The 110,280-nt window shown below is 58.0% G+C and carries 109 protein-coding genes, 1 pseudogene and 1 riboswitch (2 of these 111 only partly in view); of the genes and pseudogenes, 64 read left to right on the top strand and 46 right to left on the bottom strand.

Features of this window, described 5'->3' with window-relative positions; genetic code table 11:
- Window positions 1-80, top strand: partial view of an acyloxyacyl hydrolase gene (locus tag AC1MEE_RS20910; RefSeq protein ID WP_480411468.1) — the final stretch only. 439 nt of this gene lie to the left of the window's left edge; only the last 80 of its 519 coding nucleotides appear in the window; its start codon lies beyond the left edge, outside the window; its stop codon occupies window positions 78-80.
- A 29-nt stretch (window positions 81-109) separates the two neighbouring features.
- Here AC1MEE_RS20910 and AC1MEE_RS20905 read toward each other — a convergent pair whose 3' ends face one another.
- The 4 genes from AC1MEE_RS20905 to AC1MEE_RS20890 all read right to left on the bottom strand — a co-directional run bounded on the left by AC1MEE_RS20905 (window position 110) and on the right by AC1MEE_RS20890 (window position 3,242).
- The gene (locus tag AC1MEE_RS20905; RefSeq protein WP_480411467.1) at window positions 110-424 is read right to left on the bottom strand and encodes a YkgJ family cysteine cluster protein; all 315 of its coding nucleotides are present in this window, start codon (window positions 422-424) and stop codon (window positions 110-112) included.
- Window positions 425-483: 59 nt separating this feature from the next.
- Window positions 484-1,059 (bottom strand): FAD-binding domain-containing protein, encoded by a 576-nt coding sequence (locus tag AC1MEE_RS20900; protein ID WP_480411466.1) that lies wholly within the window; start codon window positions 1,057-1,059, stop codon window positions 484-486.
- Between the two features lie 21 nt (window positions 1,060-1,080).
- Window positions 1,081-2,046, bottom strand: a complete 966-nt coding sequence (locus tag AC1MEE_RS20895; protein ID WP_480411465.1) for a YbgA family protein — start codon at window positions 2,044-2,046, stop codon at window positions 1,081-1,083.
- 209 nt (window positions 2,047-2,255) lie between these two features.
- Complete coding sequence (locus AC1MEE_RS20890) at window positions 2,256-3,242, bottom strand: NAD(P)/FAD-dependent oxidoreductase (RefSeq protein ID WP_480411464.1); 987 nt, start codon at window positions 3,240-3,242, stop codon at window positions 2,256-2,258.
- A 303-nt stretch (window positions 3,243-3,545) separates the two neighbouring features.
- Between AC1MEE_RS20890 and AC1MEE_RS20885 the strand changes: the two genes are divergently transcribed.
- Both AC1MEE_RS20885 and hemH read left to right on the top strand, forming a co-directional pair.
- Window positions 3,546-4,448: a TIGR01777 family oxidoreductase gene (locus AC1MEE_RS20885; protein WP_480411463.1), complete on the top strand. Its 903-nt coding sequence runs from the start codon at window positions 3,546-3,548 to the stop codon at window positions 4,446-4,448.
- 13 nt (window positions 4,449-4,461) lie between these two features.
- A complete protein-coding gene (gene hemH, locus AC1MEE_RS20880; protein WP_480411462.1) occupies window positions 4,462-5,487 on the top strand; it encodes a ferrochelatase in 1,026 nt (341 codons plus the stop codon).
- Between the two features lie 137 nt (window positions 5,488-5,624).
- Here the strand turns inward: hemH and AC1MEE_RS20875 are convergent, their stop codons facing one another.
- Window positions 5,625-6,902: a uracil-xanthine permease family protein gene (locus tag AC1MEE_RS20875; RefSeq protein WP_480411461.1), complete on the bottom strand. Its 1,278-nt coding sequence runs from the start codon at window positions 6,900-6,902 to the stop codon at window positions 5,625-5,627.
- Window positions 6,902-7,540: a uracil phosphoribosyltransferase gene (upp, locus tag AC1MEE_RS20870; RefSeq protein ID WP_480411460.1), complete on the bottom strand. Its 639-nt coding sequence runs from the start codon at window positions 7,538-7,540 to the stop codon at window positions 6,902-6,904. The genes AC1MEE_RS20875 and upp overlap by 1 nt, the downstream gene beginning before the upstream one ends.
- Before the next feature lie 163 nt (window positions 7,541-7,703).
- Between upp and AC1MEE_RS20865 the strand changes: the two genes are divergently transcribed.
- From AC1MEE_RS20865 to AC1MEE_RS20850, 4 genes are all read left to right on the top strand, one after another.
- Window positions 7,704-8,261: a hypoxanthine-guanine phosphoribosyltransferase gene (locus AC1MEE_RS20865; RefSeq protein ID WP_480411459.1), complete on the top strand. Its 558-nt coding sequence runs from the start codon at window positions 7,704-7,706 to the stop codon at window positions 8,259-8,261.
- Between the two features lie 2 nt (window positions 8,262-8,263).
- Window positions 8,264-8,737: a WbuC family cupin fold metalloprotein gene (locus AC1MEE_RS20860; RefSeq protein WP_480411458.1), complete on the top strand. Its 474-nt coding sequence runs from the start codon at window positions 8,264-8,266 to the stop codon at window positions 8,735-8,737.
- A 69-nt stretch (window positions 8,738-8,806) separates the two neighbouring features.
- On the top strand, window positions 8,807-9,295 hold the full coding sequence (locus AC1MEE_RS20855) for a hypothetical protein (protein WP_480411457.1): 489 nt from the start codon (window positions 8,807-8,809) through the stop codon (window positions 9,293-9,295).
- A gap of 69 nt (window positions 9,296-9,364) precedes the next feature.
- The gene (locus AC1MEE_RS20850) at window positions 9,365-9,652 is read left to right on the top strand and encodes a PA4642 family protein (protein ID WP_480411456.1); all 288 of its coding nucleotides are present in this window, start codon (window positions 9,365-9,367) and stop codon (window positions 9,650-9,652) included.
- A gap of 74 nt (window positions 9,653-9,726) precedes the next feature.
- Here the strand turns inward: AC1MEE_RS20850 and mqo are convergent, their stop codons facing one another.
- Both mqo and AC1MEE_RS20840 read right to left on the bottom strand, forming a co-directional pair.
- A complete protein-coding gene (gene mqo, locus AC1MEE_RS20845; protein WP_480411455.1) occupies window positions 9,727-11,235 on the bottom strand; it encodes a malate dehydrogenase (quinone) in 1,509 nt (502 codons plus the stop codon).
- Between the two features lie 726 nt (window positions 11,236-11,961).
- Window positions 11,962-12,195 (bottom strand): hypothetical protein, encoded by a 234-nt coding sequence (locus tag AC1MEE_RS20840; protein WP_480411454.1) that lies wholly within the window; start codon window positions 12,193-12,195, stop codon window positions 11,962-11,964.
- Window positions 12,196-12,386: 191 nt separating this feature from the next.
- Here AC1MEE_RS20840 and AC1MEE_RS20835 point away from each other — a divergent pair, with 191 nt between their 5' ends.
- Window positions 12,387-12,971 (top strand): YajG family lipoprotein, encoded by a 585-nt coding sequence (locus AC1MEE_RS20835; protein WP_480411453.1) that lies wholly within the window; start codon window positions 12,387-12,389, stop codon window positions 12,969-12,971.
- 219 nt (window positions 12,972-13,190) lie between these two features.
- Here AC1MEE_RS20835 and AC1MEE_RS20830 read toward each other — a convergent pair whose 3' ends face one another.
- Both AC1MEE_RS20830 and AC1MEE_RS20825 read right to left on the bottom strand, forming a co-directional pair.
- Window positions 13,191-13,397 (bottom strand): hypothetical protein, encoded by a 207-nt coding sequence (locus AC1MEE_RS20830; RefSeq protein ID WP_480411452.1) that lies wholly within the window; start codon window positions 13,395-13,397, stop codon window positions 13,191-13,193.
- Between the two features lie 134 nt (window positions 13,398-13,531).
- Window positions 13,532-14,695, bottom strand: coding sequence for a 1-acyl-sn-glycerol-3-phosphate acyltransferase (locus AC1MEE_RS20825; protein ID WP_480411451.1), 1,164 nt, complete (start codon window positions 14,693-14,695; stop codon window positions 13,532-13,534).
- Between the two features lie 131 nt (window positions 14,696-14,826).
- Between AC1MEE_RS20825 and AC1MEE_RS20820 the strand changes: the two genes are divergently transcribed.
- The 3 genes from AC1MEE_RS20820 to AC1MEE_RS20810 are packed head-to-tail and all read left to right on the top strand — an operon-like array spanning window position 14,827 to window position 15,947.
- On the top strand, window positions 14,827-15,009 hold the full coding sequence (locus tag AC1MEE_RS20820) for a CPXCG motif-containing cysteine-rich protein (protein ID WP_480411450.1): 183 nt from the start codon (window positions 14,827-14,829) through the stop codon (window positions 15,007-15,009).
- The gene (locus AC1MEE_RS20815) at window positions 15,009-15,269 is read left to right on the top strand and encodes a putative signal transducing protein (protein WP_480411449.1); all 261 of its coding nucleotides are present in this window, start codon (window positions 15,009-15,011) and stop codon (window positions 15,267-15,269) included. The genes AC1MEE_RS20820 and AC1MEE_RS20815 overlap by 1 nt, the downstream gene beginning before the upstream one ends.
- A gap of 57 nt (window positions 15,270-15,326) precedes the next feature.
- Window positions 15,327-15,947 (top strand): SOS response-associated peptidase, encoded by a 621-nt coding sequence (locus AC1MEE_RS20810; protein WP_480411448.1) that lies wholly within the window; start codon window positions 15,327-15,329, stop codon window positions 15,945-15,947.
- A gap of 488 nt (window positions 15,948-16,435) precedes the next feature.
- On the opposite strand, the gene AC1MEE_RS20805 is transcribed toward AC1MEE_RS20810, so the two are convergent.
- The 4 genes from AC1MEE_RS20805 to AC1MEE_RS20790 all read right to left on the bottom strand — a co-directional run bounded on the left by AC1MEE_RS20805 (window position 16,436) and on the right by AC1MEE_RS20790 (window position 20,286).
- A complete protein-coding gene (locus AC1MEE_RS20805; protein ID WP_480411447.1) occupies window positions 16,436-17,020 on the bottom strand; it encodes a TMEM165/GDT1 family protein in 585 nt (194 codons plus the stop codon).
- Window positions 17,021-17,091: 71 nt separating this feature from the next.
- Window positions 17,092-17,229: riboswitch (yybP-ykoY riboswitch) on the bottom strand.
- A gap of 37 nt (window positions 17,230-17,266) precedes the next feature.
- Window positions 17,267-18,265 carry a methyltransferase gene (locus tag AC1MEE_RS20800; RefSeq protein WP_480411446.1) on the bottom strand — a complete coding sequence of 333 codons (999 nt, stop codon included), beginning with the start codon at window positions 18,263-18,265 and terminating at the stop codon, window positions 17,267-17,269.
- A gap of 42 nt (window positions 18,266-18,307) precedes the next feature.
- A complete protein-coding gene (locus AC1MEE_RS20795; RefSeq protein ID WP_480411445.1) occupies window positions 18,308-19,273 on the bottom strand; it encodes a 2-hydroxyacid dehydrogenase in 966 nt (321 codons plus the stop codon).
- A gap of 62 nt (window positions 19,274-19,335) precedes the next feature.
- Window positions 19,336-20,286 (bottom strand): LysR substrate-binding domain-containing protein, encoded by a 951-nt coding sequence (locus AC1MEE_RS20790; protein ID WP_480416289.1) that lies wholly within the window; start codon window positions 20,284-20,286, stop codon window positions 19,336-19,338.
- A gap of 439 nt (window positions 20,287-20,725) precedes the next feature.
- Here AC1MEE_RS20790 and AC1MEE_RS20785 point away from each other — a divergent pair, with 439 nt between their 5' ends.
- The 5 genes from AC1MEE_RS20785 to AC1MEE_RS20765 all read left to right on the top strand — a co-directional run bounded on the left by AC1MEE_RS20785 (window position 20,726) and on the right by AC1MEE_RS20765 (window position 24,730).
- A complete protein-coding gene (locus AC1MEE_RS20785; protein WP_480411444.1) occupies window positions 20,726-21,583 on the top strand; it encodes a transporter substrate-binding domain-containing protein in 858 nt (285 codons plus the stop codon).
- 64 nt (window positions 21,584-21,647) lie between these two features.
- On the top strand, window positions 21,648-22,370 hold the full coding sequence (locus tag AC1MEE_RS20780; RefSeq protein ID WP_480411443.1) for an ABC transporter permease: 723 nt from the start codon (window positions 21,648-21,650) through the stop codon (window positions 22,368-22,370).
- A 16-nt stretch (window positions 22,371-22,386) separates the two neighbouring features.
- The gene (locus tag AC1MEE_RS20775; protein ID WP_480411442.1) at window positions 22,387-23,130 is read left to right on the top strand and encodes an ABC transporter permease; all 744 of its coding nucleotides are present in this window, start codon (window positions 22,387-22,389) and stop codon (window positions 23,128-23,130) included.
- 18 nt (window positions 23,131-23,148) lie between these two features.
- The gene (locus tag AC1MEE_RS20770) at window positions 23,149-23,940 is read left to right on the top strand and encodes an ABC transporter ATP-binding protein (RefSeq protein ID WP_480411441.1); all 792 of its coding nucleotides are present in this window, start codon (window positions 23,149-23,151) and stop codon (window positions 23,938-23,940) included.
- 160 nt (window positions 23,941-24,100) lie between these two features.
- Complete coding sequence (locus AC1MEE_RS20765) at window positions 24,101-24,730, top strand: LysE family translocator (RefSeq protein ID WP_480411440.1); 630 nt, start codon at window positions 24,101-24,103, stop codon at window positions 24,728-24,730.
- Between the two features lie 326 nt (window positions 24,731-25,056).
- Here AC1MEE_RS20765 and AC1MEE_RS20760 read toward each other — a convergent pair whose 3' ends face one another.
- Entirely contained in the window at window positions 25,057-25,842 is a 786-nt protein-coding gene (locus AC1MEE_RS20760; protein WP_480411439.1) for an AraC family transcriptional regulator, read from the bottom strand.
- Between the two features lie 84 nt (window positions 25,843-25,926).
- Between AC1MEE_RS20760 and AC1MEE_RS20755 the strand changes: the two genes are divergently transcribed.
- The 7 genes from AC1MEE_RS20755 (at window position 25,927) to AC1MEE_RS20725 (ending at window position 37,341) form a co-directional block, all read left to right on the top strand.
- Window positions 25,927-27,111, top strand: a complete 1,185-nt coding sequence (locus tag AC1MEE_RS20755; RefSeq protein WP_480411438.1) for an MFS transporter — start codon at window positions 25,927-25,929, stop codon at window positions 27,109-27,111.
- A gap of 165 nt (window positions 27,112-27,276) precedes the next feature.
- The gene (locus AC1MEE_RS20750; RefSeq protein ID WP_480411437.1) at window positions 27,277-28,959 is read left to right on the top strand and encodes a fatty acid--CoA ligase; all 1,683 of its coding nucleotides are present in this window, start codon (window positions 27,277-27,279) and stop codon (window positions 28,957-28,959) included.
- Between the two features lie 337 nt (window positions 28,960-29,296).
- Window positions 29,297-31,234, top strand: a complete 1,938-nt coding sequence (locus AC1MEE_RS20745; protein ID WP_480411436.1) for a DUF1302 domain-containing protein — start codon at window positions 29,297-29,299, stop codon at window positions 31,232-31,234.
- A 29-nt stretch (window positions 31,235-31,263) separates the two neighbouring features.
- Entirely contained in the window at window positions 31,264-32,670 is a 1,407-nt protein-coding gene (locus AC1MEE_RS20740; RefSeq protein WP_480411435.1) for a DUF1329 domain-containing protein, read from the top strand.
- A gap of 199 nt (window positions 32,671-32,869) precedes the next feature.
- The gene (locus AC1MEE_RS20735) at window positions 32,870-35,611 is read left to right on the top strand and encodes a winged helix-turn-helix domain-containing protein (protein ID WP_480411434.1); all 2,742 of its coding nucleotides are present in this window, start codon (window positions 32,870-32,872) and stop codon (window positions 35,609-35,611) included.
- Window positions 35,612-35,734: 123 nt separating this feature from the next.
- Window positions 35,735-37,060 carry a type II toxin-antitoxin system HipA family toxin gene (locus AC1MEE_RS20730; RefSeq protein ID WP_480411433.1) on the top strand — a complete coding sequence of 442 codons (1,326 nt, stop codon included), beginning with the start codon at window positions 35,735-35,737 and terminating at the stop codon, window positions 37,058-37,060.
- Window positions 37,057-37,341, top strand: a complete 285-nt coding sequence (locus AC1MEE_RS20725) for a helix-turn-helix domain-containing protein (protein ID WP_480411432.1) — start codon at window positions 37,057-37,059, stop codon at window positions 37,339-37,341. The genes AC1MEE_RS20730 and AC1MEE_RS20725 overlap by 4 nt, the downstream gene beginning before the upstream one ends.
- 36 nt (window positions 37,342-37,377) lie before the next feature.
- Here AC1MEE_RS20725 and AC1MEE_RS20720 read toward each other — a convergent pair whose 3' ends face one another.
- A complete protein-coding gene (locus AC1MEE_RS20720) occupies window positions 37,378-37,794 on the bottom strand; it encodes a DUF6306 domain-containing protein (protein WP_480411431.1) in 417 nt (138 codons plus the stop codon).
- A 176-nt stretch (window positions 37,795-37,970) separates the two neighbouring features.
- Between AC1MEE_RS20720 and AC1MEE_RS20715 the strand changes: the two genes are divergently transcribed.
- Together AC1MEE_RS20715 and AC1MEE_RS20710 are read left to right on the top strand one after the other, a co-directional pair.
- The gene (locus AC1MEE_RS20715) at window positions 37,971-38,612 is read left to right on the top strand and encodes an MBL fold metallo-hydrolase (RefSeq protein ID WP_480411430.1); all 642 of its coding nucleotides are present in this window, start codon (window positions 37,971-37,973) and stop codon (window positions 38,610-38,612) included.
- A 113-nt stretch (window positions 38,613-38,725) separates the two neighbouring features.
- Window positions 38,726-39,424, top strand: a complete 699-nt coding sequence (locus AC1MEE_RS20710; RefSeq protein ID WP_480411429.1) for a YiaD family glycine zipper/OmpA-like lipoprotein — start codon at window positions 38,726-38,728, stop codon at window positions 39,422-39,424.
- Window positions 39,425-39,568: 144 nt separating this feature from the next.
- Here the strand turns inward: AC1MEE_RS20710 and AC1MEE_RS20705 are convergent, their stop codons facing one another.
- The 3 genes from AC1MEE_RS20705 to AC1MEE_RS20695 all read right to left on the bottom strand — a co-directional run bounded on the left by AC1MEE_RS20705 (window position 39,569) and on the right by AC1MEE_RS20695 (window position 43,064).
- Entirely contained in the window at window positions 39,569-40,477 is a 909-nt protein-coding gene (locus tag AC1MEE_RS20705) for an acyltransferase (protein ID WP_480411428.1), read from the bottom strand.
- Between the two features lie 83 nt (window positions 40,478-40,560).
- Complete coding sequence (gene pta / locus AC1MEE_RS20700) at window positions 40,561-42,651, bottom strand: phosphate acetyltransferase (protein ID WP_480411427.1); 2,091 nt, start codon at window positions 42,649-42,651, stop codon at window positions 40,561-40,563.
- A 116-nt stretch (window positions 42,652-42,767) separates the two neighbouring features.
- Window positions 42,768-43,064: a DUF3565 domain-containing protein gene (locus AC1MEE_RS20695; protein ID WP_480416288.1), complete on the bottom strand. Its 297-nt coding sequence runs from the start codon at window positions 43,062-43,064 to the stop codon at window positions 42,768-42,770.
- A gap of 13 nt (window positions 43,065-43,077) precedes the next feature.
- On the opposite strand from AC1MEE_RS20695, the gene AC1MEE_RS20690 reads away from it, so the two are divergent.
- From AC1MEE_RS20690 to AC1MEE_RS20675, 4 genes are all read left to right on the top strand, one after another.
- Window positions 43,078-43,563: an FKBP-type peptidyl-prolyl cis-trans isomerase gene (locus AC1MEE_RS20690; protein WP_480411426.1), complete on the top strand. Its 486-nt coding sequence runs from the start codon at window positions 43,078-43,080 to the stop codon at window positions 43,561-43,563.
- A gap of 121 nt (window positions 43,564-43,684) precedes the next feature.
- Complete coding sequence (locus tag AC1MEE_RS20685; protein WP_480411425.1) at window positions 43,685-44,167, top strand: glutathione peroxidase; 483 nt, start codon at window positions 43,685-43,687, stop codon at window positions 44,165-44,167.
- 176 nt (window positions 44,168-44,343) lie between these two features.
- Window positions 44,344-44,955: a TetR/AcrR family transcriptional regulator gene (locus AC1MEE_RS20680; protein ID WP_480411424.1), complete on the top strand. Its 612-nt coding sequence runs from the start codon at window positions 44,344-44,346 to the stop codon at window positions 44,953-44,955.
- Between the two features lie 16 nt (window positions 44,956-44,971).
- Entirely contained in the window at window positions 44,972-46,075 is a 1,104-nt protein-coding gene (locus tag AC1MEE_RS20675) for an NADH:flavin oxidoreductase (RefSeq protein WP_480411423.1), read from the top strand.
- A 92-nt stretch (window positions 46,076-46,167) separates the two neighbouring features.
- On the opposite strand, the gene AC1MEE_RS20670 is transcribed toward AC1MEE_RS20675, so the two are convergent.
- From AC1MEE_RS20670 to cysZ, 4 genes are all read right to left on the bottom strand, one after another.
- The gene (locus AC1MEE_RS20670; protein ID WP_480416287.1) at window positions 46,168-47,343 is read right to left on the bottom strand and encodes a glycosyltransferase family 4 protein; all 1,176 of its coding nucleotides are present in this window, start codon (window positions 47,341-47,343) and stop codon (window positions 46,168-46,170) included.
- An 852-nt stretch (window positions 47,344-48,195) separates the two neighbouring features.
- Window positions 48,196-48,714, bottom strand: coding sequence for a hypothetical protein (locus AC1MEE_RS20665; protein WP_480411422.1), 519 nt, complete (start codon window positions 48,712-48,714; stop codon window positions 48,196-48,198).
- A gap of 290 nt (window positions 48,715-49,004) precedes the next feature.
- Window positions 49,005-49,316, bottom strand: a complete 312-nt coding sequence (locus AC1MEE_RS20660; RefSeq protein ID WP_480411421.1) for a hypothetical protein — start codon at window positions 49,314-49,316, stop codon at window positions 49,005-49,007.
- Window positions 49,317-49,454: 138 nt separating this feature from the next.
- Window positions 49,455-50,210 carry a sulfate transporter CysZ gene (gene cysZ / locus AC1MEE_RS20655; RefSeq protein WP_480411420.1) on the bottom strand — a complete coding sequence of 252 codons (756 nt, stop codon included), beginning with the start codon at window positions 50,208-50,210 and terminating at the stop codon, window positions 49,455-49,457.
- 249 nt (window positions 50,211-50,459) lie between these two features.
- Between cysZ and AC1MEE_RS20650 the strand changes: the two genes are divergently transcribed.
- Together AC1MEE_RS20650 and trxB are read left to right on the top strand one after the other, a co-directional pair.
- Entirely contained in the window at window positions 50,460-51,059 is a 600-nt protein-coding gene (locus AC1MEE_RS20650; RefSeq protein ID WP_480411419.1) for a peroxiredoxin, read from the top strand.
- A 164-nt stretch (window positions 51,060-51,223) separates the two neighbouring features.
- Window positions 51,224-52,186: a thioredoxin-disulfide reductase gene (gene trxB / locus AC1MEE_RS20645; protein ID WP_480411418.1), complete on the top strand. Its 963-nt coding sequence runs from the start codon at window positions 51,224-51,226 to the stop codon at window positions 52,184-52,186.
- Between the two features lie 61 nt (window positions 52,187-52,247).
- Here trxB and AC1MEE_RS20640 read toward each other — a convergent pair whose 3' ends face one another.
- The 6 genes from AC1MEE_RS20640 to AC1MEE_RS20615 all read right to left on the bottom strand — a co-directional run bounded on the left by AC1MEE_RS20640 (window position 52,248) and on the right by AC1MEE_RS20615 (window position 55,419).
- The gene (locus AC1MEE_RS20640) at window positions 52,248-52,589 is read right to left on the bottom strand and encodes a HopJ type III effector protein (protein WP_480411417.1); all 342 of its coding nucleotides are present in this window, start codon (window positions 52,587-52,589) and stop codon (window positions 52,248-52,250) included.
- Complete coding sequence (locus AC1MEE_RS20635) at window positions 52,582-52,878, bottom strand: DUF1244 domain-containing protein (RefSeq protein ID WP_480411416.1); 297 nt, start codon at window positions 52,876-52,878, stop codon at window positions 52,582-52,584. The genes AC1MEE_RS20640 and AC1MEE_RS20635 overlap by 8 nt, the downstream gene beginning before the upstream one ends.
- Before the next feature lie 128 nt (window positions 52,879-53,006).
- Complete coding sequence (gene folX / locus AC1MEE_RS20630; protein WP_480411415.1) at window positions 53,007-53,378, bottom strand: dihydroneopterin triphosphate 2'-epimerase; 372 nt, start codon at window positions 53,376-53,378, stop codon at window positions 53,007-53,009.
- Between the two features lie 2 nt (window positions 53,379-53,380).
- Entirely contained in the window at window positions 53,381-53,941 is a 561-nt protein-coding gene (gene folE, locus AC1MEE_RS20625) for a GTP cyclohydrolase I FolE (protein WP_480411414.1), read from the bottom strand.
- 21 nt (window positions 53,942-53,962) lie between these two features.
- The gene (folM, locus tag AC1MEE_RS20620; protein WP_480416286.1) at window positions 53,963-54,673 is read right to left on the bottom strand and encodes a dihydromonapterin reductase; all 711 of its coding nucleotides are present in this window, start codon (window positions 54,671-54,673) and stop codon (window positions 53,963-53,965) included.
- Window positions 54,674-54,849: 176 nt separating this feature from the next.
- Window positions 54,850-55,419 carry an antibiotic biosynthesis monooxygenase gene (locus AC1MEE_RS20615; RefSeq protein ID WP_480411413.1) on the bottom strand — a complete coding sequence of 190 codons (570 nt, stop codon included), beginning with the start codon at window positions 55,417-55,419 and terminating at the stop codon, window positions 54,850-54,852.
- 202 nt (window positions 55,420-55,621) lie between these two features.
- Between AC1MEE_RS20615 and AC1MEE_RS20610 the strand changes: the two genes are divergently transcribed.
- Window positions 55,622-56,572 (top strand): MerR family transcriptional regulator, encoded by a 951-nt coding sequence (locus tag AC1MEE_RS20610; RefSeq protein WP_480411412.1) that lies wholly within the window; start codon window positions 55,622-55,624, stop codon window positions 56,570-56,572.
- A gap of 57 nt (window positions 56,573-56,629) precedes the next feature.
- On the opposite strand, the gene AC1MEE_RS20605 is transcribed toward AC1MEE_RS20610, so the two are convergent.
- A complete protein-coding gene (locus tag AC1MEE_RS20605; RefSeq protein ID WP_480411411.1) occupies window positions 56,630-57,238 on the bottom strand; it encodes a hypothetical protein in 609 nt (202 codons plus the stop codon).
- Between the two features lie 207 nt (window positions 57,239-57,445).
- Here AC1MEE_RS20605 and AC1MEE_RS20600 point away from each other — a divergent pair, with 207 nt between their 5' ends.
- Window positions 57,446-57,901, top strand: coding sequence for a flavodoxin (locus tag AC1MEE_RS20600; protein ID WP_480411410.1), 456 nt, complete (start codon window positions 57,446-57,448; stop codon window positions 57,899-57,901).
- On the opposite strand, the gene AC1MEE_RS20595 is transcribed toward AC1MEE_RS20600, so the two are convergent.
- The gene (locus AC1MEE_RS20595) at window positions 57,883-58,803 is read right to left on the bottom strand and encodes a LysR family transcriptional regulator (protein ID WP_480411409.1); all 921 of its coding nucleotides are present in this window, start codon (window positions 58,801-58,803) and stop codon (window positions 57,883-57,885) included. The genes AC1MEE_RS20600 and AC1MEE_RS20595 overlap by 19 nt on opposite strands.
- Before the next feature lie 111 nt (window positions 58,804-58,914).
- Here AC1MEE_RS20595 and AC1MEE_RS20590 point away from each other — a divergent pair, with 111 nt between their 5' ends.
- The 7 genes from AC1MEE_RS20590 to AC1MEE_RS20560 all read left to right on the top strand — a co-directional run bounded on the left by AC1MEE_RS20590 (window position 58,915) and on the right by AC1MEE_RS20560 (window position 64,286).
- Window positions 58,915-59,307: a CidA/LrgA family protein gene (locus AC1MEE_RS20590; protein ID WP_480411408.1), complete on the top strand. Its 393-nt coding sequence runs from the start codon at window positions 58,915-58,917 to the stop codon at window positions 59,305-59,307.
- Window positions 59,304-59,990 (top strand): LrgB family protein, encoded by a 687-nt coding sequence (locus AC1MEE_RS20585; protein WP_480411407.1) that lies wholly within the window; start codon window positions 59,304-59,306, stop codon window positions 59,988-59,990. Before AC1MEE_RS20590 ends, AC1MEE_RS20585 begins: the two co-directional genes overlap by 4 nt.
- Before the next feature lie 107 nt (window positions 59,991-60,097).
- Entirely contained in the window at window positions 60,098-60,880 is a 783-nt protein-coding gene (locus tag AC1MEE_RS20580; protein ID WP_480411406.1) for a class II aldolase/adducin family protein, read from the top strand.
- A complete protein-coding gene (locus AC1MEE_RS20575; protein ID WP_480411405.1) occupies window positions 60,880-61,782 on the top strand; it encodes an alpha/beta fold hydrolase in 903 nt (300 codons plus the stop codon). The genes AC1MEE_RS20580 and AC1MEE_RS20575 overlap by 1 nt, the downstream gene beginning before the upstream one ends.
- A 176-nt stretch (window positions 61,783-61,958) precedes the next feature.
- Complete coding sequence (locus tag AC1MEE_RS20570) at window positions 61,959-62,870, top strand: SDR family oxidoreductase (protein WP_480411404.1); 912 nt, start codon at window positions 61,959-61,961, stop codon at window positions 62,868-62,870.
- 191 nt (window positions 62,871-63,061) lie between these two features.
- Window positions 63,062-63,586 (top strand): hypothetical protein, encoded by a 525-nt coding sequence (locus tag AC1MEE_RS20565; RefSeq protein WP_480411403.1) that lies wholly within the window; start codon window positions 63,062-63,064, stop codon window positions 63,584-63,586.
- Window positions 63,587-63,713: 127 nt separating this feature from the next.
- Window positions 63,714-64,286, top strand: a complete 573-nt coding sequence (locus AC1MEE_RS20560; RefSeq protein WP_480411402.1) for a hypothetical protein — start codon at window positions 63,714-63,716, stop codon at window positions 64,284-64,286.
- 73 nt (window positions 64,287-64,359) lie between these two features.
- Here the strand turns inward: AC1MEE_RS20560 and AC1MEE_RS20555 are convergent, their stop codons facing one another.
- The gene (locus AC1MEE_RS20555; RefSeq protein ID WP_480411401.1) at window positions 64,360-64,770 is read right to left on the bottom strand and encodes a hypothetical protein; all 411 of its coding nucleotides are present in this window, start codon (window positions 64,768-64,770) and stop codon (window positions 64,360-64,362) included.
- 774 nt (window positions 64,771-65,544) lie between these two features.
- On the opposite strand from AC1MEE_RS20555, the gene AC1MEE_RS20550 reads away from it, so the two are divergent.
- The 4 genes from AC1MEE_RS20550 to AC1MEE_RS20535 all read left to right on the top strand — a co-directional run bounded on the left by AC1MEE_RS20550 (window position 65,545) and on the right by AC1MEE_RS20535 (window position 75,211).
- Entirely contained in the window at window positions 65,545-67,338 is a 1,794-nt protein-coding gene (locus AC1MEE_RS20550) for a DUF1302 domain-containing protein (protein WP_480411400.1), read from the top strand.
- 22 nt (window positions 67,339-67,360) lie between these two features.
- Window positions 67,361-68,731 carry a DUF1329 domain-containing protein gene (locus AC1MEE_RS20545; protein WP_480411399.1) on the top strand — a complete coding sequence of 457 codons (1,371 nt, stop codon included), beginning with the start codon at window positions 67,361-67,363 and terminating at the stop codon, window positions 68,729-68,731.
- Between the two features lie 164 nt (window positions 68,732-68,895).
- On the top strand, window positions 68,896-71,454 hold the full coding sequence (locus AC1MEE_RS20540; protein WP_480411398.1) for a LuxR C-terminal-related transcriptional regulator: 2,559 nt from the start codon (window positions 68,896-68,898) through the stop codon (window positions 71,452-71,454).
- A 223-nt stretch (window positions 71,455-71,677) separates the two neighbouring features.
- Window positions 71,678-75,211: a dermonecrotic toxin domain-containing protein gene (locus AC1MEE_RS20535; RefSeq protein WP_480411397.1), complete on the top strand. Its 3,534-nt coding sequence runs from the start codon at window positions 71,678-71,680 to the stop codon at window positions 75,209-75,211.
- Window positions 75,212-75,227: 16 nt separating this feature from the next.
- Here AC1MEE_RS20535 and AC1MEE_RS20530 read toward each other — a convergent pair whose 3' ends face one another.
- Window positions 75,228-76,031 (bottom strand): SirB1 family protein, encoded by an 804-nt coding sequence (locus AC1MEE_RS20530; protein ID WP_480411396.1) that lies wholly within the window; start codon window positions 76,029-76,031, stop codon window positions 75,228-75,230.
- 378 nt (window positions 76,032-76,409) lie between these two features.
- Here AC1MEE_RS20530 and AC1MEE_RS20525 point away from each other — a divergent pair, with 378 nt between their 5' ends.
- The 4 genes from AC1MEE_RS20525 (at window position 76,410) to AC1MEE_RS20510 (ending at window position 80,726) form a co-directional block, all read left to right on the top strand.
- Window positions 76,410-77,429, top strand: a complete 1,020-nt coding sequence (locus tag AC1MEE_RS20525; protein ID WP_480411395.1) for a Leu/Phe/Val dehydrogenase — start codon at window positions 76,410-76,412, stop codon at window positions 77,427-77,429.
- A gap of 102 nt (window positions 77,430-77,531) precedes the next feature.
- Entirely contained in the window at window positions 77,532-78,632 is a 1,101-nt protein-coding gene (gene pdhA, locus AC1MEE_RS20520) for a pyruvate dehydrogenase (acetyl-transferring) E1 component subunit alpha (RefSeq protein ID WP_480411394.1), read from the top strand.
- Window positions 78,622-79,608 (top strand): alpha-ketoacid dehydrogenase subunit beta, encoded by a 987-nt coding sequence (locus AC1MEE_RS20515; protein ID WP_480411393.1) that lies wholly within the window; start codon window positions 78,622-78,624, stop codon window positions 79,606-79,608. The genes pdhA and AC1MEE_RS20515 overlap by 11 nt, the downstream gene beginning before the upstream one ends.
- An 11-nt stretch (window positions 79,609-79,619) precedes the next feature.
- A complete protein-coding gene (locus tag AC1MEE_RS20510; protein ID WP_480411392.1) occupies window positions 79,620-80,726 on the top strand; it encodes a dihydrolipoamide acetyltransferase family protein in 1,107 nt (368 codons plus the stop codon).
- 103 nt (window positions 80,727-80,829) lie between these two features.
- Here AC1MEE_RS20510 and AC1MEE_RS20505 read toward each other — a convergent pair whose 3' ends face one another.
- On the bottom strand, window positions 80,830-81,093 hold the full coding sequence (locus AC1MEE_RS20505) for a YebG family protein (RefSeq protein ID WP_322167804.1): 264 nt from the start codon (window positions 81,091-81,093) through the stop codon (window positions 80,830-80,832).
- Between the two features lie 302 nt (window positions 81,094-81,395).
- On the opposite strand from AC1MEE_RS20505, the gene AC1MEE_RS20500 reads away from it, so the two are divergent.
- A complete protein-coding gene (locus AC1MEE_RS20500) occupies window positions 81,396-81,884 on the top strand; it encodes a phosphate-starvation-inducible protein PsiE (protein ID WP_480411391.1) in 489 nt (162 codons plus the stop codon).
- 156 nt (window positions 81,885-82,040) lie between these two features.
- Here AC1MEE_RS20500 and AC1MEE_RS20495 read toward each other — a convergent pair whose 3' ends face one another.
- Both AC1MEE_RS20495 and AC1MEE_RS20490 read right to left on the bottom strand, forming a co-directional pair.
- On the bottom strand, window positions 82,041-82,469 hold the full coding sequence (locus AC1MEE_RS20495) for an HPF/RaiA family ribosome-associated protein (protein WP_480411390.1): 429 nt from the start codon (window positions 82,467-82,469) through the stop codon (window positions 82,041-82,043).
- 214 nt (window positions 82,470-82,683) lie between these two features.
- A complete protein-coding gene (locus tag AC1MEE_RS20490) occupies window positions 82,684-83,562 on the bottom strand; it encodes a helix-turn-helix domain-containing protein (RefSeq protein WP_480411389.1) in 879 nt (292 codons plus the stop codon).
- Window positions 83,563-83,696: 134 nt separating this feature from the next.
- Between AC1MEE_RS20490 and AC1MEE_RS20485 the strand changes: the two genes are divergently transcribed.
- Window positions 83,697-84,596 carry a DMT family transporter gene (locus AC1MEE_RS20485; protein ID WP_480411388.1) on the top strand — a complete coding sequence of 300 codons (900 nt, stop codon included), beginning with the start codon at window positions 83,697-83,699 and terminating at the stop codon, window positions 84,594-84,596.
- A gap of 146 nt (window positions 84,597-84,742) precedes the next feature.
- On the opposite strand, the gene AC1MEE_RS20480 is transcribed toward AC1MEE_RS20485, so the two are convergent.
- Together AC1MEE_RS20480 and AC1MEE_RS20475 are read right to left on the bottom strand one after the other, a co-directional pair.
- Entirely contained in the window at window positions 84,743-85,717 is a 975-nt protein-coding gene (locus tag AC1MEE_RS20480) for a 2-hydroxyacid dehydrogenase (RefSeq protein ID WP_480411387.1), read from the bottom strand.
- Between the two features lie 115 nt (window positions 85,718-85,832).
- Window positions 85,833-86,780 carry a LysR family transcriptional regulator gene (locus tag AC1MEE_RS20475; protein WP_480411386.1) on the bottom strand — a complete coding sequence of 316 codons (948 nt, stop codon included), beginning with the start codon at window positions 86,778-86,780 and terminating at the stop codon, window positions 85,833-85,835.
- Window positions 86,781-86,963: 183 nt separating this feature from the next.
- On the opposite strand from AC1MEE_RS20475, the gene AC1MEE_RS20470 reads away from it, so the two are divergent.
- The 4 genes from AC1MEE_RS20470 to AC1MEE_RS20455 all read left to right on the top strand — a co-directional run bounded on the left by AC1MEE_RS20470 (window position 86,964) and on the right by AC1MEE_RS20455 (window position 91,940).
- Entirely contained in the window at window positions 86,964-88,475 is a 1,512-nt protein-coding gene (locus AC1MEE_RS20470; RefSeq protein WP_480411385.1) for an efflux transporter outer membrane subunit, read from the top strand.
- A gap of 217 nt (window positions 88,476-88,692) precedes the next feature.
- Window positions 88,693-90,879, top strand: a complete 2,187-nt coding sequence (locus AC1MEE_RS20465) for an FUSC family protein (protein WP_480411384.1) — start codon at window positions 88,693-88,695, stop codon at window positions 90,877-90,879.
- Window positions 90,869-91,069 (top strand): DUF1656 domain-containing protein, encoded by a 201-nt coding sequence (locus AC1MEE_RS20460; protein ID WP_480411383.1) that lies wholly within the window; start codon window positions 90,869-90,871, stop codon window positions 91,067-91,069. The genes AC1MEE_RS20465 and AC1MEE_RS20460 overlap by 11 nt, the downstream gene beginning before the upstream one ends.
- A gap of 10 nt (window positions 91,070-91,079) precedes the next feature.
- Window positions 91,080-91,940 carry an efflux RND transporter periplasmic adaptor subunit gene (locus AC1MEE_RS20455; protein WP_480411382.1) on the top strand — a complete coding sequence of 287 codons (861 nt, stop codon included), beginning with the start codon at window positions 91,080-91,082 and terminating at the stop codon, window positions 91,938-91,940.
- Window positions 91,941-92,063: 123 nt separating this feature from the next.
- On the opposite strand, the gene AC1MEE_RS20450 is transcribed toward AC1MEE_RS20455, so the two are convergent.
- The 3 genes from AC1MEE_RS20450 to yaaA form a co-directional block, all read right to left on the bottom strand.
- On the bottom strand, window positions 92,064-92,885 hold the full coding sequence (locus AC1MEE_RS20450; RefSeq protein ID WP_480411381.1) for an SDR family oxidoreductase: 822 nt from the start codon (window positions 92,883-92,885) through the stop codon (window positions 92,064-92,066).
- Between the two features lie 26 nt (window positions 92,886-92,911).
- Complete coding sequence (locus AC1MEE_RS20445) at window positions 92,912-93,376, bottom strand: multidrug transporter (protein ID WP_480411380.1); 465 nt, start codon at window positions 93,374-93,376, stop codon at window positions 92,912-92,914.
- Between the two features lie 130 nt (window positions 93,377-93,506).
- Complete coding sequence (yaaA, locus tag AC1MEE_RS20440; protein WP_480411379.1) at window positions 93,507-94,286, bottom strand: peroxide stress protein YaaA; 780 nt, start codon at window positions 94,284-94,286, stop codon at window positions 93,507-93,509.
- Between the two features lie 209 nt (window positions 94,287-94,495).
- Here yaaA and AC1MEE_RS20435 point away from each other — a divergent pair.
- The 7 genes and pseudogenes from AC1MEE_RS20435 (at window position 94,496) to AC1MEE_RS20405 (ending at window position 101,561) form a co-directional block, all read left to right on the top strand.
- Window positions 94,496-95,654: pseudogene (locus AC1MEE_RS20435) on the top strand (polysaccharide deacetylase family protein).
- A 314-nt stretch (window positions 95,655-95,968) separates the two neighbouring features.
- On the top strand, window positions 95,969-97,363 hold the full coding sequence (locus AC1MEE_RS20430) for a PhoH family protein (RefSeq protein ID WP_480411378.1): 1,395 nt from the start codon (window positions 95,969-95,971) through the stop codon (window positions 97,361-97,363).
- 178 nt (window positions 97,364-97,541) lie between these two features.
- Window positions 97,542-98,027, top strand: a complete 486-nt coding sequence (gene moaC / locus AC1MEE_RS20425) for a cyclic pyranopterin monophosphate synthase MoaC (RefSeq protein WP_480411377.1) — start codon at window positions 97,542-97,544, stop codon at window positions 98,025-98,027.
- Window positions 98,024-98,269, top strand: coding sequence for a molybdopterin converting factor subunit 1 (gene moaD / locus AC1MEE_RS20420; protein ID WP_480411376.1), 246 nt, complete (start codon window positions 98,024-98,026; stop codon window positions 98,267-98,269). Before moaC ends, moaD begins: the two co-directional genes overlap by 4 nt.
- 2 nt (window positions 98,270-98,271) lie before the next feature.
- On the top strand, window positions 98,272-98,730 hold the full coding sequence (gene moaE, locus AC1MEE_RS20415; protein ID WP_480411375.1) for a molybdopterin synthase catalytic subunit MoaE: 459 nt from the start codon (window positions 98,272-98,274) through the stop codon (window positions 98,728-98,730).
- Between the two features lie 572 nt (window positions 98,731-99,302).
- A complete protein-coding gene (locus AC1MEE_RS20410; protein ID WP_480411374.1) occupies window positions 99,303-100,196 on the top strand; it encodes a sterol desaturase family protein in 894 nt (297 codons plus the stop codon).
- A gap of 585 nt (window positions 100,197-100,781) precedes the next feature.
- Entirely contained in the window at window positions 100,782-101,561 is a 780-nt protein-coding gene (locus AC1MEE_RS20405; RefSeq protein WP_480411373.1) for an ABC transporter substrate-binding protein, read from the top strand.
- A 40-nt stretch (window positions 101,562-101,601) separates the two neighbouring features.
- Here AC1MEE_RS20405 and AC1MEE_RS20400 read toward each other — a convergent pair whose 3' ends face one another.
- The 5 genes from AC1MEE_RS20400 to AC1MEE_RS20380 all read right to left on the bottom strand — a co-directional run bounded on the left by AC1MEE_RS20400 (window position 101,602) and on the right by AC1MEE_RS20380 (window position 106,968).
- Window positions 101,602-102,201: a helix-turn-helix transcriptional regulator gene (locus AC1MEE_RS20400; RefSeq protein ID WP_480411372.1), complete on the bottom strand. Its 600-nt coding sequence runs from the start codon at window positions 102,199-102,201 to the stop codon at window positions 101,602-101,604.
- Between the two features lie 165 nt (window positions 102,202-102,366).
- A complete protein-coding gene (locus AC1MEE_RS20395) occupies window positions 102,367-103,494 on the bottom strand; it encodes an NAD(P)/FAD-dependent oxidoreductase (protein WP_480411371.1) in 1,128 nt (375 codons plus the stop codon).
- 23 nt (window positions 103,495-103,517) lie between these two features.
- Window positions 103,518-104,468, bottom strand: coding sequence for an ornithine cyclodeaminase family protein (locus tag AC1MEE_RS20390; RefSeq protein ID WP_480411370.1), 951 nt, complete (start codon window positions 104,466-104,468; stop codon window positions 103,518-103,520).
- A 201-nt stretch (window positions 104,469-104,669) separates the two neighbouring features.
- Window positions 104,670-106,163 (bottom strand): ATP-dependent RNA helicase RhlB, encoded by a 1,494-nt coding sequence (gene rhlB, locus AC1MEE_RS20385; protein WP_480411369.1) that lies wholly within the window; start codon window positions 106,161-106,163, stop codon window positions 104,670-104,672.
- Between the two features lie 148 nt (window positions 106,164-106,311).
- The gene (locus AC1MEE_RS20380; protein ID WP_480411368.1) at window positions 106,312-106,968 is read right to left on the bottom strand and encodes an alpha/beta hydrolase; all 657 of its coding nucleotides are present in this window, start codon (window positions 106,966-106,968) and stop codon (window positions 106,312-106,314) included.
- 478 nt (window positions 106,969-107,446) lie between these two features.
- Here AC1MEE_RS20380 and AC1MEE_RS20375 point away from each other — a divergent pair, with 478 nt between their 5' ends.
- From AC1MEE_RS20375 to AC1MEE_RS20365, 3 genes are all read left to right on the top strand, one after another.
- On the top strand, window positions 107,447-108,478 hold the full coding sequence (locus AC1MEE_RS20375; RefSeq protein ID WP_480411367.1) for an amino acid ABC transporter substrate-binding protein: 1,032 nt from the start codon (window positions 107,447-107,449) through the stop codon (window positions 108,476-108,478).
- A gap of 70 nt (window positions 108,479-108,548) precedes the next feature.
- Window positions 108,549-109,730, top strand: a complete 1,182-nt coding sequence (locus AC1MEE_RS20370; protein ID WP_480411366.1) for an amino acid ABC transporter permease — start codon at window positions 108,549-108,551, stop codon at window positions 109,728-109,730.
- A gap of 10 nt (window positions 109,731-109,740) precedes the next feature.
- Window positions 109,741-110,280: the 5' portion of an amino acid ABC transporter permease gene (locus AC1MEE_RS20365; protein WP_480411365.1), read on the top strand. Its footprint extends 558 nt past the window's final position; only the first 540 of its 1,098 coding nucleotides appear in the window; it begins with the start codon at window positions 109,741-109,743; the stop codon falls past the right edge of the window.

The following is a 110,280-nucleotide window of genomic DNA, read 5'->3' as shown; positions in this document are numbered from 1 at the left end:
CTCACTATTCCAACGCCGGGCTTAAAGAGCCGAATGGCGGTGTAGAAAGTTACGCACTGCACTACACCATGCCTTTCTAAAGAGCAGGGTACTGCTTAAGGCATCGTCATCAGCGATACGCCGTGGCAATTCCACGGCGTTCGTTCAGGCAATCCGCCTCCCCCATCTCGAACTCGCGGCAGATCAGCGGGCGCTTTTCGTAGATGGTGCACATCATAGTGTTGCGATCCAGTGCCGCACACCAGCCGTCATCCAGCCGCAGCATGACCTCGCCACCCCAATCGTCGGTATCGATGTAACGTTCAGGCACACCGGTGTCGGTGATCAGCATCACTTCCAGCTGGCAGCAACAGGCTGCACAGGTCGAGCAGGTGACGGTCGGCTCTGTGGGGATTTGCGTCAATGGGATGTTGGTGTTTGTCATAGGCGCGCAGTGTATGCCGTTGCGTGGCGCCCGTGTGAATGCCCTGACAGAACACCGTCCTAACTGCCCCTTGCGGGCTGGCGATGGGCCAGGCTTTTGAAGGCGGCCAGCGCACGTTCGCGACTCTTGACCAAATCGACCATCGGTTTCGGGTAATCGGCCACGCCGAACAGGGCGCCCATGGCCGCCGGGTTGTGGATATCTTTTTGGTTCAGGTCGACCAGTTCCGGCAGCCAGTGCTTGAGGAAGCGACCTTCAGCGTCGAATTTTTCCGATTGGCTGAGTGGATTGAAGATCCGGAAGTAAGGCGCCGAATCGGTGCCGGTGGACGAACTCCACTGCCAGCCGCCGTTGTTGGCCGCCAGATCTCCGTCGATCAAATGCTGCATGAAAAACCGCTCTCCGAGGCGCCAGTCGATCAGCAGGTTTTTGCTCAGGAACATGGCGACGACCATCCGCAGCCGGTTGTGCATCCAACCGGTGTCCAGCAGTTGGCGCATGGCGGCATCGTTATGGGCATGCCATTGGCCGGCGCTGATCAGGTACACCGCCACAGTCGGGCCACGCTCCATGGCGCTGGTCAAGGCCTTGTTGTCCTGCAGGCGCAGGTCGCTGCGCAGCCATATCAGTTGCATGTTCGTTGCGTCGTTCAAGGGTCAGATCGCATTTCGCAGGCTGAGATTTTCCGGGTGCGGTTGCAGGTAAACCTGCCGGGACAGGTACGAGTCGGGGTGCTGGCGCAAGTGATGTTTGAGCAGGGTTAACGGCACCACCAACGGCACTACACCCCGGCGGTATTGGCCGATCAGGCCCTGCATTTCCTGGCGGTCTTCGGGGTTCATGGTTTTTTTGAAATAACCACTGAGGTGTTGCAGGACATTGGTGTGGGTACCACGGGTGGCGCATTTTTTCAGTGCGCTCATCAGCTCGCTGAAATAGCGCGGGCCGATGTCATCGGGATTGGTTTTGGCCATGGAGCCGAGCATTTTTCCCAGCACCTTGTAGTGGGCGGGATGGTTGGCCATCAGTTGGTATTTGTAGCGCGAGTGGAACTCGGTCAGCCCGCGACGGCTCAGCCCGTTTTTCAGCAGGGCTTGCCAGTCGGCGTAGGCGAATACACGAGTGATGAAGTTCTCCCGCAGCACCGGGTCGTTGAGGCGGCCGTCCTCTTCCACTGGTAGGTTCGGATGCAGAGTGCAAAAGGTCTGCGCATAAATCCCGCGGCCGCCGCCAGCTGCAGGTACGCCATTGTCCTGGTAGACCTTGACCCGTTCGAGGCCGCATGACGGCGATTTCTGCATAAAGATGTAGCCGCAGATATCGTCCATTTGCGCCGCCATGTGCGTGCCGTAATCGGCCAGCGCCTGGGTCACGTTCAATTCGCTATGGACGCTGCCGATGGCCTGCGGATCAGCGGGATCGCCGACCAGGCGAATGGCTTCACGGGGAATGCCCATGCCGATGGCGACTTCCGGGCAGGCCGGAACGAAGTCGAAATGCTCATTCAGGGTTTGGGTGCACAGGTGTGATTCCTTGTGCCCGCCGTTGTAACGCACCTCGACGCCCATCAAGCAAGCGCTGATACCGAGCTTCGGTTTGTGGATGGCTGGGGGGCTGGGCATGACAAACCTCTACGTTATACTTGTACAAATACAAAAGTATGTACAACTTTCCTTTATTATAGGTTTAATGGTGTACAAGTCAAACTATTTGTATAAGGGCTGTCACGGTTTTTGTGGATTGTGCGGGGAGGCGACGTAAGGGGCAGGGCGATGTCGAGGATGGGCTGCTGTCTACATCGACAGCAGCAATTGACGCAGAACGAAGCGGTTTATTCCAGATGTTCAAGCAGGCGGCGGGCGGCTTCCTGGCCGCTGAGCCATGCGCCTTCGACACGGCCCGACAGGCACCAGTCGCCGCACACATACACGCCCAGACCTGAGTCAGACAATGCGCCCCATTCATGAGCACTGGCCGGACGCGCATACAGCCAGCGATGGGCCAGAGTGAAAGCCGGAGCGGGCATGGCGCAGCCAACCAGTTCGGCGAAGGCGCCGTGCAACTGCTCGATCACTGTTTCTTTCGGCAGGTCCAGATGATGCTTGCTCCAGGTGCTGGTGGCATGCAGCACCCAGGTGTCGAGGGTGCTGACGCGCCCCGGTTTACTGCGGTTTCGGGCCAGCCAGTCGAGCGGACTGTCCTGCACGAAGCAGCCTTCCATCGGCGTTTGCAGCGGGGTGTCGAATGCCAGCGCAACGGCCCAGGTCGGCTCCATCTGCACACCGGCGGCGACGCTGGCGAGTTTCGGCGCGGCGGCCAGCAAGGTGGTTGCTTGCGGCGCGGGCGTAGCAATCACTACATGACTGAAGGGGCCGTGGGTGAGGCCTTCAACGTCCTGCAAAGTCCAGTGTTGTTCGCCCCGAAAGACTTCGGTGATCCGGCAAGAGAAGGTGACGGGCAGATCGCCGCGCATGGCACGGGTGATCGCACTCATGCGCGGGCTGCCGACCCAGCGTACCTGTTCGTCGGGCGACTGGCTGAGTTGGCCTGCGTGGTAGTTGTAGAGCAGGGGTGTCCATTCAGCCACATAGCCTTTGGTTTGCCATTGCTGAACGACTTCGACGAAGCGGCGGTCGCGCGCAGTGAAGTACTGTGCGCCCATGTCCAGAGCGCCTGCATCGCTGCGCGTGCTCGACATTCTGCCGCCACTGCCGTGACTTTTTTCGAAAAGATGAACGGGATGCCCGGCGGCGTGCAGCGCCTGGGCAGCAGAGAGTCCGGCGATGCCGGTACCGATGATTGCGATAGGTACAGTCATAGGGGCCTCGTTACCTTGTCTGTACAGACTACGCCGTAGTTAAAACCTGTACAATAATGTTCTTCGGTATAACTTGCTGTCTGTTGCTGATCGTACGGCCCGATAGCTTGAGTGTGGTGCCTGAATGGGTTTATTCAACTACTCGAACGGGTCGGGTAACGTCACCTTCTTCAGGCGTGGCCTATTGTTTAGTGAACACGGGTTAAGCAACACCCGGGGTCAACTCACAGCAGCGGCTGAAAAGCCGCAGGCTGTAATCAATAGACTAACGATTTGCGACGAACGCCACGCGAGGAGGATGTCATGCACATATTGCTGACCGGCGGTACTGGTCTGATAGGACGTGAGCTCTGCAAGCACTGGCGGGCGCAAGGTCATCAGCTCACGGTCTGGAGTCGCAGACCCCAAGAGGTCAGCAAACTGTGCGGCGATTCGGTTCGGGGTATCGCTCGACTTGAGGATGTGGGTCCCGAGCCGATCGATGCGGTGATCAATCTGGCGGGTGCGCCAATTGCCGATCGGCCCTGGACCCGCAGACGCAAAACACTGCTCTGGGACAGCCGCATCGGCCTCACTGAACAATTGCTCGCTTGGCTGGAGCGCCGCGAACAGAAACCCTCGGTGCTGATTTCCGGCTCGGCCGTGGGCTGGTATGGCGATGGCGGCGAGCGCGAGTTGAGTGAAGGCGCGCAACCGGTCAACGAAGACTTTGCCAGCCATCTATGCGAAGCCTGGGAGGAGACCGCGCAACGCGCCGAGGCTTTGGGCATTCGCGTAGTGATTGTGCGGACGGGCCTGGTATTGGCCAATCAGGGCGGATTTTTGCAGCGCCTGTTACTGCCATTCAAACTCGGCCTCGGCGGGCCGATTGGCAATGGTCGGCAATGGATGCCGTGGATTCATTTGCAGGATCAAATCGCGTTGATTGATTTTCTGTTGAACCAGCGTGACGCCCAAGGTCTTTATAATGCCTGCGCGCCACACCCGGTACGCAATCGCGAATTCGCCAAAACCCTGGCCGGCGTTCTGCACCGTCCAGCGTTCATGCCGTTGCCGGCCTCGGCTTTGCGGGCGCTGATGGGCGAGTTGTCGGTGCTGATGCTGGGTGGCCAGCGCGCGCGACCGGCTCGATTACAGGCGGCAGGTTTTACCTTCCGCTTCACCGAACTGCACGCGGCCCTGGATGATTTGCTGGGTCGCCACTGACATAGGATGTTGCATGACCGATCACGCGCTGTTGCTGGTCAACCTGGGTTCGCCGGCTTCAACCAAGGTGGCGGATGTCCGCAGCTACCTCAATCAATTTTTGATGGACCCTTACGTCATCGACCTGCCGTGGCCTATTCGGCGTTTGCTGGTGTCGCTGATCCTGGTCAGGCGCCCCGAGCAATCGGCGCATGCCTACGCCTCGATCTGGTGGGACGAAGGTTCGCCGCTGGTGGTGTTGAGCCAGCGCTTGCAACAGGCCATGCTCAAGGAGTGGGCGCAGGGCCCGGTCGAGCTGGCGATGCGTTATGGCGAGCCGTCTATCGAGACAATGCTGACGCGCCTGGCTGCGCAAGGCATCCACAAGGTGACACTGGCGCCTCTGTATCCGCAGTTCGCCGACAGCACCGTGACCACGGTGATTGAAGAAGCCAGGCGGGTGGTGCGCACGAAACAGCTGAACATGCAGTTTTCGCTGCTGCAACCCTTCTACGATCAGCCCGAATACCTCGATGCACTGGTGGAAAATGCCCGGCCGCATTTGCAGCAGGAACATGACCATCTGTTGTTGAGCTTTCATGGCCTGCCGGAACGGCATCTGCACAAACTCGACCTCACCGGCAATCACTGCTTCAAGGGCGCTGACTGTTGCCAGACGGCATCCCCGGAAGTGCTCGCCACCTGCTATCGCGCTCAGTGCCTGCGTACGGCGGCGCTGTTCGCTCAACGCCTGGGCTTGCCCGAGAGCAAGTGGTCGGTGTCATTCCAGTCGCGTCTGGGTCGGGCCAAGTGGATCGAACCCTACACCGAGGCGCGCCTTGAAGCCTTGGCGCAGCAGGGCGTGAAAAAGATCCTGGTGATGTGTCCGGCCTTCGTTGCTGACTGCATCGAGACCCTGGAAGAAATCGGCGATCGCGGCCGTGAACAATTTCGCGAAGCCGGAGGCGAGGAGTTGGTGCTGGTACCGTGCCTGAACGACGATCCGAACTGGGCGGCGGCATTGAGTACGCTGTGTGAGCGGGCGCCGTTGATGCTTTGAAGGGCTGACGCCGATAAATTGTAGGAGCTGCCGAAGGCTGCGATTAAGGTCGGAACGACCTTCCATACCTTGAACCGCGGCGCCCGCTCTGCGGTCGATCGCAGCCTTCGGCAGCTCCTACATGAGATCTGCGAAAACTAAAGCAGCTCTTCCAGCCTCTTCTTGTGCTTCCAGCTGTCATTGCCTGGCAGCAGCAGGTTCAGGCCAATCGCGACCACTGCACACAGGGCAATGCCCTTGAGGCCGAAATCGTGTGGGCCGGTGCCCGTGCCGATCAACATGCCACCAATACCGAACACCAGCGTCACCGACACAATCACCAGATTGCGCGCTTCGGCGAGGTCGACTTTGTGCCGGATCAAGGTGTTCATCCCCACCGCTGCGATCGAGCCGAACAACAGGCAGAGAATCCCGCCCATCACCGGAATCGGGATGCTTTGCAGCAAGGCGCCGAACTTGCCGATGAACGCCAGGCTGATGGCGAATATCGCTGCCCAGGTCATGATCTTCGGGTTGTAGTTCTTGGTCAGCATCACCGCGCCGGTTACTTCGGCGTAGGTGGTGTTGGGTGGGCCGCCAAACAGACCGGCCGCCGTGGTGGCGATACCGTCACCGAGCAGGGTGCGATGCAGGCCTGGCTTTTTCAGGTAGTCACGCCCGGTTACGCTGCCGACCGCAATCACTCCACCGATATGCTCGATGGCTGGCGCCAACGCGACCGGGACGATGAACAGAATCGCCTGCCAGTTGAGTTCCGGCGCAGTGAAGTGCGGCAACGCCAGCCATGGGGCGGCGGCGATTTTCGCGGTATCGACCACACCGAAGTAGAACGCCAAAGCAAAGCCAACCAGTACACCGGAAATGATCGGCACCAGACGGAAAATCCCTTTGCCGAACACCGCAACGATCAAGGTGGTCAGCAAGGCAGGCATCGAGATCAGCATCGCGACGTGATAAGGAATCAGCTCCGCGCCGTCACCGCCTTTACCCATGGCCATGTTGGCGGCAATCGGCGCCATCGCCAGACCAATCGAGATGATCACCGGACCAATCACCACGGGCGGCAGCAGACGGTCGATAAAACCGATGCCTTTGATCTTCACCGCAAGGCCGAGGAAGGTGTAAACGAAACCGGCCGCCATCACCCCGCCCATGGTCGCGGCCAGGCCGAACTGGCCCTTGGCGAGGATAATCGGGGTGATGAAGGCGAAGCTCGATGCCAGGAATACGGGCACCTGACGCCCGGTGACAACCTGGAACAGCAGCGTGCCAAGCCCGGCGGTGAACAGTGCGACATTAGGATCGAGCCCAGTGATCAGCGGCATCAAGACCAGGGCGCCGAAGGCCACGAACAGCATCTGCGCACCGGAAAGAATCGTACGCCACAGTGGATCGTTGAACTCATCCGGCTTCATCAGGCGTCCTTCTGCTTGGTGCCGAATATCTTGTCGCCGGCATCGCCCAGGCCTGGAATGATGTAGCCGTGTTCGTTCAGGCACTGATCGATGGACGCGGTGTAGATCATCACATCAGGGTGAGCTTTTTCCACCGCGGCGATGCCTTCGGGGGCTGCGACCAGGACCATCGCGCGGATTTCCTTGCAGCCGGCCTTTTTCAGCAAGTTGATGGCGGCGACCATGGAGTTGCCGGTCGCCAGCATCGGGTCGATGATCATCGCCAGACGCTCATTGATTTCCGGGACCAGTTTTTCCAGGTAGGTATGTGCTTGCAGGGTTTCTTCGTTGCGGGCCAGGCCCACCGCGCTGACCTTGGCGCCCGGGATCAGGCTGAGCACACCGTCGAGCATGCCGATGCCGGCGCGCAGGATAGGCACTACAGTGATTTTCTTGCCGGCGATTTTCTCGACTTGCACAGTACCGGCCCAGCCCTGGATTTCGTAGCTTTCCAGCGGCAGGTCTGCGGTCGCCTCGTAGGTGAGCAGGGCACCGACTTCCTGAGCGAGCTCACGGAAATTCTTGGTGCTAATGTCGGCCCGGCGCATAAGGCCGAGTTTGTGACGGATCAGCGGGTGGCGGATCTCACGGATAGGCATAAGTAAAGGCTCCGGCGTGGGGCAAAAAAACGGCTTAGATTAATCTATTCCAACTGTTACTGTCTTAGGTCATCCGGAACGTTAGTCCAGAAATGCTTGCTCTGACCGGAGCGGATGCGTACCTTTGCCGGCTTTTCTTCCCCCGCACCCCTTGGAGAGCGTCATGTCTGCTGATCTCGAGCATATCCGTCAAATCATGCGCGAGGCTGACTGCCTGTACACAGAGGCTGAAGTCGAGGTGGCGATCGCCCGTATCGGCGCGCAGATCAATGCCGAACTGGCCGAAAGCAATCCTGTGGTTTTCTGCGTGATGAACGGCGGTCTGATTTTCTCTGGCAAGCTATTGACCCATCTGAATTTCCCGCTGGAAGCGTCCTACCTGCACGCCACCCGCTATCGCAACGAAACCACGGGCGGCGATCTGTTCTGGAAAGCCAAGCCGGAAGTCTCGTTCATCGACCGCGACGTGCTGATCATCGATGACATCCTCGACGAAGGTCACACCCTCGGCGCGATCATCGACTTCTGCAAACACGCAGGTGCCCGCGCTGTGCACACTGCCGTACTGATCGACAAAGATCATGACCGCAAGGCTCGCCCGGACCTGAAAGCCGATTTCGTCGGCCTGCCGTGCATCGACCGTTACATCTTCGGTTACGGCATGGATTACAAAGGTTACTGGCGCAACGCGGCCGGCATTTATGCGGTTAAAGGGATGTAATGATGAGCGGCCCCCGTTTTCTCGACCAGTCGCTGTTTGCCGATCTCGCCGAGAAAGCCGCTACCAGTCCGCGCGGTCGTCAGCACCACAGCTTCCATCAGATGGAAGAGTCGTGTCACCGCATGGTCGTAGGCATGCAGCCGGGCACCTATATTTCGCCGCACCGTCACCTGAGTGCCGACAAGGCCGAATGCCTGCTGGTGCTCAGGGGGGCGTTGGGCGTGTTGGTGTTTGACGACAACGGCCAATTGTTGAGCAAGCGGGTGATGCAGGCGGGCGGCGATTGTCTGGGCGTGGACCTGCCACCGGGTGTGTTTCACAGCCTGGTCGTGCTGGCGCCGGACACGCTGATGTTCGAATGTAAATCCGGGCCGTATCACCCGGTCAGCGGTGCCGAACTCGCCCATTGGGCTCCGGGTGAAGGCGAGGCCGGAGTGGCTGAGTATCACGCCTGGATGCGCGCGCAGTTCGATTAAGATCAAGTCGCATTCTTGCGAATGGCTTGAAGCTGCTAGAGTGCTCGCCAGTTTTTCCAGGGAGCCGACATGACGTTATTGATCCGCACCGCTGCCGCATTGCTGCTTGTGTTCAGTCTGCCATTGGCCGCCGCCACGTCGACACCGATGCATGCGCAATATTTGCCACCCGACGATCTGGCTTTGCGCGAGGGCAACCCGGCGCAACAACAATTGCTGCAAATCACCGAGTACTCGGTGGTGATCGGCAGTCAGCGCGAATCCACTCAGCAACCGATACCGGTGACATCGCCGTTATTGCTGCGTTTGAGAGGCAAGCCGATGAATAAGGGCGCTACGGTGTCCGAGGTGCTGATCCACTTCGACGGCGAAAGCAAAAGCCTGAAAAAGCCGACTTTCGATGACAAGACCCGCACCTTGACCCTGTATTACCCCATCACTCACTACCGGGTGGTACTCGATCTGCTGCGTAACGAGAAGGTGTATTGCCAGTTCTTGAGCTATGCCAACGGGCATGTCTGGGCTGATCTGCACACCACCGAATTACACGCGCGTTGAGCACCGGGGCGGGCGAGGGGTAAACTGCCCGCCCGTGAAATGTCCGCAAGTCAGTTGGAGTCAGCAGCAATGCGTAAAGATAAGAAGCAGGTGATTGGTGATGAGATCGGCGATGCGCAGATCAAATTGTTCCTCGACTTCGAGCCGGTCGATGCCACTTCACCGTCGCTGCACAAGCTGATCAAGGCGTACCGAGGCCTGCGGATCAATGATTTCGAACGTTTTCTGGTGTTCTTCCTCGAAGCTGGTTACGACCTCGATGGCAAGGACGAGCACGGCAAGGATTTCATCGCGCTCATTACTGACCAGCGTCATGCCGATGAATACATCGAGTTGATCGAAAACGCCCGGGGCTGAGACTGGCCAGTCAGCGTCCATAAAAAAACGCCCCGAAGGGCGTTTTTTTATGGCAGTAGAAACGGACTATGACCTCAAGCGATGCTTTCGGTCTCGCTGCTTCTCTCTACCAACTCCAGGCTTTCGTTGGTCTCGGTGTTGATGCGCTGATACAACTGCGCGTCGGTTTCCAGAGCCTTTTCCCGAGCCGGGAAGATTTCGTGGAGCTTGGCGGCCCACTCGCCGCGAGCCTTGTCCGGGAAGCAGCGTTCGATCAGGTCCAGCATGATCGATACTGTTACCGATGCGCCCGGGGATGCACCGAGCAATGCAGCCAGAGAACCGTCCTTGGCCGAAACCAGTTCGGTACCAAATTGCAGCACGCCGCCTTTTTTCGGGTCTTTCTTGATGATCTGGACCCGCTGGCCAGCCACTTCCAGACGCCAGTCTTCAGCCTTGGCTTCAGGGTAGAAACGGCGCAGCGACTCAAGACGTTGCTCCATTGACTGCATCACTTCGCTGACCAGGTACTTGGTCAGGTCCATGTTGTCGCGGGCCACGGCCAGCATCGGGCCAATGTTGGCGGCGCGTACCGACAGAGGCAGGTCCATGAACGAACCGTGCTTGAGGAACTTGGTGGTGAAACCGGCGTACGGCCCGAACAGCAAAGAAGTCTGGCCGTCGACGACGCGGGTGTCCAGGTGCGGCACTGACATCGGCGGCGAGCCCACTGCGGCCTGGCTGTAAACCTTGGCCTGGTGATGCTTGACCACTTCCGGGTTGTCGCAACGCAGCCATTGGCCGCTGACCGGAAAACCACCGAACCCTTTGCTCTCTTCGACGCCCGACATCTGCAGCAACGGCAATGCCGCGCCACCTGCGCCGAGGAACACGAATTTGGCATCGACTTCGCGGGTATTGCCGGTGTTGACGTCCTTGATGCTCACGCTCCAGCCCTGACCCTTGCGGCTCAGACCGGTGACGCGCTTGCAGTATTTGACCTGCGCGTCCGGCGTGCTGGACAGGTGCTTGAGCAACTGATTGGTCAGGGCGCCGAAGTTGACGTCGGTACCTTTCATCACGCGCGTGGCAGCGACCGGCTCATCGGCAGGCCGCCCTGGCATCATCAAAGGCATCCACTCGGCCAGTTTGGCCTTGTCTTCGGTGTATTCCATCGCCGAGAACGCATGATGCTTGTGCATGGCTTCAAAGCGTTTTTTCAGGAACGAAATGCCGTCTTCACCCTGGACGAAGCTCAGGTGCGGGACCGGGCTTATAAACGACTTCGAGGAACCGAACGTGCCTTTCTTGGTCATGTAGGACCAAAACTGTTTCGAAACCTCGAACTGGGTGTTGATGTGCACCGCTTTTTTGATGTCGATGGAGCCGTCGGCCGCTTGCGGCGTGTAGTTCAGCTCACACAACCCGGCGTGGCCGGTACCGGCGTTGTTCCACGGGTTGGAACTTTCCGCAGCGCCAGAATCCATCAGCTCAACGACTTCCAGCGTGAGGCTGGGGTCGAGCTCTTTGAGCAGTACGGCAAGGGTGGCACTCATGATGCCTGCCCCAACCAATACCACGTCGACTGCTTCGTTATGCGCCATTAACGCGTCTCCAAAATCTGCAGCACCAAATTGACGGCATACGATCCCGAGGTCAGCTGCCATGGGTTGGCGGGGCGTGAATCCGAAAGTGCCCCAGGTAACTCATGGCCAGGATCGCCATGTCCGATTCTTCGCAATTTTTTGCATCTTCAGCGGACGCTGCCAATCGGGCTTTGAGTCCGTATGAACTCACTTTCAGGCTCGGCTGGCAATTCGACTATCGTCAAGGCATCCGTTTGTGCAACCAAATCCGTAGTGGACAGGCTTCAGACTCCGGTCATGGAGACTGCGCAGCAGCGGTCAGCCCTGTTCAAGAGGGCTGGGACAGACGTTAATGGTGCATGTTCACACGCAAAACTATTCATTTGCTCGCCACACTCTTGTGAAGTAGTGAAAACCCGTTTTTCTCACGCTCTTTTGGAGACGTGAACCTCAAAAAAGAACTGACGCAATGGCAGCTCCGGCAGATCCGATGCAAGCAAGAGTAAGAGGCTGGCAGGTGAGAAAGGTTCGAAACGATTCGAGCTGTTCGGCACCGGACCAGCAAGCACTGACGCTTGCACATGGTCTGTGTGGGCGGCTCTCTGTGGGCGGTGCGGGGAGCTAATACAGAGCATTAGCGATGCTGCGAGGCCCGATCAGGAGACGTCCTTATAATCGGGGGGAGATTATAGCGATGAAACGGGTGGAATTGATCTTATTAACTGACTTTTATTAGCCGTTCAGTCAGTTTGCGAGGGAGTTGTGGTTCCTGGAGGGGGTGTCAGGCAGGGTGACACGGGCGCTGTCGGGCAACGGCTGTTGTAACCAGATGAGGCGGACCTCGTTGATTTCTACCCATCCAGTACCGATGGGGGGCGTGGCGCAATGCAGGAAGGCCTGGCACAGCCCGGATTTATCCAGCAGGGCGTAATGACGACGTTTCGGGCGCAAGACCAACATTGACCAGAGAGCGCTCACGACAGGGCTCCTTTTGAGTGACTGGGGAAAGCTTGCCCGAGGTCCATGACATCCCGGTGACGCTCTTCTGGCGGGCTGCTTTGTGATGAACCTTAGCAGGCTTTGGCCTGTCTGATTTTGCGCTAGTGAGCGGGTCGTCGGCACCGCTATACTGCCACTATTCATTGTGTGTGGCCCCTGGAGAGACGAGTATGTTGCATCGCCTGTTGTTCGGTTTGCTTGCTGTAAGCAGTTTGACCCTGGTCGGCTGTGCCCACAGCCCGCAACAACTTAGCCCGCAACCCAAGCTCACGAGTCAACTCGCTGCGGTGGGTCATGGGCAGCCGGTCGTGGTTCGCGTCGTCGATGGTCGCCGGTCGCCAACCTTGGGAACCCGCGGTGGTCTGTACCCGGAAACCAGCGCCATCAGCGTGCAAGGTGCTGATCTGCTGCCCAAGCTGCAAGCTCAGGCCGAAGCCGCCGTACGTTTGCTGGGCTACACCCCGATGCCCAACGCTGGCAACGCGCCGCAGCTGACCGTGACGTTGGCGGATTTGAAGTACCAATCGCCCAAAGAAGGCCTGTATGTGACCGAAGCGACCATCAGCGCGACGTTCCGTGCTGATGTGCTAAACAACGGCCGCAGCTATAACGGTCGTTATGCCGCCTCGCTGGATCAGCGCTTCGGCATGGCGCCGAACGAGGAAACCAACACCAAGCTGGTCAGTGATGTGCTCAGCGATGCCTTGACCCGATTGTTCCAGGATCCGACCATCGGCCAGGTTCTGGGTCAGTAATTCAGCCTGATCGCGGCAAACAAAAAGCCCGATTTCTTTAGCGAGAAATCGGGCTTTTTGTTTTTCTGGTGGTCTCCCAGTGATGCGCAATTCACTGTAGGAGCGCGCTTGCCCGCGATGCAGTGCGAAGCGCTGCCAAAAATGGTGATTCCACAGTTGCCGGAAGGTCGTGCCGACCTTATCGCGGGCAAGCGCGCTCCTACAAAAGCTCTGCGGCATTCACGCGGCTTCTTGATAGAAACCCAGAAAGCTCACGCCGGTCTGCAGGTCCAGGTCTGGCAGGTCGTGATGCTGATGCCCGCCCAGGGCGCAGTAGACCAGCCAGTGGCGGTCTTGCACGTTGAAGGACAGCGCATCGATCAGCGCTTCCTGTTCATCGCTTTGGGCGATCAGATACAACCGATCCTGGTTCTCTGCATGCAGCATGACTGGCTCACTTTGGGTGTCGAGGTGCAACACAGTGGCTGGTTCAGGTTACGTTGCTGTGACGGAGGGGAAGAAAGCTTCAAGCTGCAAGCCTCAAGTTTAGTGCTTGCGGCTTGCGGCTTGCAGCTTGTGGCTTAGAGCGCCAGCCGGGCCTTGACCCGATACTGGTTACGCACCGGCGTTGCGTATTGCAACACCAGATACGGACGGTGCTCGACCGGACAGCCTTCCAGGCGACGCTGCCATTCTTCCTGGGCACGGGCCAGTTCGTCGGCGGGGAACACCTCGGCGGCGGCCGGTACATTCAGCGTCGGGTCGGCCTCCGCCCATTGGGCGTAGGCCAGATAGTGCGCCGGAAACAAGCGATAGCCGCCGAGGATCTGCCGATCCATTTCGATGGCCAGTTGCTTGGTGTCCTCGAACAGTTCGCTGATCGGCGCCGCGAAGTTCACATGCACCCGGCCTTTGTAGCCAGTGATACCCAGCGCGATGCTGACATCGTCCTCGCCCGGCGCCTTGGTGTAGCTGCCGGTGGTGGCGCGGACAAACAACTCGCGGGCCTTGGCGTGGTCACAAGGGTCGTATTCGTAGCTGATCGATACCGGGGTCAGCTTCAGCGAGTTGATCACTTCGGCGAACGGCTCGTCCTTGCGGCTCATGTGGAACATCTTGAGGATTGCCGACTCGGTGCGGTCGTCGCCGTCTTTGGCGCGACCTTCGGCCTGGGCGATCCAGATCGATTGGCAGTCATTGCGGATCGAATGATTGATATACGCCGACAGCAGCTGATACGCCGCCATCTTTTCCCGGCGCCCGGCAATGGAACGGTGCACGATGAAGCTCTTGTTCAGGCGCATCAGGTCGCTGACAAAAGGCTTTTGCAGCAGGTTGTCACCAATAGCGATGCGTGGCGTCGGCAGGCCGGCGTGATAGATCGCGTAGTTGACGAAGGCCGGGTCCATCACAATGTCGCGGTGGTTGGCCAGGAACAGGTAGGCACTGCCGGACTTGAACTGCTCGACGCCGGTGTAGGTCACACCATCGGTAGCCCGCTCAATGGTATGGTCGACGTAAACCTCGACTTTGTCCTGCAACGTGGCCACCGAATGGACCCCGGCGAACTCGCGACGTAGCCGATGAGCTATAAGAGGCTTGAGCACCCAGCTGAGTGCACTGGCCAGACGAGGGAAGCGAAAGTGGGTGAGAGTTTCAAGAAGTGCCTTGTCGCCAAGCAGGCGCGCGATTACGGCCGGGACTTCGGCGTCGTCGTAGGGTCGGATGGCATCGAATTCGCCCATCATGCTCTCTTGTTGGAAACGGCTAGGGTAAAGGTAGGCTGGGTCTGAAAAATGATTTCAAACCTACTGATTAAAAGAGTCAGCCTTCAAATTGACGGCGATTATACGCACAACTCATCCCGGAGGCCGCGATGCAGGAAATACAGCGTTATGACTGCCCTTATTGCGGCGAATCGGTCGAAGCCGTGCTGGATTTGTCTGGCGGCGACCAGTGCTACATCGAGGATTGCCCAGTGTGTTGCCGACCGATCGTGTTCGATCTGCAGACCGATGGCCAAGAATGGAATCTTGACGTGCGCAGCGAGAATGAGTGATGCAAAGAATCTACGAGCCGGAAAATTTGATGGAGGGCGAGCTGCTGCAAGGCATGCTCGCCAGTGAGGGCGTCGAAGCCCATTTGACTGGCCGTGATTTGCTCGGCGGCGTTGGTGAACTGCCGGTTTTCGGTCTGTTGGGGTTGTCGGTGGACAATGATCAGGCCGAACAGGCACGGCTGCTGATCGCCGCGTACAATGCCGCACTGCCGCTGTCAGGTGATGAGCCTGACAACTATCCTGACGTGCTGGTTTGCTAACGTGCGTTTGGTCCTGCTTTTAATGCAGGCCTTGTAAAAAGAGAGTTTGTTGCCCCCATGTGTGGACGTTATGCCCTGTTTCGCTGGACGCCCGCGTTTGCGGCCTTGCCCGGTTTCCCTGCTGACCAAAAGGCACAGTGGAATATCTCTCCGGCCGACTCGGTGCTGATGTTGCGTGGCGTGGACACCCAGCGCGAACTGGCGCGTGCGCGTTGGGGGCTGACACCGCCGTGGTTGACCGACCTTTCCCGAACGCCTGCCCATGCCCGTGCCGAAACCCTGGCCGAGCAGCCGATGTTCCGCGAGGCTTTCCGGCTGCGCCGCTGCCTGCTGCCGGCCAATGGGTTTTATGAGTGGCGCGGTACCACCCGCAAACGACCGTTCTGGCTGACGCCGGGGGAGGGCTCGGCGCTGTTTTTCGCCGCTATCTGGGAGGCTTATCCGGTAGAGGGTCACACCTACCTGAGTGTCGCAGTGGTGACGCAGGCGGCGGCCAGTCAGCGGCGTCCGCTGATTCTCGATGCGGATGGGCAGGAAGCCTGGCTGACCGCCGATACACCGACCCCCACCTTGCAGGCGCTGCTCGCCAGCCCGCAGGCCGCGTTGCGCGAGCGGCCGCTGGCCAATCTGGTGAACGATCCGAAATTGAATGCGCCGGAGTGCCTGACGCCGCTTTGATCTGAGGGCCTTTGCGAGCAAGTTTGCTCACAGCGGATCTGTGTCGGACACAAAAACGGTGGGAGCAGGCTTGCCTGCGAATTGAGCGACGCGGTGAATCAGATACACCGCGCTGAATCATTCGCAGCGGGACGCGTAGTTGCAAGCCTGCTCTCATCAAACAATGCATAACCAGTTGAAATAAAATATTATTTTGTAGGAGCGCGCTTGCCCGCGATCGGCTGCGCAGCAGTCGCAAAATCAGCGAACTCGATTCTGGCGATAGAACTGTGCTCAGCATTTTCGGGACCGCTTCGCGGTCCATCGCGGGCAAGCGCGCTCCTACATTGACCGTGTTTGCTGCGCGGCAGCGCGGCGTCGAAGACGGGGCGGGCCCTCCCACAGGTCTGTGTCTGACTCAGTCTCTTGGATCTGACTCCATTCAGTGGGAGCGAACTTGTTCGCGAATGGCTTGACGCGGTGTGGCTGGCACACCGCTTTTACGCCGTTTAAACCCAGCCGCTCACTTGCATCGCCTTGTAGACCGCGACGATTGCCAGGATGAAAAACGCGCAGGCCGCCAGACGACGAATCAACGTGAGCGGGAGTTTTTCTGCGGCGAAGTTGCCGGCCAGTACCACTGGGACGTTGGCGATCAGCATGCCCAGCGTGGTGCCGAGAACCACCAGCCACAGGTAGGAATACTGCGCGGCGAGCATTACGGTGGCGATCTGGGTTTTGTCGCCGATTTCAGCGATGAAGAACGCAATCAGCGTGGTCATGAATGGCCCGAACTTGCGTGCGGTGCTGCCTTCGTCGTCGTCCATCTTGTCCGGTACCAGAGTCCACAGCGCAGTGGCGGTGAAGCTGGCGGCCAGAATCCAGTGCAGGGTGGCGTCCGAGAAGAAACTGCCGAACCAGCTCCCTACGGCACCGGCGGCGGCGTGGTTGGCCAGGGTGGCGGCGATGATACCGGCGATGATCGGCCAGGGTTTGCGAAAGCGCGCGGCAAGAATCAGGGCGAGCAGTTGGGTCTTGTCACCGATTTCGGCCAAGGCGACAACCGCGGTGGGGACCAGCAGGGATTCCAGCATCAGGTTTTTCCTAAGGGGCGGGTCGACACGGCTATGACACGTACAGCCTCCCCGCCCCGGGTAAGGTGTTCGTGTCATAGGTCTTGTCAAACCACCGGCCCGCCTGAGCAGACCTGGGTCGCACGCACCATGGTCTGTTGACCAAGTATGTTGATGCGTGCCGGACGAGCATGGCGCTCGTGGGAGACTACTCCCCTAGGACGGAGCGGATTCTGCCGCCCTCGACAACTTTCGGCAAGCGCTTATTCAGGCGCGCTTCGCGCGGTAGATGCGGAAACCCTGGCCTTCAGCCTTCACAGCGCATACCCCGAACTGCTCTTCGATCAGCGGCTGATAGCGCAGGAAACTGTTGGCAACCAAGCGCAGTTCCCCACCTTTTTTCAGATGTTGACGCGCTTTTCGCAGCAGGTTTTCGGTGGCCTGATAGTCGGTATGCACGCCGACGTGAAAAGGCGGGTTGCTCAGAATGGTGTTCAACTCCATCGGTGCGGCGTCGATTCCATCCCCGATCAATACTTTGCCTTCCAGGCCGTTGGCAGCCAGTGTCAGCCGGCTGCTGGCCGCGGCAAACGCATCGACATCCAGCAGGATGACGCTGTTATGCGGATAGCGACGCTTGACCGCGGCGCCCAACACGCCAGCGCCACAGCCGAAATCAAGTACGTTGCCGCTAGGCAGCTTGTCGATATGTTGCAGCAGCAGTGCAGAGCCGCGATCCAGTCGGCCGTGACTGAATACACCCGGCAGGCTGACGACCTTGAGCGGACCGTCTTCCATCTCGACTTCATAGTGGTGGGCCAGGCTTTCCAGCGCCACCGCTTGCGGTGCGTTGTCCACGGTGACCAGCCACAGCTGACAGTGGCGGGCGCTGTCGAGCTTGCGTGGTTTGCCGAAGGGACTCAGTTGTTTGGCGGCTGCTTCGATGCCGCTGCGTTTTTCGCCGACCAGGTACAGCTCACGCCCGGCCAGGCGGGACGCCAGGGCGTTCAACACGTAGTCGGTCAGGTCGCGGGCTTTGGGCAGAAACAGCACGGCGGCTTCGAACGCCTGCTCCGGCGCGTTGACGCCAAAATGGCTGCGGCCCTCGAAACGCGCGTCCAGTGCCGCCTGATCGCCGGCATGCCAGCACCAGCCGTGGGCGTTCGGCAGTTTCCCGAGCAGATCGTCGGCAGGCAATCCGGCCAGGAGCAGAGGGCCCTGGAACAACTCGGACTGACGGAGTAACACTTCACTGCGCGGGTCCATCTTTAGGCTCCTGAAAAAGTGGCGAAGTCTAACAGAGCTTGATCAGCTAACGACCCGTCGTGGTGTGCCGGCAAAAAAAGCCTGGGTGTTTTCGATCAGTTGGCCAACGATGCGCTGCCGGGCTTCGCGGCTGCCCCAGGCGTTGTGCGGGGTGACGATCAAGCGAGGAATGTCACCGGCCAGCAGCGGGTTGCCATTGACGGGGGGCTCGACGGTCAGCACATCGGTCGCTGCGCCGCCCAGATGGCCGTTGCGCAACGCATCGGCCAACGCCTGTTCGTTAATCAAGCCGCCGCGTGCGGTATTGATCACAAACGCGTGGGGCTTGAGCAGGCTCAGCTCGTGAGCGCCGATCATGTCGCGGGTGTGTTCGTTGAGCGGACAGTGCAGGGTCAGTGCGTCGACTTGCGGCAGCAGCTCGTGCAGCGGCACGCGATCAGCGCGGGCCGGGCGGCCAGGTATTTGTCCCGGCAGCACACGCATGCCAAAGGCTTCGGCCAGTTTCGCCACTGCGCCGCCGAGTTCGCCATGGCCCAACAGGCCCAGGGTTTTGCCTTCCAGTTCGACGATGGGGAAATCCAGCAGGCAGAACTGTTTGGAGTGCTGCCAACGACCGTGCTGCACGGCGTTCTGGTAGTCCGGCAGGCGAGTCGCCAGGGCGAGCAGCAGCATCAGCGTGTGTTGCGCCACGGAAGGGGTACCGTACCCCTGACAATTGCTGACGCTAACGCCGTGTTCACGGGCTGCGACCAGGTCGACATTATTGGTACCCGTGGCGGTAATCAGTACCAGCTTCAGATCTGGACACGCAGCGAATGTACTGGCATCGATCATGGTCTTGTTGGTAATCGCCACCTGTGCGCCCTGTAGGCGCTCGATCACTTGTTGTGGCGTACTGCTGCTGTGCAACTGCAAGTCGCTGAAGTTCTCACGCAGCACGCTAAGGTCGAGGTCGCCCAGGTCGAGGGATGTATGGTCGAGGAAAACGGCTTTGCAATCGCTGCTCATCTGTCAGGGCTCCGAGGTAATGGGGGTAAAAATAGAGGGACGATGGAAAAAAACAAAACGTTTTACGTGCTCGCTCTCTGTGTCAACGCCAGCAGCTCATCCGTCCGTTTCTGTTGATCCCTGCCACGGGCGACCAGCCATCGATGAAAATCGCGGCATTGCGGCTTATGCAATGTATTAGGGTTCCAGCAGAGTTGGTAAGGCAACGACAGTTGAATTGCATGGTAATAAGGAATGATCAATCGGCCTGCGGCCAGGTCTTTTTCGATCATCGAGTAGTGGGCGAGGACCACGCCCTGATGATCAATGGCCGCCTGAATAGCCATGCTTGAAGCGGAATAGCTACGCAGCACGTTGATCGGCTGATCGATCCGCGCGCCAGCTGATTCGAACCACTCATGCCAGGAGGGCGGCGAGTCGAATTTTGGCCTGGAATCAATCGTGATGAGGGGCAGCTGTAATAACGCTCGCGCCTCCGTGAAGGTCGCCCTGGATTCAGTGAGCTTGGGAGAGCAGGCGGGTACGATGCAGTCTTGGAACAGCTCCAGGGAATGCGCTCCGGCTTCCAGGTTTACTCCGTAGCTGATTAAAAAATCCACGCCTTCTTCGTCCAGCGTTTCAGTGAGGGTGCTGTCCAGATACAGCGTGGGCGATCCCAATTCCTTTTCCCACTCATAGGTCAGGGGGGCCAGCCATTTGGACAGCAGCGAGGGCAGGGCGCTGACATATAAGTTGTGCGGATTCTTTGAGCGCTCGACTTCGGCAGCGGCGAGTCTGAGTTCCTCGAAGGCCGAGGTGCAGCGCGAGTGAAACCGCTGGCCGCTGGCATTCAGGCGTAAACGCTGTCCGTCCTTGTGGGTCAAGCTCAGCCCGAGCGCTTCTTCCAGGATTTTCATTTGCTGGCTGACCGCTCCGGTCGAAATCCCCAGGTGCTTGGCTGCTTGAGAAATCCCGCCACAGTGGCCTACGGCTTCGAAGACCTGCAGTGATCGGAGTGGCGGTAAAAGACTCATGGTTCTCTCAGTGACAGAGTTTAGAAAAACTAAATAACAAGACAGATTTTGCCATATTTTCTTCAGGTGTAAACCTCCATAGACTGCCGGGCAAGGAGTTATCTCCTGGCTCCACTGTTTCCCCGCCTCAATCAATCTCCCCCTAACCCCGGCTTGACTGCTACCGGTCGACGAACCGTGCGCGCAGAAAAAGCACACTTTTGGTTCGGAAAGTAACGCCGGAACACCTCATTGGTGCGTAATCCCCACATAGCTGGGGGCGAGCTACAGCCAGAACCTGCCCGAAAACCCGTCGGGCTGTGGCTCGATTCACTTTTTTATGCGGGATTATCGAGTTGGCTTTTAAATTGCTAGTACTTGTATGTACAAGCATAGGTGACCGCATTTGTGGTCTTTGAATACACTCACGCACTCATTTGACTGGGCAGGAAGGATCACGATGTCGAAGAAAATCAGTTGGTTTGGATGTGTAGCTGTTGGCGCAGCGGTACTGGCTTTCATGCCAGTCGTGCAGGCCAAAGACTGGAAGTCTGTAAACATCGCCACTGAAGGCGCTTACGAACCCTGGAACTTGACGTTGCCAGGCGGAAAAATCGGCGGCTTCGAACCCGAGCTGATGGAGATCCTCTGCCAACGCATGAAGATGCAGTGCAACGTGGTTGTGCAGAACTGGGACGGGATGATCGCAAGTCTTAACTCAGGCAAATTCGATGTCCTCATGGACGCGATCGTGATCACGCCAGAGCGTCAGCAGGTCATGACCTTCTCCGTTCCTTATGCGCGTACCCCGGCCAGCTTCGTGGCACTCGACGCGAAGTTGCTTCCGGGTAAAACCGGTCAGGCAGCGGCGGTCACCTTGGGCACCGACTCGAAACAAGTTCGGGCAAGTGTCGAGGATCTGCGCAAGGCTCTGAAAGGCAAGACCATCGGTATCGCCTCCGGCACGGTCTACACCCCGTTTATCGATGAGCAATTTAAAGACGTCGCCACCGTTCGTGAGTACAGCAGTTCGGCGGAAGCTATTCTGGACTTACAGGCCGGTCGAATCGATGTGGCTTTCGATGACGTGACCTTTTTGAACTCGCTGATGGACAAGCCTGAAAACAAAAACCTTGCTTACACCGGTCCACAGATCGCTGGTCCGATTTGGGGCGAGGGTGAAGCCTTGGGCTTCCGTCAAAAAGATGCGGACTTGAAAGCCAAGTTCGATGCGGCTCTGAAAGAAGCACAGGCTGACGGTACAGTCAAAAAGCTCAGCGAAAAGTGGTTCAAGCTGGATTTGACTCCTAAGTCTTGATGTTGGCGTACCCGGCGCCATTGCGGCGCCGGGCTTCAAACGGGTTATTCGCAGGAACGTGTATATGAATCTCTTGCAGATGCTGAGCTTCGGTGAAACAGGTTGGGGGATGGCGCTGCTCAAAGCAGCAGCCACTACCCTTCTGTTGACGCTGGCGGCTTTGTTGATTGGCGCATTATTTGGAAGCTTGGTTGCAGCTGCGAAGCTGTCACGCCGACGCGCTCTGCGAGGCCTTGGGGATCTGTATTCGATTCTATTTCGAGGCATTCCCGAGCTTCTGGTGATTTACCTGTTCTATTTTGGTGGCGCCACCGTTGTTTCAGCCGTCGGTCATTGGTTTGGGGCTGAGGGCTATATCGATGTTCCTCCTTTCCTGGTCGGTGCCATTGCGGTGGGACTGATCTCCGCTTCGTACCAGGCTGAAGTTTATCGTGGTGCTTTCATCGCCGTGCCGAAGGGGGAGCTGGAAGCCGCACTCGCCATCGGGATGTCGCGCGCCATGCGAATCAGGCGCGTCCTGATTCCGCAAATCATGCGTTACGCACTACCGGGCCTGGGCAACGTCATGCAGATGAGCCTGAAAGACTCGGCGCTTATTTCGGTGATTGGATTGGTCGAGTTGATGCGCGCCAGTCAGGTCGCCGCAGGCTCTACCCGGCAATACTTCACGTTCTACATCGTTGGAGGCACCCTCTACTTGATCCTGACAGGACTCTCGGGTCGTATTTTCAACATTGCCGAAGCTCGCGTGCGCCGCACGCAGCGTCGCAACCCTACCCAGTCCTGAGACGGGAGCGTATTCAATGATCGACTTCGCCTTTCTCGCCGATACCATGCTCAAGCTGATGGCCGCATTGCCGACCACGCTGACCCTGTTTTTCTGCTCGCTTGTACTCGGATTGACCCTCTCACTGGGCATCGTTGCAATGCGTGTCAGTAGCTGGCGAATCCTGAGCTACCCGGCGCGTTTCTACATCATGATCTTTCGTGGCACGCCGCTGTTGATCCAGATGTTTTTGATCTATTACGGCCTGGGACAGTTTCCGGCGATCAGAGACAGCTTCGCCTGGGTGGTACTGAAATCACCGTACGGGTGCGCCGTCGTTTCCCTCGCGCTGTGTACGGCTGGCTACACTGCAGAAATCATTCGTGGCGGTCTGCTCAGTGTGCCCCACGGACAGATCGAAGCAGGCCAGGCCATCGGCATGTCGCCCTGGACATTGCTGTATCGGATCATCGCCCCCGTCACGCTGCGCCAGGCGCTGCCAGCCTATTCCACGGAAGCCATCCTGCTTGTCAAATCGACGGCACTGGCCAGCCTGGTGACCGTTTGGGACGTTACCGGGGTCGCTCAGCAGATCATCCAGCGCACTTATCGCACCATGGAAGTGTTCATCTGCGCCGCGCTGATCTACCTGGTCCTCAACTTCCTGGTCGTGCGCGCTGTCGCCTGGATCGAACATCGCCTGTCGCCCCATCTTCGTGAAAGACCTGCCGGGGTTTCGCCGAAAACCAAAGCGCCGGTTACGTCACCTTCTAATCCCTGATTTGCTGCGGAGCTTGTTATGAGCACTCAATCACTCACCGCCCTGTCGGTTAGCAATATTCAAAAGTCTTACGGTCCGGCGCATGTGCTCAAGGGCATTTCCCTGGATGCACACAAAGGCGATGTTATTTCGATTCTTGGCGCCAGCGGTTCAGGCAAAAGTACCTTTCTGCGCTGTATCAATCTTTTGGAAACACCGGACGAGGGCACCATCAGTCTGGATGGCGAGACCATCGAGATGGCGCGTCATCGGGATGGTCGGCTGCTACCGAGCAACGCCCGTCAAGTCGAACGCATGCGCAGCCGACTGGGCATGGTGTTTCAAAACTTCAACCTCTGGTCGCACATGACTGTTCTGCAGAATGTGATCGAAGGCCCGTTGAGAGTGCTCAAGCGTCCACGTGCCGAGTGCATTGAAGACGCTGAGCAGTTGCTACACAAAGTCGGCTTGTATGAGCACCGTAATCATTACCCTGCTCACTTGTCTGGCGGGCAGCAGCAACGCGTGGCGATCGCCCGGGCGCTGGCGATGAATCCGCAGGTGATGCTGTTCGACGAACCTACCTCGGCATTGGACCCTGAGTTGGTTGGTGAAGTACTACGGGTTATGCGCTCGCTGGCAGAAGAGGGTCGCACCATGTTGGTCGTGACCCATGAGATGGGCTTTGCCCGTCACGTGTCCAATCGGGTCATCTACATGCATGGCGGCCTGGTCGACGCACAGGGCTCTCCGGCGGAATTGTTCGAAGGCCTGCCGACCGAGCGCTTTCGTCAGTTCGTCTCAAGCCACCAGCAGAGAAATACCGACTGAGTCATTCCGAGCCAGCGTGGGTGTGAGTCACCCACGCCACCTTTGGCTCGATGGCCTGTTCATTTGTCCTCAACTGTACCTTTTGCAGGGATGAGCGAAGGCGTAATGTGGCGGGCCTGTAGCGCTCATGCTCATCTCTACGCCCGAGGCGGAGGCCCCCATGTACTGGACGGAATTTCTTACCGTTGCCCTGATTCACTTGCTCGCTGTTGCCAGCCCTGGCCCGGATTTCGCCGTGGTCGTGCGCGAAAGCGTGACCCACGGTCGCAAGGCCGGCACCTGGACGGCGATGGGCGTCGGCACGGCGATTTTCCTGCATGTGGGCTATTCGTTATTGGGCATCGGCCTGATCGTTTCGCAATCGATCGTGCTGTTCAACGCGTTGAAATGGGCGGCTGCGGCGTACCTGCTGTTCATCGGCATCAAGGCCCTGCGCGCCAAGCCGGCCAGCGCCAGCGACGCCCCCGTCGAGTTGCCGGTGGGCGAACGCACCGCACGCGGCGCCTTCACCAGCGGTTTCGTCACCAACGGCTTGAACCCCAAGGCGACGCTGTTCTTCCTGTCGCTGTTCACCGTCGTCATCAATCCGCACACGCCACTATGGGTGCAGGCCGGTTATGGCGTGTACCTGGCGGTCGCCACCGGCATCTGGTTCTGCCTCGTCGCCCGGCTGTTCAGCCAGGAACGCGTGCGCGCCGGTTTTGCGCGGATGGGCCACTGGTTCGATCGGGCGATGGGCGCGGTATTGGTCGCGCTGGGCGTGAAGTTGGCGTTTACGTCGATTCATTGATTCAGGGCGGGGGCTCTTCGCAGCGGACGCGTAGTTGCAAGCCTGCTCCCGCAATTGATCATCTACTCTGTGGGAGATCACCCCCCGTCTTCGACGCCGCGCTGTCGCGCAGCAAACTGGGTCTCGATTCTGCCCGGAGGGCGTAGGAGCTGACTTGTCTGCGAAAAGGGCCGAAGGACCTTCCAGCGATATCGTGTCCAGCCATTTTGCGACTGCTTCGCAGCCGATCGCAGACAAGTCAGCTCCTACATGGGATCGGTGCAGGCCTTAAAATTTATACCCATTTTCAACGACTTATAGGTTGTTTGATAAGAGCAGGCTTGCAACTACGCGTCCCGCTGCGAATTCAATGTCACGGCACTCAACCGCCCCAACGCATTCACATACTCCCGCGGATTTTCCCCCAGCAAACGGCTGAACATGGCGCTGAACGCCCGAGCGCTGCCGTAACCCAGGCTTTGCGCCACGCTTTGCACGCTGTCCCCGGCGAGCAGGCGTGGCAAAGCTTCCACCAGGCGCAATTGTTGGCGCCAGGCATTAAAACTCATCGCCAATTCCTGATTGAACAGCCGGGCCAATGTCCGCGAGCTGGCGCCTACCTGTTGCGCCCAATCTTCTAGCGTATTGGCATGATCCGGGGTTTTTAGCAGTGCCATACAAATGGCCAGCAGGCGCCGGTCGTGGGGCATGGGGATGTGCAGCGGCACGTTTTCCAGCGCGGCGATTTCCTCGAGCATCAGTTGCTGAATCAGCGGATTCGTGGCGTGTTGTGGCCCTTGCGCCGCGCGCAGAATCAGCTCGCGCAGCAATGGCGTCACAGCCAGTACACAGCAGGTGTCGAGGTCGGCGGGGCAATGTTCTGCGGCGATAAACAGCGAACGCATGCGTACTTCACCGGACATGAAAATCTCATGTTCGATCATCGGCGGAATCCATACCGCTCGCGTCGGCGGAATCACCCAGGCACCGTCGGCCGTGACCAGACGCATCAGGCCCGTTATCGCGTACAGCAATTGTGCTTCGCGGTGCAGGTGCGGTTCTTGATGGGCGCCATCGGGATAGTCACGGGGATGGGCGCTGACCGGCGCATAGTGCAGATGGTTAACTAACATGTCTGATTCGATGAGTTTATTGTCAGGAATGCGTTTTTTGGCCAACTTAGCATAAGCGCACACAACAACGACAAGCGTGCTGCCATGAACTCTCCTCGAACCGTCATCCGATTTATTAACGCCGCCCATGTGATCGATCACATGTTCATGCTGATTTTCCCCGCTGCCGTGCTGGGTATGACCCAGGCCTTCGGGCTGGATTACGCCCGGTTGATCGGTCTGTCGCTGGGCGGTTTCATAGCTTTTGGCGCCTGTTCGCTGCCGGCCGGATGGCTGGGCGATCACTGGAGCCGGCGGCAGATGATGCTGCTGTTTTTTTTGGGGATCGGTGCTGCTTCGATCTTCACCGGGTTGAGCAATAGCACCGCAATGCTGACCACGGGGATGACGCTGGTGGGGGTCTTCGCCGCGATTTATCACCCGGTTGGTACGGCCATGCTGGTGGCGTATGCGCAAAACCGCGGGCGCGAAATCGGCATTAACGGTATGTGGGGCAACTTTGGCATAGCGTTCTCGGCACTCCTTACCGGCCTGCTGGTGGCGCATTTCGGCTGGCGTGCTGCGTTCATTTTGCCCGGCGGCATGGCGATCATCGTGGGTCTGCTGTTTGCCTGGAAGGTCAAGGATGAGCCCATTCCGGTGCGTGTTCATACCGCGCCCAAAGGCAAGGCGGGGCAGCGGATCTCCATGGTCATGGTGTTCAGTACATTGGCGCTGGCCACTGCGACCGGGGGCGTGGTGTTCAACTCGACCACCATGACCTATCCGAAATTGTTTCAGGACCGTTTGCACGACCTGTTAGCCTCGCCGCAAACCCTCGGGATTATTGTCAGTCTGGCGTATGCCTTCGGCGCGGTAGCGCAATTGATCATTGGCCGTCTGCTTGATCGCTGCAGCCTGAAACTGCCGTTTGTCGTACTGACATTGTGTCAGGCACCGTTTCTCTTCGGCCTGGCGTACGCCGAGGGCTGGCCACTGATTCTGCTGGGCGCAGGCTTTATGTTCGTGGCGTTCGGCCAGGTCACAGTGAACGACGCAATGGTTGCCAGCTTCGTCGCGCCGCAGTGGCAATCGAGAGTGTTCGCCCTGCGTTACTTCTTGTCCTTTGGCGCCAGTGCGGCAGCGATTCCGCTGATTGCGTTTGTCGAGCCGCGTCAGGGCTTTGCAGGCTTGTACCTGATCCTTGCTGGATTCGCGGCATTGACCTTCACCGCTGCGCTGATTTTCCCACGGACTCCGGCGCAGATTCCGACAGGGCAGGCGGCTTGATTCCGATGCGCCAATAAAAGTGCCAATCAGTGTGCTGGTAGGGTGGCGAAAAGCCTGCATGCCCGCTCGCCTGCAAATCATCCCTTTGGCTGATTTAGCTGGCGGGTAAGGTCTCTAAAGTGCATATTTTTCAGCCAAGACCGTGCACTCAGAAAAGGGACTCTTATGTTGCAGACTCGCGTCATTCCGCCAGCTGATGGCGCCTACCAATACCCTCTGTTGATCAAGCGGTTATTGATGTCCGGCAGCCGCTACGAAAAAACTCGCGAGATCGTCTACCGGGACAAATTGCGTTACAGCTATCCGACCCTCAATGAACGCATTGCTCGTCTGGCCAATGTCTTGACCGCTGCCGGGGTCAAGGCCGGAGATACCGTGGCGGTGATGGACTGGGACAGCCATCGTTACCTGGAATGCATGTTTGCGATCCCGATGATTGGCGCGGTGATCCACACCATCAACGTGCGCCTGTCACCGGAACAGATTCTCTACACCATGAACCACGCCGAAGATAAGTTCGTGCTGGTCAACTGTGAGTTCGTGGGGCTCTATCAAGCGATTGCGGGGCAGCTGACCACGGTCGAGAAAACCATCCTGCTTACCGATGCCCCGGAAAAAACCGCTGATTTGCCCAACCTGGTCGGCGAATACGAGGAGCTGCTGGCAGCGGCAAGCACTCAGTACGAGTTCGAGGATTTCGACGAAAACTCGGTAGCCACCACCTTTTACACCACCGGTACCACCGGTAATCCGAAGGGCGTGTATTTCTCCCATCGGCAATTGGTACTGCACACCATGGGCGTGGCGACGATCATGGGCTGTGTCGACAGCGTGCGTCTGCTCGGCACCAACGACGTGTATATGCCCATCACCCCGATGTTCCATGTGCATGCCTGGGGCGTGCCCTATGCCGCGACCATGCTCGGACTCAAGCAGGTCTATCCCGGTCGTTACGATCCGGAATTTCTGGTGGAGTTGTGGCGTAAGGAAAAGGTCACGTTCTCCCACTGTGTGCCGACCATCATGCAGATGGTGCTCAATGCCAAAGCGGCGCAGGGGGTGGATTTCTCCGGCTGGAAAATCATCATTGGCGGCAGCTCGCTCAACCGGGCGTTGTATGAAGCCGCCAAGTCCCGGGGCATCCAACTGACCGCAGCTTACGGTATGTCGGAAACCGGGCCGTTGATCTCTGTGGCGCACCTGAACGAAGAGATGCTTGCGGGCAATGAAGACGAATGCATCACCTATCGGATCAAGGCCGGTGTACCGGGAGTCCTGGTGGATGCGGCGATCATTGACCTTGAAGGTAACTTCCTGCCGGCGGATGGCGAGTCCCAGGGCGAGCTGGTATTGCGTGCACCGTGGCTGAGTGAGGGCTATTTCCGTGAGCCGGAAAAAGGTGCCGAGCTGTGGGCAGGCGGCTGGTTGCATACCGGCGATGTGGCGACGCTGGACAGCATGGGCGTGATCGATATTCGTGACCGGATCAAGGACGTGATCAAGACCGGTGGCGAATGGGTGTCCTCACTGGCACTCGAAGATCTGGTCAGTCGCCACCCGGCGGTACGTGAGGTAGCCGTTGTTGGTATCGCTGATCCGCAATGGGGTGAAAGACCTTTCGCGTTATTGGTGATCCGCGAAGGGCACAGCATCGGCGCCAAGGAGCTGAAGGAACACTTGAAGCCTTTTGTCGAACTTGGGCACATCAATAAGTGGGCGATTCCAAGTCAGATCGCTCTTGTTACTGAAATTCCCAAGACCAGTGTCGGCAAGCTCGACAAGAAGCGTATCCGTCTGGATATCCTCGAGTGGCAGAAGACTAACAGCACCTTCCTCTCGACACTTTAAGTGTCTTTTTGCCGTGCTCCCTGAGCACGGCAAGCCCCCAAGCAAGCGCTTGGCTTGCCAATTCCTTAATTTAAGTCATTCTCCCCGGCACCCGTTTCAACGGGCGGTTCGAAATACCCGTGCCAGAGGGTTTGATGCTGTAAATCACACTTTAGAGGGATCAAGCGGTACTCCCTGCTGGCTATAGTCGGCCCCGGGTTCTTGGCAAGAGCGGCTGTAAACGCAATCTCGTATCGCAGCCTTCTGGGTTGCCCGATGAGCGTGACACTCAAGAGCACTTGAGTCGTTCCTGGAAGTGCCCACTGGCATAACAATAAAAGCACATGGAGTAGCGTCGATGACATCAGTAAACCAGTTCTGGCGCCGGGCGAAACTGCCTCTGGCCGTCAGTCTTGCTTCCACGCTCGCCGGTCCGGCATTTGGCGTCAGTTTCAACGTCGGTGAAATCGAAGGTCAGTTTGACTCGTCTCTTTCCATAGGCGCCAGTTGGTCTACGGCGAACCCTGACAAGAACCTCATCGGTGCCAACAACGGCGGCCGCGGCCTGTCCCAGACGTCCGATGACGGCCATTTGAATTTCAAGAAAGGGGAAACGTTCTCAAAGATCTTCAAGGGTATTCACGACCTTGAGCTGAAATACGGTGACACCGGCGTGTTTCTCCGGGGCAAGTACTGGTACGACTTCAAACTCAAAGATGACGACCTTAACTTCAAGAATATCAGCGACAACCACCGTGACGAGGCAGCAAAAGCGTCCGGCGCAGAGCTCCTCGATGCCTTCGTTTACCACAACTACTCCATCGGCAATGAGCCGGGTTCCGTGCGGTTGGGTAAGCAAGTTGTCAGTTGGGGTGAAAGTACCTTCATCGGCGGCGGTATCAACTCGATCAACCCGATCGACGTATCGGCCTTCCGCCGTCCTGGCGCGGAAGTCAAGGAAGGCTTGATTCCGGTCAACATGTTCTACCTCTCGCAAAACATCACCGAGAACCTGTCGGCCGAGGGCTTCTATCAGATTGGATGGGACAAGACGGTCACCGATAACTGCGGCACCTTCTTCTCGCAGCCGGACGTGATCTCCAAGGGCTGCGACACTAACCTGGCCGTGCTGAGTACTCAGAGTGGCCTTAATAACGCCCTTACGCGAGCGGGCCTGCCGGCTCCGGCGCGCGGCGCAATATTCAATTCGTTGGCCCAACAGGGCGTCAACTTTGGTAGTCCGGACGAGGGCGCCATTGTCGCCCGTGGCCGTGACCGTGAGCCGCGCAACGGCGGTCAATTTGGTTTTGCCACGCACTATAACTTCGAGCCACTGGACACCGAGTTCGGTGCCTATTTCATGAACTACCACAGCCGCAACCCGATCTTCAGCGGCAAAGGCGCACCGGCCAGCGTTTACAACCCTGCCAACCTGGTTGGCTCGCTGGTCCGCAATGGTGTTCCGCTGTCGGTTGCTAGAGGCTTGGCGCCGACTCTGCTGCCAGCGGTCGTGGCGGCCAACTCCAGTTACTACGTCGAGTACCCGGAAGATATCCGTCTGTATGGTCTGAGCTTCTCAACTACGCTGCCTACCGGTACCGCGTGGGCCGGCGAGCTCAGCTACCGTCCTAACGCGCCGGTGCAAGTCAACACCACCGACATCCTGTTCTCCGGTCTGACACCATTGAACCCCAGCGTATCGCCGTTGAAAGGTACTCCGGGGGCTGATCAGCCGGGTTATCGTCGCAAGGAAATCACTCAGTTCCAGACCACCTTCACCCAGTTCTTCGATCAGGTGATGGGCGCCGAGCGACTGACCGTCGTGGGTGAAGTGGGCTGGACCCACATGGGTGGGTTGGATAGCCCGGACAAGGTCCGTTATGGCCGCGATCCGAGCTACGGCCCGGGCCCTCTGCCTAACGGTCAGTGCGTCGCGCTCAACACCAGCACCCTGGCGGGCGCGTCTCAGGACAACGTGTCGAAGTATTGCGAAAACGACGGCTTTGCGACCGCTGACTCCTGGGGTTATCGCGCTCGTGCCATCTGGGACTACCCCAGCGTGTTCTCCGGTATCAACCTCAAGCCAAGCGTCGCCTGGTCGCATGACGTCAAAGGCTACTCACCTGGCCCTGGCGGCAACTTCGAAGAAGGGCGCAAGGCCGTCAGCCTGGCCCTGGACGCCGAATACCAGAACACCTACACCGCCGGTCTTTCATACACCGACTTCTTCGGCGGCAAATACACCACTGTGGATGACCGCGATTTCATTGCGCTCACCTTCGGCGTGAACTTTTAAGACGACAGTTTTTCAGGACGACTATGAAAATGAAGATAACAAAGGGTCTGTTGCAAGTCGGTGTACTGGGTCTGTCTTTGCTGGCGACCGGGGTGATGGCTGCAGTGTCTGAATCCGAAGCTGCCAAGCTGGGTACAACGTTGACGCCGATGGGGGCTGAAAAAGCGGGCAATGCTGCCGGTACAATTCCCGCCTGGAGCCCGCAGCCGAAAAACGCGGGCGCGGTGGACGGCAAGGGGTTTCTGTCTGACCCGTATGCCAGTGAACAACCGCTATTCGTCATCACCGCGCAAAACCTCGATCAGTACAAGGACAAGCTGGCGCCAGGGCAAATAGCAATGTTCAAGCGCTATCCGGACACCTTCAAGATGAAGGTCTTCCCCTCCCATCGCGGCGCGACCGTGCCGGATGATGTGTTCGCGGCGATTAAAGCCAACGCCACCAAGACCACCTTGGTTTCCGGTGGTAACGGTCTGGAAAACTTCAAAACGTCGATTCCGTTCCCGGTCCCGCAAAATGGTGTCGAAGTCATCTGGAACCACATCACGCGCTACCGCGGCGGCAGCGTGCAGCGTCTGGTGACCCAAGCCACGCCGCAGGCCAATGGCTCGTTCAATCTGGTTTACTTCAAGGACCAGTTCGTCTTTCGCGATAACGTAAAAAAATCGACGGCAGACGATGCAAAAGCCAAGGCGTCTGACGAGGACGAAAAGGCGGGCGATGCGAGCAACATCCTTTTTTACTTCAAGCAGGAAGTAACCGCTCCCGCGCGTCTGGCGGGTGGTGTGCTGCTGGTCCACGAAACCCTCGATCAGGTTAAAGAGCCGCGCCTGGCCTGGGTCTACAACGCCGGACAACGTCGCGTACGCCGCGCGCCGCAAGTGTCGTATGACGGTCCGGGTACCGCAGCCGATGGTCTGCGCACCTCGGACAACCTCGACATGTACAACGGCGCGCCTGATCGTTACGACTGGAAACTGATCGGCAAGCAGGAAATGTACATCGCCTCCGACAGCTACAAGCTTGACGATCCGGCACTCAAATATGCTGACATCATCAAGGCCGGCCATATCAACCAGGATCTGGCGCGCTATGAGCTGCGTCGTGTCTGGCACGTGACCGGAACCTTGAAGGACGGCCAGCGCCATATTTATGCCAAACGTGACTTCTACATTGATGAAGACACCTGGCAGGCAGCGGTGATCGATCACTACGACGGTCGTGGTCAGCTGTGGCGCGTAGCTGAGGCTCACTCCCAGAGCTACTACAACGTGCAAGTGCCGTGGTACACCTTGGAAACCCTTTACGATCTGCAATCGGGCCGCTACCTGGCGCTCGGTATGAAGAACGAAGAGAAGTCCGCCTATAACTTCAAATTCGAGGCCAGCGCCAGCGATTTCTCGCCTTCGGCTCTTCGTCAAATGGGTGTGCGCTAACCTGCTGTAGTCAAGCCGTACCGAAGCGCCCCGACTGGTTCGGGGCGCTGTCTATTGGGGGCACGTATTCACGGGAGGGCTTTGAGCTTTGTTGCGGCTTTTTTCCGAATGTGCGCCAAATTTCTTCAAAACGGCCGACATACCCGCTAGTCTGCGGACATCTGCAATGCCGATAACAGCACTTTAATAAGAGCCGGCTATGACTGATTTGTCCCGTCTGCAAGCATTTGCCGACCACGCTGTTCCAGCGTTGGAGGGCCGTTTTTTTCGACCACCGTTGCCCGAAGGTTATGTACTGCGTCCACGTTTGTGTGAGCGTTTGAGTGCAGGTCTGACGGGGCGGTTGTTGTTGGTCAGCGCCCCGGCGGGTTTCGGCAAGAGTTCGCTGGCAGTGGAGTTTTGCCAGAGCCTGCCCGGCCAATGGCAAAGTCTATGGTTGGGGTTGAGCCGTCGCGACAATGATCCCGGGCGGTTTCTGGAACGTCTGCTCGCGGGCCTGCAACAGTTTTTCCCGCAGTTGGGTACTCAGGCGCTGGGCTTGTTGAAGATGCGCCAACGGCATCAACCTTTTGCATTCGAAGAATGGCTCGACGGCCTGCTCGATGAATTGACCACCCACTTGATACTCAGCAAGCCACTGTTGCTAGTGTTGGACGACTACCATCTGGCACAAGGGCCGGTGCTGGATCGCTGCCTGCAATTTTTCCTCAATCACTTGCCCGCCGGGCTGATCGTGATGGTCACCAGCCGTCAGCGGCCGGGCTGGCATCTGGCGCGGTTGCGGTTGTCGCGCCAATTGCTTGAGCTCAGTGAGCAGGACTTGCGCCTGACCCACGCCGAGTCGCTGGCCGTGCTCGACCAGCACCGCAGTTCGTTGAACAGTGAGGCACTGCAAAACCTGATTCAGCGCAGTGAAGGCTGGGTCGCGGGGCTGCGCTTCTGGTTATTGGCAGCGTCTGAAGCGGGCAGTGACAACGCTTTGCCCCAAGCGCTGCATGGCGGGGAAGGGCTGATTCGCGAATACCTGCTCGAAGAAGTGATCGATTGTCTGCCAGCGGATGTTCAGGCGTTCTTGTACGACACCGCCTGCCTGGAGCGATTTTGCGCTGAGCTGTGCAACGCCGCCCGCGACAGCCATGACAGCGCCGAAATGCTGCGTTATCTGCAAGCGCATCAGGTGTTTCTGGTGCCGTTGGATGAGCATGGCCACTGGTTTCGCTATCACCATTTGTTTTCCGATCTACTGCGCACGCGACCCAGCGCTGGGGCAGGTCCGTTGCAGACCCGTTTGCACCTGAATGCCTGTCGTTGGTTCAGCGATCAGGGCTTGCTCGATGAAGCCGTCGAACAAGCCTTGCGTGCCGGGCATCTGGATGTCGCCGCGAATCTGGTGCAGAACCTGTCCGAAGAGCAACTGCTGGCCGAGCAGAACGTCGGCATGTTGCTGCGCTGGAAAATGGATTTGCCCGACAGTCTGCTGGTCAGCACGCCGCGCTTGATCGTGCTGTACAGCTGGGCGCTGGGCCTGGCCTGCCAACTGGACGCGGCTGAAGAGCTGGCCAGCCACTTGAGTCGTTTTCTGCCTGCGCCTTCGGCGACCGCGCAAAAATCCATGCTTGCCCAGTGGTTGGCGCTCCGCGGGATCATCGCCCGGGGGCGTGGCGACAGTGCCGGGACCCAACTCTATTGCAGTGAAGCGCTGCTCAGTCTGCCGCGCAAACGTTATGGCCAACGGCTAATGTGCTTGTCGACCTTAGCCAATCTGGCCATTGTCGATGGCGACCCGTGGCGCGCCCGGGTGCTCAATCGCGAGGCACTTGAACTGGCGCAGCGGGTTGCCAATCCGCTGTTCGAAGCCCTGGCCCATTACGATCGGGCGCGGGTGCTGCAGGCACGCGGTGAAACATTGCGCGCTCTGGACGAAGTTCGTCAGGGGCTGGAGCGGCTCAAGGGTTTGTCCGGGCAACGGTTATATGCCATTCGTGGGCGGCTGACGTTGTACGAAGGCTTTCTGCTGACCGTGCGCATGCAACCTGAGGCTGGCCGTGCGCGGTTGGCGGTGGGGTTGGCGGAAGCGCGGGCCTGTCGTGATATCAGCGTGTTGATCGGCCATTGCGTGATCGCCGGCCTGGAGGGGCGCAACGGCCGTTTTGCCGAGGCCTTCGCAGCGTTGGGCGAGGCAGAGCGGCTGATGCACATCTGGGACGTGCCGCCGATCTATTACCTGGCCATGATCACCCTGGTCAAATGCGAACTGTGGCTGGTGCAGGGGCGCATCGACCTGGCGGAAGCCTGGCTGGTGCGACTGGCGCAAACCTATGGCGGCGATCAGGCCGCCGCCGCACCGGAATATCATCCGCAATTGCCGCAGCACATCGAATTGCAACGCGCTGCGCTCGAACGCATTCAAGGGCTGTTGCCCGCGTCAGAGCAACGTTTGCTCGCGCTCGAACAGCACGCGCAAAAGGTCGGTGCCCAGGGGCTGTATGTGGTCGCACTGATCCAGCAAATCCTGCCGCTGTTGGGCACCGCTCGAGAAGCCCAGGCGAGTTCATTGTTCACCCGCAGCCTGCAAGCGGCCACCGGTGGTGCGCTTCTGCCTTTCCACTGGCTGGTGAGCGAGCATCCCGAATGGTTGCGTGAACAACTGCAACAAGCCGCTCCGGGTGCGACTCGCGACTCGCTGCTGGATCTGTTGCCGCCCTTAGTCGCCCTGCGTGAACCCTGTGAACCCCTGCATGCAGCAGAACAGCTCAGCGCCCGCGAACTCGCGGTGCTGCAGCTCATTGCACAAGGTTGTTCCAATCAGGAAATCAGCGAACAGTTGTTCATCTCTCTGCATACCGTGAAAACCCACGCCAGCCACATCAACAGCAAACTGGGGGTCGAGCGCCGCACCCAGGCTGTTGCACGGGCGCAGGAGTTGGGGTTGTTGGGGTGATTGCTCAGGCTAATAGGCATTTTAGTGCCTGTTTTTGCCGACTCTAAGGATTTAAAGGCATTAAATTGCCTTTTTTTACCATTAAGCCTAGGATTTAGGCATTAAAATGCCGAGCAGTCCTAAATGTACAACCTGACCCTTCAGCTTTTTTTGCAAGGCCAGTGGCATGACGCGATGCGTCTGGGCTTCGACAAGCCGGAAGCCGGTCAAGCCAGTCCGTGCAGCTTTGCTTATGAGCATGCTTACCTGCTTGAGCAATTGCCTTACCTGGAGGGTCGCACCGCTCAGTCTGTCAGCGCCACGATACCGTTGGGGTGGGATTTGCACCGCTCGGCCCAGTGCCCTGCATTTCTCCTGGATATTTTGCCTTCAGGCGCAGCACGTCGTTTTCTGCTGGAACGCATGGCCGTGCCGGAAGGTGAAACCACGCAAGCCGATTTGCTTTTGCTCGGGCGGTGTACGCCAGCGCCCGTCGGACATTTGCGGATCAAGGAATCGGTCGAGGTTTTGGTTTCTGGCCCTGGTATCGGTTTTAGTCGCGACGAGGTGATAGCACGCGATACGCGTTTTCTCGAATACGCCTATGAGCAGGGGGCCGCCATCGGTGGCGCAACCGGGGCAGGTGGTGAAGCGCCGAAATTGTTGTTGGTCGAAGATCGACAAGGTCTGCTGCATCCTGATGCAACCTTGGCTGACGAGCAGGCTCAGCAGCACTGGTTTGTAAAATTCCCTCGCAATAAAGCGAGCAAAACCGACCGCACCATTCTGCGCAGTGAGTATTGCTACTACCAGGCTCTTAACCGGCTGGGCATTGACACTATTACCAGCGACGGGATGAGCCTGGAAGAAGCGCACAAACCCAGCCTGTGGATGAAGCGCTTTGATCGGCAGATCGTTGGTGGCGTTGTCATTCGTCTCGCAGTCGAATCAATTTATTCATTGGCAGGCGTCACTCGTCCCGGCAGTTACATGTCACATATCGATGCCGTTGCGGCCTTGAGCGATGCCTGGATTGGCGCAGGTCAGCAAGACGAAGTCGAGTCGTTGCTCAGTGATTACCTGCGTCGCGATCTGATCAATCAGATACTGGGCAACAGTGACAATCATGGACGTAATACCGCCATCCTGCGTGATGAGCAGCGCCTGACCCTGGCCCCGATCTATGATCTGGCGCCGATGGTCATGGACGAAGAGGGGGTCACCCGCACGACAAAGTGGCCGGGTGAAACCGAGCGTGCGGGGGAGGTCGACTGGCTGGCGGCCTGTCAGTTACTGGCGACATGGGCGGCACCTGAACACCTGTTTGAGACATTGAAACAGGATGCGCAGCAACTGCGCGCCCTACCTGACTTATTGAGTGAGTTGGGCTTGCCCGAGCAGACGATGAATCATCCGCGCATTGCGCTCAATCGCCTGGACGCAACCTTGAAAGCATGGAGGCTGCTATGAATGACGAAATCCAGCGGCGCGGCATCATCCTTGATGAGTTGCAGGAGCAATTGCTCGCAGGCAGCATCAGCATAGGTATGGCGGTGAAACGCTTGCGGACTGACATCACGGGCCTGCGTCAGGAGCAGTTTGCCGGGATGTGCAAAATCTCTCTGCGTACCCTCAGGCAGCTTGAACAGGATGAAGGTAATCCAACGCTGCAGACACTCAATGGGGTGTTCAAGCCATTCGGGATGCGCGTTGGAATCGTGCCATTGCGCAGGCGCCAGGCCCCTCATTAGCAATGGCTTGATGGGCGACTTTGTTTTTCTGTCGGCTCACGTGTAAACAAGATTAAAAGCATCACTATTAAGCACATGTATTTTCAATACATTCGCCAGCTCTTTGCGTACAAATTTATTGTCGATATTTTCCAGGCTGTCTTTAATTTTATTGATCACCCAGCGTTGACCTCGATCAATGAAATATAACCGGTCAGTAATGTCCTCGATCTTCATCGCCTTTTCATAGAAATTGCCGAGGTTCACACTCGGTTCGCCGCCCAAATACTTGATGCAATCCCGAATGCGCCGACAGCTCTCGGCTTCACCGATATGGATTTGGTTCAACAGGCTTTTCTGGCCGTCGTCATCGGTTTCCTTGAGTGTGTCCAGGGCCAGGCGGGCACCAGCGCGCTCTGCCTCAAGAAGCTCCTGCAGCAGTTTTATCATGTCGTTCAGCAGCAGGGTTGTCATAACAAATTTCCTCGCGACCACGACCGATATGATGAAACATCTATATTAGTCGCCCGGCGTTTAAAACATTCAATGAATATTAGTGAGTCCGGATATCAATAATTTTGCATTTAAGGTGCATCGCTTTCCCCCACGCTCTGCCAAAATCGCGTCATCAAATGATTTTGGAGCACCCAATGTCCTCGCAACCCACCCTCATTCGCGAAACCTTCCCCGTCGGTCCTTTGCGCTGCAACTGCACGATCATCGGTGACCCTATTACCAAGCAGGCCATCGTGGTCGATCCGGGTGGCGATCATGAATTGATTCTGGCGCGGCTGGAGGCGTTGGGGTTGCGGGTGGTGAGCATTGTTCATACCCATGCGCATCTTGATCATTTTCTGGCGTCGGGGTTGTTGAAGGAGAAGACCGGAGCAACGTTGCACTTGCATAAGGAGGATCAGTTCCTCTGGGACAATCTGGAGATGCAATGCCAGATGTTCGGCGTGCCCTATACGCCGGTGCCGCCGCCGGATCGCTGGTTAGCCGATGACGAGGCATTGGCCTGTGGTTGTGGCGTGGCGTTGCATACGCCGGGGCATACACCGGGGTCGATGAGTTTCTGGTTTGCGGATGCCAAGCTGTTGATCGCGGGTGACACGCTGTTCAAACGTGGGATCGGGCGCACGGATTTGTGGGGTGGGGATCAGGCGACGATCGTTCGTTCCATCAAGCAGCGTCTGTACAGTCTGGACGAAGAGGCGACGGTGGTTACCGGTCATGGCCCGGATACGCGATTGGGCGACGAGATGCGCGAGAACCCGTTCGTTCGGGCGTGAAATTTGTTCAGAGGCGGTTAAGGAATTTTTTCCTAAAGTAATGTTCCAATCGCGGCAAAGGCCCTCGGCCTCACGTTCATTGAGCCGTAAAAAAGTAAAACAGGAGTTTCCCAATGTTCACCACGCCTCGTTTGATGATTGTCGCTACTGCGGTTGCCTTGTTGGCCGGTTGCGCATCACCTAATCCTTACAGTGATCAGGGACAGGCCGATAACTCGGGTGGCATCAGCAAGACCGCCAAGTACGGCGGTCTGGGCGCGTTGGCGGGTGCGGTGGCCGGTGCTGCCATCGACCACGGCAACCGTGGCAAGGGCGCGCTGATTGGTGCAGCGGTGGTGGGTGCCGGTGCTGCCGGTTACGGTTATTACGCCGACAAGCAAGAGGCCGCATTGCGCAAGAGCATGGCCAATACCGGCGTTGAGGTGCAGCGTAATGGCGATCAGATCAAGCTGATCATGCCGGGCAACATCACCTTCGGCACCAACTCGTCGGCCATTGCCCCCAGCTTCTATTCGCCGCTGAACAACCTGGCGGGCTCGTTGAAGCAGTACAACCAGAACATGATTGAGATCGTCGGCTACACCGATAGCACCGGCAGCCGTCAGCACAATATGGACCTGTCCCAGCAGCGTGCGCAAAGTGTCGCCACTTACCTGACCTCGCAAGGTATCGATCCTTCCCATCTGGCCGTGGCTGGCATGGGGCCGGATCAGCCGATTGCCAGCAACGCCGACGTCAATGGCCGGGCGCAGAATCGTCGGGTTGAAGTCAACCTGAAGCCTATTCCTGGTCAGCAGTATCAGCAGCAGTAAGTCAGCACTCTTGCGTTGATCGCTAAACCTGTGGGAGCGAATTTATTCGCGAATGGGCCGTTAAGTCCGACATCATTGGTGTCTGACCTGACGCTTTCGCGAATGAGACTACGCGTCCCGATTGCTCCCACAATTAGTCTGCGCTTAAGGCTTCGGCGGATACTCCCGATGCAGTCGATCCAGCAGTAAATCCTTCTCTTCCCACAGTCGGTTGATCCACTGCTGGAATTCCAGGCGGTATTCACCGTCCTGGTCATAGTTGTTGCCGATGAACTGCGGCGGAATTTTGATTTCTTCGAAATGCGCGACCACGTCCTTGATGTTGCCGCACAGCAGATCCCAATAGCCCAGGCGCCCGCCAGGGTAGTGAATGGTGACGTTGACGATGGCTTCCAACTGATCGCCCATCGCATCTAGCACAAAGGCGATGCCGCCCGCTTTGGGTTTGAGCAGGTGGCGGAAGGGCGAGTTTTGCCCGGCGTGCTTGCTCTCGGTGAATCGCGTGCCCTCGACGAAGTTGAAGATGCCCACCGGGTTATTGCGGAATTTGTCGCAGGTGCGCCGGGTGGTTTCCAGGTCCTTGCCCTTTTTCTCCGGGTGCTTGGCCAGGTAGGCCTTGGAGTAGCGCTTCATGAACGGGAAGCCCAACGCCCACCAGGCTACGCCAATCACCGGCACCCAGATCAACTCTTGTTTGAGAAAGAACTTCAGTGGGCGGATGCGCCGGTTCAGCACGTATTGCAGGACCATGATGTCGACCCAGCTTTGATGGTTGCTGGTGATCAGGTACGAGTGCTGGTAATCCAGTTCTTCAAGCCCGCTCAGGTGCCAGCCGGTGTTGCGCAGCAGGTTCATCCAGGCTTTGTTGTTGCTAATCCAGGCTTCGTGAATGTGGCTCATCAGCCAGTCGGTGCAGCGCTGGGCGGCCGGGAAGGGCAGGCACAGCTTTACGACAGTGACGATGAATAAAGGCGTGCAGCAAACGAGGGTGTTCAGCGCCAGCAGCAGTGAGGCAATCACCCCGCGAAATGGAGCAGGCAAAAAATCCAGCATGTGGGCCAAGGCCTCCGCGAAAAGATATCGGATGCCGCCGGGGTGTCCGGCGGCAGTCAGGTCAAGGGTAGGGACGTTTGATGTCAGGACAGGGTGTCGGCCTGAATCGCCGTCAGGGCGATGGTGTAGACGATGTCATCGACCTGAGCGCCGCGTGGCAGATCGTTCACCGGTTTGCGCAGGCCTTGCAGCATTGGCCCGAGGCTGACGCAATCAGCACTGCGCTGTACGGCTTTGTAGGTGGTGTTGCCGGTGTTGAGATCCGGGAACACGAACACCGTGGCACGGCCAGCAACCGAGCTATTGGGCGCCAGTTGGCGGGCGACGCTTTCATTGGCGGCGGCATCGTACTGCAGCGGGCCGTCGATCTGCAGATCGCTTTGCGCCCGGTGCGCCAGTTGCGTGGCTTCACGGACTTTTTCCACTTCCTCGCCACTGGCCGAATCGCCGCTGGAATAGCTGATCATCGCCACCCTCGGCGCAATGCCGAAAGCCACGGCCGAATCGGCGCTTTGCAGAGCGATTTCCGCCAGCTCGCTGGCGCTTGGGTGCGGGTTCATGATGCAGTCGCCGTAGACCAGCACCTGTTCCGGGAACAGCATGAAAAACACCGACGACACCAGGGTGCAGCCCGGCGCGGTCTTGATCAGTTGCAGGGCCGGGCGGATGGTATTGGCGGTTGAGTGAATGACCCCGGAAACCAGCCCGTCGACCTCGTCCAGCGCCAGCATCATGGTGCCAATCACCACGGTGTCTTCCAGTTGCTGCTCGGCCATCGGCGCGTTGAGGCTTTTGCTTTTGCGCAGCTCGACCATTGGCGCGATATAGCGCTCGCGGATCAGGTCAGGGTCGAGAATTTCCAGCCCTGACGGCAGCTCGATACCCTGGGCCTGGGCTACGGCATACACTTCTTCAGGCTTGGCCAGCAGCACGCAACGGGCGATACCGCGCGCCTGACAGATCGCAGCGGCCTGGATGGTCAACGGTTCGCTGCCTTCCGGGAGGACGATGCGTTTGTTGGCGGACTGTGCGCGCTGAATCAATTGATAACGGAAGACCGCTGGCGACAGGCGCATTTCCCGTGGCGTACCGCAACGCTGGTGCAGCCATTTTGCGTCCAGATGCCCGGCGACAAAATCGGTAATGATTTCCGCGCGCTCGCGGTCATCGATAGGGATCTCTTTGTTCAGCTGGTTCAACTGGTTCGCGGTGTCGTAGGAACCGGTGCTCACGGACAACACCGGCAAGCCGGCCTGAAGCGCGCCGCGGCACAGCTCCATGATCCGAGGATCAGGCACCGTGTCGCTAGTCAGCAGCAGGCCGGCCAGCGGCACGCCATTCATGGCCGCGAGGCTGACAGCGAGGATGATGTCGTCGCGATCGCCGGGAGTCACCACTAGTACGCCGGGCTTGAGCAGCGACACAGTGTTGAGCACGGTGCGCGCACAGATGATGACTTTCGACATGCGTCGTTGTTCGTAGTCGCCGGCATTGAGTACCTGCGCACCGAGCAAATCAGCTACATCGCGGGTGCGCGGAGCGTTCAGATCAGCCTGGAACGGAATGCAGCCCAGCAGGCGGAAATCACCGCTGCGCAACAAGGGGGAGTGTTCTTTGAGGCGGGCGGCAAAGGCCTCCATGCTTTCGTCGGTGCGCACTTTGTTCAAAATCACACCGAGGACTTTCGGGTCTTTCGGGCCGCCGAACAGTTGTGCCTGCAATTCGACCCGGCCAGACAGCTCGGTCAGCACTTCGTTTTCCGGCGCGGAGACCAGAATCACTTCGGCATCCAGGCTTTTCGCCAGATGCAGGTTGACCCGCGCGGCGTAGCTGGCGTGGCGGGTGGGGACCATGCCTTCAACGATCAGCACGTCTTTGCCGACCGCCGCTTCTTGATAAAGGCTGATGATTTCTTCCAGCAACTCGTCCAGCTGGCCGTCACCGAGCATCCGTTCGACATGGGCCAGGCCCAGCGGTTTGGGCGGTTTGAGGCCGTGGGTGCGGGCGACCAGTTCGGTGGAGCGCTCCGGCCCCAGATCACCCGGGTGCGGTTGGGCGATGGGTTTGAAAAAGCCGACCTTGAGCCCTGCGCGTTCGAGCGTGCGTACCAGGCCCAGGCTGATGGAGGTCAAACCCACGCCGAAGTCGGTGGGGGCGATAAAAAAAGTTTGCATGCGGGCTTCTCGATTGAGCAGTGCAAGGGCGGCGCAGAGCTGCCAGCCAAAAATAGTGTGTTACGTCACTTACTCTTATTTTTGCAGATTACCGGGCGCTGTCGATCCGCGGCACCTCAATGGGGCACAAGGTTATCGTTATCCGGGCGCTGCGCACACCAGCCACAGTTAAAGCTTTTGCCTATTTGTTGTTGCCGTTGCGCCGGATCAAGTACCCAGGCCCGCGATTGCCATGGCGGTTGGTGGCGCAGATGCTGGGTATGACCGCAGGAAAGCACGGCAATCCAGTGGCCATCCTCGTCCTGACGAAATTCAACAAGTGTCGGGTTTTCCAATCCGGGCCGTCCGTCAGAGTTGCGTTCGCTTTCGGGCGATTGCTTGGTTAAACTTGTTCGTTCTTCAATCTTAAGCAAAGGTCTTGCCCCCATGCCGATCGCCGCCAACAAGGCTGTCTCCATTGACTATACCCTGACCAACGACGCTGGTGAGGTCATCGACAGTTCCGCCGGCGGCGCGCCGCTGGTCTACCTGCAAGGCGCAGGTAACATCATTCCGGGCCTGGAGAAGGCTTTGGACGGCAAAAATGTCGGCGACGAGCTGAAAGTCTCCGTCGAGCCGGAAGACGCTTACGGCGAATACTCCGCCGAACTGGTCAGCACCCTGAGCCGCAGCATGTTCGAAGGTGTCGACGAACTCGAAGTTGGCATGCAGTTCCACGCCTCGGGTCCCGACGGCAGCATGCAGATCGTGACCATCCGTGATCTGGACGGCGACGAAGTCACCGTTGACGGCAACCACCCATTGGCTGGTCAGCGCCTGAATTTCGACGTCAAGATCATTGCGATCCGTGATGCCAGCCAGGAAGAAGTCGCTCACGGTCATGTGCATGGCGAAGGCGGCCATCACCACTGATTTGTGCTGCTAAGCTAAGTTAGCCGGCGAGGCGCCCAGGCAGGATTGTGAAAACGACAGGTTCGTTTGCACAGCCTGATACGGGCGCCTTTTTAGTCCGCTAGTTATTTGGGAGTTCGTCATGAGTGCTTTTCACGACACTAAATTAAAAGCTCTGGATGGCCAGGAACTGCCTCTCGCGCCCCTCAAGGGCAAAGTTGTGCTAGTGGTCAACGTCGCCTCCAGGTGTGGTCTGACACCGCAATATGCGGAACTGGAACATCTCTATCAGACGTACAAGGATCAAGGTTTCAGTGTGCTGGGACTGCCTTGCAATCAGTTTGCCGGTCAGGAGCCTGGGTCTGAGGCAGAGATTCAAGAGTTCTGCAGCGTCAATTACGGCGTGACCTTTCCGCTGGGCAGTAAACTTGAAGTGAACGGCGACCATCGTCATTCGCTGTACCGTTTGCTGGCCGGTGAAGGTGCGGAGTTTCCGGGGGACATCACCTGGAACTTCGAAAAATTTCTGGTGGGTAAAGACGGACGCGTGCTGGCGCGGTTCTCGCCCCGCACTACACCCGACGACCCCGCTGTGGTTCACGCTATCGAAAAAGCCTTGAGTTGATCGAAAGGCTTTGTCCGCCGGGTTGCTTATCAAGCAAGCCCGGCAAGCTTTTCCCTCCCGTCGTCCTGTTATTGCCCCCGCGCTGTTCGTGTTGATATCTCCCTGACTTTTATCCCTGAATCACCCAAATCAATAGTGCTGGCAGAAGCGAGACGACCGGTCATATGCTCGGCGCCATGAGCACATCCATTCGACTCGACAAACGCGATCTGATCCTCGCCAAAGGCGCCCACCTGATGACCCGTCGTGGTTATCACGGTACCGGCGTACTGGAGATCGTCCAGGCTGCGGGCATTCCCAAGGGCTCGTTCTATCACTACTTCGCCAGCAAGGAAGACTTCGCCGTGCAGGCGCTGGAGCACCTGTACGAGCCGCGATTGCTGCGTTATGCCGCTGCGTTGACCGAGCCTGCGTATAGCCCGCGTGAACGGATCCTGGGCTATTACCGCGACCTGCTCGGGCATTTTTCCCGTCAGGAGAAACCCGAATATCACTGCTTTATCGGCAGCCTGAGTTTCGAGATGGCAGACGATTGCCTACCCATCGCCAGTCAGGTGGAAAGCATCCTTGAGCGTTCGGTGGCGATTCTTGCCCAATGCCTGATGGACGCACGCCAGGCCGATGAGTTGCCGCGTAATACCGATTGCGCCGCACTCGCCGAATTTATCGCCAATGCCTGGGAAGGGGCGTTGATGCGCATGAAAGTGGGGGGCAGCGTCGCCTCCCTGGAAATTTTTCTGAACCAGCTTGAGCGCCTGTTGGCGCCAGGCGCCACTGACAACGATTGATCCCGAGGAGCGTCACATGCCAGTCAAAGCCTTGTTCAAACCTTTTCATCTGGGCAGCTTGCAGTTGCCATCGCGCGTGGTCATGGCCCCGATGACACGCTCGTTCTCCCCAGGTGGGGTTCCCAATTCCAAGGTCATTGAGTATTACCGTCGGCGTGCCGCCGCAGGCGTAGGTCTGATCATCACCGAAGGTACGACGGTCGATCACAAGGCTTCCAACGGTTACGCCAACGTGCCGCAGTTTTTCGGCGAAGCGCCGTTGGCTGGCTGGAAAAAAGTGGTCGATGCGGTGCATGCCGAAGGCGGCAAAATTGTCCCGCAACTGTGGCATGTGGGCAGTGTTCGGCGCACCGGCACCGAGCCTGATGCCAGCGTGCCAGGTTATGGGCCAACGGAAAAACTCAAGGACGGCCAGGTCGTGGTGCACGGCATGTCCAGGCAAGATATCCAGGACGTGATTGGCGCGTTCGCTCAGGCGGCGAAAGACGCACAAGCGATCGGCATGGACGGCGTGGAAATCCACGGCGCCCACGGTTACATCGTCGATCAGTTTTTCTGGGAAGGTAGCAATCAGCGTACTGACGAATATGGTGGCGACCTGGCTAACCGTTCGCGTTTTGCCATCGAATTAATCGAGGCGGTGCGTGCAGCTGTCGGGCCTGATTTCCCGATCATCTTCCGTTTCTCGCAGTGGAAGCAGCAGGATTACAGCGCACGTCTGGTGCAGACGCCGGAAGCGCTGGGCGAATTCCTCAAGCCGCTGTCGGACGCAGGCGTGGATATCTTCCATTGCTCAACACGCCGCTTCTGGGAACCCGAGTTCGAAGGCTCCGACCTGAACCTGGCTGGCTGGACGCGCAAGCTGACCGGCAAACCGACCATTACCGTGGGCAGCGTCGGTCTGGATGGCGAGTTCCTGCAATTCATGGTCAATACCGACAAGATCGCGCAACCCGCGAGCCTGGAGAACCTGCTGCAACGCTTGAACGACGACGAGTTCGACCTGGTGGCCGTAGGCCGCGCATTGTTGGTGGACCCGGATTGGGCAGTGAAGGTACGTGATGGCCGCGAACAGGACATCCTGCCGTTCAGCCGCGACGCCTTGATGACGTTGGTCTAAAACCTGTAGGAGCGCGCTTGCCCGCGATCAACTTGACGCGGTGTGTCAGGCCTGACGCTATCGCGGGCAAGAACTAGGCGTCCCCCACGCTCCTACAATAATTGCCCCATGGGCAACGCCTTGTTGCCTATCTCACACGCACTGCGCAGTTGCCTTTCAAACAGATCGATAATCGCATCCCATCCCTGACGACTGGCGTGTTGCCGCGCATTCAAGCGGACTCTGCGCAGGGTTTCGCTGTCTTCCAGCACCCAGCGTGCCGCATCGATAAACGCCTCTTCGTCCCCCGGCATCGCCAGCGCGCCATTGTGGCCGTGGCGGATATGCTGGGCAGCGGCGGCTTCGTCATACGCGATGACACCCAGCCCGGATGCCAGGGCCTCTAGCACCACGTTGCCAAAGGTTTCGGTCAGGCTCGGGAATACAAACAGATCCGCTGACGCATAGTGCACCGCCAGCGTTTCACCGCGTTGCGTTCCGCAGAAAATCGCGCCCGGCAATTGTTGCTCCAGCGTTGCGCGTTGCGGGCCGTCACCCACGACGATCAGCTTTAACGTTTGTCGAGGATAAGCCGCTTGCAGGGCTTCAAAACTGGTTTTGAGCAGACCCAGATTTTTCTCCGGCGCGAGCCTGCCGACATGCAGCACGGCGATATCGCCGACGTTCAGTCCCCAACTTTCACGCAGTTCCGCCGAGCGTTTCGAAGGATGAAACAACTGGCTGTCGACGCCCCGCGAAAGCAACTCAACGCGCTCGAAACCACGACGCCCCAGCTCCAGTTTCTGACTGACGCTGGGTACGACGGTCATCTGTGAGCGGTTGTGAAACCAGCGCAAATAATGGGTCAGCACGCGGGCGAAAACCCCGAGCCCGTACTGGTTGGTGTATTGCTGGAAGTTGGTGTGAAAACCGCTGATCACGCTAATCCCAAGGCGTCTGGCTGCGCGCAACGCGGACAATCCGAGCGGGCCTTCGGTGGCGATATACAGCACGTCCGGCCGCTGCCGCGTCCAGCGCCGCAGCAGTTTATGCATCGACGATTGCCCCCATTGCAAACCGGGATAACCGGGAATCGGCCAGCCCCGGCACAACAACAGATTGTCATCGGCGGTTGGATCTTGATCATCGATTTGGCGCGGTCGCACCAGCTCGACACGATGGCCGCGCAGACGCAAACCGTCACACAGCCGACCAAGGGTATTGGCCACGCCGTTGATTTCGGGGGGAAAGGTTTCGGTAATCAGGGTGACATGCAGGATCGTACTCATGACGCCAGTTTCGACTGATGTCATGGCGCTTCTATGGCGATTGGATGATGGATTTGTGACGGTAGTGATTGGGCGGTAAGTCAGGTGAAGCACCCCCTATATTTGTAGGGGGTGAAATGTCGCTATTAAAGATAAGTAGGATGGTTCTTACTTTTTTCCAAGTTATTTTGTAAGGCGTTTCCTTAAATATTAGTGAGGTTAAGTAATTCGTTGACGCGCATTTTTCTGTATGTAACGTGAGCTTTGCCTTCCGCATTTATAAGTTCCAACGATTAGAACTTAGCACTCAGGCACTCCCGGATATGCAGCATTGAGCTTCAGGGATACTGCTGTCCAAAAAATAATATTTGTAAGGATTTTCCTATGCGTAACAAAATGAAGTTTACAAAAGGTCGCTGCGCTGTTTGGGGCATGGTCTCGGCACTGGTCATGTTTTCGCAGGTGTCGATGGCGGGGTCGTATCATTCGACGGTGACGCTTCCGACGGTTCATTCCAAGGGGCATACCTATATGGCTCATTTGCCTGTTACGGCTGTGTCGCAACCTGGGGCGAGGGTTTCCAGTGTGAGTTGGAACTGGAATTATGTTGGGTTTCCAAGGGGGCTCGTGGTTCTCCTCTGTCAGGGAACGGTCAACAATTGCGAAGACGTGTCTCGCCGGCGTACTGGCTCCACAAATAGGTTCGTCGGTAGTAACCCGTCGCAGCCGTTGTTCTTCAGGATTCATGTGGCCAATAATCGGAGCAGCTCTCCGGTCCCTATTGGTGGTTTGGGAGGCGCCGTGACCGTATCGTGGTAAGTTGAGGTGGCCGTCTCGGGGAGGGCAACTCCCTGAGACGGCCATTTGACCTGCTCACCAATCCGCTATTCTCCTGAACTCCTCCGGGAGCGCATCGTTGTAGGCGAATACCTTCTCCAGAATTTTTACGGCTGGCGTACCTTTGGCTATTTCAGATTCATAGAGTACTGAGCGGTCACCCTGCATGGCTTGCCATACCTGCCCATAGTAACTTTGCATCCCCTTCGTATAAATTTCCCCAGTTGCGCTAAGCCTCAATATTGGAAGGTCAGTGGTGTCTAGCAAAGGTCCGCTCAGCGAATTGTAGGCATACAAATGAGCCCACATCTCCGCTTTTTCTGGATCCTCAGCGGCTGTCTTCAGCACCCATTCACGTACCTCAGTAACCTTGGCACTTCGCGTGTACTTGCCGGTCTCGCTTGGGGGCGATATGTCGGGTGTCAGCTTTTCCATGACCTGAGTAAAAGAAGGCGCATTCAGATTCTGCGAGTTCGCCGGTGGCGATATTTTGGGCGCAGAAATAGATTGAGATGCAGTGGGAAACAATAACGGTGTATTGGATACTATAGCCATGTCAGTCCTCCGTAGTGACTGGGTGACTACGCAATATGAATGCCAGCTACGAAGAGTGAAGTGTTACGGAAGGAGGAGGGGTAAAGAAATGGGGGGGTATTGTCTATTTATAAAAAGGTACACGCCACTGCGCTTTTGATGTGGGTGGCACGGTTTTGCCAGCAAAGGGAAGAAGTTGCCGATATGTATCTTTTAATGTCGGTGTGAAGCAGGTTTCTGCTATTTGCTTTCGAAGTAGGCGCTATCAAACACACCCGCACCTTATGGCGCGGGCATGTAGGGTATGACGATCAACCCAGTGTGCGAACCAGTTTGGTAATGATACCGCTCAGGGTTTCCGCATCGGGCCCGTCCACGCGATGTTCATCGGCGAACGAGTAAGCAACCGAAAACAGACCTGCGGCCCTAAAGGAGTACGACGGTTCATCTTTTTCGAGAATGCGTTGTACCGCTTCTTCGGTCAGCGAGCTGGAACCGATGACCAGGCGTTCGGTCAGGTTGTTGACACCGTTGATATAGACGGCGTCAGCGTTGAGGTTCCAGCTTTCAAGTGCCGCGTTTAGCGCGCTGCGTGCTTTTTCGCGAATGATTTCAGTGTTCATGGTGATCTTCCTTTATCTAGCGTCCATGCTTATCGAGCTTCATGCTCCGTTGGGTATTGCTAATGGACTGGTGTGTTGGAAGCGCTATTAGAAGGGATCTGGCGAGGCGGCCGCACATACATAGTTATGACGGCTAAATTAATGCTTCGTCGTCACCAACGCCTCGGCCCCACGCTCTCTCACCCAGAACAACGTCGCCCCGGCCACGGCCGCTGGCATCATCAGGATGTTGACCACCGGAATCAGCAGCGCCAGATAAACGATGCCGCCGAAGCTCAGGCTCTGCCAGCGCTTGGCGCGCAGCCAGGCGAGCATTTCCGGGAAGCCGAGTTTGTGGTTGTCCGCCGGGTAGTCGATGTACTGAATGGCCATCATCCAGATGCCGAACAATAACCACAGCGGCGCGACGACCAGGTTGACCACCGGGATGAAGGACAGAATCAGCAACCCGATGGCCCGCGGCAAGAAGTAGCCAAGCTTGCGCATCTCGCGGCTGAAGGTACGCGGCACCATGGCGATCAATTCGCCCCAGCTGAAGGTTGGGAAGTCATCGCTGCCGCGCACCACCACTTCGACCTTTTCCGCCAGAAAGCCGTTGAAGGGCGCGGCGATGACGTTGGCGATCAGGGTGAAGGTGAAAAACACCATCAACAGCACCAGAATCACGAATAGCGGCCAAATGATGTAGCTGAGGAAGCTCAGCCAGGTCGGCAGCGCTGGCATGAAGGTGTCGACCCACATGCCGAACTGATGCATGGCGAGGTAAATCAAGCCACTAAACAGCAGCAAGTTGATGGTCAGCGGCAGCAGGACGAACAGGCGCAAGCCGGGGCTCAGGACCAGTTTCAGGCCCTCGCGCAGGTATTGCGGGCCAGTGAGGGCAGGAGCAGGCATGGCAGCCTCCGAACAGTGGAAAACGCGCCGACCTTACCGGCTTTGTGGGACGGGCGAAAGTGGAGACATTCGCGGTAACAAACCTGAGGGCGTAAAGTCTATCGTCAGGCGTTGATATAAAGGTTGTCGGCATAGAGGATGCCTATAAGGTGGATTATGAAACGATATTTCCTTAATCTTCACCACCTCGATAAGCTTCTCGGCAACTTATCAATCTCTCCCTAAAACTTTAATCTCCAAGGAGTCATCATGAGCGTACTGGTAAACAAGCAAGCCCCGGATTTCGACGCAGCTGCGGTATTGGGTGACGGTTCCATCGTCGACAGCTTCAAGCTGTCCTCCCTGCGCGGCAAATACGTGGTTCTGTTTTTCTGGCCTCTGGATTTCACCTTCGTCTGCCCATCTGAAATCATCGCCCACAACAATCGCATCGCTAAATTCCGCGAGCTGGGTGTGGAAGTGGTTGGCGTTTCCATCGATTCGCAATTCACTCACCACGCATGGCGCAGCACTCCGGTGGAAAAAGGCGGCATCGGTGAAGTCGAATTCACCATGGTGGCTGACGTCAAACACGACATCACTCGCGCTTACGGCATCGAGCATGAAGCCGGCGTCGCTCTGCGCGCCTCGTTCCTGATCGACAAGCAAGGCGTGGTTCAGCATCAGGTGGTGAATAACCTGCCGCTGGGTCGTGACGTTGACGACATGGTGCGTCTGGTCGAAGCACTGCAATTCACCGAAGAGCACGGCGAAGTCTGCCCAGCCGGCTGGCGCCCAGGTCAAAAAGGCATGAAGGCTGACGCTCAGGGCGTTGCCGATTACCTGGCCGAAAACGCCAAGAACCTGTAACTGGAACCTGTAATACCCTGGCTGCGGCCCCGGTCGCAGCCTCAGATTTTCAGGACTGCCGTGTTGTAAGCCTTCCCCAAGTGCTTGTGCGGTCCTCTTTTATTCCCGCCGGTACGCCGGCGTTCCGACCACGCGTAACGATGGCCGGTCAATAGGAGTGTGTCATGTCAGATGTACGTCATTCCCGAGTGATTATTCTCGGCTCCGGCCCTGCCGGTTACAGCGCAGCGGTCTACGCGGCACGTGCCAACCTCAAGCCATTGCTGATTACCGGCATGCAGGCTGGCGGTCAATTGACCACCACCACCGAAGTCGATAACTGGCCTGGCGACGTCCACGGCCTGACTGGCCCGGTGTTGATGGAGCGGATGCGTGAACACGCCGAGCGTTTCGAGACCGAAGTGGTGTTCGACCACATCAATGCGGTGGATCTGGCCGGCAAGCCGTTCAGCCTCAAAGGCGACAACGCGACTTACACCTGTGACGCCCTGATCATCGCCACCGGTGCCAGCGCCCGTTACCTGGGCCTGCCGTCGGAAGAAGCCTTCATGGGCAAAGGCGTGTCTGCCTGCGCAACCTGCGACGGTTTCTTCTATCGCAATCGCGAAGTCGCAGTGGTTGGCGGTGGTAACACTGCAGTGGAAGAGGCGCTGTACCTGGCCAACATCGCCAGCAAAGTGACCCTGGTTCACCGTCGCGAAATTTTCCGCGCCGAGAAGATCCTGATCGACAAGCTGCATGCTCGCGTTGCCGAAGGCAAAATCGTGCTCAAGCTCAACGCGACTCTGGAAGAAGTGCTGGGCGACGACATGGGCGTGACCGGCGCTCGCCTGAAAAACAACGACGGCAGCAGCGATGAGCTGAAAGTCGATGGCGTGTTCATCGCTATCGGCCACACGCCGAACACTTCGTTGTTCGAAGGGCAGCTGACGTTGAAGGATGGCTACATGGTGGTTAAGGGCGGTAGCGAAGGTAATGCTACGGCGACCAGCGTTGAAGGTGTCTTCGCGGCAGGTGACGTGGCTGACCACGTCTACCGTCAGGCGATTACCTCGGCCGGTGCCGGTTGCATGGCGGCACTGGACGTCGAGCGTTACCTCGACGACCTGCAGAACGCTTCGCTCTAAACGTCGGTTTAGCGCTGCAAAAAAACCGGCCTCGGCCGGTTTTTTCATACCATCAGAAACGTCACGCCTTGCGTTTCAGCGGCTCGGCGGTGAATTTCACACCCGCCAGCCCATGGGCGATCAGCGCGCGGATATTGCCGTGATCGTTGCCATCAGGAGTGGCCTGCACCGAGCGATAGTGTTCGCCGAACGCGAGCAGGGTTTCTTCATCGCTCAGCCCTTCCAGCAGGGCCAGGCCCAGCGTCTTGCAGGAGCCTTCGTTCTGCCCGGCGGCGTTCTCCACAGCGCCGTTGCTGAACGCTTGCGGCTGGTAGTCGTAGCTCGCCGCGATGAACCCCAGGGTGTCGGCGAAGGCGTGCTGGCCGCTGCGCAGGCTGGTGCGAAGGGTGTTCAGATCAGTCATGCTTTTTTTCCTTGGCGAACGCGGCTTGCTGCTCGGCGTTGGCTTCTTGCTGGTATTGGTTTTTCCACTCGTTGTACGGCATGCCGTAAACCACTTCGCGGGCCTGGTCGAGGCTGACGTCGATCTGCTTTTCGTCGGCGGCGGCCTTGTACCACTTGGACAGGCAGTTGCGGCAGAAGCCGGCGAGGTTCATCAGGTCGATATTCTGGACGTCCTTGCGGCTATCCAGGTGCGCGACCAGTCGGCGGAAGGCGGCGGCTTCGAGTTCGAGGCGTTCTTGCTCGGTCATGATGGGGCTCTAGCAGGCAATGAATGGTGTGGATGATAAGAGGGGCAAGCTATTGGCGGCAATGCTTGTGGCGTGTCTGACGCAGCGCGTCGCTCTCTTCGCAGGCTTGCCTGCGAAAGAGGTAGCGGTCAGCGCTGACCCGCCAAGGTAATCGATACCGATTCAGCAAACCGCAGGGCGTGGGGTTTGTCGACTTCGACTTCGGCATACAGCACGGCATCGTGGCTCATGACCAGATCGAGCACTTCCTGGGTCAGCCGTTCGAGCAACGCAAAACGATTGCCTTCAACATGCTGGATGATGGCCTTGGTAATGGTGCGGTAATTGAGCGCATGGTCGATGTCGTTATCACGCACCGCATCCTGGGCAGCGTACAGAATCGTCAGGTTAATCAGCACGTCCTGCTTGTTAAGGATTTCGTCCTCATTGATGCCGATAAAGGTGCGCAGACACAGGTCTTTGACTCGAATACGGGCCATTCCTGGTTCCAGTCTTGACATGGCTACTTGCTCCGTCCGATCAATTGCAGGAACTCCTGACGGGTCGTGCTTGAGTCCCTGAATGCGCCGAGCATCACTGAGGTCATCATGATCGAGTTCTGTTTCTCGACGCCGCGCATCATCATGCACATGTGTTGAGCTTCGATCACCACGGCAACGCCGGCGGCGCTGGTCACTTCTTTAATGGTGTCGGCGATCTGCCGGGTGAGGTTTTCCTGAATCTGCAGGCGTCGGGCGAACATGTCGACGATGCGGGCAATTTTTGACAAGCCAAGGACTTTCCCGGTCGGAATGTAAGCCACATGTGCCTTGCCAATAAAAGGCAGTAAATGGTGCTCGCACAGCGAGTACAACTCGATGTCCTTGACGATCACCATCTCATCGTTATCGGAGGCGAACAGCGCGCCGTTGACGATCTCTTCAACGCTCTGCGCGTAGCCATGACACAGGTATTGCATCGCCTTGGCGGCACGTTTTGGCGTATCCAGTAGACCTTCGCGATCAGGGTCTTCACCCACACCAACGAGGATCTCACGGTAATGCTGTGGCAGGGAAAAGGTCATCAAAGTTCCTCACGGGGCGGCTTACTTAATGTGCCGACCACCGTTTACGGTCAAGGTTGTGCCGGTAACGTAGGGGTTGTCCAGCAGATAGCGCAGGCTCTGATAGATCACTTCGGGACCAGGCTCGATGCCCATGGCGGATTTTGCCAGGGTCTTGGCGCGGTACGCCGCGTCGTCGTCGGGTTGAAACATCAACAGCGCCGGGGCGATGCCGTTGACCTTGATCCGGGGCGCGAACTTGGCCGCGAATGACAAGGTCAGGCTCTCCAGCCCGGCTTTGCTGGCGCAATAGGCAATATGCTTGCTGCTGCCTTTGCGGGTGACATCATCGCTGATATGAATAATGTCGGCCGGGGTCGAGCGTTGCAACATCTCGGCGCAATGCAAATTGATCAGGTACGGCGCCAACATGTGCACATTGAACATTCGGCTAAAGGCCGCGGTTTCGTCGCCGGGTGTTTCGGCCAGCCATTGCGAGGCGTTGTGGACAATGGCACGCAGGCTGTCGGTATGGGTTTTGAGTTCGTCGATGAACGCCAGAATGCTCGTTTCAGAAGATAAATCGGCCTGGATCGCCACTGCGCCCAGATCACGCAACTCCTGCACACCGGGGCGTTCGTTACGATAACTGACGATAACCGGCTGACCGTCTGCCAACAGGCGCTTTGCACAATGCAGCCCGATTCGCTGGCTGGCGCCAGTGATCAGGATAGGTGCAGAAGCAAAGACCATTGGGAACTCGCGCATCACCGTGAAGGCTCAAGCGGGCCTTGAAAAGCGGGCCGCGGCTTGGTCCAGCGAAGCCATCAACTGGCTATTGTGTGTTGCAAAGTTATACCAATGAACCTTTCGTAACAACCTGGGGCCGAACAACCCGCGCGGCCCAGGGCATTTAACCTGGCGGCTGACTAGCGGCTGGGTGCCGACTCTGATGTGCAGGTCGGTGCTCGGGGTGTGCTGTGCAACCAGGATGCGAGCAGGTGGGTGGACAGCGGAATGAACAGGAAAACCATCAGCGGGGTCAGCGCCAGCGTGCTGACCAGCACTCGGGTCAGTAGATTCAATTCGCTGAGCAGCGGACCCAGCAGGAAGTTGAACAGCAGCGAGACCGGAAAGAACGCCAGCCAGATGGCTACAGCCTGTTTCCAGCGCGGCGGACGCTGCCCGGCGGCGCCGAACCAGCCATCAATGCCGCTGACCCGATGCTCCGAAGGTTGTGCAAACAGGCCGCTGCCGCGCACCAGCCAGGTGCTTCGCGAGGCGGAATGCTCCCAGGCGTGCAGTGTGCGTTCGTCAGCGAAGCGAAAAATGATCTGGAATTCATCGTCGTCAGGCGGCGGTGCCAGAACACCGGAGCCCAGATAGCCGGGAAAGTCAGTGGCCAGTTGTTCACCTTCACGCAGCCAGGCAATCAGTTCGTGGTAGCGGCCATGGGCGACGCGGCGCGCAACCATCAGGGTGACGGGTGAGGTAGACATTATGTATCTCCGTAAGACGGGTGAGCTTCCCGGGTAGGGAGTTCACATAACGCAGCGCCGGGGTGTTGGCCTGCGTTCAAAAGGCGTGCAAGGATTATTCCCGAACTCCGGAAATAAGCCAGAGGGCGTCGTTGCGCCGCCCTGTTCGTGAACGGCTGCCTTGGGCGTACAATACCGCCATTGTTTTCGAGCGATGCCTGTCATGACTGAACCTGTTATTGGCCCCGCTCTTGGCAGCGGCCTCAAACAAGAAGAGCTGTTCCCCATTCGTGAAGTGTCGCGCATTACCGGGATCAATCCGGTCACACTGCGCGCATGGGAGCGGCGTTACGGGCTGATCCAGCCAACCCGCACCGACAGCGGCCATCGTCTGTATTCCCAGGCCGATATCGACGAGGTCCGCAGCATTCTGGGCTGGATCGAGCGCGGTGTGGCGGTCAGTAAAGTGGGCAAGATTCTCGCCAAGGCCAGCGTCGCCAAACACGTGTCCAGTGTTATTCAAGAAGACGGCTCGCTGAGCGAGTGGAGCGAATGGCAAGCACAGTTGCGCCGCGCGACCAATGTTTTCGATGAGCGACGTCTGGAGCAGTTATACGGCCAGATATTTTCCAGTTACCCGCTGACCGTGGTGTTCCAGGATATTCTCATGCCGTTATGGCAGGAGTTGCTGTTGCATCAGGATCGGTTCGGTCAGGCCAGCGAATGGCTGTTTCTCGACAGTTTTCTGCGTGCACGGACCCTGCAACGCTTGCAGATGCTACGTAGCACGACAGAGTCGCGGGTCGTGCTGGCGGCCATTCCGGGACAATGCCGCGAGCTGGAGTTATGGGTGGCGGGATTGATGTTGGGCACGACCGATACGTCGATCAGTGTCCTGGCACTCGGTCAGCCGCTGGAAGAATTGAGCCTGGTGTGCGAAAAAATCCAGCCTCAGGCCCTGGTGCTGTATTCAAACCATCCGCCGGCGGCTGATCTGTCTCGACGTCTGCAACGGCTGGTGCTGGCGTTGGATTGTCCCGTGTTGCTGGCGGGGGAGGCGGCGGATCTGGCGCAAGACAGCCTGGACGGTTCGCCTATAGCCTGTCTGGGAAGTGATGGACGTTTGATGCAGCAGCGTTTGCAACAGTTTCTGGCGGGGCATCTGGACACGTAATACGTCAGCACGCTCAGTTCGCTTTCTCCGCTAAAGCGTTGCTTTGGCCTGTGTCGCTCAGTCGTGCGGCGCGGGGTGAACCAGTTGATGTTGTTGCAGGATGTACTGACGCAGGCGCTCAGTGTCCTCCTTGCTTCGCTGACTCAGGCGGTACGCTGCCAGGCCCTGCTCGGTGAGCCGCTCGAAAGTGCCGCGCAACGCGATGGGGGCATGACCGATGGGGGAAAACCACAGTGCGAAGTGTTTTGGCGGTTTGGTCGCCTTGCGGTTTTCCAGCAAGATGCCCTTGAACGAGATTTCGTGTACCCACAGTGCGCTCAGTGAACCTTTTTCGGTTTCCAGCGGCAGCGGCTCTGGCAGGTTCAGACGCCATGGGCGAACCATGGGGCCTGTTTCTTCAAAAATACTCGGTGCGCCCAGCCGTAGGTGCAGGGCGTGGAATTCGTCTTCCACCAGATGCAGTGGAAAGGTCATTTGCTGGTTTTCGAACTGCGCCTGAATCGTCACCTGCTCATGAGCAGCCAGGCGAGTCAGCAACTCCTGAATCTGCGCGCCACCGTTGACCAGCAGGTTGCGCGACGCATCACCCACGTTCAGCTTTGGGTTGTGCTGCATGTTCTGAATGAAATCCAGCTCATCCTGAGTGAGTAGGGTATCGCGCTGCATGATATAGCTCGAAATATCCGGTTATTGAAGATGCAGACAACTAATTCAGTCGATTGTTAGCACCGCTTGTCATTTTTTAACAGTTCTATTTCAACCCGTGCCAGCGCCAGCTCGGCTTCCGACACGTTTACCAGGCAGGTATTCTGAGGCATCGTAGCCGCTTGAGGCATAATGCCCGACGTTTTTACTGTGCTACAGGATCTATTTATGAGAGTCGCCATTCTTTCCGGGTCAGTCTATGGTTCAGCCGAAGAAGTCGCCCGGCACGCGGAGAAAATCCTTCGCGACGCTGGCCACGAAGTCCGGCACAACCCTCGCTTCACCCTTGCTGAGCTGCAAGCCTTCGCGCCCGAAGCGTTTCTGGTGGTGACCTCGACCACGGGGCTGGGCGAATTGCCTGATAACTTCCAGCCTCTCTATTCGCAGATCCGCGATGTGTTGCCAGCAGCCTGGCGCGGCTTGCCCGGCGCGGTGATCGGCCTGGGCGACGCCAGTTATGGCGATACCTTCTGCGGCGGCGGCGAGCAAGTGCGTGAATTGTTTGCCGAGCTGGGCGTTCGTGAGGTGCAGCCCATGCTGCGTCTGGATGCCAGCGAGACCGTCACGCCCGAGTCCGATGCGGAACCGTGGCTGGCGGATTTTATTCAGCAGCTTGATGCCTGATTCGGCTGCTCACGCAACGCTTGAGCGGGCTGCTCGCGCAGCAGCGCCAGCCAAGCCTGCGCCGCTTTTGACAGGTACGCCCCCTGGCGCCAGATAAAAGCGATGTCCCAGCGCAGGTCAGCCGGTGCGATCAACGTCAACCGCACCACGCCCGGCCGCACCAGCCCGCGTGCCACGATGCTGGGCAACAGCACCACGCCCTGGCCGGCGGCCACCAGCGCCGCGAGGAAGTCGGCCTGCCCGCTGCGACCCCCTTCCTTTGGGGTGAAACCCGCTTGTTGGCAGGCTTGCAGCAAGCGGTCGTTGAGCATAAAGCTGCGTTGATAGAGCAGGAACGGCGTATCGACCAATTGCGCCAGTTGGATCTGCCCGGCGCTGGCCAATGGATGATCGGCCGCTAACAACGCATCCAACGGTTCGTTGCAAAACGGTTGGTAAGCGAAGTCTGGATTATTCGGTGTCAGGCTGCCGCCCAGTTCCAGTTCACCATTCAATACCGCCTGCTCGATGCTGAGGCTGCCGCCTTCGAGCAACTGAATGGCGATGTTCGGGTAGCGCCGCCGATACTCGGCAAACGGCCGGGCGAACAGTGCGTCGCTTCCCAGCAGCGGCAAGCCCAGCCTCAGCTCACCCCGAGCGAGTTGGCTCAAATCATCCAGCTCGCTGAGCAACTCATTGCGTAACAGCAGCATCTCTTCAGCGCGTTGCAGCACCACGTCACCGGCTGCGGTCAGGCGGATCTGCGAGCCCAGCCTGTCGAGCAATGGCACGCCGAGGCTCTGTTCCAGCTGTGCCACTTGTTTGCTCACGGCAGACTGACTGATATGCAGGGTCTTCGCTGCCTGAGTGAAACCGCCCTGACGCATGACCTCTATAAAGCTGCGCAGTTGTTTGAATTCCATGGTCAACCCGTCCTTAGTGAATTCCAATATGGAATGGCTTCAAGTCTAACAATTCGCTTTTGGGATGATAGCGGGCTACTTAAAATGCACGCCAGAGAGGATTGAAAGAATATGAAACGCTCCACCTTGCAGCATCTAGGTCGCCTTTTATCCGAGCTGGGTGTTTTGCTCGCGCTTTATCTGTTCGGCTGCCAATTGGCGATCTGCTGGCACTGGCCCATTCCCGGCGGTGTGATCGGCCTTGCCTTGCTGTTGCTGGCGTTCGCCTTTGGCTGGGTGAAGCCGGCGGCGTTGCAATTGGGCGCGGGCCTGTTGCTGGCCGAGATGTTGTTGTTCTTTATCCCCGCGTTGATGAGCTTGCTCGATTACGGCGCGCTGATGCGTGATGAGGGCTGGCGGATCATGCTGGTGATCGGTGTCAGCACCTTGATGGTGATGCTGGTCACTGCCGTTACCGTCGAGGCGGTATGCCGCTGGAAGATGCGCCTGGAGGGTGCGCCATGACGCTTGAACCGATGCCGATGTTCTGGCTGGTCCTGACGTTGTCAGCCTACGCGTTCAGTCGCTGGATCTATCGGCGCACGGGTCGTTATCTGTTGTCGCCGCTGATTCTCGCGCCAGCCATGTTGTTCGCGGTCGCCGTGCCTTTGCACACCGCCTACGCCGAATACTCGAGTAATACCCACTGGTTGATGCGGGTCCTGGGCCCGGTCACTGTCGCCTTTGCCGTACCGATCTGGCAGCAGCGCCAACTGTTGATGCGTCATTGGTCTGCGTTGTTGATGGGCATGTTCGCCGGTAGCGCTGCGTCCATTGGCAGTTCGTTCTGGCTGGCCAAAGCGCTGGCGCTGGATACCTCGGTGACGATGTCGTTGGTGCCGCGTTCGATCACCACGCCGTTCGCTATGCCGTTGGCCCATGACCTGGGCGGCGTGCCGGAACTGACGGCGGTGTTCGTGATGTTCACCGGGATTTTTGGCGCCTTGTTGGGCGGGGTGCTGCTCAAGTGGCTGCCATTGCGCAGCGCGCTGGCGCGTGGCGCCTTGTTTGGCGTGGGCGCGCATGGTGCGGGCGTCAGTCGGGCGCATGAAGTCGGCGGCGAGGAAGGCTCGGTGGCCGGGTTGGTCATGGTCCTGACCGGGCTGCTCAATCTGTTCGCTGCGCCGCTATTGTCGGCTTTGCTCTGATATGACTCGCTCGGCCAGTAAGCTGGCTGCCAATGCAACTACGGGAGACTCAGGTCTGACTAGACTAATCGGCACATCAACATAATAAAAATGCCGAGGTAAACACCGTGAATGTTGCCCAAGTTTCGTCCGCTCGTAATGTGAAGGATCAAGTCAGTGCCGCCGAATGGCAGGCCCGGGTCGATCTGGCGGCCTGTTATCGGCTGGTTGCGATGCACGGTTGGGACGACCTGATTTTTACCCACATTTCGGCCAAGGTGCCGGGTACTGAAGATTTTCTGATCAACCCCTTCGGCCTGATGTTTCACGAAATCACTGCGTCCAGCCTGGTCAAGGTCGATCAGGCGGGTAACAAACTGATGGACAGCCCGTACGAGATCAACCCGGCCGGCTACACCATCCACAGCGCGGTTCACGAAGTTCGCCATGATGTGGCCTGTGTGCTGCACACCCATACGGCGGCGGGGGTTGCGGTTTCTGCGCAGAAGCAGGGAATTCTGCCGATCAGTCAGCAGTCGATTTTCATCCTGTCGAGCCTGGCTTATCACGCCTATGAAGGCGTTGCCCTCAATCACGAAGAGAAAGCCCGCCTGCAAGCCGATCTGGGTGAAAACAACTTCTTGATGCTCAACAATCATGGGCTGTTGACCTGCTCCAGCAGCATTGCCGACACCTTCCTGATGATGTTCACCTTCCAGCGTGCCTGTGAAATCCAGGTGCTGGCGCAAAACGGTGGCGCCGAATTGATCCCTATCGGCGGGGAGATCCTGGCCGGCGCCAAAGCGATGATCGCCGGGGTCACCAAAAGTGCGCAGGGCATGGGCGGGGCGTTGGCCTGGCCGGCGCTGCTGCGCAAACTCGATAAACAAGACCCGAGTTACAAAGAATAATGCGACTGGCAGAGATCCCTCTATGTGTCTGGCGCACCCGCGGGCAAGATTTTTTGTTCCGCGGCCAGACCATTCGCTACTGGGTAGCGGGGCAGGGCGAGCCATTGCTGTTGATTCATGGCTTCCCCACAGCCAGTTGGGATTGGCATTACCTGTGGCAACCCTTGACCCAGCATTACCGGGTGATCGCCTGCGACATGCTGGGTTTTGGCGATTCGTCCAAGCCGCAGGATCATGATTACAGCCTGCTCGAACAGGCGGACCTGCAGCAGGCGTTGCTCAAGCATCTGCAAGTCGAGCCGCCGGTGCATGTGTTGGCCCATGACTACGGTGACAGCGTCGCTCAGGAGTTACTGGCCCGGCATTGCGAGGGCAGATTCGCCATGGCCAGTTGCGTATTCCTCAATGGCGGGCTGTTCCCGGAGGCTCATCGTCAGGTGTTGATCCAGACGTTGCTGCTCAGCCCGATGGGTTGGCTGGTGGGCCGGATGTTCAGCCGGGAAGGTCTGGTCAAGAGTTTCATGCAGATTTTTGGCCCTGATAGCCGACCCAGTGAGAGTGAGCTGGATGACTTCTGGAACCTGATTGAAACCAACCAGGGACCACGGATTATTCACCGCTTGGTCAATTACATTCCTGAGCGCATCGTGCAACGTGATCGCTGGGTGGCCGCCATGCAGCGCGGCGATGTGCCTATGCGCATGATTGACGGCGCGGTGGACCCGATCTCCGGTGTACACATGGTCGAGCGCTATCGGGAGTTGATCCCCGGTGCTGACACAGTGCTGTTGCAAGGTATCGGTCATTACCCGCAAACCGAGGCGCCTGCGTTGGTCCTGCGGCATTACATGGCATTTCGCGCTGCATTAGGTGCTCAGAGCCGCGAGATGGCCTGCTCCTGAACGGCAGCCACCGTATCGAACCATTTTCAGGCGGTCCTGCTCCCATCAAACAATGGGTAGGCCGTTTCCTATCCCGCTGCCTTATTGCGCACTATTCAGCACTGAACGTGTTGATTGTGACTGCAGGTCGAGTGATCGACACTGGAACCCATCGTCCACCTTTGCTGGAGCTGTCCATGAGTGAGCCTGTGCGTTTTGAAGATAAGGTCGTGATCGTTACCGGTGCCGGCGGTGGTCTGGGCCGCGCCCATGCGCTGCTGTTCGCCAAACATGGCGCTCGGGTAGTGGTCAACGATCTGGGCGGCTCGGCTCATGGTGAAGGCGCCAACGCATCGGCGGCGGATCGTGTGGTCGCCGAGATTCGCGAGGCGGGCGGTACAGCGGTTGCCAACCATGACTCGGTCACCGATGGCGACAAGATCGTGCAAAACGCACTGGATGCATTCGGCCGTATCGACGTCGTGGTCAACAACGCCGGGATCCTGCGCGACAAAACTTTCGCCAAAATGGAAGATGCCGACTGGGATCTGGTGTATCGCGTGCACGTGGAAGGCGCTTACAAAGTCACCCACGCCGCCTGGCCGCACATGCGTGAGCAGAACTATGGACGCGTGATCTTCACCGCGTCGACGTCTGGCATCTACGGCAACTTTGGTCAATCCAACTACGGCATGGCCAAACTGGGCCTTTATGGCCTGACCCGCACCCTGGCGCTGGAAGGGCGCAAGAACAACATCCTGGTCAACGCCATCGCCCCTACTGGCGGTACGCGCATGACCGAGGGCTTGATTCCGGCCGATGTGTTCGAACTGCTCAAACCTGAACTGATCAGCCCGCTGGTGGTGTTCCTCGGCAGCGAACAGTGCCAGGAAACGTCAGGCCTGTTCGAAGTCGGCGGTGGTTGGATCGGCAAAACCCGCTGGGAACGCAGCCTCGGTGCGGGCTTTGACCCACGCGCCGGCTTTAGCCCTGAAGATGTCGCCGCCAGCTGGCAGAAGATTTGTGACTTCGAAGGCGCTGCACATCCAAAAGACACGATCGAGGCGTTGAAAGAGATGATGGAGAATTTGCAGCAATATACAAAGTAAGCATAAGCGTTTAATGGTTAACTCGGCCGATCACTTGATCGGCTGAGTTGTTTTTGTAGGACGATTATTATTGTGTTTGTAGGAGTGATCTCTAAATCTCCCTTTGACTCTGTTCTGAGTCCATATCGTATAAAGCTTTCTTGATGCCTTCCGATACGACAGGAACAACGACGTCGATTGTGGAGGTTTGTATGTGGGGAAATTTTGATCTTGTGCAGGATCGAATCAGCAGCTACTTGTGCGTGCCAGATAAGCAGTTCAGAACCTCCAGAGGTCTGCCTGTGCAGGAAGCGAATGTCGAACAGAAAATGAGGCAGTATTGGGCCGATAAAAGTATTCCCGATGAAGTGAAGCTGAAAGGGTTTGATCTTGATTTATCCAAGTTCGATCCCGAGAACACCAGTAACAAGGAAATGAGGAGAATAACGATTTTACTTCAGGATCTAGGTATTTTGGATGGAAGTACCTGCGGTTGGTTACATGGAGTTGATCTCGAGTTTAATAGTTTGGGTAATGAAATTAATATCGGGAAAAAGACGAATCTTTTCGCCTATTTCGATAGGCACCTTGAATACTATAAACGCGAAATATCTGCTGGGAAGGTTATTCTGAAAGATGCGCAGACGAGTTTGTATACCGCCATTTCGGTAGTATTAGCTTTGCAGGAGCGTGCAAAGGCGTCGCAGAGTGCGTTGTTAGTCGATACCAAGGTTTGATCGGAGAGAATGCCTATCCCAAGCAGAGTGAGATTTTTTGTAGGGTGATTAGTGGTGCGTATGTAGGATTGTTCTCTATATCTATCATTGACCAGGTTTTGAGTTGATATCCCATAAAGATTTTTAAATGGCTTCCGATACGACGGGAACAACGACGTCGATTGTGGAGGTTTGTATGTGGGAAAATTTTGATGTTATACGAGACCGAATCAGTAGTTACTCCTATGTGCCGGACAGGCAATTCAGAACGTCCGTAGGTCTGCCTGTGCAGGAAGCGAATGTCGAGCAAAAAATGAGACAGTATTGGGCCGATAAAAGTATTTCTAATGAAGTGAAGTTGGAGGGGTTTGAGTTCGACTTGACCAATTTCGATCCCGAGAATACCAGTAATAGGGAAATGGGGAAAATAACGACGATGCTTGCAGAACTAGGTATCTTGGACAAAAGCACCTGTGGTTGGCTACACGGGGTTGATCTCGAATTTAATAGCTTGGGGAATGAAATCAATATAGGAAAAAAGACGAATCTTTTCGCCTATTTCGATAGGCATCTTGATTACTATAAAAATGAAATATCTGCGGGGCGCGTTATTGTAAAAGACGCACAGACAAGTTTATATACCGCCATTTCGGTCGTGTTGGCCTTGCAGGAACGTGCGCAATCGTTGCGTACAACCTCATTGGTTGATACTAAGGTTTAATTTTAATCGACGATTAAAACCTGAGCCGATGCGGACAGCCATACGGCTCAGGTCCCTTCATTTTAGAAGGATGTCAGAGCGGAACCGAGAATGTCCCCTTGTAGTGGACAGGCGTTTGATTGCCCCGATTATCCAGCATAATCCGGAACGTCCCAGCACCAAATTGCTCGGTGGGGTCGGATACGTTTTTCCTGATTTGGGTCCATGTTCCACCGTCCAATCTTTCCACAACCACCGGCGCCATGAGACCTAAGGCATTGCGCACCTGAAACTTGTGGTACGAGGTAGCGCACTTGCCCGTATACGGCCCATATACCGTTTTGTATTCGCCCGGACCTGCCACGCTGGGATAAATGGTACCGTTATGCAGAAAACACATCTTATTCAACGGCGTCCACACATTCTGCGCAGGCTCTGCCACCGCCGCTCCAGCAAACTGCGACAACCCCAAAGCCAGCACCAGAGTGCATATTTTCTTGTTCATGGTGAATCTCCTTCGATCTATTCAGATTGTTCGGGCAATTGCCCTGTGCCAAGCCCGTTCAAGCGATCTTGAATTCCGACTTGGCAATCTGAGGTTAATCACACCTCCATGTAGGTTTGTGCCAATAGTGATGTGGGAATCTTCTGTATGTAATTTATTGGTAAATATGCTGTGTGAATTTTCTTTTTGTGCTGTAGGGGTATTGTCGGATTAAAGCAGTGTGGAGGAACGATGGCCCAAAGCCATGCCTGTTAAATCGCAGGCATAAAAAAGGCCGCTGTATAACAGCGGCCAAGTGAGACGTTTGATCGAGGAGCTTCAAAATCAACGTCGGTAAACCAGGGGCGTATAACTCCGCAGAGGCCTGGATATCCAAGCCGCTACCGATGTGCAATGAGTGGGCTGATCACGTAAACAAATAACGGCGTTTTTAATGATTCTGGCCGGCTGCTGTGAAAGCATGCCAAGAATAAAGCGTTTATGACAAATGAAACATAGCGGTTTGCGACATTGACTGTTACATCTCCGGCAATAGCTGCTGTTTTCAGTCGATCTGACCCGCTGCGGTCTGGTCGGTGTCCGGTAAGGGGATCAAAGGTTCAATCCATTTTCCTCATCATCGGTCATCCACGCCGTCGATGATGGCGTGCAGAGCCGTGCCAGATGGGGGATTCACTCCTTCGAGGTACAGGGTGAATACCTCCTTGGTGCGCTTATCGCTCCTGATGGCGGTGAGTAGGGTGGCTTCTTCTGCAATCAACGGGGGGAAGACGCATGACAACAACAATAATGCGCGCCATCTTCAAGCCACAGGCGCTGGCTATCGCTGTGGCGCTGGGCTGCACGGCTCAGGCGCACGCCGTTTCATTCAATATCGGCGAAATCGAAGGGCAATTCGATTCCTCGCTGTCGCTCGGCGCGAGCTGGGGCATGCGTAACGCAGACCCGAGTCTGGTCGGCATAGTGAACGGCGGCAAAGGGCAAGCCTCCACAGGCGATGACAACCGTTTGAACTTCAAGAAAGGCGACGCCTTCTCGGAGATCTTCAAAGGCGTCCATGACCTGCAACTGAAGTACGGCGACAGTGGCCTGTTCCTGCGGGGCAAATATTGGTATGACTTCGCGCTTGAAAACGAAACTCAAGACTTCAAGAACGTCAGCGATAGCGGGCGCAAAGAAGCCGCCAAATCTGCGGGTTATCAGCTGCTCGACGCTTTCGTCTATCACAACTACACCATCGCCGACCTGCCTGGCACTGTGCGCGCAGGTAAGCAGGTGGTCAGTTGGGGTGAAAGTACCTTTATCGGTAACTCGATCAACTCGATCAACCCCATCGACGTATCAGCGTTCCGCCGCCCAGGCGCCGAGATCAAGGAAGGCCTGATTCCGGTCAACATGCTCTTCGGTTCCCAAGGGCTGACCGACAAGCTTAGCGTCGAGGGTTTCTACCAGTTGCAATGGCAGGAGACAGTCGTCGACAACTGCGGCACCTTCTTCGGCAACGACGTGGTCGCCGAAGGTTGCAACAATAATTACACCGTGGGCAGTCCGGCAATCAAGCCGTTGCAGCCGATTGCGGCTGCGTTTGGCCAGGGCTTCCAGGTCACGTCTGAAGGCGTAGTCGTCCCCCGCGGCAGTCCCCATGATCCAAAAAACGCCGGGCAATTCGGTATCGCGTTACGCTGGTTGGGCGACGACACCGAGTACGGCCTGTATTTCGAGAACCTGCATAGTCGTGTGCCAGTCCTGAGTACCAAGACGGCCGGTCTGGCAACCTTGGGTGCCATTCCGAGCATTGTCGGTGCGGCCAACGCCGTTGCACCTGGCAGCGGTGCGGGCCTTGCGCAGAGCACCATGCTCGGTAACGGCCAGTACTTCCTCGAATACCCGGAAAACGTTCGGTTGTTCGGCGCCAGCTTCGCCACCACCCTGCCAGAAGGTACGGCCTGGAACGGCGAAATCAGCTATCGGCCGAATGCGCCGCTACAACTCAACACCACTGACTTGACCCTGGCGATGCTCAACCCGATTGCCGGCGGCAGAGCGTCACCGATAGCTTCAAGCCCTGGCGCGGACAACACCGGTTACAGGCGCAAGGAAATCACCCAAGTGCAGTCGACCTTGACTCACTTCTTCGATCAGGTGCTGGGTGCCGAGCGGCTGACCGTGGTCGGTGAAGCGGCGGTCGTCCATGTCGGTGGTCTGGAGCCGACCAGCCAGCTGCGTTATGGCCGTGACTCGGTCTACGGAGCCTACGGCTTCAATGGCGACACCGGCGGTTTTGTGACGTCGATGTCGTGGGGGTATCGCGCTCGGGCGATTCTCGATTACGCCAACGTTATCGCGGGGATCAACCTCAAGCCCAACCTGTCCTGGTCCCATGACGTGCACGGTTACGGCCCCAACGGCTTGTTCAACCAAGGCGCCAAAGCGGCCAGCATCGGGGTCGATGCCGACTACCGCAACACCTACACCGCCAGCCTCAGTTACACCGATTTCTTCGGTGGTAATTACAACACTCTGACCGATCGCGACTTCGTTTCGTTGAGCGTCGGCGTGAACTTCTGATCGGCTTGAAAAGGACATGACTATGCGCAAGATGATCCTGCAATGTGGCGTCCTGGCGTTGAGCCTGCTGGCGGCCAACGTAATGGCCGCAGTGTCGGCGGACGAAGCCGCCAAACTGGGCAAAAGCCTGACCCCGCTGGGTGCGGAAATGGCCGGTAATGCCGACGGTTCGATCCCGGCTTACACCGGCGGTCTTCCGACCAATGCCGGCGCGGTCGACAGCAAGGGCTTTCTGGCCGACCCGTTTGCCAACGAGAAGCCACTGTTCATCATTACCGCCACCAACGTCGCCCAGTACAAGGACAAGTTGTCCGATGGGCAGCAGGCGATGCTCCAGCGTTACCCCACGACCTACCGGATTCCGGTCTATCCGACTCACCGCACCGTCGCCATGCCGCAAAAGGTCTATGACGCGGTGAAGAGAGGCGCCACCGCCGTTACCACCATCAACGATGGCAACGGCCTGTCCAATAATTTTGTCGATAGCCGTTACTTCGCTTTCCCGATCCCGAAAAGCGGTGTCGAAGTACTGTGGAACCACATCACCCGTTACCACGGCGGCAACCTGCATCGGACCATCACCCAGGTCACCCCTCAAACCAACGGCGCGTTTGACCCGGTCACCTTCGAAGAGGATGCCGGCGCCCCCGAGGACATTCCGGACCTGGACAAGGAAAAAGGCTCCAACATCCTGACGTTCTTCAAGCAGGAAGTGACCAAACCTGCACGTCTGGCCGGTAACGTGCTGCTGGTGCACGAAACCCTTGATCAGGTGAAAGAGCCTCGTCAGGCCTGGATCTACAACGCCGGTCAGCGCCGTGTGCGCCGTGCGCCGCAAGTCGCGTATGACGGCCCGGGTACTGCGTCGGACGGTCTGCGCACCTCGGATAACTTCGATATGTTCTCCGGCGCCCCGGATCGCTATGACTGGAAGTTGATCGGCAAGAAAGAAATGTACATCCCGTACAACAGCTACAAACTCGATTCGCCAAGCCTCAAGTACAGCGATGTCATCAAGGCCGGGCATATCAACCAGGATTTGACCCGTTATGAGCTGCACCGGGTCTGGGAAGTGGTCGGTACGCTCAAACCTACCGAACGGCATATCTACGCCAAACGCCACATGTACATCGACGAGGACAGCTGGCAGATCGCCCTGGTTGACCACTACGACGGTCGCGGCGCGCTCTGGCGTGTGGCCGAAGGTCACGCTGAGTTCTACTACGATCATCAAGTGCCGTTTTACACCCTTGAAGCGCTGTACGACTTGAACGCCGGTCGTTACATCGCATTGGGCATGAAGAACGAAGAGAAACACAGCTACCAGTTCGGTCAAACGTTCCATGTGGCTGACTTCACTCCAAATGCCCTGCGTAACGCAGGCATCCGCTAAGCGTTTGCGACACCCGCTTCAGCACAACCTGAAAAGCCGCTCACAGCCGATGTGAGTGGCTTTTTTTATGGGAGATGATCACTGCGCTGAATACTCCTACATCCAGAGGTGATGAACGGCTTAGTGTGAGCACGCAGGTGAGAACAATAAAAAGGGACACTCCCATGACTGCCTTTCCCGTTCATTTGGGTCGCTCGGACTACTGGCCGCGATTGTCTCCTCAACACCTGATGCGCAGCCGTTTGACCGTGCCTTTACTGACCTCCAGCGCCCGGGTAAAGCTGTTGTGCGCGCCCGCGGGCAGTGGCAAGAGCGCATTGCTCGGCGAGTGTCTGCGCCAGGCGCCGCAGGATTGCCGCATCACCTGGCTGCCGCTGGCTGGAGAGAAGCAAACCCCGGTCGGCTTCTGCGCGTTGTTGGCCACCGCTTTGGGCCTCGAACAGGCTGACGAGGCCAGCGTCTTGAATCAATTGGCGCAATGGCAAACGTCGTGCTGGATCGTGCTGGACGACTATTGCCGAGTCCCCGCGCCTGAGCTGGATCATTGCCTTGATCGCTTTATGGCAATCAGCAGTCCGGCAGTGACCTGGTGGATAGGTGGGCGCAGACGCCCGCTGTGTAACTGGCCGCGGCTGCTACTCAGTGGCGAACTGCTCGAACGCGAAGGTTCGGCGCTGGCGTTCAATCTGGCGGAAATCGAGCAACTATTGGCCAACGAGTCCGTCGTCTGGCCAGCTGAAGCAGGCGCTGCGATCTTTGCGCAAAGTGCCGGTTGGTGCGTTGGCGTGCGTGTCGCATTACTTAACCCCGGCGAATGGGGCGCTCCTGACGTCCTCAACGTACAGCACCTCAACCGGCAACACCGTTCGACGACGTTGGTCGACTACCTTGAGCATGAACTGTTTGCCGGGCTTGAACCTGAGCTGGCCGAGGCCTGGCGCGTGCTGGCGCATTTGCCGCGCTTCAATCCAGGCCTGTGCGAGCACCTGTTCGGCGCAGGCGAGGGCGGGCAATGGCTCAAAGCGTTGCAGGACATGGGCAGCTTTATCGAGCCTTGGGAGCATGACAGCGACTGGTTGCAGGTATTTCCGCTGCTGGCTCAATGCCTGCGCAATGAAGACTGGCCCACAAGGCGCTCCTGGCATCGTCGCGCCTGTCAGTGGTTCAGCGCCGAGGGTGATTGGCAATTGGCAGTCGAACACGCCGTGCAGGCCGAGCAATATGAAATCGCCGTCAGTCTGTTGCAGAATTTCGATTTATCACACCTGTTGCAGGGCCAGAACGTGGCGTTGCTGCTGGACCTGCATGAGCGCTTCGCAGACTTGATGCGGGGTACACCGCACCTGATCAGGCTGACCAGTACGGCGTTGATATACGCCGGCCGTTTCGATCAGGCTGCCGCTTGCCTGGAAAATCTGCGGCATTTCTCACCACAACCTTCAGCCGCGCAACAGCGTGACTTGATCGCGCTGTGGCAGACACTACAAGGTTGGCTGCACCACCTGTGGGGCAACGCGGAAATTGCTGTCGGGCATTTTCAGGACGCCTGTTGGGATCTTTCGCAAAGTGCTTGGCAAGGCCGTGTGTTTTGCCTGTCCGGGCTGACGCAACAGGCGCTGCTCAATGGCCAGTTCGATCAGGCTCTGGCGCACAATCGCACGGCGTTATGCCTGGCGCGGGCCGAGGGATCGCTGCTGTTCGAAGCCGTGCTCGAACTCGATCACGCGCAGCTACTGGAACAGCGCGGAGCCTTGCAGCGCAGCGAAAGCACGTTGCAGAAAATACATGATTTGCTGGTGTCCCAGCACTCTCCGGCGGGCCTGCTGCTGGGCCGAATTGCCTTGCGTCGTGGCCGTCTGGCGCTGCGCCAGGGCCTTGATCAGCAAGCGCGACAACACTTTCGAAGCGGTCTTGAGCAATGTTTGCGCAGCAAGGACAAACTGGCGCTGTTCGGTTTTTTGGGGTTGGCGACGCTGGACGCCAACCAGGGTGACTACGCACGGGCATTTGTCTGGTTGCGCGATGCCGAACGCTTGATGCAACAAAACCATATACCGGAATATGTCTGGCGGGGTGTGCTGCTGCAATTCAGCAGCCACTTCTGGTTGCAGCAAGGCCGTGCGGGTCTGGTCCAGGAGGCCCTGGTCCGAGTGCTGCGCCGTCTTCGTAGCGATCCGGCGAAACATGCGCCGCCGTGCACGCTGGAGTTGATCCCGCATATCGAATACCTGCTGGTGCTGGCCGAGGTCTATCTGCACCAGGCCGAGCAGCCTTTGCTACGCCTGCAAACCCTGCAACAGCACGCCAATCAACACGGCATGCACAGTCTGGAAACCGAGCTGTACCTGGCCATGGCTGAAGTGGCGTATTTGCAAGCCGACATGCTGACCGCGCATGCCTGTCTGTCGGAGGGGCTGATCTTGATCGGTCGTTTCAATCTGCAGCAGCCGTTACGCGAATTGAGGCTGCGTCAGCCGACGTTGTTGCGCGATCTGGGGGTAGAGGATGAACTGATCGCCGCCGCCGACAATCCGCTCAGCCATCGTGAACTCGAAGTGCTCAAGCTGATCGCCCAAGGCAGTTCCAATTTGCAAATCGCCGAGCAGTTGTTCATTTCCCTGCACACCGTGAAAACCCATGCCCGGCGTATCCACAGCAAGCTCGGGGTCGAACGCCGTACTCAGGCGGTGGCCAAAGCCAAGGCGTTGGGGTTGATGGCGTGAATTTCGGGAGAGGGTCAACGACAACGATTGAAGGGCATTTTCCTACTTCATATCCCTGGCATGCCCTGCGTTAGCCGTCGGCCGCCGGTATGAAACAAAGCAATATTTACCGTAATGCAGTGCACCGAGGGGCATTAGCTACACGCTCTTTCGAACTGTCCGCGTGAGTACTCATTGGGCCGGATGCCCCATGGGCGTGGACGTTCACCCTTGGAGCCACCGCATGATTGATATTTCCCCCGTATCCTTTTTATCCCCTTCGAACACTGATGTTACCGATTCCAAATCGACTGACGCTTCCCGGCATCGGGCCTCTATCGGCGAACTGTTCGCGCTGTGCATGGCGCAAATCAGCAAGGCACCCTCGTTGCGCGACGTCGCACGTACTCATTTGAGCCAGCGTTTGAAAGGCGTTGTCGCAACGCCCAATCCCGACATCTTCTTCATCAATACCCGAGCCATGGACGGCTCGATATCTCGCTCGTTATCGCTGACCGATGCGTTGTTGCAGGCATTGATCCATGGTGTTTCAAGCCTCGATGATGGCCCAGTGGGCATTTATGCCCATCATGATTCGGTTCACGAGGCACACCGTGTGCTGAACCTCCCCTTGGCGGAGGCCTGGCGAGTGTTTGGCGAATTAGTCTTGAGTTTGCCTTCGGCTTATAAAGACCTCCTCGATGAATTTTGGGCGAAAAACCCGCAAAAATTTTTAGGCTTGCCAGGGGCTCCACACGGTGTGACCAACACTTACCACAGCGTGGTGAGCGCTTTGCAATCGATGGCGCTGTACCACGAGGTAGAGCTCAAGCTGGCCGAAGGTGTTTACACTGCTGAGGAGGAAGACCGGTTAAGCAACGTTATTCATGAAGTGTCCCTCTCTGGCATTTACACACTCTCACTCGGGTTACCCAGCGGCCTGTCAGTGCCACTGACCTCGGCATTCGTGATCACTCAAATGCCACAGACTGTTGATCCGCTGCGTTCGGAAAACAGTAGCGGGACTGTCTTTCTCCTGACGCCTGCCCGCGGCTTCGAGAAATTCGATTCCTTGACGCTACTGGAAGGGGCATTGATAGAGCGTCTGGCCAACGTCGAGGAACGAGAACCTCTGCTGCAAGATTTGTTGTACCGCGACCGAGCCCTGCTGGTCGAAAACGATGCCGCCCTGTCTGGCCTGCGCCCCGGATATTCGGCCCTTGATAGGCGCCTTTTACATTCCCGCACGCTCAACTTGCGGCATAAGCAGATACAGGATTTCGAGTTCACGCTGACTCGCGCTCGACAGAACAAAGAGGATGTTTCGATTTTTCTGCAAAAAGTCAGCGATATCCAGTACCTGAAGTCGTTCGATGCGGCGCTACAGCACCAATTCATGACGTTCTCAAACCATGAACAGCAAAAGGCGATGCCGCATTGGTTGAAATACGCACCCGAAGCGGAGAAAACGTCGTATCTGGCACTCCAGGCCGAGTGCTTGCGTCGTGAACAGGCGCTCAGCCAATTACTGGCCGGGCTGGAGTCTCTGGAGACTTATGCCGAGAGTGAAATCGATGAGTATGTCCGTCAGCACCTGGGTTATTCGGTCGATCCCGCACAGCTGTTCATTACGTTCTCGGATAAATCTCAGCTACGGATGGGCGATTTTCATGCCCCGCTCAGAAAGTCGTTATTAGCGTTCGCAATAGACGGGTTGCCCGCGCGTGTCGGCTTGCTTGCACCTGAGCTGGAGATCCCGGAAGACAGCTGTCACCCGGCATGGAACGTTGAATTTGTCGAAACCATGTTTGCCGAACTGGACGTACGCCACCGGTACGCGCAGGCGTTGCGAGCGCGATACCGTGATCCGAAGACCCATAAGGCAATGGTTCATCTTGGCGACAGTACCCTCGCGCTGAGCGCTTTGGCTGCAAAACTCCAGAGCACCATTACCGAGGACGATCTTGAACTGATCACACTGTTGCGTGAAGGCACACCCAAAGTAGGCGCTCAACTGACGATTGGCGGGGTCATGTTGGGTGTGACAGGTACTCTTTTGAACGATCTGGTGGTGTTCCACGAAAAGAACGAAACCGGTGAACGCTATGTCCTTTACGCACCGGGAGCCCCCAAGGGTCGTGACATGTTCAGCTTCGACAGTTGGCACCAGGTGTCTTGGACAATAGGGGGATGGTTAAAAACCTCCGCTGGCGTGCGCTATCTGGCGGACCGGACGCCGGCAGATTTCCGGGAGAAGGCTGCTTCGTTTCTTTTGTCTATTCAAGAAAAGCCCGCCCAATGGCAGGAACAGAGTGTCATCTTCGCCCGTCTTCCTCAGACGCTGAAGACTGAGGGTTTTTGGCGGCAGTCGGTTGATAAAAAAGTTGAGAATTACCTGGCCGACGTGGCGACTGCTGCGCCATTCGATGACAACGCAGGCAGCTATGGCGATCGCAGAACACTCGCAGCACTGGATGCACAAATAGCCGCTGTCGAGGCGGCCTATGCCTCTGTCACCCCGCTGAAGTCGTACCGTGAATATGCCCGAGACGAAGGCAAGCGGTTGCTGACCCTTTATTTGGCACGGCAGGGGGTCCATCAGACGGTAGATCCCGAGACGGTCTACGTCGATCTGGAGAAGGACGCGAATCACTCGGTTCCGGACTTCAGTGAGTACACCTCTCTGCAACCGCTGACCCGGTTTTTCATGCAGGGGCGATCCAGTCGTAACGCCTTCCACGAAGCCGCAGCGTTGCATTCGTCTGTTGGGCAGGATCTGTCGATTTTACCCCCGCACGTTATTACGGACGCGTTGAAACATGAGGTCGGCGAAACCTACATTGCGCTGTTGCAAAATAACTTACTGAATCCACAAGACAGTCGCTACGCGCGTCGACGCACGCTGTATGCCAAGCGCCTGGAACTTCAGATGCGCCGCGCCGCGCTGATCGAGCTCATGCACGGTCGTCTGGACCCTGATCAATATCGATGGCTGAGTCATTTGATTCTGGGCGTCAGTAAATCGGGCTCGGCGGATGAAGCGCCCAGCCCGGAACTGATAGGCAGTAGTTCCATGAGTACGCTGCATTTCAAGAGGCTGCCGGTCGAGGGTATTTTCAGGTTCAAGGACTTCAAAGGAGTGCTCCCCGCGTACGACCTGATATATACCCCGAATGCTCCCGATGGGGTTTTGTTCCGGGAAGCTCAGTCCATTGCTCGTTCGATGCAGTCACCGGGTATGGCTCAGTATTACTACGGGCGCGTTCGCTATCAGGATCAGCCTCATGCGATCGCAATGATCGACGCCATAAACCAGACGTCCGATATCCGAGACCCACTGCCCATCGTCGACAACCTGTTAGTCGGCACCGAGATTGGACCGAAGGATCGCATTACCGACCTGGAAACGCTCTATGTCGAGATGCTTGAACGCATGATGACCGATGTTGACAATCAGTCCGTCAGTGGCATGGAGGTGCTTGCGGATCGCATTTATACCGCAATGAAGTGGATAGGCACTATTTTGTTTATTCCATTTCCTCCCGCCGCTCTGGCATGGAGTTATCTGCATACGATGATTGATTTTGCACGCGGGGTTGTCGCGTACGCGACGGGGGATCGGGCCACCGCAACCAATTTTTTCGCCTGGGGAATGTTTGGCATGTGGTTCGGGCTATCAGGCGTCGGCAACGGTTTCAAAAACCAGCCCAGCCTGTTGTGGAAGGCCATACTTTCCGCCAAAGGAAGAGTCGGCAAATATACGGTCAGGTCGTTTTAAAAAGGTCCTGTGGACGTCAATGAAACGCGCCATGGGGCGGCAAATGGCTCAAGCGCTCTGTCAGGCGCAGACGCTGAATCGGATCGTCGCTCAATAGCAACGCATGCTCCAGGTCGAAACGCTCGGCCTGAGGGCATTCGAGTGACTGATACAGGCTTGCACGAGCCAGGTGATCGCTGGTGGTCGCCTGGCCCAGTTCCACAACGCGGTCGGCATCCTTGAGTGATGCCAGAAAATCGTCGTTCATCTGATGCAGATGCCTGAGGTTGCGCGACAGCCGTTGCAACATGTCCATATCGGTGGCGCGAACCATGTGCTCGGACGTGAGCTGCATCTCCGGACCGAACTGGCGAATCAGCAGTTCCCGGCAATCATTTGGATAAAGCCTGCGTCCGCCGCACGGGTCGAGCAGGTGATCGGCACCCGGCACCCGCAGCAGAAAATGCCCCGGAAAGTTGACACCCTCCAGTGGAATCTCCAAACGTCTGGCCAGCTCCAGCGCAATGATCGCCAGACCCAACGGTTGCCCGCGGCGGCGTTGCAGAATCCTGTGTAACAGTGCCGACTGCGGTTTTGGATGACTCCAGTCGTCCTGCTGAAACCCCAGCGAGTTCAACCGGCGTAACAGGGGTTGCGCCAATTCGCCAGCCGGTAACATCGGCAGGGTGGCGCTGATCTGGCGTCTCAGATCTTCGATAATCTCAAGGCCTGTTTGCGGCAAAAACTCCGGGTCGTGTTCGGCCGAAACCCACAAGGCCGCTTCAAAAACTGAGGGCGGTGTGCGTTGCAGGCAGGCAAGGCAGGCTTGACGTGGGGTCATCGACCGCTCCGGGTGGATCAGGCGTGTGGGTCCAGGCCGCGTGAAAACTACTGCGCTCGGCAATACTGCGTTAAAAACAGGCTCGGAATGCTCATTTACAATCCGTAGACTCCGCTTCCTCGCCTGTTTTTGCCTTGTCTTGCCTTCGCTCGCTACGTTTTCACACGGCCTGATAAGGCGAAATATTCATCTGGCCTGGGTTCTCCCGTTTTAGCCCCAGCGGTAGATTTCGTCCAGTGCCATATCCATTGTTCAGCGCAGGCCTTCAGGGTTATGCCCTGAACCTTTCAGCGTTCACTTACTTATGCCTGACCGATCAGTCGTTTTTTTTCCCAGCGCCTATACTCGCTGTAGAAAAAAGAACCGGGAGCATTGCCGATGTTCGCTCTCATGCAAAGTTCACAAGTCGAAACGCTGCACTTCATCGTCGATCCGGAAACAGGCCTCAAAGCGCTGATCGCTATTCACAACAGCCAAAAAGGTCCCGCCCTCGGCGGTTGTCGTTACCTTGCCTATGTGGATGAAGAAAGCGCCGTCGAAGACGCCATTCGCCTGGCGCAAAACATGAGTTACAAAGCGGTGCTGGCTGGCTTGCCTTTTGGCGGCGGCAAAGCGGTGATCATGCGCCCGGCGCATGTTCCCAATCGTGCCGCGCTGTTCGAGTCCTTCGGACGCTTTATCGAAACCCTGGACGGGCGCTACATCACCGCCGTCGACAGCGGTACCTCCAGCGCCGACATGGATTGCATCGCCCAGCACACCCAGCATGTCACCAGCACCACCGAAGCTGGCGATCCTTCTTCGCATACCGCCATGGGCGTGTTCGCCGGTATTCGTACTACGGCGATGGCGCGTCTGGGCAGCGACAATCTCGAAGGTCTGCGCGTGGCGATTCAGGGGCTTGGGCATGTCGGTTATGCCTTGGCCGAACAGCTGCATGCGGCGGGTGCCGACTTGCTGGTCAGCGATCTGGACAGTGGCAAAGTGCAGTTGGCCATGGAGCAATTCGGCGCGCATCCGATTGCCTGCGAAGCCTTGCTCAGTACCCCTTGCGATATTCTTGCGCCCTGCGGGCTCGGCGCCATCCTTAATAGCAAGAGCGTCGCACAATTGCGCTGCGCGGCCGTGGCAGGTGCGGCCAATAACCAGCTGAGCAGCTTGCAGATCGCTGATCAACTGGAAGGCCGCGGCATTCTCTACGCACCGGATTACGTGATCAATTCTGGAGGTCTGATCTATGTCGCACTGCAACATCAGGGGGAAACACTGGGCACCATTACCGCTCATCTATCGCGAATCGGAGTGCGATTGACCGAGGTTTTCGCCCATGCCCAGGCGGAGAAGCGCTCACCCGCGCACGTCGCCGATGCATTGGCAGAACGCTTGCTGAGCGGCTAGCACCTGATCGGTGCCAGCCGACTGACCTCGCTGCCACAAGCCGCGAGTTTGACCACCACGCCTCTTCGTTTGTCAGAGAGTGTCGCGTGTCAGGAGTGTGCAATGTCCCATAACAAGATCGATCTTGCGTATACCCGTTATCTTGCCCCTGATGGCCACCTGACCGGCGAACTTCCCGATTGGGCTGATGACTTCAACCTGCTGACCCGTCTCTACCGGCAAATGGTCCTGACCCGACTGTTCGACCAGAAAGCTGTCGCACTGCAACGCACCGGACGCATTGGCACTTATGCGCCGACCCTCGGCCAGGAAGCCATCGGCGTCGCCATTGGCAGCCTGATGCAGCCCGAAGATGTGCTGGTTCCTTATTACCGCGACACGGCCGTGCAACTGATGCGCGGCGTGCGCATGGAAGAAATTCTCCTCTATTGGGGCGGTGACGAGCGTGGCAGCGATTATGCCGAGCTGGCTGCGGCCCAGGATTTTCCGTTGAGCATCCCGATCGCGACCCAAGCCTTACACGCTTGCGGTATCGCCACCGCGTTCAAGATTCGTGGCGAGCATCGGGTGGCCGTGACCACCTGCGGCGACGGTGCCACCAGCAAGGGCGATTTTCTCGAAGCGCTCAACGTCGCAGGTGCCTGGCAACTACCTGTGGTGTTTGTGATCAATAACAACCAGTGGGCGATTTCCGTGCCCCGGCGCATCCAGTGCGGCGCGCCAACGCTGGCGCAGAAAGCCATCGGCGCCGGCTTTCACGGCGAACAGGTCGATGGCAATGACATGCTGGCGGTCTACGACAGGATGCAGATCGCCCTCGAACGCGCTCGTAAAGGCAAAGGCCCAGTGTTGCTGGAGTGCCTGAGCTATCGTCTCTGCGACCACACCACGGCAGACGACGCCTCCCGTTATCGACCTGCTGAGGAGGTCAAGCATGCCTGGCTGGAAGAACCGGTCAAACGCCTGCAATCCTTCATGGTCAGGCAGGGTGTCTGGGACGAGGGCCGCGAGCAGGCACTGATCAGCGAGTGTCAGGTATTGGTGCAGAAATCAGTGGATATCTTCGAAAACGCGGGCATACAAGCGCCTGAATCGGTCATCGACCATGTCTACGCTAAATGGCCATCGGCCTTGGCCGAGCAGCGCGAATGGCTCCTTGAGCGGGTAGCCCGTCATGGGGGGAGTGACGCTCATGGCGAATGAAAAGGTCACCTTGCTGGAGGCGGTCAATCTGGCGATGCACCGGGCCATGGCCGAAGACGAAAATGTGGTGATCCTCGGCGAAGACGTCGGTGTCAACGGTGGGGTATTCCGCGCGACCCAAGGCTTGCGCGACAGCTTCGGTTTCAAGCGGGTGATCGATTCACCACTGGCCGAAACCATGCTTGGCGGTCTGGTGGTCGGCATGGCGGCGCAGGGTTTGAAGCCGGTCATGGAAATCCAGTTCATGGGCTTTATCTACGCCGCCATGGAGCAACTGGTGTCCCATGCCAGCCGCTTGCGCAATCGTACCCGCGGCCGCTTGAGTTGCCCGATGGTGTTACGCGCGCCCATGGGCGCCGGGATTCGCGCACCGGAGCATCACAGCGAAAGTACCGAAGCGCTGTTCGCGCATATTCCCGGCTTGCGTGTGGTCATCCCCTCCTCACCGGCACGGGCCTATGGGTTGTTGCTGGCGGCCATCGACGATCCCGATCCGGTGATCTTCCTTGAGCCGACGAGGCTCTATCGAATGAACCCGCAGCCGCTGGTCAATGATGGCAAACGGCTGCCGCTGGATACCTGTTTTACCCTGCGTGAAGGCAGTGACATTACCCTGATCAGTTGGGGCGCCAGCGTGCTTGAAACCCTGCAAGCGGCCAGCGCGCTGGCGGAGCAGGGCGTGTCCGCCGAGGTGATCGATGTCGCCTGCGTCAAACCACTGGATCTCGACACGCTGGAAGCCTCGGTGCGCAAAACCGGACGCTGCGTGATCGTCCACGAAGCGCCGCGCTCCTGCGGCGTGGGGGCGGAAATCGCGGCCAGCCTCTATGAGCGGGCGTTCCTGGATTTGCAGGCGCCGATCCAGCGGGTAACCGCACCGGACATTCCGCCGCCGCTGTATCGGTTGGAGCACCTCTACATCCCCAGCGTCGAAGACATTCTTCACGCGTGCGACAACGCCCTGAATTTTGCCTGAGGACGCCGCTCATGAAATATTTCAAATTGCCCGATCTGGGCGAAGGTCTGCAGGAAGCCGAGATCGTCCAATGGCACGTCAAGGCCGGTGATACGGTCAAGGCTGATCAATTGCTGGTGTCGGTGGAGACTGCGAAAGCCTTGGTCGATATCCCTGCGCCCTATGATGGCGTCGTTGAGAAAACCTATGGCGGCGATGGCGATATCCTTCACGTCGGTGAGCCGCTGATGGCCTACGTAGGCGAGGGCGATGCGGGCACGGTGGTCGGGCGGCTTGAAGGGGGCGGCAACAATCAGGACGACCAATTTTTCATCGGCGCGGCGCCGTCGACTCGCGAACACATGTCCGCTCGTGCCACGCCGGCGGTGCGCTATCTGGCCCGACAGCTGGGTGTTGATCTCAGCGCACTGAGCGGTTCCGGCAGCGATGGCCTGATCACCCGCACCGATGTCGAAGACGCGGCGCAAGCCGAGCGCGATAGATTTGGCGGAGAAAAACTACGGGGGGTGCGCCGCAGCATGGCGCTGAACATGGCCCGCTCCCATGCCGAAGTGGTGCCGGTGACGATCTTTGCTGACGCCGATCTGCATCGCTGGGGCCTGGCCCGTGATCCGCTGATTCGTCTGGGCAAAGCCATGGCAGCCGCCTGCGCGGTAGAGCCGGTGCTCAACAGTTGGTTCGACGGTAAATCCCTGTCGATCAAGCAGCATGAAAAACTCGACCTCGGGATTGCCATCGATACGCCTGACGGCTTGTTTGTGCCGGTGCTGCGTGATGTCGGCAACCGTGACGCGGTGGATTTGAAAGAGGGTATGAACCGACTGCGTGAGGACGTCCAGGCGCGTTCGATTCCACCTAAAGAAATGATGGGCGCGACCATCACCCTGTCCAACTTCGGCACCTTGTTCGGTCGCTACGCCAATCCGGTGGTCGTGCCGCCACAAGTGGCGATCATGGGTGCCGGTGGCATCCGCGAAGAGCCGGTGGCCGTGGACGGCCAGGTGGTGATACATCCGATACTGCCGCTGTCGCTGACCTTCGACCACCGAGCGGTGGCCGGCGGTGAAGCAGCGCGGTTTTTCAAAGCGTTGGTGATGGAGTTGGAAAAGCCTGAGTGATGGGTGTCAGGCGAACCGTATCAAGCTATTCGCAGGCAAGCCTGCTCCCACAGTAGATTGAGGATCTGTGGGAGCAGGCTTGCCTGCGAATGGGGGGCAAAAACTATTCCTCCAACGGCGCACTGAGCAATTCGGACAATGCGTCCGGCTGGCTCTTGAACGCCTTGGCGAAGACATCACGGTTCTTCGCCATGTAAATCCCGGCTTCTTCCACTTGAGCTTCCGTCAACGACGGCACAGCCCGTTGCAATACTTCGGCCAGCAACTCTGCCAGCTCAAGCATTTTGTCATGACGGTCAGCTTCGGCTTTATCCATGAACAAACGCTCCAGATCTCGGCTGCTGCGGTATACCACTTCGACGGCCATTCACCACCTCACATGCCTTCACGATAATGTGTCTTTAGCGACTACTGTATTTTTATACAGCTAAAAGCATAAGCGAACCGAACCGATTTGGATAGTGGCATTTTTGCCTCCATGCGTATCACGTGGGCGTCGAGATGTGCCTTGCGACAATACACCACGCTCTCAACCATAGACTGTGGCCCCATTCCTGCTGAAAAAGCTGCTAAAAAAGCTGCTGAAAAGCTGCTGCAAAAAAACCGCGCAACGAAAAGTGGTCACGTTGGCACGGCATCATCCGATCGAATTATCCAAGGAAGTACATCGTGAAAATCAGCTGGGCTGAGTCCCTCCGTCAGAACGTTCATGGATTGGCCGAGTCACTGGGTAATCTGTTGGTCGAGACTTTCCACTACCTGGCGTTGTTCGCCATTGGTGCGGTAACGGCCTGGGCGGCGGTGATGGCGTTTATGGAGATGCTGGAAAAGGGCCACATCACGGTCGATGACATTCTGTTGCTGTTCATCTACCTGGAATTAGGCGCCATGGTCGGGATCTATTTCAAGACCAACCACATGCCGGTGCGTTTTCTGATCTATGTGGCGATCACGGCCCTGACACGGCTGCTGATTTCCGACGTGTCGCACCACAATCCGCCAGATCTGGGTGTGGTTTATCTTTCCGGGGCCATTCTACTGCTGGCGTTCGCCATTCTTGTGGTGCGCTATGCGTCCTCGCAGTTCCCGTCAGCGAAGGTCCCTGACCCGGACAGTAAAACCAAGGGTGCGCTGACCGAAGAGAAAGGCGAGCTCTGACTTTAGATGCTGTTATGCGGCGCTGATCATGCGTTTGGCGACGACGCCCATTGCGTTGGACAAGGTCATGAAAAAGGGCGGGTCTGTCTGCACAGGCCCGCCCTTCTTTTGGAGTGTTTCAAATGTGATGGTTATGAAAATAAGTCGTGCCGCCGATCAGCCAAGTCGGGCTTCTTTTACGAATTCTTTTTCGAGAAATTCTTCCTGGAGCAGGGCGTCCGGGTTTTCCGACTCCTGATCCACTACGCCTTCGATGACAGGCGCGCCCGTGCGTTTGTCGCGCAATTTACCGAAGAGATGCTCAAGGGCGTGATTGAGTTTTTCTGCCGCGCCTTCCACTGCCTGATCCAGTGTGTCGGCTTTGTGAGTGACCGAAATCGGTTGGTGTCCTTTTGGCCGGGCTTCCATCTGGCAGCGCATGTCATGCGGGCCGGGCTTGTCGCCATTTTCGTCGCGAATATGGACTTCGACGCGAGTCAGATCCTCTTCGTAGCGTTCGAGCGTGGCTTCAACGGTGGTACGTACCCACTCCTCCAGTCGGATGCTGCTTTCGATGTGGTTATCGCTATTGACCTGGATTTGCATAGTTTTTCCCTTACTTTGGCTTGCTCACATGAGATTGGACGGTTTCGCTCGGTTGAGGTCTAACCCTTCGCCTCTCACTCTCAGTGTTGGCGCCGATGAGGAAACAATTCAACCCCTTATGCGCAGAAATATTTTGAGGCGAAAAAATTGGCCCTGATCGCTGGAGGTGGGTTTGCCTGTGAAAGATGCGACGTAGAGCGCAGCACGCAATCGATCAGTCAGCAACAAACGCCAACCGATACTCCCCCGGCGTAGCCCCCATCGCCTGACGAAACCGATTGTTGAAGTGACTGGCACTGGCAAAACCGCAGGCCATGGCGATATCGCCGAAAGGTTGCTGGCTGGTGCGCAGGAGATGCCGGGCGTGGTTCAGACGGCGGGCGAGGAGGTATTGGTGGGGCGGCAGGCCGAAGCTTTCGCGGAACATGCGGGCGAAGTGATACTCGGAGAGCGCGCATTGTCCTGCCAGTTGCCCAAGGCTGAGGGGGTCAGCCAGACGGTTTTCGATGTAGTCGACCAGTTGCCGCCGCAAGTGCGGGGCCAGGCCACCTTTGAGCCGCAAGCCTTCGCGCAGGCCGACTTGGCTGAGCAGGGCGTGGCTGAGCATTTCATGGGCCAGGCTGCTGGTCAGCAGGCGTTCGCCGGGTTCGTTCCAGTTCAGTTGGATCAACCGCCGAAAACGCCGCGCTTGTTCGGGGTCGTCGATAAAGGTGCTTTCCCGCAGTTGCAGCTCGCGGGGTTCGCGGTCCAGCAGGGCGATGCAACCCAGCGCAAACTGTTCGGGGCTGACATACAAGTGCGCGAGGCGGAGCTCACCATTGATCACCCAGGCCGACTCATGGCCGGCAGGCAACACGCACAATTTGTCAGGCCCACCTTTGTCGCCGGGCCGATCGCGACGAAAGGTGCCGGTGCCGCCTGCGAGGTAGCAGGACAATGTGTGGTGACTCGGCGCCTGATACTCCTGCGCATCGCGCCGGTTGTTCCACAGGGCTGCGACCATACCGTCACCCAGGCCCGCGCTTTGTTCCAGACGAGCGTTGGGCGAGCTGTTCAAGGCTTGAAAGACTTGGATGGTGTCCAGTGGCGGCATGGCTAATCCTCTACAATCGGCATCCTACTCCGTAGCGCCCGCGCTGCCAGCCTGCCAGACATGCAAAAGCGCAAGTTTGTGCAAGTCGGCCCTGAAGCAAAACGCCAGACTGAGGCTTCATTCAGGAGTCCGTCATGAACCTCTCTTTGTATCTACTCACCGTATTGATCTGGGGTACGACCTGGATCGCCCTGAAATTGCAGCTCGGCGACGTGGCGATCCCGGTGTCGATCGTTTATCGCTTCGGCTTCGCGGCGTTGGTGTTGTTCGCGATGCTGCTGTTGAGCGGGCGTCTGCAAAAGGTCAATCGGCGTGGGCAGCTTATTTGTCTGGCTCAGGGTCTGTGCCTGTTCTGCATCAACTTCATGTGCTTCTACACTGCCAGTCAGTGGATCCCCAGCGGCCTGATCGCTGTAGTGTTCTCCACCTCGACCCTGTGGAACGCGCTGAATGCACGGATCTTCTTCCGTCAGAAAGTCGCCCGCAATGTGTTGGCGGGTGGCGCGCTAGGGTTGATGGGGCTGGCGTGTCTGTTCTGGCCAGAACTCTCCAGTCATAGCGCCAGCCGCGAAACCCTGATCGGTCTGGGCCTGGCCTTGCTCGGCACCCTGTGTTTCTCCGCCGGCAACATGCTGTCCAGCCTGCAACAGAAAGCCGGCCTGCGGCCCCTGACCACCAACGCCTGGGGCATGCTCTATGGCGCGGCGATGCTCAGCGTCTATTGCCTGCTCAGCGGCACCCCGTTCAGTTTCGAATGGAACACGCGCTACATCGGCTCACTGGCGTATCTGGTGATTGCCGGCTCGGTGATTGGCTTCACCGCTTACTTGACTCTGGTCGGGCGCATGGGACCGGAACGCGCGGCGTATTGCACCGTACTCTTTCCGGTGGTTGCGTTGAATATTTCGGCGTTCGCCGAAGGCTATCAATGGACAGCGCCGGCGCTGATGGGGTTGGTACTGGTGATGCTGGGGAATGTGTTGGTGTTTCGTAAGCCGAAGGAGGTGGCACTAGAATCGGGCAAGTTAGCCTGAGGCTTTCTGTAGGAGCTGACTTGTCTGCGATCGGCTGCGAAGCAGTCGCAAAATGTCTGGACACGATATTGCTGGAAGGTCCTTCGTGTCGGACGCGACCCCGGCCTATCGCAGACAAGTCAGCTCCTACAGATATTTGTGTCAGATCAGCCCTTCCACACCTGCGGATTGACCAGATCCTGCGGCTTCTCACCCAACAACGCGCTGCGCAGGTTGTGGTAAGCGCGATCGGCCATGGCCTGGCGGGTTTCGTGGGTGGCAGAGCCGATGTGCGGCAGGGTGACGGCGTTGCTCAGTTGAAACAGCGGCGATTCGGCCAGCGGTTCTTTTTCGTACACATCCAGACCGGCGCCACGGATCGTGCCTTTTTGCAGGGCTTCGATCAACGCCGGTTCGTCGACCACCGGGCCGCGAGAGATGTTGATCAGGATCGCGCAGGGCTTCATCAGCGCCAGTTCGCGGGTGCCGATCAGGTGTTTGGTCTTTTCGCTCAACGGCACCACCAGACAGACGAAGTCTGATTCGGCCAGCAGTTGATCAAGGCTGCGGTACTGCGCGTCCAGTTCCTGTTCCAGTTCGACCTTGCGGCTGTTGCCGCTGTACAGGATTGGCATGTTGAAACCGAAATGGCCACGCCGGGCGATGGCGGCGCCGATGTTGCCCATGCCGACGATGCCCAGGGTCTTGTTATGCACGTCGGTGCCGAAATGCGCAGCTTCGACCGTGCGTTTCCACTGGCCGGCCTTGGTCCAGGCGTCCAGTTCGGCGACGCGTCGGGCGCTGCTCATCAGCAGAGCGAAGGCCAGGTCGGCGGTGCTTTCGGTCAGCACATCGGGGGTGTTGGTCAGCATGATGCCGCGTTCGTTGAAATAACCCAGCTCGTAATTGTCGTAGCCCACTGAAATGCTCGACACCACTTCCAGCTTGCCGGCACTTTGCAGTTGCTCGCGCCCCAACTTGCGACCCGCGCCGATCAGACCATGGGCGTGCGGCAACGCGTCATTGAACTGTGCATTCATATCGCCCAGCTTCGGGTCGGGCACGATCACGTTGAAGTCTTGCTGCAGGCGCTCGGCCATTTCGGGGGACACGCGGCTGAAGGCAAGTACGGTCTTTTTCATCAGGCAGATACTCTCGGACGGTTCGAATGGACAGTGCGTAGCACGCTAACATTCTTGCCCGTCCCTGGGCATCAGGTTCTTTCGAGGGTGTTCTTTTTGTGGCGGGTGGTGCGGGTCAGGCGATGCAGGTCAAATCGTGGGTTTTCAAGTCAGCTTCGTGAGCGGCCAGAATTTCCGGCAGCGAGCCGCGCAGGTACTCGACCCACGTCCTGATCTTCGCATCCAGGTATTGGCGCGACGGGTAGATGGCGTACAGGTTCAGCTCCTGTGAGCGGTATTCGGGCAAGACCCGAACCAGCGTGCCATCGCGCAGTCCTTCGATGGCCGAGTAAATCGGCAAAATGCCGACACCCATACCGCTGCTGATCGCGGTTTTCATCGCGTCGGCCGAGTTGACCAGAAAAGGCGAGGTGGCGATGGTGACCATCTCCTGACCTTCAGGACCGTCAAATGCCCATTTCTCCAACGGAATCACCGGGCTTACCAGACGCAAGCAGGCATGGTTGAGCAGGTCTTGAGGTTTTTGTGCGACACCGAAGGCTTTGACGTAGGCCGGTGAGGCGCAAACGATGCTGTAGGTGATGCCCAGGCGCTGCGAAACAAAGCCTGAATCCGGCAACTCGCTGGCCAGCACGATGGACACGTCATAGCCCTCGTTGAGCAGATCCGGCACGCGGTTGGCCATGGTCAGGTCGAAGCTCACGTCCGGGTGATGCTTGCGATAGCGGGCGATGGCATCGATCACGTAGTGCTGGCCGACACCGGTCATCGAATGGACCTTCAACTGACCTGCCGGACGCGCGTGCGCATCACTGGCTTCGGCTTCGGCTTCTTCGACGTAGCCGAGGATCTGTTCGCAGCGCAACAAGTAGCGTTTGCCCGCTTCGGTGAGGGCAATGCGCCGCGTGGTGCGGTTGAGCAGGCGGGTTTGCAGGTGAGCTTCAAGGTTGGAGACTGCACGCGATACGTTGGCGGTTGTGGTATCGAGCTGTACTGCGGCGGCAGTAAAGCTGCCCGCTTGCGCCACGCAACTGAAAGCGCGCATGTTTTGCAGGGTATCCATTGGCAGTTCTCTGGTGAGATTGACAAATTGTGACATGAAGTAACAGTTGCATGTGAGCCAGACCAACGGATTATCGCCCGTTCGGTAACAAAGAATCACACTTCCTCCGGCTTATCGCCGCTTTGACCGCCCTCTAGAATTGCTGCCTTCACGCTATTTCACCAAAGTCGGGAATTTGCAGCAGTGCCGCGTCGCATGATCAGAGGGCTGAAGCCCCTTAGTGTTTTTGCTTTATCGCTGGCAATCGGCGGCTGCATCGGAACCGCAGGGATCGCCCCTCAAGGCCAGTCCCTGTCGGCCAACGCCCTGGCTACTGACGAAGCAATCCAGAGTGCCGCCAAAGAAGCGCACTGGCCGGCCGCTCAGTGGTGGCGGGCCTATGGCGATGAGCAACTCGACCGCTGGATCGAGCTGGCCGCGCAAGGCAACCCGAGCCTGGCAATGGCGGCGGCCCGCGTGCGTCAGGCCAAGGCCATGGCCGGTGTCGCCGAGTCCGCTGAGTCGCTGCACGTCAATGGCGACTCCACCCTCAAGCGCCATAACTGGCCTACCGACCAGTTCTACGGCCCCGGCGCACTGTCGAACACCAACACTTGGGACAACAATGCCTCTCTGGGGCTGAGCTATTCCCTCGACTTGTGGGGCCGGGAAAGCAATGCCAGCGAACAGGCGCTGGATCTGGCGCACATGAGTGCCGCCGAAGCGCGCCTGGCGCAGCTCGAACTGCAAAACAACATCATCCGCGCCTATATCCAGCTGTCGTTGAATTACGCCCAGCGCGATATCGTTCAGGCGACGCTGGCCCAGCAGGAGCAGATCCTCGAACTGGCGCAACGACGCCTGAAGGGCGGGATCGGCACCCATTTCGAAGTCAGTCAGGCTGAAACCCCGTTGCCGGAAACCCATCGGCAAGTCGATTCGCTGGACGAGGCCATCGCCCTGAGCCGCAATCAGCTCGCGGCATTGGCAGGCAAAGGGCCGGGGGAGGGCGCACGTTTGCAGCGCCCGACGCTGTCCTTGCTAACTGCGTTGAAGTTACCGTCGGCGCTGCCGGCTGAACTGCTCGGACAGCGTCCGGATGTGGTCGCCAGCCGCTGGCGGGTCGCAGCTCAGGCGCGTGGCATCGACGTCGCGCACGCCGGTTTCTATCCCAATGTCGATCTGGTCGGCAGCCTCGGCTACATGGCGACCGGCGGCACTATGCTGTCGTTTCTGGCTGGCCAGAAATTCAACTATAGCGTCGGTCCGGCGATCACCCTGCCGATCTTCGATGGCGGGCGTTTGCGCTCGGAGCTGGGTGAAGCGGCGGCCGGTTATGACCTGGCCGTTGCGCAATACAACCAGATCTTGATCAATGCGCTGAAAGATATCTCCGACCAATTGATTCGCCGCGCCTCGATGGACAAGCAGCAAACGCTCGCCGCCGAGTCGGTGGCGTCGGCGCAGAGGACCTACGACATCGCGCTGGTTGCCTACAAGCGCGGGCTGACCGATTACCTGAATGTGCTCAATGCCCAGACGTTGTTGTTCCATCAGCAGCAGATTCAACAGCAGGTCCAGGCCGCGCGCCTGACCGCTCATGCCGAGCTGGTGGTCGCACTGGGTGGCGGCTTGTCGGCGGGTGCCGATGCGCCGGCCGAGAGCAAGACCGTGCCGACGAAAACACCGGCAGCGCTTGCGGTGTTTGATCATTGAACGCCTTCGCAGGCAAGCCTGCTCCCACAGAGGTAAGGCGTTCACAGAATCCGGGCTGGATTGAGGGCCTCTTCGCGAATGAATTCGCTCCCACGGGGCCGATGCTCCACTGTGGGAGCGAATTTATTCGCGAAGGCGATCTGGTGGGCACAGGAGCTATGCAATCCATTGTAGGAGCAGGTTTGTCTGCGAAGGCGATCTCTCAGGCGCTGAAGAAATGAGCAGCTTTCTGCGGTGGCTCGACTCACTGGAATGGCGTCGCGAGTTCTTTGCCTGGGCGCGCAGTGATGGTGTGACCTGGATTTACATCTTCAAGGTGCTGATCGCTGCCTTCCTGACCTATTGGGTGGCGCTGCGTCTGGAGTTGCCCCAGCCGCGTACGGCAATGATCACTGTATTCATCGTCATGCAGCCGCAAAGCGGACATGTGTTTGCCAAGAGTTTCTATCGCTTCCTCGGCACCTTGGCCGGTTCGGCAATGATGGTCCTGCTGATGGCCTTGTTCGCCCAGAACACCGAGCTGTTTCTGGGCAGCCTGGCGATCTGGGTCGGTGTCTGTTCGGCCGGTGCGGCGCGTTACCGCAACTTGCGCGCCTATGGTTTTGTCCTCGCCGGCTACACCGCGGCGATGATCGGCTTGCCTGCCTTGGCGCATCCGGAAAGCTCGTTCATGGCTGCGGTGTGGCGGGTGCTGGAGATATCCCTCGGGATTGTCTGCTCGACCGTGATCAGCGCTGCGGTCCTGCCGCAAACCTCCAGTGCCGCCATGCGCAACGCGTTATATCAGCGCTTCGGCGTGTTCGCCCGATTTGTCGCGGATGGCTTGCGCGGCGTCAGTGAGCGGGAGGCCTTCGAGTCCGGCAACATGCGTTTCATCGTCGAGGCCGTGGGGCTGGAAGGGCTGCGCAGCGTCACGGTGTTCGAAGACCCGCACATGCGCCGACGCAATGGCAGGCTCAATCGCCTGAACAGCGAGTTCATGGCCATCACTACCCGCTTCAATGCCCTGCATCAATTGCTTGAACGCCTGCGCGGTCGGGGTTTTACCCAAGTGGTGTCGGTCATCGAACCGGGTCTGACGGCATTGGCTGAACTGCTCGACACCTTCGCCGGACGGGCCTTGACCACTGCCGACGCCGTGTTGCTGGAACAGCGACTGGCCGTCTATAAAGCCGGCTTGCCGGAGCGGGTGCGCAGTCTGCGGGCGGCGTTGCTCGAGACTGATCCGAGCAATGCCGACCTGCTGGATTTCCATACCGCGTATGAACTGCTGTACCGCTTCGTCGACGAGATGCACAACTACGCCCAGACCCACGCGTCATTGGCCGATCACCGTCACGTTCGCGAGCAGTGGGACGAGTCGTTTGTTTCGACGACCAACTGGATGGCGTCTGCGGCATCGGGCATTCGTGCAATGTTCATTGTGGCGGCGCTGGGCACCTATTGGGTGGCCACGGCCTGGCCAAGCGGCGTGACAATGACCCTGGTTGCCGCCGCGACCGTCGCGCTGTCCGGCACGTCGCCTAACCCCAAGCGCATGGCGTTCCAGATGGCTTGCGGCACGATGCTGGGTGCGGTGCTGGGTTTCGTCGAAACGTTCTTCATCTTTCCGTTCATTGACGGCTTTCCCTTGCTCTGTTTGTGCATGGCACCGGTTTTCGTCATCGGTGCTTTCCTGGCCTCACGCCCACAATGGGCCGGATACGGGCTGGGCTTGCTGATATTTTTCAGCATCGGTTCGGTGCCGGACAACCTGACGGTCTACAACCCTTACGTGTTCATCAATGACTACATCGCCATGGTCATCGGGATGCTGGTCTGCGCGGCGGCGGGGGCTATCATTCTGCCGCCCAACGCCCGCTGGTTGTGGCGTCGACTGGAAGATGACCTGCGGCGGCAAGTGGTGTTCGCCGTCAGTGCACCGCTGCGTGGCCTGGGTTCGAGCTTCGAAAGCAGCACCCGCGATTTGCTGCATCAGGCGTACGGCCTGGCGGCCGGTCAGCCGCAGGTGCAACGCAGTCTATTGCGCTGGATGTTCGTGGTGCTGGAAGTCGGTCACGCGATTATCGAGCTGCGCCGCGAGCAGTCGATCCTGCCGGTGCATCCGTGCTATGCCGAGTCGCAGTCCTGGCGTCTGGCGATCCGGGTGATGGGGCGGTCGCTGATCCGCTTATTCCTGCAGCCCAACCAAAGCAACCTGGAACGCAGCCTGATTGCCGTCGACCATGCCATCAGTCGCGTGCAGGGTACCGATGAACCCTTTGCCCGGCATTTCGATACTTCGGCGCTGCGCCGGGTCCAGAGCTATCTGCACTTTATCCGAACTTCATTGCTGGACCCGCAATCACCACTGGCCGCCCACGCTCCCGGGCGTGAGCCGCAAGGACTTCTGCATGCCGCGTGAAATCGCTTTCCATGGCCTTTATATGCCGACCGTGACCGTGATGTTTCTCATCGCGGCGGTGCTTGCCTGGGGGCTCGACCGGATTCTGTCCGGGCTCGACCTGTTCCGTTTTTTCTGGCACCCGGCGCTGCTGCGTCTGAGCCTGTTCAGCTGTATTTTCGGCGCGCTGGCGCTCACTGTTTACCGTTGAGAACCCTAGGATGAAAAAGCTTTTTAGTCTGATCGCCACCTTGTTGGTTCTGGCGCTGGCCATCTGGATTGGTCGCACCCTGTGGGTTCACTACATGGATACGCCGTGGACCCGCGACGGCCGAGTGCGCGCCGATGTGATCAACGTGGCTGCCGACGTGACCGGTACGGTGGTCGACGTGCCGGTGCGCGATAACCAACAGGTGAAAAAGGGTGACCTGCTGATGCAGATCGACCCTGAGCATTACCAGCTCGCCGTCAAGCAGGCCCAGGCGACAGTGGCTTCACGCAAGGCCACGTGGGAGATGCGCAAGCTCAACGCGAACCGCCGCGCCGACATGGATAGCCTGGTGATTTCCCGCGAAAGCCGCGACGACTCCAGCAACATCGCCATGTCCGCCCAGGCCGATTACCAGTTGGCCCAGGCACAACTGGAGGCCGCCGAACTCAATCTCCAACGCACCCGCGTATTGGCCGCGGTGGACGGCTACGTCACCAACCTCAATGTGCATCGCGGCGACTACGCGCGTATCGGCGAAGCGAAAATGGCGGTGGTCGACATGAACTCGTTCTGGGTTTACGGCTTCTTCGAAGAGACCAAACTCCCGCACATTCGCGTCGGTGATCTGGCCGATATGCAGTTGATGAGCGGCGAAGTGCTCAAGGGCCACGTCGAAAGCATCGCCCGCGCCATCTATGACCGTGACAACCCGGAAAGCCGCGAACTGATCGCCGACGTCAACCCGACCTTCAACTGGGTCCGCCTGGCCCAGCGCGTGCCGGTACGCATCCATCTGGACACGGTACCGGACGGCGTGGTGTTGGCGGCGGGGAGTACCTGTACGGTGATTGTGAATCCGCAGGTCAACTGATCATCAGCGGTGCTTGATAGATGTTCGCAGCGGGACGCGTAGTTGCAAGCCTGCTCCCACAGGATTTGTGGGTGGCGCTGGACTTGTGGAGCAGGCTGGCCGCGACCGGCTCGGTGGCGCGGATCACAGGCTTGCGTCCAGGCCAAAACGCTTGCGCAGTTGTTTCTCCAGCAGCCCCTTGGGCAACAGACAGGACATCAATGGCATGGCACGGCTGCCGTTGCCCAGACGCAACAAGCGCGGCGGTTTGTCTTTTTTCACCGCCTTGAGCAGGTCGCGGGCGAAGTCGATGGCAGGGGTCGGGTTGCCTTGCGAGGCTTTGGCCCGTGCGCGAATCGCCCCACGCAACGGCCACCAGGGCGAAGACTCGCCGATCAACTGTTCGGCTTCGCGGGTGGCGTTGTCGGCAAAACTGGAGGCGATGGCGCCGGGCTGGACTTCCATCAGGCCGATGCCGAACGGTGCCAGTTCCAGGCGCAAGGCATCGCTAAGCGCATGCACCGCAGCTTTCGACGCGCAGTACGCGCCCGCGAACGGCGTGACCAGCACTCCCGAAACGCTGCCGATGTTCACCACCAATCCTTTGCTGCGGCGTAACAGCGGGAACAGCGCGCGAGTCACCCCGACCACGGCGAACACATTGGTTTCGAACTGCCGCCGCATGGCCTCCACGCCGCCATCGAGCAGCGGCCCCATGGCACCGTAGCCGGCATTATTGATCAGCAGATCGAGGCCGCCTTGCTGCTCGAGTTGTCCGGCCAATCGCTCAAGGGCTGCGCCATCGTTGACGTCCAGCTCCACAGCGGAAAAACCGGCGGCGTGCAACGCAGCGACGTCTTCGGTTTTGCGGGCAGTGGCCCAGACCTGATAGCCAGCGGCTTTGAAAACATCTGCCAGCGCGCGGCCAATGCCGCTGGAGCAACCAGTGATAAGAGCGATGGGCATATATTTTCCTTAATTGATGACACACCCTAGTCCGAGAAACTGCCTTGTAAGCGCTCGGCACGGAATTCCACGCTTTGCGCACGGTACCCCGGACGCAGTGGCGGCAGCGGTAAGCAGTCTTGCCAATCACCGCCGGCCTGCAACTCGCCAGGGCCGCTATAGCGAGGTGCAGCGTAGACGTTGTCCGCCAGATTGACCGTGTCCCCAGGCCGATAAGCAGCAACGCGCCAACGCAGGGACAGCAGCGGCACATCGTTGCCGTTGTGCAGCTGGATCAGCAACGGGCGATCGGACGGGCATTGTTGGGGCGAATAGCTCAGGCGCAGTTCCAGACGCTCCAGTTGCCGAGTCTCCTGGCTGTCCTGCCACAACACCCACATCGTCACCAGGCCCAAACCCAATACCGCCGCCAACGACACCGACAACGCCTTGGCCGGGTAGCGCAACAGCAGAACCAGCCAAGTAAGAATAAGCAGAATGCCGATCAGCATGGACGAATACCCGGAAAGCACAGATGCAGGCATCGTACAGAAGTGGGAACGGGATTGACTATTGCCGGGCCGGCGTTGAGAACCACGGCGGCGGGCACGCCTGCGAACGGACGTGCCGTTCGGAGGCCCTTTACTCGGCAGGCATCTCTCTGAGGAACACCAATGTGTCGGCCTTCGAGTGTGCGGCGCTGTAGTGGTAACCCTGTTCGTCGAACTGTTTCAGTGCCTCGGGATTGTCGATCTGCTCTTTGATGACGAAGCGGCTCATCATCCCTCGGGCTTTTTTCGCGTAGAAACTGATGATTTTGTACTGGCCGTTCTTCAGATCGCGAAATTCGGTGTTGATGATTCGCGCATTGAGGGCCGAGCGTTTCACCGCCGAGAAGTATTCGGTGGAGGCCAGGTTGAGCAGCACGTCATCGCCCTGGTCGGCCAGTGCCTGATTCAGCCACTCGCTGATTTGCGTGCCCCAGAAGGCGTAGAGATCCTTGCCGCGGGCATTAGCCAGCCGGGTGCCCATTTCCAGCCGGTAGGGTTGCATCAGATCCAGGGGGCGCAGAAGACCGTAAAGCCCGGAGAGCATGCGCAGGTGATCCTGGGCATAGGTGAAATCGGCGTCGGTGAAGTTTTCCGCCTGCAACCCGGTGTACACATCCCCTTTGAACGCCAACAGCGCCTGCTTGGCGTTGTCCGGCGTGAAAGCCGGGGTCCAGCTGCCGAAACGCGCGGCGTTGAGCCCGGAGAGCTTGTCCGACAGGTGCATCAGTTCGCTGATCTGTGCGGGAGTCAATTCACGCAGCTGAACGATCAGTTCCTGAGAATGATCCAGGTACTGCGGCTGGGTGAAGCGCGTTGTCACCGGCGGGGTGTCGAAATCGAGGGTTTTGGCCGGGGAAATCACCATCAGCATAAAATCGTCTCCTTTAATCGTGGGCGCGATTCTAGGGGCTGCGAGGGGAGGACTCCAGCTATTGGCGTTGATAGCGGTTTTCAATGGGGGTTGCGTCAAGCCATTCGCAGGCAAGCCTGCTCCCACGGAGTGTGTGGGAGCAGGCTTGCCTGCGAATTAGACACCACGACTGCTATAGTGCGCCGCGAGGTTTTTCTGGGGATCTGATTGTGCGCATCGTTTTATTCATCTCGGCCTGTCTTTTTTGGCTCAACGCTCAAGCCGCGGTTCCGGTCGATGTCGCCACGCTGGATCGCGGGGTGTGGCCCGAGCAGTTGACCACCCCGGTGTTGTTCGATGTCGCCTCGCGCGCCGAGATCCTGGCTTTTGCCCACGCCTTATTGGCCAGCGAAAGCCTGGATGAAGCGGGCCTCAAAGCGCGGCTTGGGCTGAGGAAGATCAACATCGTTTCATTGAACCTGATCCGCCAGCGCCTGTGGAAGCGCTTGCTGGAGAACTACCAGTTCGCTCAACAAAGCTGTGAGCAGGACGCCTCGTTCTGTGTACTGGTCGAAGACATGCAGATGTTGCGCGAGCAGGCCGCCAAGTTTCAGGTCGCCGACGATTCCTTCTACGCCGCCTGGGCGCAACCGGGCCAGGCGTTTCACGAGCGCTATCTGACCGAACTGCTGCACATGGCAGCCCTGTTTCCGCTAACCAGCAGCGAAATCGAGCGCTATAACTCCGATGAACTGACCGGCGATGAACTCAATGACCGCTCGTTCTTGCTCAGCTTCGACAGTGGCCCGACCGTGGTCGGTGGCACCACGGATTGGCTGACCGACTACCTGCGTCAGCGAAAACTCAACGCTGCGTTTTTTGTCTTGGGCAAAAATCTACAAACGCGCGAAGGGAAAAGTTCGGTGGCCGAGGTGCAGGGTCTCTATAAGCAGCAATGCGTGGGCTTGCAGGGCTGGGAATACCGTTCACACAGCCAGTGGCTCGACTGGCAGAACTCGGTTCAACGCAGCGCCGTGCTGTTGCAACAGGTGCTGCCGGACAACTACGTGCCGTTGTTCCGTCCACCGTATGGTCAACGGCGGGCCGACAGCGCCGAATATTTTCGCGCCCAGGGCCTGAAGGTATCGCTGTGGAATATCGATTCCCAGGATTGGAACCGCAACATCTCCGCGGAACAGGCCGGCCAGCGGGTTTTAACCCTGATGTTGCTGTGGCGGCGCGGGATCATCGTGTTCCATGACATTCACAATAAAGTCGAGACGGCATTGCCCTGGTTGCTCACCAGTACGGCGCAAAGTGGACTGCAATGGCAGGATTGTCACAGCTATCCCTGAAAGGCCCGTGGGGCAAGGGAATGCACGTGTTTGAGGGGCAGCGGGAGGTGAATTTATCGGACAATTCGGGTCAGGCGGACTTCTGACTTTAACGGTGCTTTTCGATGCCGCCAAGCGCTATTCGTCATACTGAAAAATAAACTTCAAAAAAGCGTCAAAGTGCTTTTTTCTGTCATGAGTTTTGCGGTATTACCATTACAGACCGCCGAAACCTGCAACACAGGTGGCGTCATCCCAGACCCACCATGAGCATGTCCCTTCTGCCTCAAGAGGGGTACTCGACGGCCTTTCCGTGGCGCAGAACTGTTGTGGTATTGCGTTGCTTGGCTTCTAAAAAGGTGAGCGAGTATGGATGATCACGGACGCACCCCTTCTTCTAACCAGCCAATCCTTTACGTGCTCGATACCAACGTATTGATCCACGATCCAAACGCATTGCTGAACTTCGAAGAACACCACGTCACCATCCCCATGACCGTCCTTGAAGAGCTGGACAAGCTCAAGGCCGGCAAGCATTCGGTCGCTGCCGAGTGCCGTCAGGCAATTCGTTTGATCGACAAGACACTGGGCGGCGCCACACCCGAGGAAGTTGAACAGGGCGTACCGATCGACCGTGGCACAGGCATCTGCAAAGGCTTCCTGTCGATCCTGATGAACAAGCGGGCCGAGCCCAACAGCTTGTTGCCCGAGCACCTGAACGACAACATCATCATCAACCAACTGATCGACCTGCACGCGCGTGACAAGGAGTTGCGCGTGGTGCTGGTGACCAAAGACATCAATATGCGCCTCAAAGCGCGGGCGTGTGGGATCGCCGCCGAGGATTACAGCACCGACCAACTGGTCGACGACGTTTCCATGTTGTCGCGCGGTTACCACAACATGACCGGCTCCTTCTGGGACCGTGTCAGCAAGGTCGAAACCCGCCAGGACCATGGCCGCACCTGGCATCGCGTGCAGCTCATCGACAACCTGCCGGCGGTGCACATCAATGAATTCATCATTGATGAGCAAGGTTTTGTCGGCTGGATCAAAGGCATCAAGGCCGATGAGCTGCTGATTCTCGACATGCATCAGGAACCCTTGTTGCACCAGGAAGCCTGGGGCCTGAAACCACGGGATATCTATCAGGGCCTGGCGTTGTTCGCCTTGCTCGATCCGGATATCCATCTGGTCAACCTGTCGGGCGCAGCGGGTTCGGGTAAAACCATCCTGGCGTTGGCGGCAGCCATCGAGCAGACCATGGTCAGCAAGCGCTATCGGCGCATCATCGCTACCCGTAGCGTGCAAGGTCTGGATCAGGAAATCGGTTTCCTGCCCGGTACCGAGGCCGAGAAAATGGAACCATGGCTCGGCGCTATCACCGATAACCTGGAAGCGCTGCACATGGATGACGAAAACACCCATGGCAGTGTCGATTACATCCTCAGCAAAGTGCCGTTGCAGTTCAAATCCCTCAACTACATCCGTGGACGCAGTTTCCAGCAAAGCCTGATCCTGATCGATGAATGCCAGAACCTTACGCCGCACCAGATGAAAACCATCATCACCCGTGCCGGTACCGGTTCCAAAGTGGTGTGCCTGGGTAACCTGGCGCAGATCGACACCCCGTACCTGTCGGCCACCAGTTCTGGCCTCACTTACCTGACGGAGCGCTTCAAGGACTTCCCGAATGGCGTGCACATCTCCCTGCAAGGGGTGCCGCGCTCAATCCTGGCTGAATACGCCGAGAGCCATTTGTAACTTTTAGCGGAGGACTCACTGTAGGAGCTGCCGCAGGCTGCGATCGACCGAGAATCGGTCGCAGTCTTTAGATCCTGTGAAGGCCGTTCCGGCCTTATCGCAGCCTTCGGCAGCTCCTACAGTTGGGTGTTTTTGACTCGCGGGTTTACAATCGCCACTCCTGCTCAGGAGTAAGGCTGTGCTGACTCATCTCGATTCCCAAGGTCGCGCCAATATGGTCGACGTCACCGACAAAGACGTGACGTTCCGTGAAGCTGTGGCCCAAGCGTTTGTGCGTATGCGCCCTGAAACCCTGCAAATGATCGTCAGTGGCGGGCATCCCAAAGGGGATGTGTTTGCCGTGGCGCGAATTGCCGGTATCCAGGCGGCGAAAAAAACCTCGGATCTGATTCCGCTGTGCCATCCGTTGATGTTGACCAGCGTCAAGGTCGAGCTGAACGCGGAAGGCGAAGATGCCGTGCGCATCGTCGCCCGTTGCAAGCTGTCCGGGCAGACCGGGGTGGAAATGGAAGCCCTGACTGCCGCCAGTGTCGCCGCGCTGACGATCTATGACATGTGCAAGGCGGTGGATCGCGGCATGACCATCGAAAACGTACGCCTGCTGGAAAAGCTTGGCGGCAAGAGTGGTCACTTCATGGCGGACCAGGAGGAGGGCGCGCAATGACTGTTCAAGTGCTGTATTTCGCCCGGTTTCGCGAAACCCTGGGGCTGGACAGTGAGACGGTGGAAGGGGCTTTCGCCACCGTCGACGCACTGCGCGAGCATCTGGCCTTGCGAGGTGGTGTCTGGGAGGTATTGGCCGAGCAGAACCTGATGTGCGCACGCAATGAAGAGCTGTGCAAGCCAGATGAGCCACTGACAGCAGGTGATGAAGTGGCTTTCTTCCCCCCTGTAACCGGAGGCTGAACATGGCGATTCGGGTGCAAACGGCGGCGTTCGATCCAGGCGTGGAAGTAAATGCCTTGCACGCGGCCAATGTGGGCATTGGGGCGGTGGTCAGCTTCATTGGCTACGTGCGCGACTTCAACGAAGGGCGGGAAGTGGCGGGGATGTTTCTGGAGCATTACCCAGGGATGACCGAAAAGGCCCTTGGCAAGATCGCTGCCGAAGCCGAACAACGCTGGCCCTTGCTCAAACTGGAGGTGCTGCACCGGATCGGCGCTCTGGAGCCAGGTGAGCCGATCGTCTTCGTCGGCGTCGCCAGTGCTCATCGGCAAGCGGCGTTCGATGCCTGCGCGTTCGTGATGGACTACCTGAAAACCCGTGCGCCGTTCTGGAAGAAAGAAAACACCAGCGACGGCCCGCGCTGGGTCGAAGGCCGCGACAGTGATCACGCGGCGGCAGGGCGCTGGATCGACAAGGCCTGACACCGTGCTGGCCCCTTCGCGAACAAGTTCGCTCCACACACCTTCGCCGACCGGCTTGCAGTCGCCAAAACGGCCCGCTGCCAGCCGACTTATTCGTGAAGTATTCGTGAAGTGGCCCTGACTCTGGCGAACGGTCCTTGAGACGTTCGTGCCACTCTTGATAAAGGTCGCGGCCGGTATCGGTCAGGTAGTGAGCAATTTCGTGCATGAGCAAATATCGTAGGACTTTGCTCATGCAGTCCTGGTGTCACTCTCTTGTTGCCCTTCCCCGCGCCAAGCGCCTACAGATGACGCTTCATCAGGGCCAGCCTGCTGATATCTTCGAATGATTCAGAGTCGACAAAGCCGTGGGCAATCTGCGAAATCAGGGGGGGCGCAATGGATAGTACCGCCATGACAGCTATGCTCGCTGCTTGGGTCAGGTCAAAACACTGCAGATGCACGAGCTGAGAACAGGGTTGCGAAAAGCGCAGCTACAAGCGGGTTCCCCCCTGTTCCAGGCCAGCCTATGCCAAGAATGCCATCTGGCATGGGCTTACGCGTTGACTTCCATTCAAAAAAATGAGGCAACAATGAGCGACTTCATGCAGTGGGCCATGACGGGAATCGAACACAACTCCAAAGCGCTGGCCAAAGCAGCCCTGATCGGCGGGGTCGCTTGGGTCATTGAAGTGTGTCGTCCAGCCGCGACTGATCCAGGTCTTAGTGGAAGGTGGCATAACTTCAGGATTTTCATTTATTTGTTAGTTGGACTAGCCATCACCGCACCTTTTATGGATTGGTGCGCCCGACTGCTGCCAACGATATCGTTAATTGAACGCGTTCTACCTGACTGGAAGAGAGACGGCATAGTGGGCGCCGTCGTTGGCACTGCGATATACGCTCTAATATGGGACTTCTTCCAATATTGGACGCATCGATTTGAGCATAAATTTTCAGCGCTCTGGGTATTTCATAGGGTTCACCATAGCGACACGGAAGTGAACTCCTCAACCGCGCTTCGACAGAGTGTGGGGTCTGTGCTGATCAGCTTTTTATTTACTCATATCCCAACCACAATACTATGCGGAGGGAATATGATCCCATACTTAGGGTTGACCTTACTTTTCAATGGCTGGGGTTGTTTCACGCATACCAATAGCCGTATTTCGCTAGGCCCCATGACGTGGGTACTTTCAGGCCCACAATGGCACCGATTGCATCACGCAAAAGATAGCCGATATCACGGCTATAATTTTGCCGCTTTTTTTCCTTTTCTGGACCTGATATTTGGAACGCTGAAAGTCCCCGAAAAAGATGAATGGGTAGAAACAGGTATTGAGAACGACACCTTGCCACGGACACCCTTTACACAAGCGTTCTTTCCATGGCGAAACGAACTGCCGGCCACTTCAAACACCGCTCACCCATGTAACCCTGCAGCGCTTCAAAGCGGCTCGGTCGGCGATGATCCCACGTCGGATTGAAAGAGCAGTTGGTCCAGTTGCTGGAGAGCGTTCGAGGGTTGCTGATTCGCTGTTGCAAAGAGATCGCCCCCTTCAGGCAAGCAGCTCCTTGGGCTATGAGTGGACGCTACATTTGCCGCGGCCCGCTGGAGCGCGCTTGCCCGCGAAGCGGTCCCAAAAATACGGAGCTGTCTGATGCGAATTCGGCGGCGATTGAAACCTGTGGGCAGGCTTGCCTGGGAAGCCCCTTCGACCCAGACTCGAGCAGCCTTCGCCCCGATGAAAAATCAGAGCGAATATCTGGTCAAAGGTCGCGTTATGGCTTGTCCACAACCATAGAATCTCCCACAGAGTTTCAGTCAGCTCAGGATTTGTGCCAGACACAAATCCTGTGGGAGCGGCTCCCACAAAATATCGTTCCACACCTAGACGTTGTTGACGTTATGTACAATAAAGTCCAGCATGGACTTATAAGTACAATAACTGTCGAGGCGTTCTTGATGACCGGTCCTCCTGCTTCTCTCCTTTCTTCTGTCTTTCAACATTTCCAGAATTCCTCATTTGGCATGTGCCGGGTGGGGCCTGATAACGAGCGGGAGTCATAGCATGAAAAAACTTACCTTGATAAGCGGTCTGGCTCTGGGCCTTTTGGCTTGCAGCAGTTTGTTCGCGGCAGAAAAAACCTTGCGTATCGGCATTGAGGCCGCTTACCCACCGTTTGCCTTCAAGACTCCGGAAGGCACTATCAGCGGCTTCGATTACGACATCGGCAATGCGTTGTGCGCGCAGATGAAGGTCAAGTGCGATTGGACCGAACAGGAATTCGATGGCCTGATTCCGTCACTGAAAGTGAAGAAAATCGATGCGGCCTTGTCCTCGATCACCATCACCGCCGAGCGCAAAAACTCAGTCGATTTCACCCACAAGTACTACTTCACCTCGTCCCGTTTTGTGATGAAGGAAGGCTCAGTGATCGATGACAACTACGCGAACCTCAAAGGCAAGCACATTGGCGTGCAACGGGCGACGACCACAGACCGCTTTGCCACGGAAGTGCTCGCGCCGAAGGGTGTTGACGTGGTGCGCTACACCAGCAACGAAGAGATTTACATGGACCTCAAGTCCGGTCGTCTCGATGGCATGTTCGCCGACACCATCCCGCTGGAACAGGGCTTTTTGCTGACACCGAACGGTAAGGGGTACGCCTTTGTCGGTCCTGAATTGAAGGACCCGAAATACGTCGGTGAAGGCGCAGGTATCGCGGTACGCAAGGGTAATACCGAGCTGGTCAGCCAGTTGAACCAGGCCATCGATGCGATACGTGCCAACGGTGAGTACCAGAAGATCGAGTCCAAGTACTTCAAGTCCGATATCTACGGCGACTGATCACCGCATGCGGGCGCAGTGCCAAGGTATTGCGCCCGCTTCAGGCTTTAAGCTCCTTGAGGTGTTTGTACACCGTCGCCCGGCCCATATTCAGCACGTTCGCCACGTAATTGGCTGCGCTCTTGCCACGGAACGCGCCTTCGGCGTGCAGGGCCAGCACCAGTTCGCGTTTGTGTTCACGGGTCAGCAGGTTGAGACCCAGTTGGCGCTGACGCAGCCAGCTATGCAGGAAGGTATTGATCCGCTCCTGCCAATCATCGCGAAACAACGCATCCGGTTGCGGAATCAGTTTGCTCGGCGAGAGAAACAGATCCAGCGCGGCCTTAGCGTTTTCGAACAGCGAAATATTCAGATTGATGCAGAGCACGGCCATGGGCACGCCTTGGGCGTCGCGCAGTACGGAGCTGAGCGAACGGATCTTCTGACCATCCCAATTGAGCTTCTCGTAAGGGCCGATATTGCGTTCGCTGACCTCTTCACTGAGCAAGTCTTCCAGGGCGGCGTCGTCACCGATTTCGCGCTTGGAAATATTGTTGGCGATGTAGGCGACCTTTTGCGTGCGCAAATCATGCAGGACCACTTCGGCGTGGGGGAACAGCAACGTCGCGATGGCATCGGCGATGGCCTGGTAATTGTCCATCTGAGAGCTCTCCAGCGCTGAGGCTTTCAGGACAGCGGGGTGTCGGGGTGGCGTCATGGGGCATTTCTCCGGGCGACTTCAGCACCCCGTAACACAGGGCGCTGCGAGTGTGCCGCAAACCATACCGGTCGTCACCCGTCAGCCTTGGGTGGCGACCGGCGCTGGTCAGCGAAGGCGGGCCGGGGACAGCATCTGGGCTGTGAGACCGAATTGCTTGAGGTGTTCCGGCAAATCCTGACCTTGGGCCAGCGCCGCACTGGCCTGGCCCATGGCGGCAGAGGTCTGAATGCCGTAGCCGCCTTGCGCTGCCACCCAGAATAATCCCGGCACCTGCGGATCGAAGCCTGCCACCAGGTCTCCATCGCTGACAAAACTGCGCAGCCCGGCCCAGGTACGGGTCGGTCGGCGAATGGTCAAGGTGGTGGCTTCCTCGATCTGATAGATACCCATGGCGATATCCAGCTCTTCGGGCTGTACGTCATGGGGCGCTACCGGATCGGCGTTGGCCGGTGAGCCGAGGAACATCCCCGCGTCCGGTTTCATGTAGAACGACTCATCGAGGCTGACCAGCATCGGCCAGGCATGAATGTCCAGTCCTTCAGGGGGCGCAAAGATAAAGGCCGCGCGGCGCTTGGGTTGCAGGCCCAAAGGCGCCGCGCCCGCCATCTCGCCCAGCGTGTCGGCCCAGGCGCCGGCGGCGTTGATCACCACGGCGGCGCTATATAAGTTCTCTGCGGTGTGGACGTGCCAGAGGCCCTGTGGGTCCTGTTCCAGGCGTAGCACTTCGCTGTCGGTAAGGATCTGGCCCTGATTGCGCCGAATACCGCGCAGGTAGCCCTGGTGCAGCGCATCAGTGTCGATATCGCTGGCGCTGGGGTCATAAATGGCGCTATGGACCCGTTCCGGGCGCAGGATCGGCAACCGTGCACAGGCTTGTTCGGCGCTGAGCAACTGCATCTCTGGCACGCTGGCCTTGGCGCTCAGGTACTGACGTTGCAGCTCCTCGGGGTCGCCGGTGAAGTCCACGGTCATTTCCCCGCGCGGTGTCAGCAGCGGATGCTCGGCGAAACCGGGTGGCGGCGCATCGAGAAAGTCGCGGCTGGCCAGGGTCAAGGCGCGGACCTGTGCTGTGCCATAGGCCGCGGTGTACAAGGCCGCCGAGCGGCCGGTGGAGTGATAGGCCGGGTGTGATTCGCGTTCCAGCACAATCACTCGGGCGTGTTGCGACAGCCAATAGCCGGTGGAAGCACCGGCGATACCGCCGCCGATGATGATGAAGTCTACCTGGTTCATAGAGGTCTCCTGATGGCCTGAGATTAACCGGCTTGCTGCAGATGATAGAGCGCGTTGGCCAGAGCGATGTCTTCGAGCCCCAGACCGATGGAGCGGAAGAACACGTGACGGTGATAATCCGGGCGCGGTGTCTGTCCGCTGAGCAACTCGGCGAGATCGCCACGGATAGCGGTTGGCGTCCAGTCGTGTTGTTCGCTGGCGATCAGCATTTCCCCGGCAGAGCCTGGGGTGGTCACGCGGTAGTCGCAGTAAACCGCCATCTCATTGAGCGTCTCGGGCGGTACTTCATGGGCGCGCGGGGCATTGGTGCTGATCGAGGTGATCAACGCCGGTTTGCCTAGACTGCGTGGATCGAGCACTGGAGAAGCGCAAGAGGTGCACAGCATGATGACGTCGGCATCGGCAACGGCCTCCTCACGGCTGGCGGCGATGTGCAGGCGCGGGTCCAGCGCGGTCAGGTTGGTGCGCACCTGCGGGCTTTTCCCCGCCAGGTTCGGTGAGTACAGGCTGATGCTTTGCCAGTCGCGCAGGTGTTTCACGTAATGCAGGTGGGCCTGGGCAATCGGGCCGCTGCCGATGATGGCCAGCCGTTTGGCCTGGGGCGAGGCGAGTGCGTCCACGGCAACGGCGGTGGTGGCGGCGGTGCGTGCGGTGGTCAGTTCACCGGCATCGCACAGCAGCAGCGGTTGGCCGCTGTCCATCGACATCAACAAAGTCCAGGCGGTGACCAGAGCACCTTCGGCGCGTGCGATATAGGGCGATGTCTTGACCCCGTAAACGCGATCCTCAGCCAGCACACCAAGGTAGTTGATGAAGTCCCCGGCGCCATGGGGAAACTCGACCAGCTGTTGTGCGGGTTGCACGGCATTGCCGGCTGCCAGGTCAAGGAACAGTTTGCGCAGGATCTGCGGCACATCGAGACCTTCGAGTAGCTGATGGGCTTGCGGCGCGGTAATGACAAAAGGCATGGACATGCGGAGGCTCCGATTAAACTATTTTGTCTATTATGGACTTTTAGTTTATTTCGGCAACCCTTGGCGCACCGCGTCAAGCAATTCGCAGGCAAGCCTGCTCCCACGGATTTCGCGGTGTGCGCATAATTTGTGGGACAAACAGGCAAAAAAAAACGCATCTCCGAAACCGGGATGCGCTTTTTTTCACGATGCTGCGGTTTTTTACTGAGGCTGAGCGCTCTTGCGCACCACCGGTTTCAACAACTCGGTCGGCGGTGTTTCGCAGCTGATCTTGCGCCCCAGCAGCGCTTCGATCGAAGGCAGCTGATACGAGTCATCTTCACCGGCAAAGCTGATCGACACACCGCTGGCGCCCGCACGACCGGTGCGGCCGATGCGGTGCACATAATCGTCCGGCACTTCCGGCAGGGTGAAGTTGATCACGTGGCTGATGCCATCGATGTGAATCCCGCGGCCTGCCACATCAGTGGCCACCAACACGCGGATCTTGCCTTCGCGGAAGCCTTCGAGGGTCTTGATGCGTTTGTGCTGCGGCACATCGCCGGACAACTGTGCGGCATTCACGCCATCACGTACCAGGCGTTCTTCGATACGTCGCACTTCATCCTTGCGGTTGGCGAAGACCATCACCCGTTCCCAGTTGTTCTCGGTCACCAGGTTGTAGAGCAGCTTGTATTTATCGGCGGCGGCCACGGCATAGATATGCTGTTCGACCATTTCGCTGGCAACGTTCAAGGCTTCGATCTCGACGATGGACGGGTCCGTGGTCCACTGCTTGGCGAGGTTCATCACGTCTTCGGTGAAGGTCGCGGAGAACAACAGGGTCTGGCGTTCGCCCTTGTGCGGAGTCTGGCGGATGATCTGCCGAACCTGCGGGATGAAGCCCATGTCGAGCATGCGATCGGCTTCGTCCAGCACCATCACTTCGACCATGTCCAGATGCACTTCGCCGCGCTGGTTGAAGTCCAGCAAACGACCCGGTGTGGCGACCAGAATGTCGCAGTGGCGCGCTTCCAGCTGCTTGAGCTGTTTGTCGAAGTCCATCCCGCCGACGAACGTCATGACGTTGAGGTCGGTGTATTTGGTCAGGGTCGCCGCATCCTTGGCAATCTGCACCACCAGTTCACGGGTCGGGGCGATGATCAGCGCACGCGGTTCACCCATGTAGCGCTCTTTGGGCGGCGGGGTCTGCTGCAGTTGCGTGATGATCGAAATCAGGAACGCGGCAGTTTTACCGGTACCGGTCTGAGCGCGGCCGATGGCGTCTTTGCCCGCAAGGGTGAAGCCCAGTACTTCGGCCTGGATCGGCGTGCAGTACGGGAAGCCCAGGTCGTGGATGGCATGCATCAGTTCTGGCGACAGGTTGAAGTCGTGAAAGCGGGTTTTGCCTTCTTGTGGCTCGACGACAAAGTCTTCGGGCTTCCAGGTACTGACCGGCGGTTTTGGCGCGCGTTCACGACGAGGCCGTTCGGCTTTAGCGGGTTGGAGGTCGTGCTGTTCGACTTTCGGCGATTCGACGTGCGTGTTCTGACCCTGGGCAGGCATGCTGCCAGGTGCCGGATTCTGTGCGTTGCGTAGCCGTTTGTCGCCTTCGGAAGAGCCGATGGCAACAGGCAAAGGTGCAATGGGACTGGGCGCGAGCTGCTCAGCCTCGCTTTTACCAAACATTTTTTTGAGTGCTTTGAGCACGGTCATCTCGTCAATTGATTAAGGAATGTACGCCGGGCAGTGTAAAGCAAGAACCCGGCGCGGCGTAGTGCCATGCCAAAAGCGCTACAGGAAGTGTCAAATCAGGGCTTTTCAGCGCGGTTGCAGGGTATCTCCAACAGCCATGTCAAAACTATCAACGCAGCTTTTGCGCCAACCAGACACCAATATCGGAAATTTCCTGCGGTAACACTTCGTGGCCCATTGGGTATTCCTGCCATGTTGCGGTTACGCCCAAGGCCTTGAGGTACTCATAGGCGGTGCGTCCCATGGCGTTCTGTACCACGTCGTCATAGTGGCCATGCAAGCAATACACCGGGATACGTTGTTGGCTCGCCGAAAGGCTCAGTTCGTCACTGAAGGTCGGTGCGTAAGTGGAGAGTGCAAGCACGCCACCCAAGGGGCCCTGCCAACGCAGGAACGCAGTATGCAATACCACCGCGCCACCTTGGGAAAAGCCTGCCAGGAAGATCCGTGCGGGGTCGATGCCGCTGTTGCGTTGCGCTTCGATCAGGTCCATCAGTTTCTGCGCTGAAGACTCAAGCTGCTCGCGATCAATGGCCCGGGCCGGACTCATGGCCAGAATGTCGTACCAGCTGGGCATCTCGTAGCCACCATTGATGGTGACTGCGCGGGTCGGCGCCTGGGGTAAAACGAAGCGTGTCGTCAGCAAGGTTTCTTGCAACGCTTCGGCCACTGGCAGGAAGTCGTAGCGGTCGGCTCCCAAGCCATGCAGCCAGATGACGCAGGCATCGGCGGTCTTGACGGGTTGGAGGATCAAAGTGTCGCTCATGGCTGCTCCATTAGTGTGCGTGCGCTCCTTCGCTGTGCGTTAGCGCCGGACGCATTCAAAAAATCAGTTAACAATATGTCGCAAGGTTACAAGTTTTGGGCTTGACCTGTCGCTAATTCGACTTTGCCAGCATGCTGGTACGGGCTTTGCTATGGAACCCTCGGAGTGAATGCGCTCACCCTCGGCGGTAACACTATCAGGAGACTGATGGCAGCAGGGGGACAGTGAATCCATGCATCAGGATTCTGCGTACGGTCCGTTCTGTACCGGATTGGTTCAGCGGACATCATGGGGCTTCAGTCCATTCGACCGATTGACGAGCTATGGTGATTGGGTGTCGGGTACATCTCGCACCAGATCCTTAGCTCAGGTCTTACGTCGCATGACCCAAAAATAAGCCAGCACGGGTCAATAATGCCTCACAAGGGTGCGACGGGACTCAAGCTCCTAAACAACAAAGAGCAAACTGGAGGTTTGAATGAAGATGTTGAAATCCACCCTGGCAGTACTGACGGCGGCTACGGTTCTCGGTGTTAGCAGTTTCGCTCAGGCGGGTGCCACCCTTGATGCTATCCAAAAAAAGGGTTTTATTCAGTGCGGCGTCAGTGATGGCCTGCCAGGTTTTTCGGTTCCTGATGCCAAAGGCACTATCCAGGGTATCGACGCCGACGTTTGCCGTGCAGTCGCTGCTGCAGTATTCGGTGACGCGACCAAGGTCAAGTTCAGCCAGTTGAACGCCAAAGAGCGTTTCACTGCCCTGCAATCGGGTGAAATCGACATTCTGTCGCGTAACACCACCTGGACCAGCTCCCGTGACGCAGGCATGGGCCTGAAGTTTCCTGGCTTCGTGACCTACTACGACGGCGTGGGCTTCCTGGCCAACACTAAACTGGGCGTGAAAAGTGCCAAGGAACTGGACGGCGCAACCATCTGTATTCAAGCCGGTACCACGACCGAGCTGAACGTTTCCGACTTCTTCCGCGCCAACAACCTGAAGTACACCCCGATCACGTTCGACACCTCTGACGAAAGCGCCAAGTCACTGGAAAGCGGTCGTTGCGACGTGTTGACCTCCGACAAATCGCAGCTGTACGCACAGCGCAGCAAACTGGCCTCGCCAAAAGACTACGTTGTACTGCCAGAAACCATCTCCAAAGAACCTTTGGGGCCGGTTGTACGTAACGGCGACGACGAGTGGCTGGCTATCGTGCGTTGGGTTGGCTACGCCCTGCTCAACACTGAAGAAGCTGGTATCACTTCGAAGAACGTGGTCGAAGAAGCCAAGTCCACCAAAAACCCGGACGTGGCTCGTCTGTTGGGTGGTGACGGTGAATACGGCAAAGACTTGAAACTGCCGAAAGATTGGGTCGTCAAGATCGTTTCGCAAGTGGGCAACTACGGCGAGATCTTCGAGAAAAACCTTGGCAAGAATACCCCTCTGGCCATCGACCGTGGCATGAACGCTCTGTGGACCAACGGCGGCATTCAATACGCCCCTCCAGTGCGCTGATAGGCCCTGCGCTCGGTAACCTTTAACGGTTATCGAGCGCTGTTCTGTTCCAATTTTCATGGGGCACTTCATGCAAAATCAAATCGGCGCACCAAAGCAGAGGCTCACCCTCAGCGACCCTAAAGTGCGTGCGTGGCTATTCCAGATCATCACGATTGTCGCGGTGCTCTTCATGGGTTGGTATCTGTTCGATAACACCCAAACAAACCTTCAACATCGCGGTATTACCTCCGGTTTCGGTTTTCTTGAGCGCAGTGCCGGTTTCGGCATTGCTCAGCACTTGATTCCTTATGTCGAATCGGACAGTTATTCGCGGGTGTTCGTCATTGGCTTGCTCAACACCTTGTTGGTGACCTTCATCGGGGTTGTGCTCGCGACGCTGCTGGGCTTCATCGTCGGTGTCTCCCGTTTGTCGTCGAACTGGATGATCAACAAACTGGCGACGGTCTACGTCGAGGTTTTCCGTAACATTCCACCTTTGCTGCAGATTCTGTTCTGGTACTTCGCCGTGTTCCTGACCATGCCAGGGCCTCGCAACAGTCATAGCATTGGCGGTATGTTCTTTTTCAGCAACCGCGGCTTGAACATGCCGGGCGCGTCCTTGACCGACGCCTTCTGGCCGTTCGTGGGCAGTGTGGTCGTGGCGATCATCGCCATCGTGCTTATGGCGCGCTGGGCGACCAAACGCTTCGAAGCCACCGGTGTACCTTTTCACAAGGTTTATGTCGGCATCGCATTGTTCTTTGTGATTCCTGCGCTGGACGTGCTGATCTTCGGCAATCCGCTGCACTGGGAAATGCCGGAACTCAAGGGCTTCAACTTCGTCGGTGGCTGGGTGATGATCCCGGAACTGCTGGCACTGCTCATTGCCTTGACCGTGTACACCGCGGCGTTCATCGCCGAGATCGTGCGTTCCGGGATCAAGTCGGTGAGCCATGGCCAGACCGAGGCTGCTCGCTCGCTGGGCCTGCGTCCTGGTCCGACCCTGAACAAGGTGATCATTCCTCAAGCGCTGCGGGTGATCATTCCACCGCTGACCAGCCAATACCTGAACCTGGCGAAGAACTCTTCGCTCGCAGCCGGTATCGGTTACCCGGAAATGGTGTCGTTGTTTGCCGGTACGGTGCTCAATCAGACCGGGCAGGCCATCGAAGTCATTGCCATCACCATGAGCGTGTACCTGGCGATCAGTATCAGCATTTCGCTGCTGATGAACTGGTACAACAAGCGCATTGCGCTGATCGAGCGGTGAGGAAATGCACATGACGACTCATACTTTCAAACCCGACATGGCGCCACCCAAGTTAAGCGTGGGCGCTGTGGCGTGGATGCGGACCAACCTGTTCTCCAGTTGGATCAATACCCTCCTGACGCTGTTTGCTATCTATCTGGTCTGGCTGATCGTCCCTCCGTTGCTGCATTGGGCGATCTTCGATGCCAACTGGGTCGGTACTACCCGCCAGGACTGCACCAAGGCCGGCGCGTGCTGGGTGTTCATCGAGCAGCGTTTTGGCCAGTTCATGTATGGCTATTACCCGTCCGAATTGCGCTGGCGCGTAGACCTGACCGTGATCCTGGCGGTCATCGGTGTGGCCCCCTTGTTCATCAAGAAGGTCCCGCGCAAGGCCATCTACGGGCTGAGCTTTTTGGTGATCTACCCGATCGTGACGTACTTCCTGCTGCGCGGCGGCGTTTTCGGCATGACCAGCGTGGCGACCAGCGAATGGGGCGGGCTGATGTTGACCCTGGTGATCGCCATCGTGGGCATCGCCGGTGCATTGCCTTTAGGCATCGTGCTGGCG

It is taken from the genome of Pseudomonas sp. ASL3 (assembly GCF_056680425.1).
This window is presented reverse-complemented; position numbering and strand designations above follow the sequence as displayed.

What these genes read in the sequence shown, in the direction of transcription:
- AC1MEE_RS20715 (WP_480411430.1), top strand. Translation starts at nt 37,971, where the DNA reads ATGTCCTCGCAACCCACCCTCATTCGCGAAACCTTCCCCGTCGGTCCT.
- AC1MEE_RS20380 (WP_480411368.1), bottom strand. Translation starts at nt 106,968, where the DNA reads ATGAGCGACACTTTGATCCTCCAACCCGTCAAGACCGCCGATGCCTGC.
- AC1MEE_RS20495 (WP_480411390.1), bottom strand. Translation starts at nt 82,469, where the DNA reads ATGCAAATCCAGGTCAATAGCGATAACCACATCGAAAGCAGCATCCGA.
- AC1MEE_RS20635 (WP_480411416.1), bottom strand. Translation starts at nt 52,878, where the DNA reads ATGACCGAGCAAGAACGCCTCGAACTCGAAGCCGCCGCCTTCCGCCGA.
- AC1MEE_RS20455 (WP_480411382.1), top strand. Translation starts at nt 91,080, where the DNA reads ATGAAAAAGCTTTTTAGTCTGATCGCCACCTTGTTGGTTCTGGCGCTG.
- AC1MEE_RS20680 (WP_480411424.1), top strand. Translation starts at nt 44,344, where the DNA reads ATGAGCACATCCATTCGACTCGACAAACGCGATCTGATCCTCGCCAAA.
- AC1MEE_RS20535 (WP_480411397.1), top strand. Translation starts at nt 71,678, where the DNA reads ATGATTGATATTTCCCCCGTATCCTTTTTATCCCCTTCGAACACTGAT.
- AC1MEE_RS20750 (WP_480411437.1), top strand. Translation starts at nt 27,277, where the DNA reads ATGTTGCAGACTCGCGTCATTCCGCCAGCTGATGGCGCCTACCAATAC.
- AC1MEE_RS20765 (WP_480411440.1), top strand. Translation starts at nt 24,101, where the DNA reads ATGTACTGGACGGAATTTCTTACCGTTGCCCTGATTCACTTGCTCGCT.
- AC1MEE_RS20530 (WP_480411396.1), bottom strand. Translation starts at nt 76,031, where the DNA reads ATGACCCCACGTCAAGCCTGCCTTGCCTGCCTGCAACGCACACCGCCC.
- AC1MEE_RS20570 (WP_480411404.1), top strand. Translation starts at nt 61,959, where the DNA reads ATGAGTGAGCCTGTGCGTTTTGAAGATAAGGTCGTGATCGTTACCGGT.
- AC1MEE_RS20665 (WP_480411422.1), bottom strand. Translation starts at nt 48,714, where the DNA reads ATGGCTATAGTATCCAATACACCGTTATTGTTTCCCACTGCATCTCAA.
- AC1MEE_RS20640 (WP_480411417.1), bottom strand. Translation starts at nt 52,589, where the DNA reads ATGACTGATCTGAACACCCTTCGCACCAGCCTGCGCAGCGGCCAGCAC.
- trxB (WP_480411418.1), top strand. Translation starts at nt 51,224, where the DNA reads ATGTCAGATGTACGTCATTCCCGAGTGATTATTCTCGGCTCCGGCCCT.
- AC1MEE_RS20650 (WP_480411419.1), top strand. Translation starts at nt 50,460, where the DNA reads ATGAGCGTACTGGTAAACAAGCAAGCCCCGGATTTCGACGCAGCTGCG.
- AC1MEE_RS20400 (WP_480411372.1), bottom strand. Translation starts at nt 102,201, where the DNA reads ATGGACAATTACCAGGCCATCGCCGATGCCATCGCGACGTTGCTGTTC.
- AC1MEE_RS20545 (WP_480411399.1), top strand. Translation starts at nt 67,361, where the DNA reads ATGCGCAAGATGATCCTGCAATGTGGCGTCCTGGCGTTGAGCCTGCTG.
- AC1MEE_RS20515 (WP_480411393.1), top strand. Translation starts at nt 78,622, where the DNA reads ATGGCGAATGAAAAGGTCACCTTGCTGGAGGCGGTCAATCTGGCGATG.
- AC1MEE_RS20710 (WP_480411429.1), top strand. Translation starts at nt 38,726, where the DNA reads ATGTTCACCACGCCTCGTTTGATGATTGTCGCTACTGCGGTTGCCTTG.
- AC1MEE_RS20410 (WP_480411374.1), top strand. Translation starts at nt 99,303, where the DNA reads ATGAGCGACTTCATGCAGTGGGCCATGACGGGAATCGAACACAACTCC.
- upp (WP_480411460.1), bottom strand. Translation starts at nt 7,540, where the DNA reads ATGCCTATCCGTGAGATCCGCCACCCGCTGATCCGTCACAAACTCGGC.
- AC1MEE_RS20800 (WP_480411446.1), bottom strand. Translation starts at nt 18,265, where the DNA reads ATGGACCCGCGCAGTGAAGTGTTACTCCGTCAGTCCGAGTTGTTCCAG.
- AC1MEE_RS20885 (WP_480411463.1), top strand. Translation starts at nt 3,546, where the DNA reads ATGCACATATTGCTGACCGGCGGTACTGGTCTGATAGGACGTGAGCTC.
- AC1MEE_RS20790 (WP_480416289.1), bottom strand. Translation starts at nt 20,286, where the DNA reads ATGAGTCTTTTACCGCCACTCCGATCACTGCAGGTCTTCGAAGCCGTA.
- AC1MEE_RS20660 (WP_480411421.1), bottom strand. Translation starts at nt 49,316, where the DNA reads ATGAACACTGAAATCATTCGCGAAAAAGCACGCAGCGCGCTAAACGCG.
- AC1MEE_RS20430 (WP_480411378.1), top strand. Translation starts at nt 95,969, where the DNA reads ATGGATGATCACGGACGCACCCCTTCTTCTAACCAGCCAATCCTTTAC.
- AC1MEE_RS20895 (WP_480411465.1), bottom strand. Translation starts at nt 2,046, where the DNA reads ATGCCCAGCCCCCCAGCCATCCACAAACCGAAGCTCGGTATCAGCGCT.
- yaaA (WP_480411379.1), bottom strand. Translation starts at nt 94,286, where the DNA reads ATGCTGATGGTGATTTCCCCGGCCAAAACCCTCGATTTCGACACCCCG.
- AC1MEE_RS20395 (WP_480411371.1), bottom strand. Translation starts at nt 103,494, where the DNA reads ATGAACCAGGTAGACTTCATCATCATCGGCGGCGGTATCGCCGGTGCT.
- AC1MEE_RS20370 (WP_480411366.1), top strand. Translation starts at nt 108,549, where the DNA reads ATGCAAAATCAAATCGGCGCACCAAAGCAGAGGCTCACCCTCAGCGAC.
- AC1MEE_RS20860 (WP_480411458.1), top strand. Translation starts at nt 8,264, where the DNA reads ATGAGCGGCCCCCGTTTTCTCGACCAGTCGCTGTTTGCCGATCTCGCC.
- AC1MEE_RS20850 (WP_480411456.1), top strand. Translation starts at nt 9,365, where the DNA reads ATGCGTAAAGATAAGAAGCAGGTGATTGGTGATGAGATCGGCGATGCG.
- AC1MEE_RS20485 (WP_480411388.1), top strand. Translation starts at nt 83,697, where the DNA reads ATGAACCTCTCTTTGTATCTACTCACCGTATTGATCTGGGGTACGACC.
- AC1MEE_RS20905 (WP_480411467.1), bottom strand. Translation starts at nt 424, where the DNA reads ATGACAAACACCAACATCCCATTGACGCAAATCCCCACAGAGCCGACC.
- AC1MEE_RS20820 (WP_480411450.1), top strand. Translation starts at nt 14,827, where the DNA reads ATGCAGGAAATACAGCGTTATGACTGCCCTTATTGCGGCGAATCGGTC.
- AC1MEE_RS20780 (WP_480411443.1), top strand. Translation starts at nt 21,648, where the DNA reads ATGAATCTCTTGCAGATGCTGAGCTTCGGTGAAACAGGTTGGGGGATG.
- AC1MEE_RS20875 (WP_480411461.1), bottom strand. Translation starts at nt 6,902, where the DNA reads ATGAAGCCGGATGAGTTCAACGATCCACTGTGGCGTACGATTCTTTCC.
- AC1MEE_RS20690 (WP_480411426.1), top strand. Translation starts at nt 43,078, where the DNA reads ATGCCGATCGCCGCCAACAAGGCTGTCTCCATTGACTATACCCTGACC.
- AC1MEE_RS20525 (WP_480411395.1), top strand. Translation starts at nt 76,410, where the DNA reads ATGTTCGCTCTCATGCAAAGTTCACAAGTCGAAACGCTGCACTTCATC.
- pta (WP_480411427.1), bottom strand. Translation starts at nt 42,651, where the DNA reads ATGCAAACTTTTTTTATCGCCCCCACCGACTTCGGCGTGGGTTTGACC.
- folE (WP_480411414.1), bottom strand. Translation starts at nt 53,941, where the DNA reads ATGACCTTTTCCCTGCCACAGCATTACCGTGAGATCCTCGTTGGTGTG.
- AC1MEE_RS20735 (WP_480411434.1), top strand. Translation starts at nt 32,870, where the DNA reads ATGACTGATTTGTCCCGTCTGCAAGCATTTGCCGACCACGCTGTTCCA.
- AC1MEE_RS20510 (WP_480411392.1), top strand. Translation starts at nt 79,620, where the DNA reads ATGAAATATTTCAAATTGCCCGATCTGGGCGAAGGTCTGCAGGAAGCC.
- AC1MEE_RS20560 (WP_480411402.1), top strand. Translation starts at nt 63,714, where the DNA reads ATGGCTTCCGATACGACGGGAACAACGACGTCGATTGTGGAGGTTTGT.
- AC1MEE_RS20825 (WP_480411451.1), bottom strand. Translation starts at nt 14,695, where the DNA reads ATGGGCGAATTCGATGCCATCCGACCCTACGACGACGCCGAAGTCCCG.
- AC1MEE_RS20555 (WP_480411401.1), bottom strand. Translation starts at nt 64,770, where the DNA reads ATGAACAAGAAAATATGCACTCTGGTGCTGGCTTTGGGGTTGTCGCAG.
- AC1MEE_RS20575 (WP_480411405.1), top strand. Translation starts at nt 60,880, where the DNA reads ATGCGACTGGCAGAGATCCCTCTATGTGTCTGGCGCACCCGCGGGCAA.
- AC1MEE_RS20865 (WP_480411459.1), top strand. Translation starts at nt 7,704, where the DNA reads ATGTCTGCTGATCTCGAGCATATCCGTCAAATCATGCGCGAGGCTGAC.
- AC1MEE_RS20835 (WP_480411453.1), top strand. Translation starts at nt 12,387, where the DNA reads ATGTTGCATCGCCTGTTGTTCGGTTTGCTTGCTGTAAGCAGTTTGACC.
- AC1MEE_RS20890 (WP_480411464.1), bottom strand. Translation starts at nt 3,242, where the DNA reads ATGACTGTACCTATCGCAATCATCGGTACCGGCATCGCCGGACTCTCT.
- AC1MEE_RS20755 (WP_480411438.1), top strand. Translation starts at nt 25,927, where the DNA reads ATGAACTCTCCTCGAACCGTCATCCGATTTATTAACGCCGCCCATGTG.
- AC1MEE_RS20505 (WP_322167804.1), bottom strand. Translation starts at nt 81,093, where the DNA reads ATGGCCGTCGAAGTGGTATACCGCAGCAGCCGAGATCTGGAGCGTTTG.
- hemH (WP_480411462.1), top strand. Translation starts at nt 4,462, where the DNA reads ATGACCGATCACGCGCTGTTGCTGGTCAACCTGGGTTCGCCGGCTTCA.
- folX (WP_480411415.1), bottom strand. Translation starts at nt 53,378, where the DNA reads ATGTCAAGACTGGAACCAGGAATGGCCCGTATTCGAGTCAAAGACCTG.
- AC1MEE_RS20675 (WP_480411423.1), top strand. Translation starts at nt 44,972, where the DNA reads ATGCCAGTCAAAGCCTTGTTCAAACCTTTTCATCTGGGCAGCTTGCAG.
- AC1MEE_RS20585 (WP_480411407.1), top strand. Translation starts at nt 59,304, where the DNA reads ATGACGCTTGAACCGATGCCGATGTTCTGGCTGGTCCTGACGTTGTCA.
- AC1MEE_RS20445 (WP_480411380.1), bottom strand. Translation starts at nt 93,376, where the DNA reads ATGCTGATCGGCATTCTGCTTATTCTTACTTGGCTGGTTCTGCTGTTG.
- moaD (WP_480411376.1), top strand. Translation starts at nt 98,024, where the DNA reads ATGACTGTTCAAGTGCTGTATTTCGCCCGGTTTCGCGAAACCCTGGGG.
- AC1MEE_RS20730 (WP_480411433.1), top strand. Translation starts at nt 35,735, where the DNA reads ATGTACAACCTGACCCTTCAGCTTTTTTTGCAAGGCCAGTGGCATGAC.
- AC1MEE_RS20685 (WP_480411425.1), top strand. Translation starts at nt 43,685, where the DNA reads ATGAGTGCTTTTCACGACACTAAATTAAAAGCTCTGGATGGCCAGGAA.
- AC1MEE_RS20720 (WP_480411431.1), bottom strand. Translation starts at nt 37,794, where the DNA reads ATGACAACCCTGCTGCTGAACGACATGATAAAACTGCTGCAGGAGCTT.
- AC1MEE_RS20540 (WP_480411398.1), top strand. Translation starts at nt 68,896, where the DNA reads ATGACTGCCTTTCCCGTTCATTTGGGTCGCTCGGACTACTGGCCGCGA.
- AC1MEE_RS20490 (WP_480411389.1), bottom strand. Translation starts at nt 83,562, where the DNA reads ATGCCGCCACTGGACACCATCCAAGTCTTTCAAGCCTTGAACAGCTCG.
- rhlB (WP_480411369.1), bottom strand. Translation starts at nt 106,163, where the DNA reads ATGACCGTGCTCAAAGCACTCAAAAAAATGTTTGGTAAAAGCGAGGCT.
- AC1MEE_RS20460 (WP_480411383.1), top strand. Translation starts at nt 90,869, where the DNA reads ATGCCGCGTGAAATCGCTTTCCATGGCCTTTATATGCCGACCGTGACC.
- AC1MEE_RS20565 (WP_480411403.1), top strand. Translation starts at nt 63,062, where the DNA reads ATGTGGGGAAATTTTGATCTTGTGCAGGATCGAATCAGCAGCTACTTG.
- AC1MEE_RS20590 (WP_480411408.1), top strand. Translation starts at nt 58,915, where the DNA reads ATGAAACGCTCCACCTTGCAGCATCTAGGTCGCCTTTTATCCGAGCTG.
- AC1MEE_RS20670 (WP_480416287.1), bottom strand. Translation starts at nt 47,343, where the DNA reads ATGAGTACGATCCTGCATGTCACCCTGATTACCGAAACCTTTCCCCCC.
- AC1MEE_RS20805 (WP_480411447.1), bottom strand. Translation starts at nt 17,020, where the DNA reads ATGCTGGAATCCCTGCTGGTCCCCACCGCGGTTGTCGCCTTGGCCGAA.
- AC1MEE_RS20785 (WP_480411444.1), top strand. Translation starts at nt 20,726, where the DNA reads ATGTCGAAGAAAATCAGTTGGTTTGGATGTGTAGCTGTTGGCGCAGCG.
- AC1MEE_RS20615 (WP_480411413.1), bottom strand. Translation starts at nt 55,419, where the DNA reads ATGTCTACCTCACCCGTCACCCTGATGGTTGCGCGCCGCGTCGCCCAT.
- AC1MEE_RS20795 (WP_480411445.1), bottom strand. Translation starts at nt 19,273, where the DNA reads ATGAGCAGCGATTGCAAAGCCGTTTTCCTCGACCATACATCCCTCGAC.
- folM (WP_480416286.1), bottom strand. Translation starts at nt 54,673, where the DNA reads ATGGTCTTTGCTTCTGCACCTATCCTGATCACTGGCGCCAGCCAGCGA.
- AC1MEE_RS20830 (WP_480411452.1), bottom strand. Translation starts at nt 13,397, where the DNA reads ATGCTGCATGCAGAGAACCAGGATCGGTTGTATCTGATCGCCCAAAGC.
- AC1MEE_RS20375 (WP_480411367.1), top strand. Translation starts at nt 107,447, where the DNA reads ATGAAGATGTTGAAATCCACCCTGGCAGTACTGACGGCGGCTACGGTT.
- AC1MEE_RS20775 (WP_480411442.1), top strand. Translation starts at nt 22,387, where the DNA reads ATGATCGACTTCGCCTTTCTCGCCGATACCATGCTCAAGCTGATGGCC.
- AC1MEE_RS20815 (WP_480411449.1), top strand. Translation starts at nt 15,009, where the DNA reads ATGCAAAGAATCTACGAGCCGGAAAATTTGATGGAGGGCGAGCTGCTG.
- AC1MEE_RS20770 (WP_480411441.1), top strand. Translation starts at nt 23,149, where the DNA reads ATGAGCACTCAATCACTCACCGCCCTGTCGGTTAGCAATATTCAAAAG.
- AC1MEE_RS20760 (WP_480411439.1), bottom strand. Translation starts at nt 25,842, where the DNA reads ATGTTAGTTAACCATCTGCACTATGCGCCGGTCAGCGCCCATCCCCGT.
- AC1MEE_RS20900 (WP_480411466.1), bottom strand. Translation starts at nt 1,059, where the DNA reads ATGCAACTGATATGGCTGCGCAGCGACCTGCGCCTGCAGGACAACAAG.
- AC1MEE_RS20600 (WP_480411410.1), top strand. Translation starts at nt 57,446, where the DNA reads ATGAGAGTCGCCATTCTTTCCGGGTCAGTCTATGGTTCAGCCGAAGAA.
- AC1MEE_RS20705 (WP_480411428.1), bottom strand. Translation starts at nt 40,477, where the DNA reads ATGCTGGATTTTTTGCCTGCTCCATTTCGCGGGGTGATTGCCTCACTG.
- pdhA (WP_480411394.1), top strand. Translation starts at nt 77,532, where the DNA reads ATGTCCCATAACAAGATCGATCTTGCGTATACCCGTTATCTTGCCCCT.
- AC1MEE_RS20855 (WP_480411457.1), top strand. Translation starts at nt 8,807, where the DNA reads ATGACGTTATTGATCCGCACCGCTGCCGCATTGCTGCTTGTGTTCAGT.
- moaE (WP_480411375.1), top strand. Translation starts at nt 98,272, where the DNA reads ATGGCGATTCGGGTGCAAACGGCGGCGTTCGATCCAGGCGTGGAAGTA.
- AC1MEE_RS20480 (WP_480411387.1), bottom strand. Translation starts at nt 85,717, where the DNA reads ATGAAAAAGACCGTACTTGCCTTCAGCCGCGTGTCCCCCGAAATGGCC.
- AC1MEE_RS20405 (WP_480411373.1), top strand. Translation starts at nt 100,782, where the DNA reads ATGAAAAAACTTACCTTGATAAGCGGTCTGGCTCTGGGCCTTTTGGCT.
- AC1MEE_RS20550 (WP_480411400.1), top strand. Translation starts at nt 65,545, where the DNA reads ATGACAACAACAATAATGCGCGCCATCTTCAAGCCACAGGCGCTGGCT.
- AC1MEE_RS20450 (WP_480411381.1), bottom strand. Translation starts at nt 92,885, where the DNA reads ATGCCCATCGCTCTTATCACTGGTTGCTCCAGCGGCATTGGCCGCGCG.
- AC1MEE_RS20810 (WP_480411448.1), top strand. Translation starts at nt 15,327, where the DNA reads ATGTGTGGACGTTATGCCCTGTTTCGCTGGACGCCCGCGTTTGCGGCC.
- AC1MEE_RS20465 (WP_480411384.1), top strand. Translation starts at nt 88,693, where the DNA reads ATGAGCAGCTTTCTGCGGTGGCTCGACTCACTGGAATGGCGTCGCGAG.
- AC1MEE_RS20745 (WP_480411436.1), top strand. Translation starts at nt 29,297, where the DNA reads ATGACATCAGTAAACCAGTTCTGGCGCCGGGCGAAACTGCCTCTGGCC.
- cysZ (WP_480411420.1), bottom strand. Translation starts at nt 50,210, where the DNA reads ATGCCTGCTCCTGCCCTCACTGGCCCGCAATACCTGCGCGAGGGCCTG.
- AC1MEE_RS20475 (WP_480411386.1), bottom strand. Translation starts at nt 86,780, where the DNA reads ATGGATACCCTGCAAAACATGCGCGCTTTCAGTTGCGTGGCGCAAGCG.
- AC1MEE_RS20725 (WP_480411432.1), top strand. Translation starts at nt 37,057, where the DNA reads ATGAATGACGAAATCCAGCGGCGCGGCATCATCCTTGATGAGTTGCAG.
- AC1MEE_RS20595 (WP_480411409.1), bottom strand. Translation starts at nt 58,803, where the DNA reads ATGGAATTCAAACAACTGCGCAGCTTTATAGAGGTCATGCGTCAGGGC.
- AC1MEE_RS20740 (WP_480411435.1), top strand. Translation starts at nt 31,264, where the DNA reads ATGAAGATAACAAAGGGTCTGTTGCAAGTCGGTGTACTGGGTCTGTCT.
- AC1MEE_RS20605 (WP_480411411.1), bottom strand. Translation starts at nt 57,238, where the DNA reads ATGCAGCGCGATACCCTACTCACTCAGGATGAGCTGGATTTCATTCAG.
- AC1MEE_RS20610 (WP_480411412.1), top strand. Translation starts at nt 55,622, where the DNA reads ATGACTGAACCTGTTATTGGCCCCGCTCTTGGCAGCGGCCTCAAACAA.
- mqo (WP_480411455.1), bottom strand. Translation starts at nt 11,235, where the DNA reads ATGGCGCATAACGAAGCAGTCGACGTGGTATTGGTTGGGGCAGGCATC.
- AC1MEE_RS20390 (WP_480411370.1), bottom strand. Translation starts at nt 104,468, where the DNA reads ATGTCCATGCCTTTTGTCATTACCGCGCCGCAAGCCCATCAGCTACTC.